Consider the following 99,745-nt stretch of genomic DNA (forward strand, 5'->3'; position numbering starts at 1 on the left):
TCGCTGGGTCGCTGACAGGGTTCAATAATATAGCTCTTACTTTAAAAATAATAATTCAAACCTAAGGTAGCTATCGGGATGTCGAAATGAATTTTTTTGAGATTGTCATCTCGACCCTCGGGAGAGATCTCAAAGGAACCTAATGTCTCAATCAATAGTGAGATTTCTCGGTCTCTCAAATGAGCTCTTTCGAAATGAATATTTTAGAAAAAGAATCGTTGACTTATTTTATTTGAAATAGCCAAGAGGTTCTTTTAATTAAGAACCTCTTTCATTATTGATCAGCTTTTCTGTTTTCGATATAATTACTTACCAATTTTTCCATGATGGCCAAAGTCAATGTGCCTTGAGAAAGAATTACCTCATGAAAATCGCGGATATCGAAATCTGCTCCTAATTCTTTTTCGGCTTTTTTGCGAAGTTCTCTAATTTTAAGCTCTCCAATTTTATAAGAAACCGCTTGTCCGGGCCATGAAATATAGCGGTCCACTTCCGTATTTATCTCGTGAAAAGAAAGCGCGGTATTCGATCTCAAAAAATTCACTGCTTCATCCTTCGTCCAGCCCAAAGCATGAATTCCGGTATCTACTACCAATCTACAGGCTCGCCATTGCTCATAGGTGAGTTTTCCAAACATTTCGTATGGCGTGGTGTAAATTCCCATCTCTTCAGCTAAAAACTCTGAATATAACCCCCAGCCTTCCCCGTAAGCCGAAAGATAAAAGCTCTTCCTAAACTTTGGAATACTATCGCCTAATTCAGAATTTAGTGAAATTTGTAAATGATGCCCAGGCACCGCCTCATGCGCGGTAAGCGACGGAAGTACATATAATGGCCTACTGGGTAGATCGTAGGTATTTACCCAATAATATCCGGGTTGAGTATCTTCTTGTGGGGAAATATACCTTCCTGTGGTGTATTTTGGTGCGATGGCATCGGGTACCGGAGTAACTCCGTAAGGTTTTCTTGGTAACTTTTTAAAAAATCTAGGCAATTGTGCATCTATCTTTTTAGAAATATTTCGGGCTTCTTTTAATAGCTCTTCGGGAGTGGTTGCATAAAATTGCTCATCGGTTCGTAGGAATAGGATGAATTCTTCGAAAGTACCTTTAAAACCCACTTTTTCGATAATTTGTTTCATTTCAGAATTAATCCGAGACACTTCATCTAAACCAATTTGATGAATTTCTTCCGCAGTTAAATCCAGAGTGGTATAATAATTCAACCTATTTTGATAAAAGGCTCGCCCGTTGGGAATTTCTGAAACTCCTAAGTTTGTTCGTGTTTTAGGTAAATATTCTTTGTCGAAGAATCTTTTGATCTTCTTAAATTCTGGTAATACAGATTTTTTAATTGCTTTTTCTGCAACATCTAGCACCGAATCTTTCTGAGCTTCAGATAAAGAATTAGGCAAATCTTTAAAAGGAGAATAATAATAACTGTCCTTGTAATTTTTCACTAATTGATCGTTATAAGTGCTTTCATAACCTTCAAAGATCACCCGAGGTTGGGTGATTCCTGATTTTAAACCTTCACGTAATAAAAGTAAATGCTGATTTACATATTCCGGGATCGCATTTAGTTTGTTTAGGTAAGTCTTTACCTGAGAATAATCTGCTAATTGTGTAACATTATAGGGCAGACTTAGGTGAAATCCGGCATCTGACAGGAGCGGATTGAGATATAATTTATATTCAAACCTATCAATTGTTTCCTGAAGCTTGTATTTTAAAAGCTCCAAAGAAATCATGTCGGTTTGAGACATTTCCGAAGCATTTAATAAATTCAACTTTTTTAACTGTTGACCGGCAAAGAGAGATTCTCTACGGTAATAATCTTCTGTATAGAGTCCTAAAGGATATTCTTTGACCTCATAACTTTTATGATCTTGAACAATTTCAATGATTTTATCAAGTTCTTCCGATCGCTGCTGAGCAAAGCTTATTTTACAGGTTGTAATAATGAGTAATAAAAGTAGAATTCGGGAGGAATACATATGGAAAATTAATTTTTTGAATCTTAAAGATAAGCTAACCAAACAAATGAAGAAAATTTGATTTTTAAAAAGGATTAAAATAAACTGGGTAACTATTTTTTGTTCCAGTGAGTAATTTTCAACTAATTAACACTAGACATTTTCCGTCATGCTGAACTTGTTTCAGCATCTCATTTATGAGAGAGACCCTGAAACAAGTTCAGGGTGACACTACCATTTTTAAGAGGATAGACTCAAAAAGATATGCAATACTAATTTCCCAGTATCCTCTTTCCTAAATTCTTTAAAAGAGCCTTCGCTTCTTCGGGGTCTCTTGGCACTTCTTCGATTGTTAAATCCCCATTTTCTTTCTTCAAAAGATAACTAAATACAAATTTTGAGTTATCCGAAGTAGGATCTAAAGAGCCAAAACGCAGGTCATTAAAATAAAGATTTTTACCTCTTTTAGAAATTGTATACCAACCTTGAGAGATTGCAACAATCCTTTTAAAATTATTTTCATTCTTTAAAGAGTCGACTAAAAAGTGATTTTTAGGAATGCTTTTAAATTTTATTGGCTTAGCATCAAAAAGGGAATAATCCCCAATTAAATAAGCATCTTCCAATTCCACATTTGCAGACCACATAATCGTATTAAAAGGGCTGGGTCTGGTTTGTAATTGTAGGTAGGAAATATTCTGTTCTTCTAAAGCATTCTTAAATTTATAATACGCGATGCCTTTTAAACCGATCGTACACACCAAATAAGCACTACTAGCAATGAGCCCCAGATTATTATACTTCTTCCTTTTTGCAGATCCTCGTTTGGATCTCATTGCCAAGATTACAAAGATGAGAAAGGGAAGCGTGTAAAGTGGATCTATTACAAAGATGTTTTTGTAAGCTAGTCGAAGATCCAGCGGCCAGAAAAGTTGAGTGCCCCAAGTAGTATGAGCGTCCAATAACGGATGAGTTAGAAATCCCCAAAACATAAGCCAAGACCAATCTTTCCAGTTAACTCTGGATTTTCTTTCAATTTTCGAGATGAGCCAGCCAAAGATGGGTGCAAATAATATTGAAAAAACGATGGAATGTGTGAATCCTCGGTGAATCTCAATGGAAGTAAGTGTGTCTGTGAATAATGGAGCAAACGAATCCAGATCTGGAATAGTACCGGCAATCGCACCATAGAGCATGGCCTTATTTCCAACTTTTCTACCTAATACAGCTTCTCCAACGGCTGCTCCTAGAACTATTTGAGTAAGAGAATCCATTTAGGAATTAAACTTTTGAGAGTAGAGATTTGAAAACAACATATCCAAACCCCGCAAAAAGCATCAGATGAAATATAATAAGTCCGAAGTCTTCCAGTACAAACGCACTATAAATGGCAAATCCAAAATACAGCCAAAGTAAGCCTTCAACCATAGTACTCAGGGACAGATTTCGGGATAAATACTTATTGCCTTTCCAGGAATCTTTAAGATTATTAATATTGAATTTTGGAGTACGAATGAAGTCGCTTTTCTTTCCGAAGTGGCCTTCCAGAACTGCAAGCGAGTTATGAACAGAAAATCCCATGGCGATCGAGAAAAAAGTTAGAAACATTCCAATAAATTTAAAAAAGCTACCGACACCTTTTCCGTGGATCTTGGAATACGTAACCCAATAACAGATAAAAAAGATAAGCGTACTAATCGCAAAAAAAAGCGATCACATTAAAATAGCTGCTGAATTCCGGATTGGTATTTTTTATATATAGCACGGGAACACTTAAAACGGCTAAAAGCAATATTAATAAGAACATACTGGAATTTAGCAAATGGAAAAATCCGTGGAATTTCGTTCCTGCGGTTAGGGTTTTATCAAAAAGCAGTTTGGAGTAGTTCTTCTGAAAATTTTCGGCCGCGCCCTTATTCCATCTAAATTGCTGAGATCTCGCAGCACTTATTACCACGGGTAATTCCGCAGGAGTTTCAACATGTTCCAAGTATTTAAATTTCCATTTCTTCATTTGCGCGCGGTAACTTAGATCGAGATCTTCCGTTAGGGTATCTCCACTCCAGTTGCCTGCATCCATAATGCACTCTTTTCGCCATACCCCTGCAGTCCCATTAAAATTGATGAAATGCTTTCCAAAATTCCGACCAACTTGTTCTAAAATGAAATGAAAATCGAGTGCGAATGCTTGAATTTTTGTGAGTAGAGAATAATTTCTGTTAATATGTCCCCATCTGGTTTGAACTACACCAATCTCAGCATCCTTAAAATAGGGCAGTGTTTGAAGAAGCCAATCCGACTTCGGCATAAAATCGGAATCAAAAATGGCTATGAATTCTCCTTTCGCAACATTTAATCCTTCCTTTAAGGCTCCTGCTTTAAAACCAGTTCTGTCTATTCTGGTAATATGTTTTATGTCTAAACCGTTTTTTTGAAGCTCAAGAATCTGTTTAGCAGTAGAGGTTACCGTTTCATCCGTAGAATCATCTAAAACCTGAATTTCCAATTTATCTTTAGGATAATCGAGCTTCGAGATATTTTCTAGCAACCTTTCTACCACATACATTTCATTATAAAGTGGTAATTGAATAGTAACTATGGGAATTTCCGAAGGATTGGAAAAGTTATATTTTACGCTGGATTCGTTCCTTTTTTTGGATCTAAGATAATTTATGAGCAAGCTTAGCTGAGAAATGCTGTATAACAAAATGAGCAAAAGTGCGAGCGTGTAAATTATTATAATCGCAAAATCCATTATTTAAAACTGTATTTAAAAATCCAAGTCAATATTTTAACGCCTGCAAAGATAGCCCCTTTAATGGTTCCTGAAACTTTTGAGACACCAATCCTATTTTTATAATGCACCGGCACTTCTATATAAGAGAAATTCTGCTTTATGGCTTTCAATTGCATTTCTACCGTCCAGCCATAGGTTTTATCCTGCATATTTAGTTGAAGTAATTTGCCGTATTTAATAGCCCTAAAAGGTCCAAGATCTGTAAAATTAGCGTTGAAGAATAATTTCATTAAGGAAGTCGCTAACCAATTTCCAAACCGCTGCGGAAAAGTCATCGAGCCTTTTTCTCGCCATTTCTTAACCCGAGCTCCAATTACCATATCCAGATCGTCTGAAAGTATCGGCTCTACAATTTGAGTGAGTTCTGCAGGATAATCGCTGTAATCTCCATCTAAAAATACAATGATGCTGGGTTTTTCCTCTTTTTCAGAAATATAATCCATGCCTTTTAAACAAGCATAACCATAACCTTTGTTTGCTTCAAACAACACAGTTGCGCCGGCATTTTTAGCAACTTTCGCAGTGTTATCCGTAGAATTATTGCTAACCACAATGATCTCTGAAACAATTTCCGGGATCTCCTGAATTACCTTGCCAATGGAAGCTTCTTCATTAAAAGCTGGGATAATAACTATAATTTTTTCAGACATTCAGTGGGATCTTCTCATGTAGCTTAGTACTAGAACAGGGATAGGTTCGATTTTAAAGGTAGTTACTTACAAAATATTATTTCTGATTCAGTAGATCTATTAAATCCACATCGTTTCCTAAAAGGATCTCATTGGCATTAATTCTCCCATTCATAGAATCGTTTTCCAATTTAAGCACTCCTCTCGGACAAACCGCAGAGCAAATTCCGCAGCCTACACAACTGGAACGCACAATATTTTCTCCTTTTTGAGCATAAGCTCTAACATCTATCCCCATCTCGCAATACGTAGAACAATTTCCGCAAGAGATGCACTGCCTCCATTGGTTGTAATTCTAAATCTTGAAAATAATCGTTGCTGAAATCCTAGTATTGCCGCCATTGGACATCCAAATCTACACCATACTCGATTTCCAAAAACCGGATAAAAGCCGGTACCAATCACCCCACTAAAAATGGCTCCAATTAAAACACCATAGGTAGATCTTAAGGCTTCGGCTTCAAACAGGAAAACTTTCCCCTCTCCACTTAAAAAATGAAAGCCAATAAGGGATAAAATAATTGCTAAATACCCAATTGCGCCAAATTTTGCATCTTTCTGAAATTCATTTCTTTTAAAGATCATTACCAATGCGAAAACACTTGTTAGCAGCACTGCAACTCCAATGAGAAAAGAAGTTCTATTCAACCAATATTTTCCATCTTCACCCAAATACGAATAGATTACTGCAGTTGTCATTAGTACCACAAAAACCACAACGCTATGTACCACCCAACGCTCGATTTTCCAGGCCGATTGGGATTTATCACTCAATTGTCTAAAAGGGTCTCCGGCAGTTTCAGCTAAGCCTCCGCAGCCACAAACCCAAGAGCAATACCAGCGTTTCCCATACTTATAGGTAAGAATTGGGGTGATTATAAATATGGAAGCAATTCCGAAGAGCAGCATGGCTATTCCAATATCTCCGGCATTAATCATAGAATCTACCCGGTATTGTTCGAAATTATAATAGTTTAAAGGCCAGATATTCTTAAGATCATAATATGGTAATGAGAAATTATCGCTATTTAAACGTTGCATAAATTCAGGAATCAAAAAAGCAAAGCTTAACTGAAAGAACATGACCGAAAAAGTTCGTAAACGCTCATATTTATTATGACGGTATTTCCAGATAAATTTTATTCCGAAGGAAAGAATCGCAATTGTATAAAGAGTTCCATATACAAACCATTGGCTAGCAGGATTGCCACTTAACAGTTTACTTAAGGGATCGAAAAATGCAATAATTCCGGTGTTCTCTCCTTCCGCATTCAAGCCAAGATATTCAGGATAGAAATAGAGCACTATATAAAATCCGGTTAAAACTAGGCCCGCTATCCAACCGAGCACTCCTCCATTCGTAATAGATTTAAACCAAATATGGTCATTTTTTATTCCTTCGGTTTTATTAGCATACGTTGCCTGAGCAAACCAAATAACCCCAATTCCAATTGCTGCAAGAGTTGTGTATAACCAGAGGGTTCTATTAGGGAAATTGATATTAAAACTAGCTAAAGTCAGAATAAATAATCCGGCCATTCCTAAGAAGACAGCCAGTTTTTGTGAGATACTTAAGGAAGTTGAAACATCACCGGTCAAGGACATATTATTTTCCATACTACGTGTAATTTTTAGGGTTTATTGAGCTACTGGTTGATGTTTATTAAAACTTTGCTGAATTTCGGCTTCGTAGGTGTCATAAAATTCGGGATCAAAATTGGCCTGTTTTAGATTCTCTATCACATAATCTACAGACCTTTCCTCAGTTAACCATGTATCGAATGTTTCATGGCGCATTCTAATTCCGAAGGTATTAATCCCTACAAATTTTCTGCTTTCTTCTTGATAATTTATGGTGATACATTTTTGGCCATCTTCATGCTGCCAGTGAAAATGTGCTTCTCCGTCTCGAGGTTCCGGAAAAACCCAGCCATAAGTTTGATATTCTATATCGAAAAATTTCGCGCTGTTAAACCAATGCCCCGGATTGTATTTCATTGGGTTTCCACAAATTGTTTGCGCCACAACTTCCCCCATCATTCTACCCGTATACCAAACCGCTTCTACAGATTTTCTATCGCCTATTCCTTCATGTTGTTCGGCACAGTCGCCAATAGCATAAATGTTCTCATAATTTGTTTGAAGCGACCTGTTAACTTTAACTCCTTTGTCTAATTCTATTCCCGAATCTTTCAGAAAACTAATATTTGGAGATACTCCGGCAGTAAGTCCTACAAGATCACAGGCTATTTCTTCCCCCGTTTCTTCTACAATCACTCCTTTAACGCGACCATTTTCATCGGAAAGAATCTCCTTAAGATTGGAACTCAATCTAAGATCTATATGATGTTCCCGAATATGATTATTAATAATTTCTGATTCCCCGGGAGGAAGCACCCCATTCCAAAAACTTGTTTCTCGAACTAAAAATGTGACAGGAATTTTTCTTGTGCTTAGCATTTCTGCAAGTTCAGAGCCTATAAGTCCTCCACCCACAATCACAGCTCTTCTGCAATTTTTGGTGTTTTCTTCTAATAACTCCAAATCTTGTTTGGTCACCATGCCTTGAACACCATCAAGATCCTGACCTTTCCAACCAAATTTATTGTAACTGGAGCCTGTAGCGATAATCAGCTTATCGTAAAGCATAATTTCTCCGGAAGAAAAGGTGAGCTGATTGATCTCTGGTTGAACTTGAGATACGTAAGCGTTTTTCAGTTGAATTCTGTTCTTCTCCCAAAACCAATCTTCGTAAGGTTTTAAATGATCCCACTTCATATGGCCCATATATACGTACATAAGAGCAGTACGAGAAAAGAAATGATCGCTTTCTGAAGAAATTACTGTGATCCTTCTGTCAGACTGTTTTCTAATGTGTCTGGCGGCTGTAATTCCAGAAATTCCATTGCCTATTATGACAATATGCTCCATATAATTCCTTATTTTTAGAGGATTGGTGACAATCGGGTTAGTAATATTTTTAAAATTCGACTTAATTCTAATATGTTTGGTCGCAGAATTGCCATAAACCTTTTTTAATTCAACTAAATGAAATATTTATTTTCTTTAATAATTTTAATTTCAAGCTTTTCTTTTGCTCAGGAACCTTCAAAATTCTTTGATGCCTCCGATGCTTTTTTAAAGCAATATGTTAGTAATGGTAGGGTAAAGTACGCAGAAATAAAGCAGAATCCCAATCATTTATATGAATTGTTAAGTCAGGCAAAACGTGTAAAAGTTTCTACGGAAGATCCGGATACCTATAAGGCATTTTGGATAAATGCTTACAATATTGCCGTGATAAATGGAATTGTGAAGCAGTTTCCTGTAAAATCTCCGATGGATATAGAAGGCTTTTTCAGTACTAAAACTCATAGTTTAGGGCAACAGTCCGTGACTCTGGACGATATCGAGAAAAAGTTATTGTTCGGGAAATATCCAGAAGAAGCCAGGTTTCATTTTGTATTGGTATGTGCCGCAAAAGGATGTCCTCCAATAATTGATGAAGCGTATAGGCCGGAAACTTTGGAAAAACAATTGCAACAACAAACTGTAAAGGCAATCAATTCTTCGGATTTTATAAAAGTTCAGAAGGATAAAGTCTTGCTTTCAGAATTGATGAAATGGTATGAGCAAGATTTTACTAAAGAGGGAGGAACTTTGATAGATTATATAAATAAATACAGGAAAGCTCCAATTCCCGTTAGCTTAAAGGTCGAATTTTATAATTATAACTGGGAATTGAATTCATTTTAAATAACTTTTTGCTCATACCTAAAGCATTATAAAAACATAAATAATTTCAATCAGTTCCGGTAGCTTTCAGAATTGTTTCAGAATCTCACAGCACTAAAAATTAATTTAGACTGAGACCCTGAAATGATCCCGAAAGCTTTCGGGACAGGGTGAAGAAATTATATAGAATAAAAATAAAAAATCAATAATTTTTCAAGATCTATGCGAATAAATTTCCTTTATTTAATTCTATTATTGTTCATTATAACTTCTTGCCAAGGGCAGAAGACCAAAGACAAATTCAACGGAATAAGTTTAGTTGCTTCTAGAGAGCCGGTTTCTGCGTCCCATATCACTCCAATTAAAGATGTGAATGCCAATGCGGTGGCGGTAATGCCATATGCTTTTATGCAAAGTATCTCAAGTCCGGATCTTAGGTTTAACGTGGAGCGCCAATGGCAAGGAGAGCGATTAGATGGAATAAGAGAAACCACAAAATTATTACATTCTCAAGGCTTAAAAGTGATGGTTAAACCACATATCTGGATCGGGAATGGAGCATTTACGGGGAATATTATGATGTATTCAGAAGAAGATTGGAAGAAGTTTGAGGCAAATTACGAGAAATATATAATGCTATACGCCCAGATGGCTGCTGATGAAAATGCGAAATTATTGTGTATAGGCACTGAGCTATATGAATTCGCAAATGAACGCACTGAATTCTGGGAACAACTAATCGTAAAAGTCAGAAAGATTTATAAAGGGAAGCTTACCTATGCTGAAAACTGGGATAAGGTTGAAAAAGTTAAGTTTTGGAGCCAATTAGATTTTATAGGAGTTGATGCTTATTTTCCTTTGAGTGAAGGAAAGTCTCCAAAGATTGAAGAGTTGAGGATTTCTTGGAAACCCCATAAAACGCAATTAAAAGAGCTTTCCAATAAATATGACAAGAAGATCTTATTTACAGAGTATGGTTACAGAAACACCGATTATGCAACCAAACAACCTTGGGATTCTTCTCGAATAGAAACCTCTTTAAATTATGATTTACAATCTGATGCTTTAATGGCGTTATATCAAGAATTCTGGAGGGAAGAGTGGTTTTCTGGCGGGTTTTTATGGAAATGGTTTCATAACCATGAGCAGGCCGGCGGAATGGAAAACAATCAATTTACCCCACAGAATAAGCCGGCTTTAAAAGTGGTTCAAGGCTTTTATGGAGAAATGCTCAGGGATTAATCCTGCGCTTGTAGTATTGATGTAATTCTTCAGGTGTTGCTCCCATCAATCTTTTCAAATAAATATTAGCAAAACAAAACTGCAATTTCCAAACACCTATTTCTTCGTATTTTCTTGCTGAGGTGGTTATAGATTCCGGGATTACTTCAAACTCCTTTTGTTTATATAATCTGCCAATAAACTCGTTGTCTTCGTAAACTACAAAGGTTTCATTATAACCATTCAGTTCCTTAAATAAACTTTTAGTGATAAATAAAGATTGGTCTCCACCTCTGCAGGCTTTATGGTTGAATTTAGTGAACCATCCCATTAAATTAAGCCACCAATGGTCCATATCGAATTTCATCTGAAAACAACCTGCGCTATTTCCTGCATTTATTTGCTTCAGAATTAATTGATCGAAATTGGGCGGTGGGAAACTATCTGCATGTAAAAAATACAGGATCTCAAATTTGGCATTTTTCGCCCCGGTATTCATTTGCTTAGCCCTTCCTTTTTCAGAAGCTAAAAAAACAACTCCGGAGTACTTTTTTACAAGCTCCGGAGTTTGATCTGTGCTTCCTCCATCTACAATTAGAATCTCATTGTTAGCGAAAGAGGAATTATTTTTAAGATGATCGAGCAGCCTTACAATTCCGGTTTCTTCATTTAAAACAGGGATAATAATGCTAATCATATTATTTTTGCTCGTTTAAGTTCCAGTCGTAATCTTTATAATTAACTGCAGTTCCGGCATCGATCTTTACATTAGAATACTTATTTACGTAGTCTAATAATGTCATACCATTTTCAGTAAAATCTTTTTTATACCAATCGAAGATCGAAGACAATTTAGCAGAATTTTTCGAAATCTCATTCTTATCTGAATTTACGAACTCCTTAGTGGCTCTATCCAATTGCTCGTTGATTTTTGCTGCGGTGTAAGCTTCATTTAATAGTTTAGGACAAGAACTAGAAGCACAGTTGATTGCAAAATGAATTCTTGGTTCATTCATTTTTCTCAAAATACTATTTTCTACACCACCTAAAGAAATATCTACATCTCCAATAGGCACAATGTCTTTGGTCCAAGGCCCATCGATGTCTTTTATACTTTTTGTAGGATAATTATTTAAAATAAGATCTACCGTATATGCATTATAAATATTGATATAATACGCCAATTGCTCTTGTACAGACCAGTCTTTGGTGGGTTTCATTTCTGAAAGTTTAGACAGGTAGGCATTTAATTGCGCTCTATCTTTCATGAAACCTTTATAATCTACCAAACCTTCGTTGGAAACGTGCTTTTTAAGCAAGGTATTCCATTCGCTATGATCTACATTAACTTCTGAATTTGCAGTGGTAGAAGGTAATTCTTCCGGAGCTTCGTTGGTAGGCAAGCCTTTGCTGGAAAGCCCTGCCGAAGAAATTAAATTACAACTGCTTAAAAAAATGGCAGCTATAAATGCTATTATTAAAGGTGATTTTTTCATAGTATGTGTTTAAATTATAATTTTATTCGTCATGCTGAACTTGTTTCAGCATTTCAGTAAATGTGCTTGAGACCCTGAAACAAGTTCAGGGTGACGTATGTTAACATCATTAAACAATGAAACCCGATGTCAAACTATCCCGATACCTATCGGGCTGTTGAAACTGCTTTTGACCATACACTTCGACAAGTTCAGTGTGACATGATTTATAAAATGTCATTCCGACAAAGGAGGAATCTCTCAACAATCTAAAGATTCTTCACTTCATTTCATTACGTTCAGAATGACAAAATATATGGCAAGCTGTCTCAACACGTATTGGGATGTCGAAGTATCTTTTAAATATACACTTCGACAAGCTCAGTGTGACGTTAGTTAGCAACAACCTCCACCATCATAGTGGAAAGTAGATTCGCTAAAATAAATATCGTCTCTACCAATTTCTTTTAGAGCAGCGGCAGTTTTATCGCAAATAGCCAATGGCTGATTTTTTAATAAAATATGCCCTTTTTTGTCATCAAAAAATGGTTCATCTCCGTAATAAATTGCAGCTTTTCCTGTAAAGATACACGGTCCATCTTCCGGCATTGGATCTTTAATAGCAGCAACTTCAATAGATTCTATATAAATCAGTTCTTCTGTTGGATAATTTTTAGGATCTAAAATACGGTATGGTTTTCTAGCTCTAATTTCTATTGTTCCAAAACCGGCATCAGTCAATGCTTTAACATATTCGGCGATTGGTAAACTTCCACTTAAACATAAAGCTCTTAATCTATCATCGTTTCTTAACTCATCATTCATTGGCTGCTCACAAGTTGGATCACTCATTACCAATTTTCCGTGCGGCTTCAACACTCGGTACATTTCTTCAATAGCTTTTTTTAAGATCTTCAGCCTTAAATATATTGAACAAACAGTTTTGAGCTGCAACATCTACCGTATTATCTTCTACAGGTAAATTAAGTGCATCTCCTTTTTTAAGCGTTACAAAATCACTTTTAAACCATGGGTTTGTAGCTTCAGCTTCTACAAAGTTCTTACGAGAAGCCTCCAACATTTCGTCTACCATGTCTATTCCAATAACACCGCCTTTTTCACGATTGAAATAGGAGAACTGAAGCAATTCCATTCCGCCACCAACACCTACATAAAGCATTTTTGGATTGTTAGAAAGATCTCTGGCGTGCACAGTACTACCACAACCATAATTCATCTCCTGCATTATTTTAGGAATCTTAAGGCCTGGTAGTTCCCAAATAGGATTGGTTGTGCAACATAGTCCAACATCCGGGGTTAAAGCTGCGTCTTTATAAACATCATACGTAGTATCTAAATAACTCATTTTCTTTTTTTTATTAGGGTGACTCTATTTGCTAAGTGGAATTAAATGTAAAATAATTACAACACTTAAAGATTTTTAATTAATTCTTTAAATAATAAGATCATTGCTGGCTCTGCTTTCTCGGCCATGGCGATGATCTCACTTATATCTACGGGTTTTAAGTCGTCTGGGTTTCCTTCATCTGTGATTACAGAAATTGCCGACACTGGAATATTTAAATGATTGGCAACAATTACTTCGGGCACTGTGCTCATTCCAACAGCATCTGCGCCTATAATTTTTAAGTAACGGTATTCTGCTCTAGTCTCTAATTGCGGCCCAAGAACCGAAGCATACACACCTTTTTGTAATTTAATGGAATGTTTTTTTGCGATCTTTTCTAAATCTGAATTCATTGTAGCATCATAAGGCGCACTCATATCTACAAAACGCTCTCCTAATTTTTCAACCCCTTTAAAAGCTAGTGGAGAGCCTCCTTGAAGATTAATATGATCATCAATCAGCATTAATTCTCCCTTCTTGAAATCTAAATTTATTGATCCCGATGCATTAGAAACCAATAATTTTTGAATGCCCAGTCTCTTCATTACTCGCACAGGGAAAGTCACATCTTCTAAAGAATAGCCTTCATATAGATGAAATCTACCTTGCATTACAACTACTTTCTTACCTTTCAAAATTCCGTAGATCAATTTTCCTTTGTGAAATTCTACGGTGGCTGTTGGGAAATAAGGAATATGATTGTAGCTGACTTCAGCTAAAATCTCTATTTCATTTGGGAGTTTTCCTAAACCGGTTCCTAAAATCACTCCTATTTCTGGAGCATCAAAACCTTTATCCTTTAAATAATCTGTAGTCTCTTGTATTTGATTTGTCATATTTCTTATCGAAAAAAATTGCTGAAAAGCCTTATGTTCCTTGATATCACTATAATAATCTACATCATTTTTTAACTCTAAAAGAGCAAAATTTTCTTGATCTAGATCTTGTAACGTGTTTTTTAATACGGTAGAGGTTCCCCACTCCTTATTTACAAATATAGTTGGTTTCAACTTACGCATTCCTAATAAATAATAGCCACCATCTTCCGCGGGACCTACTACAAAATCTTTTGTTTCTAATTCTTTAAATGCCTGAATTAACTCTTCGGAAGTGATATCGTACATATCGCTTCCAATAATTATGATATTAGAATATCCATTTTTAAAACCTTCGGCGAACGCATGCTTCATTCTGTCTCCTAGATCTTCCCCAATTTGTTGCTTTTTGTTGAATATGGAAGCATCCCAAATATCATTCTCATGAATTTTTTCTGAATAATGAACTTCCTTGGTAATTTCCAGTGGTTCGGTAATTGAAACCGTATGGTCCAATAAGAACTTATAAATATCCAATGCAGTTTGATCTCCCAGATTTTTGGCTAGCCTGGTTTTTACTTTTCCTAATTCAGGATTTCGGGTAAATATGAGAAGTAAATTTTTTGGATTCAATTTTATTGAAATTTTCGAGAGTTATAATTTATAGATCTTTTCACCTTTATGCAGATATTTAGACCAATGCTTCGAAAAGGCGTGAATTTTTTGAGTCTCTTTATTTGCGGAATCATATACACTGTAACCTTTATTCTTCCATTCAAAAATCCCTCCGTAAAGATTTTTTATATTGGTATACCCGGCATTCTTCAGTTTTTCTGAAATAGTTTCTGAACGTATTCCTAAAGAACAGTATACAACAATTGGAGCATTCTTATTCTCGATTTTGGAAGCTACGCTAGCTACTGAAAAATCATTATAACCTACAAAAGTCGAATTTTTAAGATGACTCACTTCAAATTCCTCTAGTTCTCTGGAATCTAAAATAAAGACTTTTTCATTTTCAGTTTGCATTTTTAACTCTTCAACAGAAATATAAGGAACGCTGTGAGAGTTATATTTAGATAATAATTTATCTAAAGGCTCTTGGGCTATGAGTGTTCCAAGTTGAAAAAGAAAAAGTATTAAAAAGCAGTGTTTTAAATTCATGTAAGACTAAAATTATGCTACCGTTCCTTGGCAACTACTTCCTTGTCCAGCAGTACATCCATAACAATGTTGCGAAATAATGATATTTCGGTCATTTAGAAGGTCTTCATTATAATCGCTAATATGTTGAACTTTACTTGCCACTTTTAAATCCAACATCTGGTTGAAATCGCAGTCATATAACCAGCCATCCCAACTAATAGAAATGGTATTGGTACACATTACATTTTCTACAGCAGTAGGATTATAAGCCTCTACAAGAGCATACATATAGTCTTCGTAATTTTCGGAGGCTATAAGGTATTCTAAAAACCTACTTATTGGAAGATTGGTAATTGCAAATAAGCTATTAAAATCAATATTAAAATCTTCTTTTAAGGCCACTTTAAAATCCTGCTCTAAAGCTTGCTGATTGGTAGGAAGGAAAGCACCAGATGGATTGTAAACCAAGTCCAACTTTAGGCCGGTTCCTTCTTGTGCATAACCAACAGCATTAAGCATTTGCAATGCTTTAATAGATTTATCGAAAACACCATCGCCACGTTGCTTATCTGTTTTGTCTCTTTTATAAAACGGAAGAGAAGATGCCACATGAACACGATGTTTTTTAAAAAACTCGGGGAGGTCATGATATTTCTTGTTCGCTAAAATAATTGTAAGATTAGAGCGCACAATGAAATCTTTAATCCCTGCTTTAGAAGCTTCTTCCACAAACAACGAAAGTTTGGATTCATCTCTGGTGCTCCCCCGGTTAGATCTAAAGTATGTGCCCCAGTGTTTCTAATTACCTCAAGACATTGCTCCATGGTTTCTTTGGTCATGATCTCTTTACGATCTGGCCCGGCATCTACGTGGCAGTGAGAGCACACTTGATTACACATATACCCTAAATTCAACTGGAGAATCTCCAGTTTTTTAGGTTTTAGGGGGAAGTGATTTGTTTCGGCGATTTTATCCTTAAACGTAGGTAATTCTCCTTTTTTGAAGATTCCATTGCTCAAAAATTCCAATTGATTGGCGGGACTTGAAAGGTCATCTTTTCTAGCTGCCAAAGATTTTAATAAAGCCATATTTTTTTAATTCAGTATTATAAAAAAGTAAACCGGTAGTATTAATCCCTCAATGAGGGTCTAATTTGTAATGGCTATGCTTTAATTTTTAATATTATTTTTCTACAGATAACTATCAAAATTTTTCAAAGTTTTTGATTTCTACTTTCAGCAAATTACATGCTTAGTTTATCGTATTTATTCATCATTTGGACTCCGTGAACCAATGTGGCGCCACTTTTAATAGCAGCTCCAACGTGCACAGCTTCCATCATTTCTTCTTTGTCGATTCCTTTTTGCAGTCCGTCTTTGGTATAGGCATCTATACAATAAGGACATTGTACCACATGGGAAACGGCAAGTGCAATTAAAGATTTTTCTCTGGCGGAAAGAGCTCCTTCTTCAAAAACTTTTCCATAATAATCGAAAAATTTTGAGCCTAACTCTTCATTCCATTCAGTAATATTTCCAAATTTTCTTAAATCGGCTGGATCGTAATAGGTTTTAGACATAATAATCTTTTATAACATGTTTCTTTAATCGTAAACTCTACGATATACTTACGTGTTTAAAGCAATTTAGGTTTTTTGAAAGGGAAAAGATTTTTTAAGATCGCAGTAATCTTTATAATTAATCGAGGAATTACCAAAACGGTAATTTTTAAGGAAAATTAATTGATTTAGGGTCTTTGTATATCTAATCTTTAGTTCCATGTATCGCTTTAAAACTTGTGCAACAAGGTATTTAAAAAATTAGAGTATAAAAAAATAATGAAATAAGATTGGGAAGTAATTAGGAATAATGATGTGAATTGGATAATTCTTCGAAAGATCTAATTGTTCTTTCGAATAAAAAAGATGGTCACAAATACAATAAGTAAAACCTCCAATGCTAGTAAAATAAATAATGTGACCATATTAAAATATTTAGCCAATAGGATCAAAAATTTAAAAAGACCTTTTTGGAATGGTAAAGTTGTTCATTTTTTCATTGATGAATTACCGTTTTAAAACAAATTCTTAATGGTATTAATCAAAAAAATTAACTTTTTTTTAACATTTTAAGGTTTTGCATTAATAAAGTTACGAATAACGTTATACACATTAATCTTGCTGTTATTTACTATTTACATTGTAATATCTGAAAGCTTGACTTATTTTTGATTGCCATTTAGATGAATGGGTAGTAACGAATAAAAGTTAAAATTTATGTAAAATAAAATTTTAGCTTTGTATTTAGAAAATTGTTTTTATGAAAATTGCAGTTAAGACCTTACCGGTTAATGAAATAATTCAAGACATTTCAGAGTCTTTAAATGTCCCGTTGGATAATGATGGAGCGGAACAGATTTTGACCATACCCAAAGAATTGGGAGAAGGTACTGTACATGCTTCAAGTTTCGACTCGGGAATTGGAGTGATCTCCTACAATTGCAAATTTTATGAGGATGTAGAAATTCATTTTACACTAAATAGCATACACCCATTAAAATTTATTTTTTGCTCTGAAGGTTCTGTTTCACACTCTTTTCAGGATGGTGAAAAGATGCACGAAATCGATGCATATCAGAATATTGTAGTTTCCAGCAGTGGATATAATGGACACGTCTTATATTTTAAGGCGAACGTGCAAACCCATGTTTCTAGCTTAGAAATAATACGAGCTACTTTTTCTCATCGGTCAAATTATAATTTTCAAGATTTAGATGACACTTTAAAAAAGCTGTTTAAGGATGAGGTTTCAAAACATCAATTTTTCTACCAAGGAAATTATAGTATGAAAGCAGCCGATCTCATGGAAGAAATGAATGAGAAAGAACATTCAGGCTTTTTAAGGTCTCTTTTTCTCGAAGGAAAGTCTTTCGAGATGCTAGTAGTGCAGATCGCTCAATATCAAGATGATGAAGCTGAAGATAAACTGCCTAAAATTTTAAGGAAATCAGACATTCAAAAAGTGGATTATGTTGCCAAAAGAATTGCGGGGGATTTATCTAGTAATTTAACAGTAGAGAATTTGGCAAAGGAAGCTGGTACCAATGTAAATAAGCTTCAGGAAGGTTTTAAATATGTATACGATCTAACTGTAAATAAATACATTCAGAATGTGAAGCTGGAGGCAGCGAAGGATATGCTTATGAATTCTGAAAAGAACATATCTGAGATCGTTCTTGCCATTGGATTAAATAACAGAAGTTATTTTTCTAAGATCTTCAAAGAAAAATATGGGGTGAATCCAAAATACTTTTTAAAGTCTATGAAGACCGATTCGTAACGCTTTTTATTAAAAAAGCGAGTAATTGGTATCATAATATTTAATTTCTTTATATTTAGTAAAATTTTAAGAAACTTATTTTTACACCCTATCCTACATGAGCCCGAAAGAAGGTTCTCGTTTTTTTAAAAAACAAGTATTTTCCCGCCCAATTCTAGCGGGAATTTTAGCATTCTTTTTTCTTTTATTATTAGGGTTCTATTTATTGTTTCAGCGCTATCAAATTATTCGAGAGGCTGAAGAGCGGGGAATGATTAATGTAATGGGGCTTGTGGAGCAAAACTTAAATCATTTGCTCAAAGACAGCTATTCTGTTGCGCTGAGTATGGCTCTGCTAATTAATGATGAGGGAGAGATTAAAAATTTTGAGGAGAATGCACCTTTATTATTAAAACAATTTCCAATTGTAGACGATATCCAGTTGGTGCCATGTGGGGTTATTAAAAAGGTGTATCCATACGAAAGAAATAAGGCAGTAATAGGATATGATATTCTTAATGATCCTAACACCCGAAAAGAAGCTCTTAAGGCAATAGATGCGAAGAAAATGTATTTCGCAGGACCCATAAATTTAAAACAAGGAGGAACTGCCGTTGTTGGAAGATTACCTGTTTTTAAAAATAATGAATTTTGGGGTTTTTCAGCTGTAATAATTAAGCTAGAAAATCTCCTGGAATTGGCAGGGTTGAAAAAATTAACCGGAGAAAAATATCTGTTTCAATTTTCTAAAGTAGACACTGAAACTAAAAAGGAGCAATTTTTTCTTCCGAAGAAAATAAATTCCGAATATCAGGTTTCAGAAACTATTGTTTTGCCCGATGGAGATTGGAAGTTTTATATAGCACTTAAGAATCCTAAGGAATCGTTTTATGAACTAATTCCTTTAGCTTTTTTTATGCTTCTATTCGCATGCTGGTTAAGTTGGATGGTGATTCTCTTATTTAAACAACCCGATAGGCTTCAGAAATTGGTAAATGCACAAGCAGGAGAATTAGCAAATAGCGAATTAAAATTCCGAACAATTTTTAATCAAGCAGCAGTTGGGATGGTTCGAGTAGAAACTGCTACAGGAAGGTTTTTGGAGACCAACCAGAAATTTAGGGAGCTCTCCGGATACACCGATGCCGAGTTGAGAAATATGAATTTTAAGGATATTTCACATCCTTCAGAAATCGATAAAAATGTTTCTTTAATGAATCAGTTATCAACGGGAAGTATAAGGGAATATAGTTTAGAAAAAAGATTAATTCAGAAGGGCGGAAATATAGTTTGGATCAAACTTTCGGTGACCCCACTATGGAAAAAAGGCTCATCGGGCAATACACATATCTCAATTATAGAAGACATAACCGAAAGGGTTTTTGCGCAGGAAGAACTGGCTCAAAAAGAACAAAGATATCGTGCACTTGTAGAGAATGGTGCCGAGGTGGTAACAATTTTTTCTGAAGAAGGATGGACACTGTATTCTTCTCCTTCCGGAGAAAAGCTTTCTGGATACTCTGAGGCGGAAATTAAAGCCATTAACTTAGGATCGTTAGTCCATCCGAAAGATTTTAAATCTTTTCAAAAACAAATACAAACAGCAATTCAAAATCCTAAGCAACCATTTCTTGGAGATCCAATAAGATTGCTAAATAAAGCAGGGGAATGGCGTTGGGCAGAATCTACTATAACCAGCTTATTAGATGATCCTAATATTAATGGAATTGTAGGAAATTTTAGAGATGTTAGTGAAAAAAAAGAGGCTGAGATTAATTTAAATAGAAGCTATCAAACCGTTATGGAGCAAAATAGGAGATTATTAAATTTCTCTTATATAGTTTCCCACAATTTAAGGTCTCATTCCAGTAATATTCAGGCTATCTTGAGCCTTTATAATACAACATCGTTGGAGGAAGAGAAGCTTAATTATATAGATTTACTTTCTAAAGTAGGGAGTGCTTTAAACCATACTTTAGATGACCTTAATGAGGTGGTTTCCATTAATACAAATCTAGATCTTAATGTCGAGCCATTACAAATAAACACTTTTATAGATAAGACAATAGATCTTTTGCAAATGCAAATTACTAAGAAAGGAGCTGTAATTACTAGGGATGTGCCGGATGATATGATAGTTCCTTTTAATTCTGCCTATCTGGAAAGTGTTTTATTAAACTTTCTAACAAATGCGCTAAAATACCGGGAGCCAACAAGGAAATTAGAGATTTCGATTACTGGTTATAAAGAAAATGAAATTTGGGTATTAGAGATTGCAGATAATGGAGTCGGGATAGATCTGGAGCGGCATGGGGACAAGATTTTTGGGTTATATAAGACATTTACTCAAACTGCAAATTCTCGAGGAGTGGGATTATTTATTACCCGCAACCAAATAGAAGCTATGGGTGGTAGGGTAGCTGTAGAAAGTGAGGTTGGTGTAGGAACCGTATTTAAAATACATTTTAAATGAGAGAAAGCATTTGTATTATAGACGACGATCAAATTTATCAGCTTATTGTGAAAAAGGTTGTGGAACGTACGGGTCAATTTAACTCTATCTGTTTTTATAATGATGGAATAGAAGCTTTCGAAGATTTTAAATCTCCTGAATATGATCTTCCGAAATTAATACTATTGGATATCAATATGCCTCAAATGGATGGCTGGCAATTTTTAGACAGTTTAATTGCTCATAGACCAAATTTTCATCTGGAAACCATCATATATATAGTTACTTCCTCAATTGCACATTCAGATAGGGACAAAGCAAAGTCGTATAAAGAAGTCTCAGGCTTTTTAAGTAAGCCTCTAAGCGTAGAGAAACTTAAGGAGATTGCCGTTAGGCATCGATAGGTAAAGCTATTTCTTCACCAACGCTTTGTATTTTAATTATTTTTTTGAAATCTTGGTTTTGGGCCTACAATTACATGATTTTTCTCAATTTTATGACTAAAAAACTAAAGGAGACTTTTCCTTCTAGCAAGGTTTTATAAGTCTTTACAATTAAAATAAGTTAATATTTAGGATGCTCTTGAATGGCTCCCTTAAATATTTAAAATGTTAGGGTTTCCAATCTAAAGCAGTTTTATTAGTAGAGAACCCTATAAAAATTTAATTTTACGTCTGGAGTGAAGTGTGTTGTATTAATTTGATTGTATTAAATTGGTCATGAAAAAAATATTAATAACCGGAGGAGCAGGATTTATAGGTTCTCATGTAGTTAGAAGATTTGTTAACAAATATCCAGATTATCACATCTATAATTTAGACGCCTTGACTTATGCGGGAAACCTTGAAAATTTAAAAGATATTGAAGGTAAAGAAAATTATACTTTTCTTCATGGTGATATTACAGATGAGAATTATATTACCGCCCTTTTTAACACACACCAATTTGATGATGTGATTCATCTAGCTGCCGAATCTCATGTGGACAGGTCTATCACAGGTCCATTGGTTTTTGCAAAAACAAACATATTGGGAACCATGATTCTTTTGAATGCATTTAAAGAACTGTGGGCCAATAATTGGGCAGATAGACAATTCTATCATATTAGTACAGATGAGGTTTACGGAACTCTAGGAGAGACAGGTTTGTTTAAAGAAACCACTTCCTATGACCCTAATTCTCCTTATTCAGCTTCAAAAGCCAGTTCCGATCATTTTGTGCGGGCATATGGGGAAACTTATGGGCTTCCTTATGTAATTACCAATTGTTCCAATAACTATGGGCCAAACCAATTTCCGGAGAAACTTATTCCATTATTTATAAATAATATAGTTCAAAAAAAAGTCATTGCCAGTCTATGGAGATGGGAGATATACCCGAGATTGGTTGTATGTTATGGATCATGCCGTTGCGATTGATCTGGTATTTCATAAGGGCAATAAAAAAGCAACATACAATATTGGTGGTTTTAATGAATGGCAAAATTTAGATCTTGTAAAGTTGCTTTGCAAGATCATGGATAAGAAATTAAAGCGAGCAGAAGGATCTTCTGAAGAGTTGATCACATATATCAAGAACCGTCCTGGGCACGATAAGCGCTATGCGATAGATGCATCAAAAATTAATGAAGAATTAGGCTGGAAACCATCTGTTACTTTTGAAGAAGGTTTGGAGCTAACCATCGATTGGTATCTGCAAAATGAGGATTGGTTTAATGGGGTTACTTCGGGGAAATATCAGGATTATTATAAGAATCAATACAATTAATGAGTATGAAAGGAATTATTCTAGCCGGAGGCTCTGGGACACGCTTATATCCAATTACAAAAGGGGTTTCCAAGCAGTTGCTTAGCATTTATGATAAACCTATGATTTATTACCCGCTATCTGTATTGATGTTGGCAGGAATAAAAGAAGTACTCATTATATCTACTCCAGAGGATCTCCCAAATTTTGAGAAGCTGCTCAAAGATGGCTCTGATATTGGTATGCGATTCGAATATAAAATTCAGCCCAGCCCAGATGGATTAGCCCAGGCATTTATAATTGGGGAAGAATTTATTGGGAACGATGATGTATGCCTAGTGCTTGGGGATAACCTTTTCTACGGTCATGGTTTAAGCGGAATGCTGAAGCAATCTGTAGAAAATGTGGAGCAACATGGTAAAGCTACTGTTTTTGGCTATTATGTGAATAATCCAGAGCGCTATGGTGTTGCTGAATTTGATAATGATGGAAACGTGATTAGTATTGAAGAAAAACCAAAGCACCCAAAAAGTAATTATGCGGTCATTGGTCTTTATTTCTATCCAAACAACGTAGTGCAGATAGCAAAAAATGTAAGACCAAGTAGCCGGGGAGAACTGGAAATTACCAGTGTAAATGAAGCATACCTAAAAAACGAAAAACTTAAGGTGGAATTAATGGGAAGGGGATATGCCTGGTTAGATACCGGAACACACGAATCTATGCTGGATGCTTCAAATTTTATTCATACCATAGAAAAACGCCAAGGTTTAAAAGTAGCTTGTATAGAGGAAATCGCTTATGAAAAAGGGTATATCAATAAGGGGCAATTAATAAAATTGGCCGAACCTTTAAAGAAAAATGAATACGGACAGTACTTATTAAAACGTGCAGAGAAAAGATGATTTGATGTTCGTACTAAGAGAGTAAAAAGCGGTACAGGAAAAGTGAGATTTAAAAATTGCTGTAATGACCTAAAGGAGCCTTGGGCTCCTTTTTTATGGAAAAAAACACAGTAAAAAACGCGGTGAAATAAAAAAACTTCTGAATATTACCTGTCAAAATTAATACTACTGGATATCAATATGCCTCAAATGGATGGCTGGCAATTTTTGGACAGTTTAATTTTTCATAGACCAAATTTTCATCTGGAAACCATCATTTATATAGTTACTTCCTCTATTGCACATTCAGATAGGGACAAAGCAAAGTCGTATAAAGAAGTCTCAGGTTTTTTAAGTAAGCCTCTAAGCGTAGAAAAACTTAAGCAAGTTGCCGTTAGGCATCAAGAATAGACAAATTATAATCTTCAGAATTCTATCCTAAATAGAAAATTTAAGCACTGTTTTTACTTCAAAATAAAATAACGAAAAGAGCGATGAAATTTTTCATATAAAAATTTTTTGTATTGTTTTTTGATCTACATTTAATCCGCTAAAAACGAAAGTGTTATAATTTAAAAACAATCTATTTAATGAAATGAAAAAACTATCTTTTTTATTACTTCTGTTCGTCTTGCCAAGTATGGGGCAGGATTTAAACGATGCTGATTCTAAAATGCAAAAATTACGAATCGCAACACATGCAGGTTTTGGATATAGAACCGGAAAGGTTTCTAATGAAATTCCAGCAGTTTTAAGGGACTACACCAAAAACTTAAAATCTGGCTACAGTTGGGCTTGGATGCTTCCTATTTTGTAAACTACAACTGGGCACTAGGCCTTAAGTATAGTCGCTTTGCTTCTCAGGAATCTTTAAGAAACATGCAGGTAGATTTTAACGATGGAAGTAGCGTACAGGGAACTATTTCAGATGATATCTCCATAAATTTTATAGGCCCTTCTTTTATGTCTAAATATGCATTGAATAATTCTAAACATAGTTTTATTGGCTCCTTTAGTTTTGGATATATGTCCTATTTGGACGAATCTCTTTTAGTGAATAGAAATGTGAACATAAAGGGATCAACGTTGGGAGCAGCAATAGATTTAGGGTACGATTTTGCCCTGTCTAAATATCTTTCAATTGGAGCTCAGGCTTCATTAACTGGTGGAGGCTTGTCCAAATTAAAAGTAAATGATGGTTTTACTGAAAACACTATTAATTTGGAAGATGAAAATGTTGAGAGTCTTTCAAGATTCGATTTAGGAGCAGGAATAAGGTTTAAAATTTAATTCTTCTATTATGAAAAATATACTGATTAAATACGGTTTCCTTCTATTTTGTGGGTTATCCGCATCATTTGCGCAAAATGGAAATTCTTTACAGGGAAAATATCCTGAAGGAATCTATAAAACTTTTGAGGATTTTAAAAGCACTTCCCCTTCCGGCTCTAAAGCAGATTTTACTATAAAAACAGGAAATGATACCATTTCGCATCGTTTTTTTTCTGCAACTACGGAAAAAAGGATGAAATAGGAATTTGCATTCTCTGACGGGAAAGATATTTATATAAGTGTGGCTGATATAATGAAAAATTTACCAAAAAAAGATAAAGGACAAATGGTTGATGGTGGGAATTATCATTTAAAGGCTATTAACTCGGGGTCTCAATATTTATATTTTGAGGATTATTTTTCAAGTCAGAATGCTCAGCTTTTGGGAGGTAACATTGCGGCTGTTGCCAGTAGGCGTTTAAAAGGTTTGGTTTACAACAAACATGATAATAGTTTTAACCTTTTTAGAAATGCTGAAGATTTTGAAAAGTTTATTGAAAAAAATCATCCGGAGTTCGTTGCCAGAATAAAAGAAAAAGATAACATGGAAAAAAGAAAGAAAAAAAATTGAAGATATCAATCTAATACGTGAAATTATATCTGATATAAACAGATCTTAATCTAGATACAACTTAGTTAATTTAAAAGGGAGGAGCTATTTTTAAATAGCTCCTCCCTTTTAAATTAACACGTCCCAAGCAAATCCATCTGTGATGTTTTCGAAAGTTCAGTTTATTGAATTTAGATACTTATCAACATTAACATTTTTAAGTTTTAAAGCGATAGCGGAATTTAAAAAATAATATTAATTTTGGAATAATTCCATTTTATAGGAATAATTCCAAAATCATGAAAGAGAAATCCATTATTCATCTCGATTTAGATACTTTTTTCGTGTCTGTAGAACGTCATCTCAATTCTGAATTGGAAAAAAAACCAATACTTGTAGGAGGCATTGGAGATCGCGGTGTGGTAGCCGCATGTAGTTATGAAACCCGCGCTTTTGGAGTGCGCTCTGGAATGGCTATGAAGTTTGCTCGACAACTATGTCCTGAGGCAATTATCATTAAAGGCAATGCCGGTACCTATACGCAACATTCTAAAATAGTGACGGATATTATTAAAAGTAAAGTTCCATCATTCGAAAAAGCAAGTGTAGATGAATTTTATGCCGATTTAAGTGGAATGGATAAGTTTTTTGGGATACAAAAATTTGCCCATGAACTTCGCCAAACCATTATCAAAGAGAGTGGTTTGCCTATTTCCTTTGGATTGTCTAAAAACAAAGTGGTTTCTAAAATAGCAACAGGAGTAGCTAAGCCTAATGCTGAAAAAATTATTGATTATGGAGAAGAAAAAAAATTCTTAGCACCGCTTTCGGTTAGAAGTATTCCAATGATTGGTAACAAAACTTTTCAGGTTTTAATGAATTTAGGAGTTCGTGAAATTAGAGTGATTCAAGAAATGCCGGTAGAAATGCTGGAAAGTGTGTTAGGCAAGAATGGACGAACAATTTGGAAGCGTGCACAAGGCATAGATGATTCTCCTATTATTCCTTTCCATGATCGGAAATCCATTTCCACAGAGCGTACTTTTTCTCGGGACACTATAGATGTATCAAAACTACATGCAACTCTAGTTGCGATGGCAGAGAGTTTGGCCTATCAACTGCGAAGAGGTAATAAACTTACTTCTAATGTAAGTGTTAAGATTAGATATTCAGATTTTAACACCTATACCAAACAAGCTAAGATTGCTTACACCAGTGCCGACCATATTCTTATTTCAAAAGTGGAAGAATTATTTAAACAACTTTATAATCGTCGATTATTAATAAGGTTGATAGGAGTGAAATTCAGCGGACTGGCGGGTGGGAATTATCAAATTAACCTTTTTGATGATTCCGAAGAAATGTTGAACCTATACAATTCCCTTGATAAAATAAAAAATAAATATGGGGAGCGTAGTATTATGCGTGCTATTGCTATGGATACTAAAACCATAGGTCGTATGTCGAATCCATTTAATGGTGAGCCACCAACGGTCTTGGCGCATCGAAAACAGTAAAAAACTATTTAATTCATAAACTGTTATAATGTATCTAAATGCACATACTTGGTTCTCTTTGCGCTACGGAACATTTTCTGTAGAAGCCATGTGTGAGCTTGCTCAAAAATATAAGGTTAAACATCTTACACTTACAGATATTAATAACACTTCCGGTTGTCTTAGTTTTTTGAAAATTGCTAAAAAGTATGGAATTAAGCCGTTGGTTGGAATAGATTTTAGAAATGGGGTTTCGCAGCAATATGTTGGAATAGCAAAAAACAATGATGGCTTTCGGCAACTTAATGAACATTTATCCAAACATCTTCACATCAAAAAAGAATTTGCAGCTAAAGCCCCATTATTACCAGATTGCTATGTTATTTATCCTTTCGAAAAAGTAACGGCTCTCAAAAAAACCATTTTTAGTGAGAATGAATTTATTGGTATCTCGGTTGAAAGTTTGCGGAAATTAAAGTTCTCTAATTACTTAAAATTCACTACCAAACTGGTGCTGCTACAGTCCGTTAGCTTCCGGAGTAAAAAGGATTATAATGCACACAGGCTTTTACGAGCGATAGACAACAATACCTTACTAAGTAAATTGCCAAAAAGCGAGCAAGGTTCATCTTCAGATCAAATGTTGGATATAGCAGAAATAGAGGCCTCTTTCACAGGTTTTGAGCATATTTTAGAGAATACTCGCAGATTGATGGAAAATTGTAAGGTGGATTTCAAATTTGGAACGGGGCAAAATCGAAATTTATTAGTCTACGGAAAAAATAAAGCAGAGGATATTGAAGAACTGAAGCATTTATGTGAACAAAAAATTTATACTCGTTATTCTATAGTAACTCAAAAAATTGAAGATCGAGTAACTAAAGAGTTAGACGCAATTATCAAATTGGGGTTTGTGTCTTATTTTTTGATCAATCTGGATATTGTGAATTATGCAAGATCTCAAAATTTTCAATTCGTGGGTCGGGGCAGTGGTGCAAATTCTATTGTAGCCTATATCCTTGGAATCACAAATGTAGATCCCATAGAATTGGAGTTGTATTTTGAACGCTTTATCAATGAAAATCGAAAATCTCCACCAGATTTTGATATAGATTTCTCTTGGAAAGATCGTGATAATATCACGCAGTATATTTTTAATAAATATAAGAATACTGCATTAATGGGGACTTATGTTACTTTTAAAAGAAGAGCAGTATCTAGAGAGTTGGGGAAAGTTTTTGGCTTGCCTAAAATGGATATCGATAAACTTTCAAGTGGGCTTTTTAATTATTCTGAACTGGATGAGGTCGAAAAATTGGTAATTCAGTACAGTTCTCTAATTGAAGGCTTCCCCAATTATTTGAGCGTACATTCAGGCGGGATCTGTATTTTAAATGATTGCATTTATACTTATGCCGGGACTTTCTTGCCGCCAAAAGGTTTTGAAACTATTCAAATTGATATGAATATTGCAGAAGATGTGGGCATTCATAAATTTGATATTCTTTCCCAAAGAGGCCTCTCAAAAATTACAGATGCAATTGAGATCATTAAAGAAAATCAGCCCGATGCTGAGATCTTAGATATTGATAATGTAGAAGTTTTTAAAAACGACCCAAAAATTAATAGTTTGCTTAAGGTAGGAGACTGCATGGGTGTTTTTTATGTAGAATCTCCTGCAATGCGAGGATTGCTCATTAAATTACAAACCGATAATTATTTGAATTTGGTAGCTGCCAGCTCAATTATTCGTCCCGGGATTTCTAGCGGGGGCATGAAGGAAGAATACATAAAAAGCCATCGAGATCCAGAACGCAGAAAGCAAGCACATCCCGTAATGTATGAGATTATGGAGGATACCTATGGCATCATGGTATACCAAGAAGATGTAATGAAGGTTGCGCATCAATTCGCAGGTTTAAGTTTTGATGATGCCGATGTTTTACGACGTGGGATGAGTGGTAAAAAGACCTCGAAAGGGCAAATGGAAAAAATTGAAAAAAACTTTCGGGATAACTGTAAAAAAAAAGGCTACAGTTCTACTTTAACAACTGAGGTTTGGGAGCAAATTTCATCCTTTGCCGGCTATGCTTTTCCAAAGGGGCATTCTGCTTCTTATGCAGTGGAGAGTTATCAAAGCTTGTATTTAAAATGTTATTTCCCATTGGAGTTTATGGTTGCGGTACTCAATAATGGAGGCGGATTTTATTCAAAAGAAACCTATGTGCAGGAAATTCGAAAATGTGGAGGTATTGTTCACGCTCCGTGTATCAATAAAAGTGATCACCCCAATGTTATTTTTGGTAAAGATGTTTATCTAGGCTTTGGTTATTTAAAAGAGTTAGAAGTTAAATTGATTCAACAAATTTTAGAAAATCGACAGTTCTTCGGAGCTTTTACTTCTTTCGATGATTTTGTAGATCGGATTTCTATTTCTATAGAACAACTGCGTATTTTAGTTAGGATAGATGCGTTTAGATTTACAGGAATAGATAAACATGAATTATTATGGAAAGCACATTTTAAATTAAGTAGCTCTAAGCCAAAATTTGCACAAGCACCTTTGTTTAAAATCCAACATAGGGATTTTGTGTTGCCACAGTTCTCTTATTCCAGCTTAATTAATGCATTCGATCAGATGGAATTGCTGGGATTTCCGCTATGTAGTCATTTTAAATTGTTAAAGAACAAAACTGAAGACTCTGTAAAAGCTAAAGATTTAAGGAACTATGTTGGGCAGGATGTTTTGATCTACGGGAATTTAATTACTGTAAAAAGAACAACTACGGTTAATAATAAAAATATGTATTTCGGGACTTTTTTAGATGAAAATAGTGATGTTTTTGATACTGTCCAGTTTCCAAAAGTGGCTGAAAAATATCCTTTGCGCGGTAATGGAATTTATTTGTGTTTTGGAAAAGTGGTAAATGAATTGGATTATATATCCATTAATCTAGCCTGGATGATTCGTCAAGAAACGGCTAAAGATCCAAGATTAGTTTAATTTTTATTAAAAAAACCTTTATAAATTAAAAAAACCCCAAGACTCTTATCAAGGGGTTTTTAAGGTGGTGCCTCCAGGAATCGAACCAGGGACACAAGGATTTTCAGTCCTTTGCTCTACCAACTGAGCTAAGGCACCAGTTGCTTTAAAACTTGCAGTAAGCCTTTCAAGCGGGTGCAAATATAATTTCATTTTTATTAACCCACAAAGGAAAAATTAAAAAAAATGCTTTTGTAACTTCGCTTTTTCAATTAGAATCTATGAATTTAGTGATAGATATAGGGAATACGCTGGTGAAAATGGCTGTATTTCAGGATGATGTGTTAGTCAATAAAAAAATAGCGCTCAAGCAAAATTTTTTTTAAAAATCTTGAAGAATTAGAACAAAGCTTTCCAAATATAAAGGATGTTTTAGTCTCTTCGGTATCAAAAACACCTTCCAAGTGGTTGCAAAAACTCCAGGAAGACTATAAAATGGTTGTTTTGGATCAAGAGTTACCTCAGGTATTCTCAAATTCTTATGCTACACCCAAAACTCTGGGTAATGATAGAATAGCATTGGTGTCTGCTGCAAGCAAATTATATCCTAATCAAAACGTACTCGTAATTGATGCCGGGACTTGTATTACCTTCGATATTAAAAACATCGAAAATGAATATCTAGGAGGCGCTATTTCTCCCGGTTTACAAATGCGATATCAGGCAATGAATACGTTTACGGAAAACTTGCCGTTATTAGAACCGGAGGAAGCTGTGGATCTAATTGGAAATACGACTATTAAAAGCATACAATCTGGCGTGATTTTTGGGATTACTGCGGAAATTGATGGGGTGATTTCTATGTATAACTCTCAGTTTAAAGATTTAACAATTATTTTGACAGGTGGAGACTCAGTATTTTTGTGTAAACGATTAAAAAATAGCATCTTTGCGAACTCAAATTTTCTCCTTGAAGGATTGAATTACATTTTAGAATTTAATAAATCTCAATGATTAAACGATTTATAATAATCGTGGCCTTATTAACTACGGTTGCATCGGCTGCACAAGAAGGAACATCATCCCCTTATTCATTTTACGGAATTGGCCTTACGAAGTTTAAAGGTACTGTAGAAAATCAGTCTATGGGAGGTATCCGCATGTTTTCAGATAGTATTCATTTAAACTTGCGAAACCCCGGTTCTTATGGAAGACTACGATTAACCACTTTTACGGTTGGAGGAAGTCACCAAAGTACAGCATTAAAAACAGACAACGAAAGTGAGTCTAGTAGAACAACTTCTTTAGACTATTTAGCAATAGGACTTCCTACTGGAAAACTGAATTTTGGATTGGGTTTAATTCCATATACTTCGGTAGGTTATAGAATCTTAGAAGTAGATGAAGAGACTTCCAATAGATTTACCGGTCGCGGTGGAATGAATAAAGTATTTTTAACCGCTGGTTATGCAGTTAATGATAATTTAAGTGTAGGTATGGATGTAAATTATAATTTTGGAAATATTCAGAATAACTTTACAACGCTTCAAAGTGGTGTTCAATTTGGATCTAGACAAATTAATAGAACAGACCTTCGAGGTTTTAATCTAAATTTCGGTTTGGATTACCAAAGGGATTTAAATGAGAAGTTAAAATTATATACTGTTGCTACCTACGCTCCGCAAATGGATATTACAGCAGAGAAAATGAGTAATATTGCTACAATTTCTTTTAGAGCAGATGGAAGTGAAGTTGTAGTGGAAGAATCTGAGCAAACGTTTCCGCAGGGAGATCTTTCCTTACCATCCGAATTAACACTTGGTGCCGGAATTGGTACAACGAACAAATGGTTTTTAGGAGCAGAGTATGGAAGAATTTCTGCGAGCGATTATAATTTTAATTCTGGAAACTCTTTTGCAGAGGTGCAATATGATAACGCCTCTCAATATAGAGTAGGTGGATTTTATATTCCAGAATATAATTCTTTAACGAGTTATTTTAGTAGAGTGGTTTATCGTGCAGGTTTACGTTTTGAAGAAACGGGTCTTAACCTTAGTGATGAAGGGATAAATGAGTTTGGCATATCTTTTGGAGTAGGATTACCAGCAGGACGAAACTTTACAAATGCAAACATAGGAATTGAGTATGGACAGCGCGGTACAACAAATTCCGGTTTAATTCAGGAGAACTTTTTTAAACTTTCAATAAGTTTGTCTTTAAATGATAAATGGTTCGTACAACGCAAATTTGATTAACCACTATAAAAACAAAAACATGAAAACTAAATTTATATTACTACTGTCGGGAGTGCTTTTAAGCTCTGGTCTAGTTAATGCTCAATCTAACGTAGATTGTGCAACTAAGGCGGCCTTGGCATACGATGACGCAAAAGCAAAAAGATACGATCAGGCATATGCGCCTTTAATGGAAGTAAAAGAAAAATGCCCTACCTATAGTTTGGCAACTTTCCAGTACTTAGATCGTGTTTTAAAAGATAAAATGTCTAAAGCTAATGGTGCTGATAAAACAAAATTAGTTGAAGAGACTATAGATCTTATGAACGATCGTTTGAAGTATTACCCTTCTAAAACAAGTGCTGGTGAAGTACAAGGTGATATCGCAATGCTTAAGTATGAGAATGGGATAGGAACTAAGGAAGAGCAATTTGAAGCTTTCGATGCAGCCTTTAAAGCAGATAAAGAAAGTTTTACTAGTGCGAGAGCATTATACGCTTACTTTTCTTTGTTAGTAGATCTTCAAGATGAAGGAACAAGAACATTGGAAGATGTATTTGAAAACTACGATGAGGTAATCTCTAAAGTAGAAGAAGAAGAAAATAAAATGGCAGAATTCCTTGCGCCACTTTTAGTTAAGCAAGATGCAGGTGAAGAATTATCTGCTAAGGAAAAGCAGTTAGTTGCAAATTCTGAAATTAACTTAAAAGCATATAGTACTGTTAAAAGTAGTATTAACGCTAAGTTAGGACAGAGAGCAGATTGTGATAACTTAATTCCTTTATATAACAAGGATTTTGCTGAAAGAAAAACAGATGTTGCTTGGTTAAAAATAGCTTCTGGAAGATTGTCTGCTAAAGATTGTACTGAAGATCCTATCTTTTTTAAATTATCTGAAGCTTTACATACAGCAGAGCCATCTGCAAAATCTGCCCTTTATTTAGGACAATTAGCAGATGCTAAAGGAGATGCTTCTCAAGCGATGAAGTATTATAATGAGTCTGCAGAATTGGAAACAAATCCTTCAGATAAGTCTAGAGTATATATGAAGTTAGCTGACAATTACAAGAGAAAAGGTAGTTACGGTCAAGCAAGAACTTACTATAACAAAGCACTTGCTGCTAAGCCATCTGCAGGTAGAGCATACTTACAAATTGCAGATATGATTGCAAAAAGCGCTAACAACTGTGGACAAACTACGTTCGATAAGAGAGCTGTATATTGGTTAGCTGCAGATTATGCATCTAGAGCAGGTCGTGTAGACCCTTCTTTAAGTAGTGTTGCAAACCAAACGGTTGCTGCTTATAAAGGAAGAGCACCTCAAAAATCTGATATTTTCCAAGCTGGAAAACAAGGTCAGAGTGTGAGAATTGGATGTTGGATTGGAGAAACAGTAAGAGTACCTTCATTGTAAATCAATGATAACATATCAAAAAATAATTGCAGGCATTGTCACGGCTATCACCGTGACAATGCTTTTTTCATGTGAAGGCAATCTAAACCGGGTTCGAGCTTTAGATATGCCAGATGAGAACCCACAAGCGATCGGGATGGGTCTCAATTTAAAATACACCGATTCCGGAAGAGTGGTAGCGACGCTTAAAAGCCCAAAAATGCTGGATTTTACCAATATGGAATTTCCATATAGAGAATTTCCAGAGGGAATCCAAGTGGAGTTTTTTGATGAAGATCTCAAAAAAAAGTACTGTTACAGCTAATTATGGTGTTATCTACGATGAAACCGGCTTGATAGACTTACAGGATAATGTGGTTTTGGTGACTAGTGATAGCACTAAGTTACAGGCAAATCAGCTGTTTTGGGATCAAAAAGCGGGATGGATTTTTACCGATAAACCCAATACAATTCTATTTGCAAATGGTGCTCGGAATGATGGACAAGGTTTTGATTCCGATTTAAATTTCACTAATTTTCGTTCCCGTACCAATGTGGGAATACAAATAATAGAAGAGAAAAAGAATGATGAAGTTTTTTAAATATTTTGAATATGCATATTTATTTATAGCTGCATTTTTTTCTGTTCGAAACCTTCAGGATTTGGAACGAAGAGCGTAATCGTGCATATCTTTTTATTTTCTTTGTGGTGATTGCCATCTTTATGTTCTTTTTCAAAAGACGTTTCAGGCAGAAGCTGGAAAATGACAAGCATTAATTATTATGGAAGTCCAAATTCTAATTATTGTATGTAGCCTAATTCTTTCGGCATTTTTCTCAGGAATGGAAATAGCATACATTTCTTCCAATAAAATCTTTATTGAAATAGAAAAAAGGCAGTCCGGGCTGCTTGCGAATGTTCTTAAAAAACTAACCAAAAAACCTTCAAAATTTATTGCTACCATGTTGGTAGGTAATAATATTGCACTGGTGGTTTATGGCTTTTACATGGGAGACCTAATTATGGCTGTCTTGTCTGGTCTTTTGCCTTCAGAAAGTGGATTTGTAACTGCAATGGTAACAGATTTTAGTTTGCTTACACAAACCATTATTTCTACACTAGTAATTCTTTTTACTGCAGAATTTCTTCCGAAGGTGTTTTTTCAGATCTATGCAAACTCTTTTTTGAAGATCTTCGCTATCCCGGCTTATTTATTCTATTTCTTGTTCAGTTTTGTTTCATCTTTTGTTATTTGGATCTCCGATGTTATTCTAAAACGCTTTTTTAAAACCGACGGAGATGAGGTGCAATTAGCTTTTAGCAAATTAGAATTGGGAAATTTTATAAGTGAGCAATTGGAAACAGTAGAGTCCGATGAAGAAATGGATTCGGAAATACAGATTTTTCAGAATGCTCTGGAATTTTCAGACATCAAATCTCGGGAGGTTATGGTGCCAAGAACAGAGATCGTAGCTGTAGACCAAAACGTAGAGCCTAAAGACTTGGTGAAGATTTTTACGGATACCGGCCTATCTAAAATCCTTGTTTACAATGAAACGATAGATGATATCATTGGATATATCCACTCTTTCGAACTTTTCAAAAAACCAAAAACCCTTAAATCTATTCTTCTTCCTGTGGTTTATGCTCCGGAAACTATGTGGGTGAAAGACGTGCTTAATATTCTGATTAAAAAAAGAAAGAGTATTGCGGTGGTGATAGATGAATATGGAGGAACCAGTGGAATGATCACTATTGAAGATATTGTGGAAGAATTATTTGGAGAAATAGAAGATGAGCATGATTCTGTTATGCTTATCGAAGAAAAACTTGGAGAGGAGCATTTTAAATTTTCTGCGCGATTGGAAGTGGATTATTTAAACGAGACATACAAATTAGATATTCCCGAAGGTGAAAATTATGAAACGCTGGGAGGTTTTATAACTAATCATACCGAAGAAATTCCACAAATAGATGAAGAGGTAAAGATCAATAACTACCACTTTAAGATCCTTGATGCTACCAATACCAAAATAGAATTGGTAGAGCTGGAATTAAAAGACAAAAACTAAAAAATTAATTGCGTTAATATTTTGCAAATTTTAAGTTTTATAATTAGGTTAAAAACACTATTTTCGCCCACTATATTAGATAAATAATAACTACAAATGGCAGTATTAAATAAAATTAGACAACGGTCTGTTTTCCTTATCATCATTATTGCATTGGCATTATTCTCATTCGTTCTTGCCGATGTGATTCGTAATGGAGGCTTAAGCTCACAAAAATCACAAAATGTGGTGGCAACCGTTAATGGAGAAGAGATAAGTAGAGAAGATTTTGCCAGACAGGTAGATGCTTACCAACAAAACATGGGACCTAATGCAACTACTTCTCAGGTTGTAAATCAGGTTTGGGATTTAAAACTTCGTGAAGTTGTTTTACAAGAAGAGTTTGAAAAGCTTGGAATTAATGTAGGTGAAGCTCAGGTAAGACAATTGCTTCGTCTTCAATTAGCTCAAAATCCAAATTTCGTGAACGAAGCTGGAATGTTCGATGAGAACAAACTGCAGGAATATGTAGCAAATTTAAAAGCTACTTCTCCGCAAGCATATAATCAGTGGGTTGCTTACGAGAATTCTATAGCAGAAAATGCAAAGGAAAATATCTACTATAATATGGTTAGAGCCGGAATTGGAGCTACCTTATTAGAAGGAGAGCAAGCTTATAAAATGGAGAACGATAACATCGATCTTAAATTTGTACAGTTGCCATACGCTAGTATTCCGGATTCTGAAGTAAGTGTTTCTAAAGATGAGATTAAAGATTATGTGAAGAAGCATTCAGAAAGATTTCAAGTAGAGAAAACTAGAGATATTCAATTTGTATTCTTCCCTGAAGAAGCATCTAAAGAAGACGATAGTGAAGCAAAAACAGTAGTTGCAAGTGTTCTTAACAGTAGAGTTGAATTCAATTCAGCTTCTAACAAGAACGATACATTGCCAAGCTTTAAAGAAGCAAGTGATGTAGAAGCATATGTAAATCTAAATTCAGACATTCAATATCAGGATAGAATTTTATTCAAAAGTGATTTAAAAGGATCTTTCGCCGACCAGATTTTTAATTTAAATGAAGGTGAAACTTACGGACCTTACAAAGAAGGTGGATATTGGAAAGTGACTAAAATGGTTGAAGCTGTTCAAATTGCAGATTCTGCAAAAGCAAGCCATATTATGATCTCTTGGAAAGGTTTGCCAACTGCTGCTGAAACTTTAAGAACTAAAGAAGAAGCAAAAGCACTTGCAGATAGTATTGCCGGAGTTGTAAGAAAGGACAAAGCAAGTTTTGAAGCTTTAGCGGCTCAATATTCAGGAGATATCGCTTCAAAAGATAAAGGAGGAGATCTTGGATTTTTTAGACCTGGTTCTATGATCAAGAATTTCAACGACTATGTTTTCAATAATAATAAGGGAGAAATCGGAGTTGTAGAATCTGATTTTGGATACCATGTTATTTCTATTGAAGATAAAACTGCTGAAGAGCGCGGTGTGAAACTGGCGACTATTGCTAGAGAGATCGAGCCATCAGAAAAATCTTTGAATGACCTTTACACGAAGGTTACTAAGTTTGAGATCGCTGCAAAAGATAAAGATTTTTCGGAAGTTGCTAAAACCGAGAATTATGAAGTGAAAACCGTAAAGGGAATGAAAGTTTTAGACGAGAATATTCCTGGAGTTGGAGCTCAAAGAAGAATTGTACAATGGTCTTTTGAAGATGATGTAAAAGCTGGAGATGTTAAGAGATTTGAAGTTCCCGGAGGATATGTTGTAGCGCAAGTTACGGCTGTAAAAAAGAAAGGTGTAATGTCATCTGAAGAAGCATCTGCAACGGTAACACCTATCTTATTAAAGGAGAAGAAAGCGAAACTTTTAAAAGAAAAGGCAGAAGGAGCATCTTTAGCTGAAATCGCTAAGAATAATGGTGTAAGTATTCAAACTGCAAGTGCAATCAATTTAAACAACCCTACTTTAGCGGGTGCGGGTAATGAACCGGCAGTTGTTGGAGCTGCATTTTCTTTGAAACCGGGAACGGTAAGCAAACCGATCTCTGGAGATAAAGGAGTGTATGTAGTGGAAGTGGTTGCTTTAAATGCAGCACCAAAAATGGATTCTTATAAGAGCTTTGCAATGAGAGAAGCTTCACAAAGAAGACAAGCTGTAGTTTCTAGAGTGTTTGAAGCTTTAAAAGAAAACGCAGAGATCGAGGATAACAGAGCTCGTTTCTACTAGTCTTTAAAATATTATATTTAAAAAGCTCTTGATCTTATCAAGGGCTTTTTTTGTTATACTAATAAAATTAATATATCAGGTGCACATGAGCATAGCATTTTTTAGAAGAGATCTTTCTTTTATTTCAGGCTCCCTAGCAACACGTTTTATTTTCCTGAATGGGTGGGCAAGGAAGGCTTCCATAAGTACAATATACGCAGCAATCACCTTCTTTAGGCTTTAGAATTTGCTTGCAACTTTTACATTCGTAAAAGAATTGACAAGCATTTGTTGGCATTTCCTCTTTCTTTTCAGATCCGCAGTGCGGGCAAGTGATTATTGATTCTAATATAGTTTTCATTGTAATTTTTAATTAAAGCATATGTGGGATATCAGAAGCCAATGTGGGATAGGAAAATATCATGGTCTTTAGATCGTTAATTTTCATTTTAGTTTTAATTGCCATCGCAAAAATATTAATCACTTCTTCAGAATGAGGTCCAATTAAATGAGCGCCAAATATTGTTTGCTCATCTTTATCAATAATTATTTTGAAGGCATACTCTTGAACATTTAAGCGTCTCGCATTAAACCAATCTTTAGCTTCCTCATAGTTTACCTGAACGTTGAAGCCTCTTTCTTTGGCTTTTTTTTCATTTAAACCAACAGATGCCATACTTGGCAAGGTAAAAACCACAGTTGGCATTGGGGGATAATTTACTTCCTTAGAATTCCCTTTAATAATATTTGAAGCAGCGGTATGGCCTTCTAAAACAGCTACGGGGGTTAAAGGAAGTCCTTTAGAGTCTGCTGCATCTCCCGCAGCATAGATGTTTGGATTAGAAGTGCTTTGTAAAAACTCGTTGACGTTAATTCCCTTTTTTGTGAACTGAATGTTGGCTTTTTCTAAATTTAAGTTGAATATGGCAGGAAGTCTACCCGCAGCGCTGAAAACAGCTTCTGTATCGAAATGATTAATTTTATTTAGGGATGTCCCTTCAACTCGATATTGGTTTTTATCTTTTATAATGCCGGTCACTTCTGTTTCCAATATAAGTTGAATACCTAATTGTTTGGTAGCGGCAATCAAGTGTCTTACAATATCTTGATCGAATTTTTCCAATGGTTTCTTTCCACGATGAACTATAGTTACTTTAGAGCCACAACGAGCTGCAATATGAGCAAATTCAAAAGCTATGTAACCACCACCTATAAACAATATAGATTTCGGTAATTCTTTCAGATTTAAAAAATCTGTACTTGACATTGCATATTCACCACCTTTAAAATCCAATTCTCTTGCCTTAGCACCAGAGGCAATTACGAATTTTTCAGATTTGATGGTTTCATCACCTACTTGTAAAGTATTTTTAGTTACAAACTTGGCTGAAGAATGATAGATATCAATTCCCTTATGTTTATATCCTTTTTCAATTTTTTGGGGCATCGCATTTACAAAGGATTGTTTAAAGGTCATGATGTCTTCCCAATTAATAGTGGGGATAGTATCAATTCCTTTATCTTTTAACCTTGTGGCAAAATCTCTAACCTCAGTGGCGCCTATAATTACTTTTTTAGGATCGCAACCTCTTAAAGCACAGGTGCCGCCGTATGGTAATTCATCAGTTATTCCAACGCTTAAACCCTTGGACGCACATTTATTAGCAACGGTCATACTTGCCATTCCCGAACCTATAATGAATACATCATACTTTTTCATTTCAATCTAATCTTTAGTAGTAACAACTTTGTAGCCTGTACTGTTTATAGCTTTAATAACGGCGGCTTCATTTGTTTTTGTTTTGTCATACTCAACGACTGTGTTTGAATTGTCATAACTTGCTTTGACAGAGATGATTCCCTTTAATTTATTAACTTCACTCTCCACATGTGCTTCACAACCTAGACAAGTCATCCCAAATACTTCAAAGATTTTTTTCTCGATTTTTGATTGTGATACAATTACTATTTCCTTATTAGGCTGACTATAAAATATGTTTGAATAATAGGGAAACGCTAGCATTAGGATAGCAAATAAACTTATTAAAAACAGAAAGAATTTAGACTTCCAAAATGAAGGTTGTATGTCATCATCACAAGCGCAATCTATTTCTGCCTTAGTCTTTGGTTTTAATTTTTGATACCAAGCAAATCCTAATACTAATAATGTTAGACCTATTAAATAAGGTCTAAACGGCTCCATCCAAGAGAATGTAGATGCAACGCCACTCGTTCCTGCAACAAGTGCGAGGATAGGTGTAATACAACATAAAGAAGCAGCTAGTGCTGTTAACGTGGCTGCAAAAGCTACTTTGTTAGACTTGTTTTGAGTAGACTCCATTTTAAGCAATTTTTTTAGATGATTTTATCGTTGTGAAAATGTTGTTTAATACTTCAGTTTCACTCTTAACCAAAGAATAATAAAGCGTTTGACCCTCGCGCCTTGAGATTATAAAGCCAGCATCCTTGATTTTACGAAGGTGTTGTGAAATGGCTGGAATGCTCATATCTAAAATATCTGCTATATCGCAAGGACATAATTCCTGCTCCATATTCAACAGAAAAAGAATTTTTAAGCGCACATCGTTTCCGGCAATAGACAATAATTTCGTCATATTTTTAAAACTGCTCTCCATACTGTTAAGTGTAGATTTACAATTGAGTAGTTGTTTATGATCAGCTTGAGCACGCGTACAAGTTATTTCTAGTTTCATAATAAAGAATTAAAAATCAAATGTATAATAATTCGCTTATTTAAGCAAATACTTAAATAATAACTCATTTTCTTTTTTAAATATTCTTCTGGGTTGCTTAATGTTGTCTTAGTTCCTGTTATTCATTCAGGTAAGAATCAGATATTAAATTTTTTTATTCAATCTAGCATGTAACAAAGTGTAATATTTGATTAAGAAATGCTGGCTCATTGTTTGATGATAATTGAAAGAATTAACCAAAAAACCAAATGAAACCACTTTTACTCGTATTTTTCTTATTGCTTTTTACTTCTTGTATTCCATTAAAAATTGCTCCAAAAATTGAGGAGGAAAAACTAATAGTGGCTAAAAAATTTAAAAGATCCCTACCCAAAAAGCATTCGTATGTTTTTGAGGATCCAAAAGATGCAGATGAATTCTATAATTATATAAATACTAAATATGAGTTGCATCATGAAGATGTTGAATATAATGTACCGGTATTGATTAATGAAAACGAGTATTTTCTTTCATTTCACGAGGTAGAAAGAGTAACGAAAACAATCAATTTACTTCCATTTATGATCGATGGAGGACTTGAATCTAAGGGATATTCTCCGGTATTCGAAGATGATCATTCTACACTTAAAGGATATTGGTATATCGTATTAACGGTATCAGATTCAGAAATGAATGATTGTTTGAACCCGGAATTTGCCAATAGGCAGGAGGTTTTAGCTTTTCTTAAAACTGTAAGATTGGAGTATCTTGGAACTACAAACTATATGAATGCACTTTTTAGAAAGTGATATTAACTTAAAAACAAAAGTTTGTGAGTATTACAAAATCATTTCCATGTATGGGATAATGGTATTGTAACCCTTCTCTTTAAAGTAATTCATGTCCGCTTCCTTCCCTGTTACTAAGATGAAGTCGCCACCCCAGCCCCCAAGACTTTTTATAGCTCCCGGATAATCTGGAAAAAGCTCAGATTTCACCTTTGGAGTATTTATAATTTTGGAAATAAGAGTTTCGTGGATCTCAATTAAAAGTTTAAACTCACTCAAAGACTCGCAAGTAAGAAACTGACTGGTTAAGCTCGAGATTTTGGCGATATTTTTTTGCAATTCGGCTTTAGACTGCTTTCTGTAATGTTCGATAGAATCTCTGCTGTTTTGTTTCCTGTTAAGATGTACAAAGTATAATTCATCTTTGAAAGCCGGATCAAAATCTACATTCAACACATTGCTTTTTTCTTTTGTGCGCTCGTAAGTGATCGCGTTGTGGTGTTGTGCGGCTGCAATATCATAACCGCTGCCACCAAAAGTTAGCTCTAATAATTTAAAAGCGTCAATTTTAAACCACTGTGCGATATTGTTAATTAAGGTAGAGGAAGTTCCTAGTCCCCAATTCTTGGGGAAATCAAGCTGTGTTGTTACATTGAATCCAGTAGAATTTTTAAGCAAATTAGGGTTTAATGAATTTGCTGTTCGTAAAATTTTTAAAAGATATTCTTCTTCTGATATAGATTTTGCTAATGAAGAAATATCCGGTTTTAAAAGCAACTCCTCGAGTTCGAAAAAAGCTTCAAGCCACTTTTTGTTGTCATTATTGAAAGCAATCCAGTGTATTCCTTGCTTGGATATTTCTTCTACATTTAAGCTTTGGCCATATTTTGTTGGAAGCGCAAGAGAAATTGCGCCATCTAAAACAACATATTCTCCCGTAATTAATAATTTTCCGTTACTTCGAAACTTAGTCATAAATCCAGTTTCTTAATTTCTTATTCGCTCTAACTGTTCTGCAACGCTACTGTGAGTAACTGTATGTTTTTTGAAATAATGTAAAAGCTCTTCCTTTTCTCCCGGTGTGGCATTCTGAGAATTTAAGATATTCATTAAATGCATTTTCATATGCCCTTGTTGGATCCCATTTGTCACTAAAGACTTCACAGCGGCGAAATTTTGAGCTAAACCTACAACAGCAACAATTTCCATTAACTCTCTAGCAGATGGCTTCTGAAGGATTTCTAAAGCAACCTTTACTAAAGGATGGAGATTTGTGAGTCCGCCAACGGTGCCTAATGCTAATGGGATTTCCATCCAGAATTTGAAAATGCCATTTTCTACACTAGCGTGTGTTAGGCTGGAATAAGATCCATCTTTGCAAGCATAGGCATGAATTCCCGCTTCCACTGCTCTAAAGTCGTTTCCAGTGGCTAAAACAACGGCATCTATCCCGTTCATGATTCCTTTATTGTGAGTAACGGCACGATAAGGTTCTACTTCAGCAATTTTAATAGCGGTTAAAAAGTTATCGGCAAAAGCATCATGAGAAATATGGTTGTCATCATACAACTCTGAAACCGGACAAGAAACTTCAACTTTTACTAAACATTCCGGTACAAAATTGGAAAGTATGCTCATAATCACTTCCACCTGTTTTTCTTCAACATTGAAATCTTGAAATTTAGCAGCTTCTTCTTTCAACGTATCTGCAAATTTTTCTAAACAGGAGTTTATAAAATTCGCCCCCATAGAATCCTTGGTTTCGAAAGTGCAGTGTAATTGAAAATAATCATCAACCAAATCGGTTTTGTCCAATAATTCTATTTCTAGCACACCACCTCCACGTTTTCGCATATTCTTAGTAATGCTGCTAACAGCATCGAAAAATGCACTTTTTGATGCTTTAAAAAATTGATTTAATTTCTCATGGTCCCCATTATAAATAAAATGAACCTGTCCATTTTTTATAGTGTTTTGAACCTCCACTTTAAAACCTCCTCGGGTTTGCCAGAATTTCGCAGCCTTACTTGCAGCAGCGATCACAGAACTTTCTTCGGTAGTCATGGGAATTGCCATTAGCTTCCCATTAATTAAAAAATTAGGAGCTATACCGAAGGGTAAATAAAAATTACTGAGGGTATTTTCTGTAAATTCCTCATGCAGTTGTTGCACTGCATCATTTTCATTCCAATACTGTTTTAAAACTTTTTCAGAATTTTCAGAATCTTGTAGGTATGTTTTTAGCAACCAGTCAATTTTTTCTTCCTTCTTCAATTTGGAAAAACCGGTAATGGGTGTGATCATTTGATAATAGATTTGTGCTTCAAAGATACAATTACTGCTCTTATTGAGGAAACAAGTCTTCTTGCAAAAAGTAGAAATGAATTCTGGCAAGTGTTTTGCTTTAACATACTATTAGTATTTAACACCTAAAAACGGCTTTTTTTGCTGAATTTTTAGTAAACTTGGCCTACAAAATTTATTTTAAACATTTATGAGAATACCAAAATTTGTCCTTACCCTATTTTTGGTGGGAACGTCTGCGATTTTTGCACAAGAAAAACAAGTCACTTTAGAAGATATATGGAGCGGCACCTTTAGCCAGGAACGACTTGAATCTTTGAAATCTTTAAATAACGGAACAGAATATATAGTTCTTAATCAAGACAGAAAAACAGGAACTTGTAGTATAGATATCTTCGATTACAAATCTGGAGAGAAAAAAGGAAGTCTTTTAAATAGTTCAGATTTATCAGAATTAGAGAGATTTCAATCTTACGAGCTTAGTTCAGATGAAAAGATGATTTTATTGGCTACAGAATTAGATCCAATTTATCGCCGATCTTCTCAAGGGATTTTTTACACCTACGATGTAAAATCAAAAGAGCTTAAAAAATTAAGTGATCACAAAATTCAAGAGCCAACTTTTTCTCCAGATAACTCTAAAGTTGCCTATGTTTTTGAAAACAATCTTTTTGTAAAGGATTTAACTACTCGAAAGGAAACTCAAATTACCAAGGATGGTAAAAAGAATGAGGTGATAAATGGAATTACAGACTGGGTTTATGAAGAAGAATTTTCTTTTGTGAGAGGCTTCGATTGGAATGCAGATGGAACAAAAATCGCATTTTTGAGATTCGATGAAGTTGAAGTTCCGGAATTTTCAATGGACATTGTAGGAAGCGACCTATATCCAACGGCTTCTACTTTTAAGTATCCAAAAGCAGGAGAGGCAAACGCTCTTGTTTCTTTACATATGTATGATGTAGCAACTGCAAAGACCAATGATGTGGCTTTAGGAGAATATGAAGATTTTTATATCCCACGAATTAAGTGGACAAACAATCCAAATGTATTAAGTGCTCAGGTTCTTAATCGTCATCAAAATAACCTAGATCTAATTTTCGTAAATGCTGAAAACAATGAAGCGAAAATCGTTTTAAACGAAAAGGATGCGGCATATGTTGATATCACAGATAACTTAACCTTCTTAGCTGATAACAGTTTCATCTGGACTAGTGAAAAAGATGGATACAATCATATTTATCACTACGATAAATCCGGGAAACTTTTAAATAGAATTACAAAAGGAGATTGGGAAGTGACTAATTATTATGGTTTCAATCCAAAATCGAAGAGAATCTATTTCCAGAGTACAGAAAAAGGAAGTGTAAATAGAGATGTGTATTCTATTAAAACCGATGGTTCTAAAAAAATGCGTTTAACGAATAAGACAGGAACCAACAATGCCGATTTTAGTGCAGATTTCACTTATTTCATAAATACCTTCAATAGCACTAGCACTCCAAATGAATACACGCTTCATAATGCTGAAAGTGGGAAATTAGTTAGAAAGATAAAGGATAATTCAGCCCTAAAAGAATTAGCAAACAGCTTTGGATTTTCTCCAAAAGAGTTATCTACGATAGAGATTAGTGGGAATGAATTAAATATGTGGACTATTAAGCCATTAGATTTTGATGCTACTAAGAAATATCCACTTTTGATGTATCAATATTCTGGTCCGGGATCTCAAACAGTTTCAAATTCTTATGCAGGATCAAATGACTACTGGTACCAAATGCTTGCAGACATGGGATACATTATTGTTTCTGTAGATGGACGTGGAACCGGATTTAAAGGAGCTGCATTTAAAAAAGTGACTCAAAATGAATTGGGGAAATTCGAATTAGAAGATCAAATTGCTGCTGCTAAGAAATTAGGGGAGTTGGATTATATAGATTCAGAAAGAATAGGAATTTGGGGTTGGAGTTACGGTGGATTTATGTCTACAAACGCAATTTTAAAAGGGAACGATGTGTTTTCTATGGCAATTGCCGTTGCACCGGTTTCAAGCTGGAGATTTTACGATACTATTTATACAGAGCGTTATATGACGACTCCACAGGAAAATGCAAGTGGATACGATGAGAATTCGCCAATTAATCATGTAGATAAATTAAAAGGAAAGTACCTTTTAGTTCATGGTTCTGGAGATGATAATGTGCATGTGCAAAATTCTATGAGATTAATAGAAGCTTTGGTACAAGCAAATAAAGAGTTCGACTGGGCGATTTATCCGGATAGAAATCATGGGATTTATGGCGGAAACACAAGGTTACACTTGTATACCAAAATGACAAACTTCATTAAAGAAAATTTATAATAACCTTACTAATATTAATATAATGGCAAATACAGCACCACCCGTAAATCAAAAGGAATTATTTGGGCATCCAGTAGGATTGTATGTTTTATTTTTCACAGAAATGTGGGAGCGTTTTTCTTACTATGGAATGCGCGCAATTTTAGTATTATATCTTGTAAGTGCTACAACTGAAGGGAATGCAGGTCTGGGATGGACTCAGGCAGAAGCTTTAGCGCTTTATGGATGGTACACGATGCTAGTGTATGTGGTTTCTATTCCCGGCGGGATATTAGCCGATAAAGTTTTTGGACAGAAGAAGGCTGTGCTTATAGGTGGGATCATTTTGGTGATTGGTCATGGAATTTTAGCAGTGGAAGAAATGTGGGCATTTTACTCGGGTCTTGGATTAATTATATCTGGGGTTGGTCTTTTAAAACCAAATATTTCGACCATGGTTGGTGGGCTTTATAAAGAAGGAGATATAAGAAGAGATAAAGGATTTACAATATTTTATATAGGGATTAACCTAGGAGCTTTTGTATCTAGTTTAATTGTTGGGTATGTAGGAGAAAATATCGGATGGCATTATGGTTTTGGTCTTGCAGGAATTGCAATGGCACTTGGATTGATCGTTTATTTATGGGGTCAAAAATATTTAACCAATGTAGGAAACTTACTGTCTAAAGTAGAAAGAGATGAAGGTGCTTCATTAGGAAATTTATTTAGTGATTTATTAAAATCACCGATGCAGCTAGTGGTTTCCATCATTTTATTAGGTGTTTCCATTTGGGGATGGTTAGAGCTCGGTTTCGGGTATGGATTGTTATTCTTGTTCCTGACCTTGGTTATTGCAATGATGATGATGGTATATAAGGACCTTACAAGTCAGGTGATGAAAGATAGGTATGTAGTAATGCTTCTTTCTTTTATTCTGGTAATTGTATTCTGGGGTGCTTTCGAGCAGGCTGGAGGATTAATGAATATTTATGCCTTAGATAATACGAATAGAACTTTACCATTTACACTTCCTTTAATTGGAAATGAAGTTCCGGCCTCATGGTTTCAATCTCTAAATGCGATGTTTATCATCATCTTTGGAGTGGTTATCGCTAATTTTTGGGCTAAACGTAAACTTAAGAGTAAAGAAGCATCTTCAATTTTCAAAATGGCTATTGGAGTTATAATTATGGGATTCGGATTCGTATTTATGGTATTTGCTGCACTTCAATTCGAATCTAATGGATCGTCTGCAATGTACTGGTTAGTATTGGCTTATTTGTTCCATACAATTGGAGAATTATGTTCTTCTCCAGTGGCATTATCATTCATCACAAAATTAGCACCGGTAAAATACGCTTCCTTGATGATGGGGGTTTATTTTGCTGCGACCGGATTAGGTAATAAAGTGGCAGGAGAATTAGGTGCATTCGCTTCGGAAGCGGGTGATATTGCTATTTTCTCTGGAATAACCATTTTTACTGTCACATTTGCGGCTATCGTATTATTAATGTTGAAGCCTTTAAAAAGACTTACCCATGGAGCAGAGGATAACGAAAGAGAGATGTTGGAACAGGAGAATTACGAATTAGCAGACGCAGAAGTTAACTAAAAGTTATGGCAATAGATAAGGCTTCCTCCGATGAATTCTTTAAATCGAATGTTCTAGGTCATCCATCCGGATTATTTGTTTTATTTTTTACTGAAATGTGGGAACGCTTCTCCTATTATGGGATGCGGGCCTTGTTGGTGCTTTTTTTAACATCAGCATTATTTAATGAAGGTTGGGCGTGGCCTCGAGAGCATGCACTTGCTCTTTATGGTACGTATACATCCCTAGTGTACCTAACCCCAATATTAGGTGGTTTCTTGGCCGATAAATACATGGGCTATAGAAATGCTGTGGTTGTTGGAGCCTTTTTAATGACTCTTGGCCATGCAAGTATGGCATTAGATACAGAATTTTTCCTTTATGCAGGTCTCTTTTTTCTAATATTAGGGAACGGATTTTTTAAACCTAACATGACCTCAATTATTTCTCATATGTACGAAGGCCATGAAGAGAAAAAGGATGGAGCTTTCACCATTTATTATATGGGTGTTAATGCGGGAGCCTTCTTGGGAATTTTACTTTGTGGATATGTTGGAGAACAAATTGGTTGGCATTGGGGCTTTGGTCTTGCCGGAATCTTTATGTTTTTTGGTCTTTTGCAATTCTACTTCGCTCAAAACATTTTTGGGGAGGTAGGTAAGAAGCCTGTGAAAGGAACAGAAGAGGTAACAATAGATAAAGCGGTGGACAAACTGAATCCGTTTACCTTAATCGATAAAGCCTTTATTGTAATTAGCGCGGTGATTGGTTTAGTCTGGATTATCAATGATCCTATGTCTAAAATCGGCGGCACGAATGTTTTCGACTTTAGCGTTGCGGGGATGGATGGATCTAACTTCATGATCTTATTCGCCCTTATCATTTTTATAATTTTATTGGTATCGAGAATTATTAGGTACAGTCCTATCGTTAGAGATAAAATGATCGCTGTTTCCATTTTTGCCTTCTTTACCGTATTCTTTTGGGCAGCTTTTGAACAGGCAGGTGGTTCTATGACGATTTTTGCGGGAGATTATACTGATAGAGTTTTAGACGGAAGCTCTGCAAATATCTTTAGAGTTGTAAACACCTTAATTACTATTATCCCATTAGGAATTATTACCTGGGTGCTTTTTAAACTTTTTCAGCAAACCTTTGCCAAATATGCCCTATCTAATGTGTTCTTAGGAACTAGTTTTCTAATTATATGGGTGCTTGTTGGATTTATGCTTTATAACCAATATTTTCAAGAAAACCCTGAAGTTCCGGCTTCATGGTTCAGTGTTCTTAACTCGTTGTTCATTATAATTTTTGCGCCTTTATTTTCTAAACTTTGGGAGAGTAAATACAATCCATCTGTTGCCGTAAAATATGGCGCAGGACTAATTTTATTAGGAGTGGGATTCTTATCTCTGGCTTACGGAGCACACGGAATTCCATCTGGGGCTAAAGTAGCAGCAGTAAGTATGATCTGGTTGGTATTCGCTTATTTCTTCCATACCATGGGAGAACTTTGCTTATCTCCGGTAGGTTTGTCTTATTTAAGCAAGTTAGTACCGGGGAGAATGATCGCGTTTATGTTTGGAATCTGGTATTTGGCTATTGCAATAGGTAATAAATTAGCGGGAACAACAGGAGGAATGATAGATGCCATTACTGCGGAATATTCCCTTTCCACCTTCTTTTTACTATTCTTTATAATTCCGGCTGCTGCGGGAGTACTCATCATTCTATTACATCCGTTACTTAAAAAACTGATGCACGGAATCTTATAAGCAATTTTTTATTTTCTTGGATATTTATTAAATTTAATCTCCGTAGAGGCTTTAATTCTTTTGCCCGGCTAGGCATATTCCCTGAGGTCTAGTTATAAAATTCTTGATTATTTGTTGAAGCTATAATTCGGAATGATTTTTGAAAAAGTATAAAAAATATTAAATATGAAATTTATAATTACAAGTTTACTTGTTTTATTAGCCTTTACCGGAATTCAAGCTCAAGAGATCAAATGGATGAGCATGAATGAAGCCTTAAAAGCACAAGAAAAACAGCCTAAAAAGATCCTTATGGATGCGTATACCACTTGGTGTGGGCCTTGTAAGATGATGGATAAAAACACCTTTACAAATAAAGATGTGGTTAACTATGTAAACAAGCATTTTTATCCCGTTAAGTTCGATGCTGAAGGTACAGAAGAGGTATTTTATAAAGATTTTAAGTATACCAATCCCAATTACGACCCTAAAAGAAAAGGAAGAAATAGTCAGCACTTTTTAGCGAATGCATTAAAAATAAGCGGATATCCTAGTTTGGTGTTTTTCGATGAGAAATCCAATGTTATCGCCCCAATTGTTGGATATAGAACTCCGGAACAGTTGGAGATCTTCCTTAAGATGATAGCTAATAACGATTATAAAAAACTAACCTCTGCAGATGCCTGGGGTAAATACGAAAAAGAATTCAAAGGAACTTTTAAAAATTAAGTGTTAATTAATTATAGGTATTTTTTACTGATTTTATTATAAAAGCTCCCTTTTCGCCTGTTGCGTGGAAAGGGATTTTTTCATTTTTGGCTGTTAGCTGCCACTTTCCAACAAGGTTCTTATAGTTGCTGCCATCTGCAATTACTTGTTCCGGTTGTAGCTTTAAAACAAGTCTTTCAAGATTTATTTTCGGAGAATTTATTAATATAATAAGCTTCGGATTAAAATTTGGCAACATATAGACCCCAAGACTATCTATTATTAATATATCTTTTTCAGCATAAGAATAGATGTTTTTAAGCTTTAAAGTGGTGTCCACTTTGCGGTTGTTTCCAATTTCATAATCCGTTATAAAAGATGGTTTTTGCTGAATATTAGTAGTGTAGTAGCGAAAGCTTTCTTGATTGGTTATTCCAATATCCGTGTTTCGCGCTCTATGAAAAACAACAAATTCATTCACGGGTTTTTTATATTTTTCATAAATAAAGACAAGCTGAATTGCTAGTATAGCAAATAATACAAAGTTTAGATTTCTAAAATTTGACTTCTTCAGAAGAAAAGAAACGGAAATGAGTAAAGCGAAAAATGCAAGACAAAGCATCAGGGAAAATGAAATATCTTTAATAATAAATGATTCTTTGGATGCTATAATGGCTACAAAATCATTTAAAACAGAAATCATCCAGCCATATATTTTGGATAGCAGGAATGGATGGAGTCCGATGAGGATGAGAAAAATTAAGATGATCCCTATTGCCAAAATAAGCCCCATAAATGGCAGAATGAAGATGTTGGAAACCAGAAACAACCCGGGGAACTGATGGAAATAAAACAAACTTAAAGGCAACACCCCAAATTGAGCAGCCAAGGTTACCGAGGCTATTTTCCAAACATATCTCAAGAATTTATTTTCGGTATTTATTAATCTCATTATTGCAGGTTGAAAAACCACGATTGCGAAAACAGCAGAATAACTTAGTTGGAACCCAACCTGAAAAATATAAAGCGGATTAATAAGTAGTAAAATTAATAAGGAAGCAAATAAAGTATTCAGAATACTTGTTCTTCGGTTTAGTTGCATCCCAATAGCCACAAAGGAGAACATGCTTACAGCGCGAACTACAGATGGTGACAGCCCGGCAATTAATGCAAATCCCCAAAGAGAAATTAATAATATCGCAACTTTAAGAAATTTTCCATGTTTCCAACATTCCATAAACTTCATGCCCCAGTTCAACATGAATAGAATAATCCCAACATGTAGCCCGAAACTGCCAATATATGGATCACTCCTGCTGCTGCATAATTTTGCTGAATCTCTGAAGATAACTCTTGCCTTTGGCCTAATAGCAAAGCTTGAATCACTGCAAGTTCATCTGTGCTAAAATTTTGCTTTTTAAGATTGACGATTATTTTGTCTCTAAGTTTTCCTGCATAAGCTCTTAGTGAAATTGTAGAAGCGGCAAGGGTTTCTAACTGGTCATTGGAATTATTTAGTTGTTTGTAGACTCCCAAGGTCTCCATATAACGACTGTAGTCAAATGAATAAGGATTTAAACTTCCTTTTATGTCTTCAAATTCTCTTAGAGCAGCAATGCGTTGCCCAACCTTCAGTTTAGGTGCTAGACTGTCCTTCGAAACATTCAAAAGCAATTTCCCTTCCACATAGTTTGAGTTCAACTTTATGACCTTTAAAATGTATCTGTCTTGATACATTCCTGGTTTTAACACTTCCAATACTTCAGCAATCATAATAGGAGAAGAGTCGTTTGTTTCAGTTTCAAAATGATTTATAAAGTGGTCGGGATTATTTTTCGGGAGTTGAGAATAGGAGGTGAGAAAGCCTATATAGAAAAACATGACAAATGTTGAAATTCCGAAAATAGGATTTTGAAGGAAGTTCTTCTTCGCTTGAAGAAATGAAATAATAAAAAGCAGAAAAATTAAAACTCCGCTTCCTATTAGATATTGGGGTGATATTTCAATATAAAATCCTAATAGTATCCCGACTATTAGAAAAAAAGTAAGTTTAATAAGTGTAAAATTGTACAATCCCCAAAAGTCTAAGTTACTCTTGAAGATAATAAAATAAATAAAGAATCTCGTAGAATAAACCCTCGATGAGGGATTAGATCACTCGTCTTGCCATCACGAAATGGTCGAACCAATAATCGTCTGCTAATGATGATATTATGACTCCTCTGGAAGTAGAAGAGTGAATAAATAATATATGGCCCGGTTGAATTTCCACTACCAACCCCACATGATTAATCACTTTTCTGTTCTTATTGGTTTCGAAAAACAAGAGATCTCCAATATTCACATCTACAAGAGATAATCGCTCTCCTTCTAAAGACATATCTCGCGAAGACCTTGGTAATTCTATATTCTCCTCTAAAAAGGAGGTGAAAACAAGTCCGGAGCAATCCATTCCCTTTTCTGTAGTGCCACCGTATTTATATTTAGTTCCCTTAAATTTAAGGGCGGTAGCGGTAATATTATAGACTCTTTTATCCTTTGGCAATTCGGAAGCGGAGGCGGTATTAATTTTATTTTCAGGAGCCTTATGGTAGATAATTACTTCGTTCGAATTCAAACTTTGTTGCTCAACGATCCTTTTAGATTTAGATGCTCCACAACTAGTAAGCAAAAAAAGTGAACAGGACAAAAAACACATAGTAAAAAGATCTACTCATATAGAAAATGCTATTTTTTAATACTCTTATAGATTAGTTGGGCGGTTTTTTCACTAGCTCCCGCACCGCCTAATTTTCTTTCTAACTCGAAATAAGCCTCAAATATTGTTTCCCTATTCTCAGGATCTAATATTTTGTTGAGTTCCTCTTTTAATTTTTTCGGATTAAAGTCATTCTGAATTAATTCTGTAACCACTTCTTTATCCATGATTAGATTAACCAGCGAAATATAGTCTAAATCCACTACCCTTTTTGCAATCTGATAAGAAATTGTGCTCCCTTTATAGCAAACAACTTCCGGCACCTTGAAAAGTGCTGTTTCTAAAGTTGCTGTCCCGGATGTTACTAACGCGGCCGTGGAAAGGCTTAACACATCGTAGGTGTTATTCATCACCAAATGAACATTTTTACTCTTGATAAAGGGCTTATAAAACTCCGGATCCTGACTTGGAGCACCGGCAATTACAAACTGATATTCTTTAAAATCATCGGTAACACTTAACATAGTTTCCAACATCTTGGATATTTCCTGTTTTCGACTTCCCGGAAGCAAAGCGATAATTGGCCTTTCGTCTAAATGATGTTTTTTTCTGAAATCCTCTTGTGCAACCAATTCTTTTTTTGCTATTGCATCTAAGAGCGGGTGCCCTACAAAATGTACCGGAAACTGATGCTTCTCTTCATAAAATTCCTTTTCGAAAGGTAGAATAACATACATTTCATCTACATCCCGTTTTATTGCAGAAATTCTATTCTCTTTCCAAGCCCAGATCTGCGGAGAAATATAATATTGTGTAGAGATATTCAATTGCTTTGCCCATTTAGCAATTCGCATATTAAAGCCCGGATAATCAATAAAAATAATAGTGTCCGGCTTGTATTCCAGAATATCATTTTTGCAAAATTTAATGTTCTTTAAAATGGTTCTTAGATTAGCGATCACTTCTAAAAAGCCCATAAAAGCTAGTTCTCTGTAATGTTTTACCAGAGTACCACCAGCTTCTTGCATAAGATCTCCTCCCCAGAATCTGAACTCGGCTTTCGGGTCTACCTTTTTTAAAGCCAACATCAAATTGGAAGCATGTAGATCTCCGGAAGCTTCACCTGCAATAAGGTAATATTTCATTCTAAGGGATTTTAAGTATGGAAAGTTATCAAATAAATTTGGTAACTGCTATAACCACTGCCATAAGTACGGTAGCTAAAAGCACACCTCTAGCTTTATAGATCTGGTTCTTTTTTATAAAAATAAAAAATGGTAGAAAATTCAGGATGGCTCCAAGTGAAATAATTTTCCCTAAATAATCATTTTGATGGGCATGCTGAAGGGTTGCTTCCAGTTCCATTTTTGAAAAAAGAAGAATATAGAAGAAGATTCCCGCTGCATTAGCCAACAAACCTATTAGAAAACCAATAAAAACATGTTTTTTAATCATTTAATCCCCAGTCATTAAGATCTTTAATATAATGATGTGCGGTAAGGTCAAATTGGACAGGAACTACAGAAACATATCCATTTTCCAAAGCCCATTCGTCCGTGTCTTGTCCGCTATCTTCATTTACAAACTTGCCGGTTAACCAGTAATAATCCCTTCCTTGCGGACTAGTTCTTTTATCGAATTCCTCTACCCAATAGGCTTTGGCTTGCCTACATATTTTAATTCCTTTAATTTCTTTCTCTGGTAATTTCGGTAAGTTTACATTAAGAACAACTCCTTTTGGAAGTCCATTTTTTAGCACCTTTTTTGTAATTGCTTTTACAAATTTCTTAATTGGTTCGAAATCGGCATTTAAGGAATAATCCAATAAGGAAAATCCAATTGCAGGAATTCCCTCAATTCCGGCCTCTACAGCTGCGCTCATTGTTCCCGAGTAAATCACATTGATAGAAGAGTTGGAACCATGATTTATTCCGCTCACACATAAATCTGGCTTGCGATGTAAAATTTCCTGAGTGGCAATCTTCACACAATCGGCCGGAGTTCCGGAGCAGCTATATTCTTTGTGAGTATATTTTTTATTGATTTTTATCTCGTCACAGTAAAGAGTATCGGTAATGGTGATGGCATGTCCCATCGCACTTTGTGGACTATCTGGTGCAACAACAATAACATCGCCAAGCTCTTTCATGACTTCAATTAATGTGCGTATTCCCGGAGCGGTGATTCCATCGTCATTTGTTACTAAAATAAGCGGTTTTTCTTGGGACATATCTAAATATTTTAAGAGTGCTAAAATAATAATTCCCAAAGGAAAGCTTATCTTAGTGGTCTAACAAATTATTTGTGCAAATGGTGAGTGTTGGCACAATTTTTACTACATATAGATTGATATTAAATGATGAAATATATTCGCTTTATGAAAAGGAACTATAAATTCTTGGTGTTGGTGTTGCTTATGGCAGCCGCATCATGCAGCTTTACTACAAAAACTTTCAACGACCCTAATAAAGATAAATTATTAATAGATCTTATTACTTACGTCTTAGAGAGAGGACATTACGACGCTAAATCTATAGACGATGGTTTTTCCAAAGAAGTTTATAAAGATTATTTGGATGCAGTAGATCCTTTAAAACGTTTTTTCTACGAGAAAGACGTAAAGGAGTTTGTTGTGTATCAAGATAAGATAGACGACCAAATAAGAGGAAAAGATCTTACTTTTTTCAATTTAACTCATGATAGGTTATTGGAGAGAATGAAAGAGGTGCGAGGAATTTATAAAGAAATCTTGGCGCAACCATTTGATTTTTCAGAAGAAGAAGATATTAATACCAATTACGAGGAAATAGAATATGTTTCTTCTAGAGTTGAATTAAAAGAGCGTTGGAGAAAGCAATTAAAGTTTAGTACGCTTGGTAATTACTATGATAAAAAAGAAGAGGAAGCAAAAAAGCTAGAGAAAGACCCTTCATATAAAATGAAGAGTGATTCTGAATTGGAGAAAGAAGCAAGGGAATCTGTACTTACTTCTATGGACGAGTATTTCGATTTTAGTGAAGAACTAGAGCGTAAAGATTATTTCGCAGTGTATATCAATGCAATAGTAGAAGAGTTCGATCCGCATACATTTTATTTTGCACCACAAGACAAGGATAGATTCGACATTGCAATGTCCGGGAAACTGGAAGGGATTGGCGCGAGACTGCAAAAGAAAAGCGATAATATCACCATTATGGAAGTGATTTCCGGAGGTCCTGCTTGGTTAAGCGACAAGTTAAGTGAAGGAGATATCATTTTGAAGGTGAGACAAGAAAATGAAGAAAACCCGGTGAGTATTGTGGGAATGCGTTTAGATGATGCTGTAAATCTTATAAAAGGGCCTAAAGATTCTAAAGTTACTTTAACTGTGAAGAAAAAAATGATGGGTAATATAGAAGATATTACCATCATAAGAGATGTGGTAGAGTTAGATGAAACATATGCAAAATCTGCTTTGGTGAATAAGAACGGAAGGGAATTCGGACTTATAAACTTGCCTAAATTCTATTTTGACATGGAAAACTATGCTGACAGAAATGCTGCTTCAGATGTTCAAAAAGAAATTATACGTTTGAAAAAGGCCGGAATGGAAGGCTAGTATTAGATCTTAGAAACAATGGTGGTGGTTCTCTTAAAACAGTTGTAGATATTGCAGGATTATTTATAGAAAAAGGCCCTGTAGTTCAGGTGAAAAGTAAAGGAGCCGGGCAGGAGATTTTAGAAGATAAGGATCCAAGTATTCTTTGGGATGGTCCATTGGTAATATTGGTGAATGAATTATCTGCATCAGCTTCAGAAATTCTTGCTGCTGCAATGCAAGATTATAAAAGAGCAATTATTATAGGAAGCAAGCAAACTTACGGTAAAGGAACTGTTCAAAATGTTATAGACCTTAATCAAACTGTAAGAAGCAACGAGTATGGAGACCTTGGAGCCTTAAAATTAACCACTCAGAAGTTCTATAGAGTAAATGGAGGTTCTACACAGTTGGAAGGTGTTAAAAGTGATGTGGTTGTTCCAGATAGATATAGTTATATAGACATAGGGGAGAAAGATTACGAAAATCCATTGCCTTGGGATCAAATAAAAGCTGCCAAGTATAAAATTTGGGATGGATATATAGATTTTGAAGATGCTATTAAAAATAGTAATGAGAGAATGTCTAATAATGCTCAGTTAAACCTTATTGCTGAAAATGCTAAATGGGTAAAAGATCAAAGAGATGAAGAAAAGTATTCCTTGAACTATACTGCTTATCAAAATCAAAGATTGCTTACAGAAAAAGATGCTAAGAGATTCGATGCAATTTCAAGCTATACTTCTAATTTAACATATGAATCGTTGCCTTACGAAGTGGATTTATATGCGTCTGATACTATCTTGAAAGAAAAGAGAGATAGATGGCACACAAGTTTAACTGGAGATGTTTATATAGAAGAAGCTATTAATGTTTTAGAAGATATTAAGGTGAATAATATTAAAAGGTCTAAAGTAGCTACAATTAAGAATTAAAATATTTTTTAGGGATGTCAAGTTGAGCGGAGTCGAAACCTCCTATTAAGGTTAAAAGTTCTCGACTGCGCTCGGACAGACAAAACAAGATATTTAAACTGTTTTATTTTTTTAGGAGTCTGTTTAAAGAGTTGAATACATCAAAAAGTAAGAGTATTTATCTGAATTATTTCAATATCTAAATTTAATTAGTTGAGTTTTTTGAAATAATTTCTAATAATACTAAATGCATTGATGCATAACTAAATCTTTTAAACAGGCTCTTTTTCATTTCTACAACTTTCCTATGAAGAGAAAATATATTTATCCGGTTATAATATTGATTGTTGCCTTAGCGCTTGTTTTAGTGGAGCGATGTGGCTAAAAGGTTGCTAGGTTAGGAGATTTATTTTGATGAATGTATTAAGTTAAAACAGCCAAGGAAATTAAAGTTTTACTCACTAATTCTCGAGAGAGGGAAGTTAAAAGGCCATTCTTTCAGAATCCAGCTTTATAAAGATAAATAGTAAGATTGTAAAGCCCCATAAGCCGGAACCTCCATAACTAAAGAAAGGAAGCGGTATTCCAACCGTTGGAAAAATTCCCGTTACCATTCCTATATTTACCAGAAAGTGAACAAACATAATTCCCACTACGCTGTACCCGTAAACTCTATTAAATGTAGATTTTTGTCGCTCGGCGAGAAACAATAACCTAAGTAGTAAAAACACAAACAAAAGCACCACAAGCGAAGTGCCTAAAAATCCCCATTCTTCACCAACGGTACTAAAAATATAATCTGTGTCTTGCTCTGGTACAAATTTACCTTTGGTTTGTGTTCCTTCTGTCCAGCCTTTTCCTAGCCAGCCACCACTACCAATTGCTATTTCACTCTGATTGGTATTATACCCAATTCCTCTTGCGTCTACTTCTTTACCGAGAACGATATTAAAACGATCTCTATGCCGTTGTTCGAAAACATTCTCAAAAATATAATCTACTGAATATGACAATGCAACCGCACCTATAATAATCCCAAATAACATAAGCAACTTGGGACGTTTATTCTTTTTCTGAAGCAAACTAATCAAACTAATTATACCAACCGCAATGGCTACATACAGGGGGCCAATCACTAAGGTTAAAATAAAAACAGCTATTCCACCAACGCCCAAGAACAAATAAACCCCGGAGAGCCCTTCTCTATATAACGGGAAGAGAAACGCTGCATATACCATGGCGCTTCCAGCATCGGGTTGTGGTAAAATAATAAGAGCAGGTAGTGCAATAATAAAAAATGCCTTTAACTGATGAGAGAATAATTTAATATTTGTTTGAATATCCCCAAGGTAGTTTGCTAGCGCCAGTGTTGTTGCAACTTTAGCAAATTCTGCAGGTTGAATGCTTACTCCGCCAAATCCATACCACGAGGTGGCGCCATTAATAGTTTTTCCAAAAACAAAAAGGCCTAATATGGAAAGCAGTGATATTATATAAAACACACTTGAAAATTTCATATAAAATTTTGCCTCAATAGATAATATGATGATGATCATAAATAAACCGAGGAGAATCCAAAGAGCTTGTTTTACATAGATCTCACTGAAATCAAATATTCCGGAAGGGACATCTCCCAGAGATGCGGAATAAATATTCATCCACCCAAAACTGATGAGCAAAAGGTAAATTAGGATGGTAATCCAATCAAAACTAATAGTGCCTTTCGCCATTATTTATTAATTGTGAAAGGTTGTCCACTAAGTGGTTTAAGGTATTCGTCTTCCAAACTATGAGTGAGTATCCAAGTTTCCATATCTTTTCTAGAGATACTATTTCTAAGATATTTTTCTATCATTAAACTAGCAATCCTACCGGCATAACGACCTCCCCAATATCCATTTTCAACAAATACTGCAATGGCTATTTTTGGGTTGTCTACGGGCGCAAAAGCTATAAATATTGAATGATCTGTGAGCTGTGTTCTTTTGCCGTTTATTTTAGTGTAATTCTCTGCTGTCCCGGTTTTTCCCGCTATTTCAATTCCGGGAATTTGTAGTGCCGATGCCGTACCAGCTTTGTATACCTGGCGCATTCCCTCTATAACAGGGATAAAATGCTCACTATCAATAGTCGTATATTTTTTCTCGGTATAATCTGGATCTTCTATTGGTTCTCCTTCGATACTTTTTAAAATATGAGGAGTGTAAAACCAACCTTTATTGGCAATAGCAGCGGTCATATTAGCCAGCTGTATAGGTGTCATTAATACTTCCCCTTGGCCAATAGCATTAGAAATTGTTGCGGTGGAATACCACTTGTAGGTAGGGTAGTCGTATATCTTATTATAATAATTTGAATTTGGAATTTTCCCAGATCTTCCTGCGGGTAAATCGTAACCTAAGAACTGACCAAGTCCAAAACTATTTAAATGTTGGGACCATCTATCTACTCCTTCTTGAGGAGTTGGGTATTTTTCTATGATTCTTCTATAAGCATTAGCGAAATATGCGTTACAAGACTGCGCAATTCCAGGAATCATATCTAAAGGACTTGCATGTGCATGACACCCCAATTTCCTACCTCTTCCATAGATATATCCTCTATTGCAAGAAAACTTGTCGTGAATATCTACCACATCTTCCTGTAATGCAATAAGTGCATTGATGGTCTTAAATGGAGATCCTGGAGGATATTCGGCTAATAGACCTCTATCATATAAAGGTCTTGCAATAGTGTCGTAATAAAGTTTTGTGAAATTTGCAGATCGTTGTCTTCCCATTAGTAGCGCAGGATCGTAACTTGGAGCTGTAATAAGGGAAAGGATTTCTCCGGTTGCAGGTTCTATAGCTACAATTCCTCCGCGTTTATTTTCCATTAGTTTTTCGCCATACGCCTGTAACACGGCATCTATGGAAATAGTTACATCTTTTCCTTTTTTAGGAAGGGTGTCATATATTCCTTCTTTAAAGGGACCAATATCTCTATTAAATCTGTCTTTTTGAATATATTTTACCCCTTTTATACCGCGTAGTAGTTCTTCATATTGGCCTTCTACTCCTTGTTTTCCAATTAAATCTCCGGAAATATAATACGGATTGTCTTCGATTATTTTATTGTTCACCTCAGCGATATAACCTAATACATTCGAGCCATTTTGGGTTTGATAGTCTCTTAAAGATCGCTTTTGAATATAAAAACCGGGATATTTTCGCAGTTTCTCCTGAAGATATGCATACTCAGATTTTGTGAGCTGAGGCACTATAATAGAAGGAAGTCTGGGAGAATATATTTTTGCTTTATCTAATTTTTTTGAAAGTTCTTCCGGGGTGAGTTTTAAGATGCTGCAAAATTCTGCAGTGTCAAATGCCTTTACGTTTCTAGGAATCGCCATCACATCATACGAAGGCTGATTAGAAACTAATAGCTCCCCATTCCTATCAAAAATATAACCTCGCTGCGGATAGTTATATACCACTTTTATCGCATTGTCTTCGCTTAATCGAGCGAAAGATTCATCTACAACCTGCAAATAGAACAAGCGGCCTATAAAAATAAAGCCGGTGGTAATAATTATAATGTAAAGCAGCAGCCTTCTCATCGTCTTTTCGGTTTAAAGAGTGTTAAACTAATTAAGACTAAAAGTATTGTGAAAATACTCGTGAAAAATGTCTTTTTCAGAATTAAATATACATGAGAAAAACTAAACATTTCCATGATGAAAAGCAATAAATTATGAAGAATTACTACAAGAAAAATATAGCTTAATCTTGCTCCATATGGAGTGTTCGATAATTTTACTGTTTGATAATCATAACTTATTCCAAAGGAAAATCGAAGTATTATTGGGCGAATGTATGCTATAAATACACAGGCTGCGGCATGTATTCCTCCGCTATCTTCAAAAGTGTCTACGCTTAAGCCCAATAAAAATGCAACCAGCATAAATAAACCTTGCGGTGTATTAAAAGGATATAGAATTAAAAACAGGATGTATAAGTACGGATTTATAAAACCTAAAAAATTGATATTGTTTAGGAGTAGAACTTGTAATAAGACCAAAACCACAAATCGGATGCTATTTGAAATAATTGTATTAGTCATCTAATTCCTCCAGTTCTTTAACTTCTTCTCTATCCTTATTCACAATTACATACACATGACCGATGTTGGTCATATCATTAAATAATTCGATATCAATTGTGAAATAACTTCCATTTTCATCTAGCTTAAAACCTACGATAGAACCAATTGGAATACCGCGTGGAAAAATTAAAGATTTCCCACCTGTAATTATCGTATCACCTTTTTTAACAGGAGCCAATCTAGGTACATCTGTTAGCTGAACGATATTAGGATCTTTACCATCCCAAACTAAAGAACCAAAGTGGTTGGTTTTTTTAAGTTGTGCGTTTATTTTAGAATCACTATTTAAAATAGAGATCACCCTAGCGTAATTTGTAGATGCATTATCTATTATTCCAACAATTCCTTGGCTGGTAACGACACCGGATTCCGGCAAAATATTGTCTTTTCTACCCTTATCCAAAGTGATATAATTATCTACTTTCGCGTAATTATTGTTAATAACTCTGGCGGTTCTAAATTCATAAATTCCTTCGTAGACAGAAGAATCTATAAAAATATCATTGAATAATGTGTCCGGAATATTAGAAAGTTGATTTCGTAATAAATTGTTCTCTTCTAAAAGGCGTTCGTTATATTCTTCAAGATAAAAGTAAGATTGGATACTATTCGCCTTTTTATAAATCCCACCGGTTATAAAATTAGCGGAGCTTATAAATTTACTTTTATGAAATGAATGCGACTGGATTGTTAAAAATATAGATAGGCCAAACAGCAACAGGAATAAGATGTTATTCTTATTGCGGATAAGAAAATTGAATATCTGCTGCATGGGTTAGGTCCTACTTTATCAATATTCCTTTGTAACGGCTTAAGTTTTTAAGGCATATTCCAGTTCCACGAACAACGGCTCTTAAAGGATCTTCGGCAATATATACTGGAAGATCTGTTTTTAAAGATAAACGTTTGTCTAAACCTCTTAACATGGATCCTCCACCCGCAAGATAGATCCCGGTATTATATATATCGGCAGCTAATTCTGGTGGGGTTTGAGATAAGGTTTCCATCACTGCATCTTCTATTCTTAAAATAGATTTATCTAATGCCTTTGCGATTTCTCTATAAGATATTTGAACCTGCTTTGGTTTTCCGGTAAGTAAATCTCTACCCTGAACACTCATTTCCTCTGGTGGAACTTCAAGATCTTCAGTAGCAGCACCTATTTGAATTTTTATTTTTTCAGCAGTACGCTCTCCAACATATAAGTTATGTTGTGTACGCATGTAATAAACGATGTCATTAGTAAATACATCTCCTGCAATTTTCACAGATTTATCACAAACGATTCCGCCAAGAGCGATCACTGCAATTTCTGTAGTACCACCTCCTATATCCACGATCATGTTCCCTTTTGGTTGCATGATGTCTATTCCAATACCAATTGCTGCGGCCATTGGCTCATGAATTAAATACACTTCTTTCCCGTTAACACGCTCTGCACTTTCCTTTACAGCTCTCATTTCCACTTCTGTAATTCCGGAAGGAATACAAATAACCATTCTAAGGGCGGGAGTGAACATTTTTTTCTTTAATGCCGGAATTTCTTTGATAAACATGCTTATCATTTTCTCACTGGCATCGAAATCTGCAATTACCCCATCCTTTAAAGGTCGTATGGTCTTAATGTTCTCATGAGTTTTCCCTTGCATCATCGCCGCTTCTTTTCCCACGGCAATAATTTTACCGGTGGTTCTGTCTCTGGCTACAATAGATGGACTATCTACTACTACTTTATCGTTGTGGATCACCAAAGTATTGGCCGTTCCTAAATCTATTGCTATTTCTTCAATGAGAAAATCAAAAAATCCCATAATTCTTTTGTTGAGGTTAGGTAAATGTAATAAAATTAATGTTTAAAATGGCGAGTCCCAGTCATTACCATTGCCATATTATGTTGGTTACAATAATCTATGCTTAATTGATCTTTTATAGAGCCTCCAGGCTGAATTACAGCTGTAATTCCTGCATTATCTGCAATCTCTACACAATCTGGAAATGGGAAAAAAGCATCACTTGCCATTACCGATCCTTTAAGGTCGAAATTAAACGACTTTGCTTTTGCGATACTATGCGTTAATGCATCTACTCTGGAAGTTTGTCCGGTTCCGCTGGCTAGTAATTGTTTGTTCTTTGCTAAAACGATGGTATTGGATTTTGTATGCTTGCAAATTTTAGATGCAAAAATCAAATCCTTTAACTCGTTAGAAGTGGGTTTATTGTTTGTAGCTTCGGTTAAATCGGCTACAGCATCTGTTTTGAAATCTTTATCTTGAACCAACACTCCGTTTAAACAGGTTCTCACCAATTTTTGAGGTAATTCCTGTTCTTTTTGAACAAGAATGATTCTGTTTTTCTTTCCTTTTAAAACTTCTATAGCTTCTGAAGAAAATGAAGGAGCGATCACAACTTCGCAAAATAACTGATGGATTTCTTCAGCAGTCGCTTTATCAATTTCAGTATTGCTAATTAAAACTCCACCGAAAGCCGAAACAGGATCTCCTGCCAAGGCATCCTTATATGCTTGTAAAATGCTATCTCTTTGTGCTAATCCGCAGGCATTATTGTGCTTTAAGATAGCGAAGGTTGGATCGTCATTCTTAAATTCGTTCATCAAATTCACAGCAGCATCTACATCGAGCAAATTATTATACGAAAGTTCTTTTCCGTGTAACTGATCAAAAATGGCTTCAAAATCCCCGAAAAATGTCCCTTTCTGATGCGGGTTCTCCCCATATCTCAGTTCCTTTCCTTTGCTGAAACTTTGCTTGAAAGTGTTGTCTTCAGAATTAAAAAAGTTGAAAATAGCAGTATCATAATGAGAAGAAACTTGGAAAGATTTACCTGCAAATTTCTTTCTGTCTTCCAGAGAGGTAGTTCCGTTATTTTCCGATAATAGCTCTAAGAATTCTGAATAGTCGTCTACGGAAGAAACACAAAGCACATCTTTAAAATTCTTAGCTGCAGCTCTAATAAGAGAAATTCCTCCAATATCAATCTTTTCAATGATATCTGCTTCAGAAGCTCCGGAAGCTACAGTTTTTTCAAAAGGATAAAGATCTACAACTACAATGTCAATTTGAGGGATTTCGTACTCCTTCATTTCGGCAACATCACTTTCATTATCCTGCCTATTAAGAATTCCGCCAAACACTTTTGGGTGCAAGGTTTTTACTCGACCGCCTAAAATAGATGGGTACGAAGTTAAATCCTCTACAGGTATCACAGCGATTCCCAAGTCTTTAATGAATTTTTCTGTCCCACCGGTTGAATAAATAGTGATTCCCAATTCATCCATTTTCTTAACTATGGGTGCTAATCCATCTTTGCTAAATACCGAAATTAAAGCTGATTTCGCTGTTTTTAAGTTGCTCATTGTGATGTGTTTGTTAGGCTTGCAAAAGTAATTAAATCGCTATGATTTCTAAAGTTCTTCGCTTTTATTTCTTAAAAAAAATGTAACGAAAATATACACTGGACGTCTTATCTTTATTCTATGTAAAAACACCTGTTTTTCCTATGCTAATATATTTAAGGCTATTAAAAGAAAGTTTCAGTTTTGCGGTAAGCGCATTAACTAACAATAAGTTACGAACCTTTCTTTCTTTATTAGGAGTTACTATTGGGATATTTTCAATAATTGCAGTACTCGCTGCGGTAGATTCCCTTCAACGAGAAATAAAAGGAAGTTTAAGTTCTTTAGATAATAGTACCATAATTGTAATGCGTTTTAATTTTGGACCATCAGATATTCCAAGATGGAAAAGAGAACAATTTCCGGATGTATCTTATGATGAATACCAATATTTGGAAAGAAACCTTCCAGATGTAGAAGCTATAGATTACGCCTTGAATGTTGGTAGAGAAACTATTAAATATGAGGAAAGAACTGTTTCTCAAGTAGAAATTGGTGCGGTAACACATAATTATTATCAAATTGAAGCGCTTCAACTTGCCGAAGGAAGGTTCTTTAATGAGTCAGAATCTGTGAGTGGAACACATGTAATAATTCTAGGTCATGAGATTGCACAGAATCTTTTTGGAGAAAGCGACCCTTTACAGAAGCAAATTAGAATGTATGGGAAAAGATTTACAGTAATTGGTGTACTCAAGAAAGAAGGAGCAGGATTGTTTGGAGGTTCTAAGGATACTGCAGTTTTCTTACCTGTAAATGTGATTAGAAGAATTTTTGGTGATAATAACAAGAGTGCTTTTCCGCAAATAATTATAAAACCAGAAGAAGGAGTAGATAATGCTGAATTTATCGCGGTATTAACTCAGCAATTGCGATACTACAGGGCCTTAAAGCCGGATGAGGTAAGCAACTTCTTCGTGAACCAGCTGCAAGGTTTCGCAGATCTTGTAGATAATATTACCGGACAGCTTAATTTTATGGGACTTATTATCAGCGGATTCTCGCTCTTGGTGGGAGGTTTTGGGATTGCGAACATTATGTTTGTGAGCGTAAAAGAACGAACCAATTTAATAGGAATTCAAAAATCGCTGGGAGCTAAAAATAGGTTTATTTTGTTTCAATTCTTATTTGAAGCGGTGATCCTTGCGATAATCGGAGGGCTAATAGGTTTATTTTTAGTCTGGATAGTTTCACTTCTTGCCTCTCAATTCACGGGAGATTTTGAATTTGTGTTATCTCCATGGAATATGTTTATTGGGACGATGGTTTCCGCAATTATCGGATTGATCTCAGGAATAATCCCGGCAATTTCGGCATCTAAATTGGATCCAGTAGAGGCAATTAGAACGGGAATGTAGATTTTAATTCAAGATTCAAAATTTCGAATTCAATATTCAAAATGCATATTTCTTAAACCTTAAACCTTAAACCTTAAACCTTAAACCTTGAATTCTGAATTGTTTACTCAAGGATCTTTGCGATCTCTTCGTTTACGAATTCTAAGAATAATTCATCTTCCCTAGAAAATGGATCTGCGGTATGAGAATCTATATCTATTTGTCCAATATTTTCTCCATTTACAAATAATGGCACTACGATTTCAGCTTTCACATAAATACTGCAAGCGATATAATTGTCTTGTGCTTTAACATCCGGCACGACAAAGTTCTTGTTGGTAACTGCTACTTGTCCACAAATTCCTTTCCCAAAAGGAATTATTTCGTGGTCTGTTGGTTCTCCGGCAAAGGCTCTTAATTTAAGCTCGTTTTTATCACCATTTTTAAAATAGAACCCAACCCAATCGTAATAAGGAATGTTCTTTTCTAATAATTCGCAGACCGCTGTAAGTCTGTGATCTACAGAAAGATTTTTGGATTCTATAATATTAAGTACCTGAGGTTTTAATTTTTGAAATGGCATGCTAGTAATTTTTGTTCAAAAGTATTAAAAAGTATTAGTACAGTCACCTATGTATTTTCTATAAATTTGTTAAAATCAAGTTTTTAATTGCTCAAACTATTTCAAAAATATAGATCGGTATTACAATTCATTCTCATTTTTATGGGAAGTTATTTTCTTTTCTCTGTTTTTTATAACATCTACCTTTCATTTTTTGAAACAAGTAAGTATTATCCAGACTTTTTTACCCATTTAGTCGCCTTACAAAGTGAGGCAGTTATAGAATCTTTTGGGTATACTTCAAAAATTAGAATTCACCCTACCGAGCCTTCCCTGCAGCTATATGTTAACGATGTATTTCTCGCCAGGATTATAGAAGGATGTAACTCTATAAGTATCATTATTTTATTCACTTCTTTTATCCTTTCGTTTTTTGCTAAGTTTAAAGTGACATTTCTTTATATTTTTACTGGAGCTGTACTTATTTATATCGCAAATATTTTAAGAATTGTTATCTTGGCAATTGGTATTTATGAGTATCCACAATACACATCATTCTTGCACACTATTGTTTTTCCGCTTATAATTTACGGCACCGTATTTATTTTGTGGGTTTTTTGGGTTCGATTATTTTCTAAAATTACAGCAGATGAAAAAGCGGTATAAAATTATTATGATCTCTTTTTTAGTCATCCTACTAGCCTTGGTGCGTTTTTTTTGAAAATCAATTATTTTACGACCCGTTAATAAAATTCTACGAGGCGGACTATCTACATCATGCGATTCCATATTTTGAAACCGGGAAATTGTTTTTTAATGTCCTTTTAAGATATGGGCTTAATTCAATTATATCTTTAGGAATCTTATATGTTACTTTCTTCGATAAAAACATATTAGAATTTTCGGTCTACCTATATTCTATATTCTTCGTGATACTTTTTACAGTATTTGTTTTTTTGATTTTTGAAATTGAAAGTGAGAATTTCTTAACGCTCTTTTATGTACGCAGATTTTTAATCCATCCAATAATAGTGCTCATTCTAATGCCCGCATTCTATTATTACAGGCGTAAAAATGCCCATAAATTTAAAAGTTAATCCGAAGAAACTGAAATTGAAGCAGTTTCCTTTTTAATATATTTGCTGAACTTATAAATGATAAATCCTGATGTAGAGGCTACTATATCACTTTTAACAATTATTGTTTATATTTGCTTGTAATGAAAAACGGAATTCAAAAATTTTCTTCTTTGATTCTAGCACTTTTGGTGCTGGTATCCACGTTTTCATTTACTATAGAAAAGCATTTCTGCGGAGACTTTTTGGTAGACCAAGCCGTTTTCTCCAAAGTTAAAGATTGCGGGATGTCTGCTCATAACATGGATGCTATGATGGGTTCAGAAATGAGCTCGGACTCTTGCTGTACTAATACTCATCTGGCAATAGAAGGACAAGATGAACTAAAAATATCTTTCGATACTCTAAATTTAGATCAACAGGTTTTTGTTGCAGCTTTCACGATTTCATTTATTGAACTTTTTGAAGGAACTCCGGAACTTGTAATTCCTTTTAAAGACTATTCTCCACCCATACTGGTCACAGATATTCATTTGATGGACCAGGTTTTCCTTATCTGATTTAAATAATTTTCTCGAACAAGCTGTAATAGCTTTGTTTGAGCATTGTTTTGTTGTAGCTAAATTCAATTTATTCTGAATTTTTAAGCTCTCAGCCACAATCCGAAAATTTAGTTTTTCTGAAAATTATTTAAATAGAATTCATGTTTAGTAAACTCATAAAATATTTTCTCTATAATCGCTTGGTAACACTATTGTTGTTGGTGTTTTTCATCGGTTGGGGACTGGTAACCGCTCCCTTCGATTGGGATTTTGGCTTTTTACCTAAAGACGCTGTTCCTGTAGATGCTATTCCGGATATAGGTGAAAATCAGCAAATTGTTTTTACCAATTGGCCCGGTCGTTCCCCACAGGATATAGAAGACCAGATTACCTATCCTATGACTACCACTTTACTCGGGATTTCCGGGGTAAAGTCTATTAGAAGTACCTCGATGTTCGGGTTTTCTATAGTGTATGTCATATTTGAAGAGGATGTAGAATTTTACTGGTCTAGAACCAGAGTGCTCGAAAAATTAAATTCTTTACCGGCAGAGCTTTTACCGGAAGGAGTTCAACCCGCTCTTGGTCCGGACGCCACAGGTTTAGGACAGGTATATTGGTACACTCTAGAAGGTCGTGATCCGGAAGGAAATGTAACCGGAGGTTGGGATCTAAACGAATTAAGATCTATTCAGGATTATTATGTAAAGTTGGGATTAAGCGGAACTTCTGGGGTTTCTGAAGTGGCTTCAGTAGGTGGATTTATACAAGAGTATCAAATAGATGTAAACCCGGATGCCTTAAAGGCTTATAACATCGGAATTGATCAGGTGATGATGGCTGTCAAAAATTCCAACAGGGATATTGGAGCCAAAACTTTAGAGATCAATAAGGTGGAATATCTAGTTCGCGGACTCGGATATATTAAATCTGTGGAAGACATTGAGAATTCCGTAGTAACAGCAGTAGAAAACAAGCCTGTATTAATCAAAGATCTTGGCGTAGTGCATTTAGGTCCGGCAGAACGTCGTGGCATCCTAGATAAAGGAGGCGCAGAGGTTGTTGGAGGTGTTGTAGTTGCGAGATATGGATCTAATCCGCTTCAGGTTATTAAAAATACTAAGGAAAAGATCAAAGAGATTTCCGCGGGATTACCTCAAAAAACGCTTGCAGATGGTACTATAAGCAAACTTACCATTGTTCCTTTCTACGATAGAACCCAACTAATTGGTGAAACTATTGGAACCTTAGAGAGTGCGCTTTCTCATGAAATTTTAATAAGCATTATAGTAATAATAGTGCTGGTGCTCAATTTAAGAGCCTCCATACTTATTTCTAGCTTATTACCAGTGGCAGTGTTGGTTACTTTTATCGCAATGCGATATTTTGGAGTGGACGCTAACGTAGTGGCCTTGTCTGGAATTGCAATCGCTATTGGGGTCATGGTAGATGTCGGGATCGTATTTGTAGAAAATATTATCAGGCATCTGGAAATGAAGAAAAATACCGGAGCTAAAGATGAAAAATTACTAGGGATTATCTATAATGCTACGATAGAAGTTGCTCCTGCGGTTACAACTGCCTTAGCTACTACCATTGTGAGTTTTCTTCCTGTATTCTTTATGGAAAATGCCGAAGGGAAATTATTTAGACCCTTAGCTTTTACCAAAACTTTTGCTTTAGGTGCTGCCTTTTTTATTGGAATAATGATTCTACCGATGCTATCTTATTTCGCTTTTAATATGCGAATTCAAAAAGAGCGAGCAGCCAGGTTGTGGAATATTGCACTAATTGTAATTGGGTTATTCTTGGCTATTTATTTTAGTTTTTGGTTGCCATTAGCTTTGGTTGTTATTGGCGTATTAAAACTTGTGGAGCATAAGAATCCGGAATTCTTAGGGAAGCATTCCAACCTTATCACTATCATCGTTATTTTAGGAGTTACTTTATTTTTTCTTACTGAAGAATGGATCCCGCTAGGGCATCAAAGTTCCTTATTCTCTAATTATATTTTTGTAATTGTTCTCTTAGCGTTCACATTAGTGATCCTTATGGGAATCGTGAAATTTTACAAACCGATTTTAAGTTGGTGTTTAGTGAATAAAGGAAAATTCCTATTACTTCCATTAATAACCATATTTTTTGGAGTATTAATCTGGTTAGGTTTTCCCAAAATCTTTGCTCCAGTAGCCGACGGCTTTAATAAAATAGGATGGAATATTCGATCGACTTCTGGTTGGAGCGGAATGGCACATACGTTTCCGGGGGTTGGGAAAGAATTTATGCCTTCTTTAAATGAAGGTAGTTTCTTGCTGATGCCTACTTCTATGCCGCATGCTGGGATAGAAGCATCAAAAAGAACTTTGCAGCAACTAGATATCGCTATTACAGATATCCCTGAAGTAGAGGTAGTAGTTGGGAAATTGGGTAGGATAGAAAGTGCTTTAGATCCGGCACCAATTTCTATGTATGAGAACATCATCAATTATAAATCTGAATATATTTTGGATAAAGAAGGAAGTCCTTTAGCTTTCAAAGTAGATGATGATAGAAGATATATTCTTAGATCTGGAGATTCGTTGACTAATGAACAAGCGCTGGAGCGAAGGGTAACTAAAGATCAATTAATTGAAGATGAAGATGGAGATTATTTTAGAAACTGGAGATCTCATGTTAATAGTCCAGATGATATTTGGGATGAGATCGTAAACCGAACCAATATTCCGGGAGTTACCTCGGCACCAAAATTACAACCCATCGAAACCCGTTTGGTAATGTTGCAAACAGGGATGCGTGCACCAATGGGAATTAAAGTGTATGGGCCCGATCTTCAAACCATTCAGGAATTCGGATTAGAGTTAGAAGACTTGTTACAGCAAGTGCCCTCTGTTAAAGCCGAGGCTGTTTTTGCAGATAGAACCGTTGGAAAACCATATTTGGAAATAGATATAGACAGAAATGCTATTGCGAGATATGGGTTGAGTATCGAGGATGTGCAGCAAACATTGGAAACCGCGATTGGGGGAATGGCGATAACAACTACGGTAGAAGGTAGAGAGCGCTATCCTGTTCGAGTGCGATATCCTAGAGAATTAAGAGACGATCCGGAAAGCATAAAAAAGATCTTAGTGCCTACAAAAACTGGTGCTCAAATTCCATTAGGAGAATTGGCAGAGTTAAAATATACAAGAGGCCCGCAAATGATAAAAAGTGAGGACACTTTCCTGGTTGGATATGTGCTTTTCGATAAACGCGATGGATATGCGGAAGTAAATGTGGTAGATGATGCACAGAAATTCATTCAGCAAAAAATTGATTCCGGAGAATTGATAGTGCCATCAGGAATTAGTTATAAGTTTTCCGGGAATTACGAAAATCAGGTACGTGCGGTGAAACGTTTAGCAATTGTGATTCCTATAAGTTTAATTATAATCTTCTTGCTGTTGTATTTCCAATTCAAGACAATTATAGCATCTACAATTCACTTTTCTGGAGTATTTGTGGCTTTCGCAGGTGGATTTATCATGATCTGGTTATACGGTCAAGGTTGGTTTATGGACTTCTCGGTTTCAGGAATGAATATGAGAGATCTTTTTCAAATGCACGATATCAATTTAAGTGTTGCCGTATGGGTTGGGTTTATAGCTCTCTTTGGTATTGCCACAGATGATGGAGTTCTTATGGGAACTTACATCCACCAGGTTTTTGAGAGAAGAAACCCTCAAACGGTTTCAGAAGTAAGAGATGCAGTAATGGAAGCCGGACTTAAAAGAGTTCGTCCGGCCATGATGACTACCGCAGTAACCATAATCGCACTATTTCCGGTACTTACCTCGCGAGGAAAAGGAGCCGATATTATGGTGCCAATGGCAATTCCAATTGTTGGAGGAATGATTATACAAATCATGACCATTTTTGTGGTGCCGGTATTACAAGCATATTGGAGAGAAACGGTGGTAAAATCTCTAACTCCCCCGAAGGTGGAGAATCGACTTCTCTTAATCTCAAATCATAAAACAAAATATATAATGAAAAAATTATTAAAATATTTTCAAAAGCGATTGTCAGGGATGAAATTTCTCCTGCTTTTGCTTCCCCTTTGGGGGATCGGGGGATACTCGCAAACCCTTGATGATTATTTAGTGATCGCGGTTGAGAACAATCCGAAATTGAAATCGGAATATGCACAATTTGAAGCAGCGATGAGAAAATCTCCACAGGTTTCCAGTTTGCCGGATCCTACCTTAGCAATGAGCGGACTCGGAAGAATGATAGAAACCAGAGCCGGGACCCAAGAAGCGCGATTCAATCTGATGCAAATGTTCCCATGGTTTGGAACTTTAGAGGCTCGTGAAAATGCAGCTAATCTAATGGCTGAAGCGAAATTTCAATCTTATTTAAATTCTCAGAATCAACTGTTGTTCGAGGTGAAATCTTTATATGCTGAAATTTATGCGCTTTCTGAAGTGATCGAGATCAAAGAGAAAAATTTGATCATTCTTGAATCTTATAGAGAATTGGCTTTAAGTAGATTTAAAAGTGGAGGTGGAGCCATGGTAAATGTGGTGAAAGTAGATATAGATAAAGATGGCGCTTTTACCGAGATAGAATTGTTAAAAGATCAGCTTAAACCCTTGCAAGTGAAGTTCAATCTAATGCTGAATAGGAAAGTTGCTTCAGCAGTAGTTATCAATGATACTTTGACGCTTCCGAGTAGTCCTGAATTAACTAACTATGAAGAATTACTCCAAAAACATCCTATGCTAATCGGTTTAGAGAAGCAGAAAGAATCTTATTTGGCTCAAGAGATCGTGGCAGAAAAGGAAGGTTTACCTAACATAGGGCTTGGAGTAGATTATTCCATTATTTCCAGAAGAACCGATGCAAACCCTGAAGGAAATGGGCGAGATGCAATTATGCCGATGGTTTCGGTGAGCTTGCCAATATTCAGAAAGAAATATAAAGCAGCCAGAGAAGAAGCAAAATTCATGTATATAAGTGTAGAAAACGAAATGCAGGATGTTAAAAATGAGCTGCAATCTACCTTAGAAATGACTTTATATGAATTAAGAAAGTCTAGTAGGCTTATAGAATTATATAATAAACAGCTCAAAAGTTCTGAACAGGCCAACAAACTTTATATCTCCTCCTTTAGTAACGCCACAGGAGATTTTGAAGAAGTGTTGAGAATGAATCAGGATATTTTGTTGTTGCAAACTCAGAAAATTGAAGCTTTAAAAGAGGCATTTATCGCAAAAGCAAAGCTAGATTATTTAATTAATGAAAATTATAAATAAAAATACTGTTTGTCCGTAAAGTATTATAAACTGCATAGTGACGTCATTCTGAACTTGTTTCAGAATCTCTTAAAATGTAAATCAATACAGAATTGAGACCCTGAAAGAAATTCAGGGTGACGAAAGTATTACAAACGGATACTTATAAAAAACATCATGTATAAATATTAAAATCATGGAAAATAAAAAGATAATAATAATTGTATTAGCTACGCTAGTAATTGGTGCAGGCTTGGGTTGGTTAATAAAACCTTCCGCGACTTCATCAGAAAATGTAGCCATGGAATCTGACGAACACGATCACGAAGGTGATTCTGTGGCAGAGATTTGGACGTGTTCTATGCATCCGCAAATTAGACAATCTGAGCCCGGAGATTGTCCTATCTGTGGAATGGATCTAATTCCGCTAAAAAAGGAAGATTTGGGAGCCGATCCAGATAGCTATCAAATGAGTGAAAATGCCATAAAGTTGGCAAATATCACTTCAGAAATAGTTGGAATGGGAAGTGCTTCCAAGGAATTAAGGTTAAATGGAAAAGTGCAGGTAGATGAGCGTAATGCATATTCTCAATCTACCCATATTCCTGGAAGAATTGAATCTTTGAGTATCAACTTTACCGGAGAAAAAGTTAGCCGTGGTCAAACCTTGGCCATGGTGTATTCCCCTGAATTGGTTACTGCTCAAGAGGAATTGTTGCAAGCAGCGAGTATAAAGGAAAGCCAGCCGGAACTTTTTGAAGCCGCAAAAGAGAAATTAAGAAATTGGAAAATCGGGAATAACCAGATAGATCGAATTTTGGCAAATGGAAAAACAATCCAACGTTTTCCAATTGGAGCAGATGTAAATGGAATTGTAACCGAGAAAATGGTGGAGTTAGGTGATTATGTAGAGCGAGGAATGCCAATTTATGAGATCTCCGATCTTTCTAAGGTTTGGGTGCTTTTTGATCTTTATGAAAGTGAATTGGCATGGGTAAAAGAAGGAAGCAAAATTAAATACACTGTAAATTCTTTACCGGGAGAAACTTTTGAGGGTACTATTAGTTTTATAGACCCTATTATTAATTCTCAAACCAGAGTAGCTTCTGCAAGAGTTGAGGTGAGTAATAAAGATGGCAGATTAAAACCGGAGATGTTTGTGTCTGGAGTTATTAAAAATGAAACTTCAATAAATGACACTCAGGAATTGGTTATCCCTAAATCTGCGGTGTTGTGGACGGGTAAACGCTCTGTGGTGTATATTAAAGAGACTGTAGACGGAAGATCCAGTTTTAAATTACGAGAGATCGTTTTGGGGCCTGGGTTAGGAGATTCTTATGTGGTTAAGGAGGGCTTGAGTGCTGGCGAAGAAATTGTTACCAATGGAACCTTTACCGTGGACGCTGCAGTTCAGCTTTCTGGCAGAACCAGTATGATGAGCCCTAGAGAGGAAGAAACCAAAAAAACTGACTCGTTTATTGCTATTACTATTTCAGAAAAAGAGAAAAAACAATTTGAAGCTGTGCTATCCAACTACTTAAAATTTAAGGATGCCCTGGTGGCTGACGATTTTTCTTCAGCTAAAAAAATGGTAAACGAATTAGATAAGCAGATTAAGGAGATAGAAAAATCTCAGTTTAAAGAAGAAGCTGCAAAGATCTGGGAAAGTTTTCAGAAGGAATTGCTGAAATCTACAAAAGTGATGTCTTCTGCTAAAGATATCCAGGAAATGAGAAATAATTTTGATGAACTCTCAGAAACCACAATTGGATGGTAAATACTTTTCAACTAGTAAATAAAGAGCTTTATGTACTGCATTGCCCAATGGCAAATAGCAATAAAGGGGCTTTTTGGCTAAGTGCATCTTCCGAAGTTAAAAATCCATACTATGGAAGCGCTATGTTGACCTGCGGAGAAGTAAAGGACACTATAAAATAATTGTATAAAAACAAGAAATTCTTAATCATCTAGTATAAATAAAAACCATTAATTAAAGATTTAGATATGAAAAAGACAATTATAACAGGGTGCATCGCATTATTAAGTTTAAATGCTTTTGCACAAAATGAACATTCTAATCATGAGATGCATAGTGAATCAAAGAAGGAAGCTACCACTCCTAAAAAAGTATTGAGTCCGCATACCAGTGCAATGGCAATGGTTGGAGATGCACATGTGCATATAGATTATTCTTCGCCAAGTGTGAGAAACAGAATGGTTTTTGGCGGATTGGTTGGTTATAATTCTGTTTGGCAAGCGGGTGCTCACAAAGCAACCTGGATAGAGACAAACAAAGCTTTGAAGATTGATGGGGAAATTTTACCTGCCGGGAAATATGGCTTTTTTGTAGTGCCCGGTAAAGAAACCTGGAAAGTGATGTTCAACACTCATTGGGACCAACATGGGAAGGATGAATATAATGCTAAGCAAGATGTGTTGGCATTAAATGTAAAACCTATTACGTTGGAAGAAATACAAGAATCATTAAAATATACAGTAGAAGATAAAAGGAATAAAAAAGGTTTGATCTCCTTAGTATGGGAAAAATCTAAAATTGAGATTCCGTTCGAGGTTGTTTCAGAAAAATAAGTTTTCATTTTTAAGTAATAGCCGAATGATCAAGGAGTATTATATAAAGAACATGGTTTGCAACCGATGCATCAAGGTGGTACGGAATGAGCTACTTGCTCAAGAGGTAGATGTTCTGGAGGTTATTTTGGGTAAAGTGACTATTGATACCTATGATGAGGAGTTAACATTGCTAAAATTAAATAAGGTTTTGGCTGAAAATGGTTTCTTACTCATCAGCAGCCCGGAGAATATAATCACCGAGGAGGTTAAAATTGAATTGATCAAACTCTTAGATAAGCTGCCACTAAATGTTCAAGGAAATCTGTCCGATTTACTTTCTTCAAAATTAAATTCTGACTATTCTAAGATAAGTAAGATTTTTTCCACAACAGAAAAAATTACAATCGAGAAATATTTTATAAAACTGAAGATCGAAAAGATCAAGGAATTAATTCAGTCTAAAGAATTTAATTTCACAGAGATAAGTCAGTTGTTGGATTATAATAACATGAATTATTTATCCCGTCAGTTTAAAAATGAAACAGGGATGAGCTTAACTGAGTATAAAAGTTTAAATGGGAAAGTGCGAAATTCCTTAGACCAAATAATATAAATAGTATCCAAAATTTTAACAACCTAAGCTTCAGTTATACAATACTTTAGTTAGATAACCAAAAACTAATCGGAAATGAATTCAAAAGAAAAGAGTCAACACGAAATGAGTGGTAACAACTATCCTAAGTTCTACTTAATGCTTGGTTTATCCTTTGTTGCTATGTACATCACGATGTACTTAAATACCTATCAAATAGATCATGTGTATTTTAGTTTAACTCGTTTTTATATGAGTTGTTTAGGCATTTCTGCAATGGCTATAATTATGTTGTCTCTCATGCTAAACATGTATAAAAACAGAAAGAAAAATATTGCCATCTATGTAGGAAGTTTAGTGTTGTTTTTAGGAGCATTAGGATTGGTAAGAGCCCAAAGCCCAATAATTGGAGACGTATTATGGATGAAAGCAATGATTCCACACCACTCAATAGCAATTTTAACAAGCGAGCGTGCGGATATTGAAGATCCAGAGGTGAAGAAATTGGCTGAAGACATTATAAAGGCTCAAAAAAAGGAAATATTAGAGATGAAAAGAATGATTGAAAGATTGGAGAATTCAAGTAAAAATTAAAACATGTTTAAAAACCTCTGAAATTGCTTGCAAACTGAATCTTTTGAAAAAAATCTCATCAAAATAGTTGTTAGAAAGGATTAACTGAATAACCCCAAATAAATTATTTAAAATAACTAAGCCAAATGGTAAAAAGACAAACAGCACTAAAAATTAGAAAAACCCATAGATACTTAGGTTTGTTTATAGGAGTTCAGTTTTTAATGTGGACCATAAGTGGTCTCTATTTTAGTTGGACAGATATAGATGAAATTCATGGAGATCATTTTCTAAAATCTTCAACCGAAGAAAACTCCTTTACAGATTTAGTGAGCCCATCAAAATTGAAATTTAATTCTGCTATAAATTCTCTTGAGCTTAAGGAGATCGCAGGTGATCCTTATTACTGGGTAAATAACACCCTTCTTTTTAATGCCCGAACCGGAGTTAAAAAAGATGAAGTTTCTAAAGAGGATGCGATTGCAATTTCTAATAAACATGTATTGGAGGAGTTGGAAATTATAGATATTAAAAGGATTACCGATACAGATTCTCATCATGAATACAGAGGAAAACCGCTTCCTGCTTATGTAATTTCCTACGATTCGTTTGAAAACATTAAAGCTTATGTTGCCGTAGAAAATGGTAAATTTGAAAGTATTCGGCATAGAGATTGGAGATGGTTCGACTTTCTGTGGATGACGCATACTATGGATTATGAAGGTAGAGATGATTTTAATAACTTACTTTTGCGTGCATTTTCTTTACTTGGATTATTAACGGTATTAAGTGGTTTTACACTTTGGTATACCTCTTCCCCGAGTATTAGAAAAATTTTTAATAAGAATAAAAAGAAGAATAAAAATGAGAAAACAAGTTAGAAACGGATTAATGGTTGCTGCATTAGTAGCTAGTTTTGGGTTTTATTCCTGTGGAGAGAACAAGGATAAAAATGAAGAGAACACAACTGTAATGGATGAAAAAATGAATTCTGAAGACCATTCAGATTCTTCTGAAATTATGAATGTGGAGGATGTGATAAATGTTCAGTTCAAGGAAACTACCACTCAAGCTGCTTTCGAGCATTACATCGGAATTAAATCGGCTTTAGTGGCTTCAGATAATACGGAAGCTCAGAAACATGCTGGTATGTTGTTGGAAAGTTTAACCGAGGCTAAAGCAGAGCAAACATTATTGGATGCTACAAAACAATTAGTGGAAGCAACAGATATTGACAAACAAAGACAAGCTTTTTCTAAGATCACACAAGGAATGGAAACAGTTTTAGCAGGAGCCTTGTCCTCTGGTGAGATTTACAAGCAATTTTGCCCTATGGCTTTTGAAGGAAAAGGTGATTACTGGTATTCTACCTCATCAGAAATAAGAAACCCATATTTTGGCGATAAAATGTTGAAATGTGGAAGAGTAGAGGAAGTGCTTAATTAAACCTCATTGAGGGTTTAATATTAATAATTCCCGACAGCTCTGCACAAATTATTCAGGAAGATTTGTCCTGAAGTTCTTGATTGAGCAGTTTGTAAAAATTTAGGCCTATCTCTTCATCTTGTTCTAATTTTTGGATTGCAATAGATAGGCTTAAATATTTTAATAAATTCAATTTTAAAATAACTTGGATAGTAAGAAGCTACATATTAAAAACATGGTTTGCGATCGTTGTATTCTTTCTGTGCGAGAGATATTACAGCGCAATGATGTTTCGTTTCATACCATTACCTTAGGGACCATCGAGCTTCAAGACTCTTTAGATTCTTCAAAAATAATGGAGCTTCAAAAGGAATTTAAAAAAGTGGGTTTCGAAATACTTTCAGAAAAAAATGAGCGTATTGTCAAGCAAATAAAAGCGATTATTTTAAAAGAAATTTTTGAGTCCGACTCTAATAGAAATCAGAACCTTTCTGTGATATTAACCGAAAAGCTTCATTTTGATTATAGTCATTTGAGTGCTATTTTCTCTAAAACTGAAGGTAAAAGCATTCAAAAATATCAAAACGAATTAAAAGTAGAACGCATCAAAGAATTGTTGGAATACGATGAACTCAGTATTTCCGAAATAGCAGCAGATCTAGCTTTGGAAGTGCTGCCTACCTTTCTACACAATTTAAAAACAGCACCGGGATTACTCCTTCTCAATATAAAAAATCCCAGAAAGGCCGTAACACGCTGGATACCTTTTAAACTTTCAATATTTTCATAATTTTTTGCCATAATTTTAAAAGTCTTTGATGGTCGCATTAAGTAACTTTAGTTTTTATTAACCATTAAACTGAAATTATGAGAAATGAGAAATTAATCCAAGCATTAGGTAATTGTATTAACCATTGCAATTATTGTGCTGATGCCTGTTTAGATGAAGAAAATGTTAAAATGATGGTAGATTGCATTCGGTTAGATCGCGTTTGTGCCGAAGCCTGTGCAGCTTTAAATCAGATTTTAGCGACTAACTTTAAAGACGTTCAGGGTTTAGTTGATTACTGTAAAAGAGTGTGTATTGCCTGTGCTGAGGAGTGCGGAAAACATGATCATCAGCATTGTAAAGATTGTGCGAAGGCATGCAGAGAATGTGTAGAAGCGTGCGATGCGTATGCTGCATAATTAAAATTTTGCAGTTTTAATAATCTCAAAACCTGGATTCGTCTAGGTTTTTTTGAATCAAGGAAAATGAAACATACATATACAATTACCGGGATGACCTGCAATGGTTGTAGAACCCACGTGGAAAAAACTTTAAAAGAAGTAGAAGGGGTTTCTAATGCACATGTAGATCTTAATAAAGCAGCAGCCGAAATTGAAATGGATTCTCATATAGAATTGAAGCAGTTTCAAAAGGCCTTAAAGGAGGATGGAGGAAGTTATCAAATCCATAATCTTAGGGAAGCACCTGCTGAGAATAATGGAGAGTCGGTAACAAAAATCGAAACCGGAAAAGAAGGAACAGGTACTTTTTATTGCCCTATGCATTGCGAAGGAGATAAAACCTATAAACAGCCGGGTGATTGTCCCGTGTGCGGAATGGATCTAGTGGAAGAAATGAGCTTGAAAGCTTCCTCGACTAAATATACATGCCCTATGCATCCTGAAATAATTAAGGATGAACCCGGAAATTGTCCTATCTGTGGGATGGATTTAGTGCCTATGGAAGCAGATGTTACTGCTGAAGCAAAAACATACCGGAAACTCCTCAAAAAATTCTGGGTTGCGGTAATCTTTACCCTCCCAATATTTCTTATTGCGATGTCTGAGATGATTCCAGGCAACCCAATGCATGATTGGTTGGATATGAAAGCTTGGAACTGGATCCAGTTCGGACTTTCTATTCCGGTTGTGTTTTATGCTACTTGGATGTTCTTTGAACGTGCTTATAGATCTATTATAACCTGGAATCTCAATATGTTCACTTTGATTGGGATTGGTGCTGGGGTCGCTTGGATTTTTAGTATAGTGGGATTGTTGTTGCCAGATCTTTTTCCAGATCAGTTTAAGACTGAAATGGGGACGGTTCATATGTATTTTGAAGCAGCAACTGTAATTCTTACGTTAGTGCTTTTAGGACAGTTGTTGGAAGCCAGAGCACATAGCCGGACCAATAGTGCTATCAAGGAACTGTTAAAATTGGCTCCAAATAAGGCATATAGAATAGTGGATGGGGTGGAAGAAGAAGTTCCAACCGATAAGATTGTAGTAGGAGACTTACTTAGAGTAAAACCGGGAGATAAGATACCTGTAGATGGAATTATTGAAAAAGGAAATAGCAGTCTGGATGAATCCATGATTACGGGAGAGCCTATTCCAGTAGATAAAGCTGAAGGAGATAAAGTGAGTTCCGGTACCATTAATGGGAATCAGAGTTTTACAATGATTGCTGAAAAAGTTGGAAATGAGACTTTATTGGCACAAATTATAAAAATGGTAAATGATGCCAGTCGATCCCAAGCTCCTATTCAAAAGTTGGCAGATAGAATTTCCGGATATTTTGTGCCTATTGTTGTAATAATCTCAGCAATCACCTTTGCTGTTTGGGCGATTTATGGTCCCGAGCCTGCATATGCTTATGCGATGATAAATGCCATTGCTGTCTTGATAATTGCCTGTCCTTGTGCCTTAGGTTTGGCTACACCAATGTCGGTTATGGTTGGAGTTGGGAAAGGAGCTCAAAATGGAGTGCTAATTAAAAATGCACAAGCCTTGGAGCAAATGGATAAGGTAGATGTGCTTATTATTGATAAAACAGGAACCATCACAGAAGGGAAACCCTCTGTTGAAAAAGTAGTTTCCTTGAGTTCTTCTTATTCTAAAGATGAGGTTTTAGAATATATAGCTTCTGTAAATGCAATGAGTGAGCATCCTTTGGCGGAAGCTACTGTGAAGTATGCCAAAGCGAAAGATGTGATTTTAAAGGAAGCCTCTAGTTTTAATTCGGTTACAGGAAAAGGAGTGACAGGAGTAGTAGAGGGAAAAACTGTAGCTATTGGGAATGATAAATTGATGAAAGTTGCTGAAGCTAATATCACTTCAGAATTCAAAAGTCAAGTTGAAACAGAGCAAGAGCAGGGTAAAACGGTTTCTTATATTTCAGTAGATAAAGAGATTGTCGGCTATATCACGATCACAGATCCTATTAAGAAAACCAGTGCCAATGCAATTAAAGAATTAATGGAGGATGGGATTGAGGTGATAATGCTTACCGGAGATAATGAAAAAACAGCTAAAGCCGTGGCAGATCAACTTCACTTATCTGGTTTTAAAGCGGGAATGTTGCCGGAAGATAAACTGAACGAAGTAAAGCGACTACAAGCTGAAGGTAAATTAGTAGCGATGGCGGGAGATGGAATTAACGATGCTCCGGCTTTGGCTCAATCGAATGTTGGGATTGCGATGGGGACCGGGACAGACGTTGCTATAGAAAGTGCAAAGATCACTTTGGTGAAAGGTGACTTACAAGGAGTTGTAAAAGCTAAGCGCCTAAGTGAGAAAGTAATGCGAAATATTAAGCAGAACCTATTTTTCGCTTTAATATATAATACATTGGGAGTGCCTATTGCAGCCGGAGTTTTATATCCTTTTTTCGGCTTGTTGCTTTCCCCAATGATCGCAGCTTTAGCAATGAGTTTTAGTTCGGTTTCTGTTATTGCAAATGCTTTAAGATTAAGAACAGCAAGGGTTAATTAAGAATATCAAATTAAAAAAAAGCCACCTTAAGGGTGGCTTTTGGGCTATAATAAACTAGAATATGAAATCAATTTTATATTCTATAGTTCTTAGACTCCCGGATTTTAAAAAGGTTTAATGAAAATATCCCATTTTTGTCCAAATACTACTTTCGTCAACCTAAATTTATTTCAGGGTCTTCATAATCTATTGATTTTTATTGTAAGGAGATTCTGAAACTCCCAGAGCACCGGGACATAATGAGCTCCTTTTTCAGTTTAGGATACTTTATGGACAAATAAAAACCGGCAATTTGCCGGTTTTTATTTTTAAAGAATGAAAGTTAAAAATTACATTTTTGGGTTATCATCATCATGATCTTCCTTTTCTTTCATTTTATTTTTCATCTTCATTCCTTTTTCCTTCATTTTTCCCTTGTCATGGCCCATCATTTTTTCATTATGCATATCCATTTCTTCGGTATGCATGGCCTCCCATTTTGCATATTGATTATCATCCAAAATTTCTCTAACATCTTCTTTAAAATCATCCTGAATTTTCATCATTTGCTTATGCATTTCAGCCTTTTCTTTAGGACGGTCTTCCATATCTTCGCTTGCCATCTCAGCTTTAAGTTCTTTCATGCTTTCCCACCTCTTTTGCTGAGCTTTTTTTAGATCAGCTTTTTGTTCAGCATTTAAACTCAGTTTTGTAGCCATCTTATCTGAATACATAGTAACATCTTCATCATGAGACATCATTTTCATATGTTTCATTTCTTTATGCTCCATATGATCTTTGTCCTTATGCTTCTTTTCTACTTGTGCGAAAGTTGTAAAAGAGAACATAATCATAATTAAAACTAAACTTATCTTTTTCATAATTTATTTTTTTAATTGATTTGTAAGTGATTAAAAATAAGAAAATTAGCTGTTTTTAAAATTTCATTTAACAAAAAAAAGCTATCGCTGTTAAAACGATAGCTTTAATTCTTAAAGTTTGAAGTATGTTAACCTTTAGCGATAGGATTTAAAATAAGATCGATCCTTTTTAAAGCATCTTGTAAATGATATCTGGTTAATTTATCATTAGATCTATTCATTGCATTTCTAATATTACCTTGAAGAGTAACTAATTCCCCTCTTACAATAGGTCTAATATCACTGTTAGCAACATCTATATTACTTCGCTTAACCCAACTTCTAAAACGAGCAGGAATCGCACTTTGCTTCTCTGTCATTAAATATTCCATGCGTTCTAAGTAAGCTCTTTGAAGGTTTCTCCTATAAAGATCTATAGATCTACCTCTGTTCAATTCGCTCCAAACACCTGTTCTTAGGTCGGTCATCATATTCAATAAAGAATAGGCTTCATTTCCGTTTATTTCAGAATTTTCCATTAGCCTCGCCATTCTTCCGAAGTCTAAAAGATTATTCATGGTTCTTTCCTGAAAATTTCTAACCCGCTCCAAATTCCCGTCAAATTCAATTTTATTGAAGATGTTTTGGTCTATCAACCATTCCGGAGTTGTAAATAATTCTTTCTGAAGAAAGCTCATAGCTTCTTTCTGACGATCGGTATCAACATGTGTGTAAACCGGTCCTTCTTGATCGTAAGTTTTGTAGTACTGATACACTCCACCAATATTAGCCGTTACGTGTCCCATATAACGATTGTACTGGCTAAGCACTTGCCCATAAAGATCGTCAAGATCCTCATAATCTTTTCCGTCTTCTGCAGTCCATTCTATAAGGTTTGGAACAATGCGTTTAAGATTTGCAATTCCGTACTGGCTAGCAAGTACTGCATCGTCTCCAAGGTCTTCGGTTTGAGAACTAGGATCTATTACACCGCTTTGTTGACTTCCGAAGCGATACATTGGATCATTTTGATGTTTTAAAATCCAAGAATCCAAAGTTTGCTTTTCTTCCACTGCCGATTTATCTAAAATAGGTTTGTAACCCCATGCAATTGCATATTTATCGTAGGTACCAATTTCCGGCATTAAAGCAACATCTCCATCTCCCGGTTGTGCTATATAATTAAAACGCGCATAATCCATAATGGATGGCGCCGTCCCATACTTTTTAGTGAATTCCGGATCTCTTAGATCTTCTACAGAATAAGCTACGCTACTTCCCATATTATGAGGCAAGCCTAAAGTATGTCCAACCTCGTGAGAAGATACAAAACGAATCAATCTTCCCATTACTTCATCTTTAAACTGAACTCCACGAGCATCCTCATTGATCGCCGCAGTTTGTACAAAGAACCAGTTTCTTAATAAAGTCATTACATTGTGATACCAGTTGATATCAGATTCTAAAATCTCTCCGGAACGAGGATCACTAACATGTGGTCCATTTGCATTTGGAATTGGAGAAGCTAAATATCGTACCACAGAATATCTAACATCTTCCGGACTCCAATCTGGATCTTCTTCTTTGGTTGGTGCATCTTTAGCTATAATGCATTTTTAAAACCTGCAGCTTCAAAGGCCACTTGCCAATCATTAATTCCTTGCTTAATATAAGGCACCCATTGCTTTGGAGTTGCTCTATCTATATAGTAAACAATTTGTTTTTTAGGCTCTACAAGTTCTCCATTTTTGAATTTCTCAAGATCTTCATCTTTTACTTCCAACCTCCATCTGTCTAGATATCTAATGGTTTTACTCTTTTGAACATCCAAACCATAATCAACCTGACCTCTTGCAAACCATCCAACTCTTTGGTCGAAATAACGACGCTTCATTGGTTCTTTTGGAAGTAAGATCATAGAATTACTGAATTCTAAAGAAATAGAACCAGCACTTTCATTTGAAGGAGCATTAGAAGCGTTATACGTTTTTACGTGTCTCACTTCAATATTTTCAGGAAAACTTTTAATGGTATCTATATAAGATCTTGCATCATCTAACCTGGAAACTTTATATTCTTTTCTATCTCTATCCGGTAAACCTAATGCCATTACATCTTTAGTATAAAGATCTGTCACGTCTATCACATAATTTCTGCTTAGAGAATCCTTATTGAAAGCTTTTATTGGGAAAGCCTGTAAAATAGGCTCAAAGTTTGAATTTTCTACCGCCTCATGAACTGGAAGAGAATCTGCAGCAAAAACCTCATGAGAAACAACTCTTAATAATAGCTGATTGTTTTTACGTTCCCATTTATGAACTTGGGTATCTTGTTTTCCACCACCAAAACCAATTCCGTTGGCGGTTTTGGCAATCCTTGTAACCGTAAGCATTTCACGATTTAAAAGACTGTCAGGAATTTCGTAGAAATAATTTTCATCCACTTTATGAACGGTGAATAATCCTTTGTCAGATTTTGCGTCTTTTGTAATTACCTTGTTGTAAGGTTTAATTCCGTTTTTGTCTTTAGATTCTGGTTTCTCTGAAGCTTGAGCCGTTGCCTTTTTATCTTTAGGCTGAAAAACGGCACAACTGGAAACAGAAAATGACAAGGCTATTATTAATAGCTTGTAGGATAACTGTTTGGTCATGTAAAAAGTTTTTGTTGAATAATTTTTTGAATATAAGAAGCAACATCCATTTGCCGAAATATAAAACGAAAAAAGACTACCTCTTGGTAGCCTTTAGACTGAAATAATTTGAAAAGGTTTAATTTTTTCTCAAAAAATCTTTATAACTAAGAAATTGTGGTCCTCGTGTATACCTAAATGTAATGGTCGGATAATTATCAGAAAGGAACCACTTTTAAATATTAGAGACAAGCCCGCACGAAATTTTCGGAAAGGCCTCGGGAAATAAATCCTCCAATGAGGGCTACAACCACTTTTCTACTTCTTCTAACTGAAGGGCAGGAATTGTTAGTTTATTCTTTTTTCGTAAACCATTTAATTTTTGATGTACTTGGGTTGCCTTGTTTTCTTTAAGTTTTGAAACACTTAAAAATTCATTCATTACCACATCTACCCATTCTTGTGGCACCCCTATTTTAATAAAATCTTCAGGTTTTGGAACTGCAGCTTTCTTTTCCGGTTTCATCTGTGGGAAGAAGAGCACTTCCTGAATAGATTGATTGTTGGTGAGGTACATAATTAATCTGTCCATTCCAATTCCCATTCCGGATGTTGGAGGCATTCCATACTCTAGAGCACGTAAAAAGTCGTGATCTATAATTCCGGTAGCTTCATCATCTCCTTTTTTAGCCAATTCCATTTGATGCTCAAAGCGTTCACGTTGATCTATTGGATCGTTTAATTCTGAATATGCATTTGCGATTTCTTTTCCGCAAACCATCAATTCAAAACGCTCCGTTAATTCAGGATTATCTCTATGCTCTTTACAGAGAGGGCTCATTTCTTTTGGATAATCGGTGATGTAAGTTGGCTGAATATAATTCCCCTCACATTTTTCTCCAAAGATCTCATCTATAAGCTTTCCTTTCCCCATGGTGTCATCAACTTCAACTCCCATATCTTTGGCAGCTTGACGTATTTCGGCTTCGCTCTTACCGGTAATATTAAAACCGGTAAAATGCTCGATGGAATCTGCCATTGTCACTCGTGCATATGGTGCTTTGAAATCTATTTCATGTTTCCCAAAAGTTGCTTTTGTAGTACCATTTACAGCTATTGCACAGTGCTCTAAAAGTCGCTCACAGAATTCCATCATCCAATTGTAATCCTTGTAGGCCACGTAGATTTCCATGGCAGTAAATTCAGGATTATGCGTTCTGTCCATCCCTTCATTTCTGAAATTTTTGGAAAACTCATACACGCCATCAAAGCCACCCACGATCAATCTTTTAAGGTATAATTCGTTTGCAATTCGCATGTAAAGTGGCATATCCAATGCATTATGATGCGTTTTAAATGGTCTAGCCGCAGCTCCTCCGGGAATCGGCTGAAGAATTGGAGTTTCAACTTCAAAATAACCTGCGTCATTAAAGAAATTACGCATGGCATTAAAAAGTTTGGTTCTCTTCACGAAAACCTCTTTCACTTTAGGGTTTACAACAAGATCTGCATAACGTTGCCTGTAGCGTTGCTCCGGATCGTTAAATTGATCGAAAACATGCCCCTCTTTATCTGTTTTAGGAAGAGGCAACGGGCGTAAAGCTTTGCTAAGCAAAGAGAATTGTTTCACCATGATGGTTTTTTCTCCTACCTGCGTAGTAAAAAGTTCTCCTTCAATCCCTATAAAATCACCTATATCAAGTAATTTTTTATATACGTCGTTGTATTTGCTTTTATCTTCATCCGGGCAAATTTCATCTCTGTTGAAATATACCTGGATCTTTCCTTCAGAATCCTGGATCTCGGCAAAAGATGCTTTCCCTTGAATTCTTCGAGACATTAGTCGTCCTGCAACCACCACCTTCTTGCCTTCTTCAAACTTAGATTTGATCTTCGCAGTAGTATGATCTACCGGAAACAAATCTGCCGGATAAGGGTTGATGCCTAATTTTCTAAGAGAAGCTAATTTTTCCCTTCTTACAATTTCTTGTTCAGATAGCTGCATGATGTCTTTTAATTTGTGTCTTATCTTCAGGGATAAGAAGTTGCAAATATAATGACATTCACTTAACTAGTCAATTTCAAATTCATAGGATTTAGAAAGAATAATGGGGATCATTTTTCAGCCATTATTAATTGGTATCTTTGCGCTTTAAGGTTTAAAAATAGATTTTTAATGAGTGTTTGGAGAGTTATTTTATCGGTCTTATTTCCACCATTGGCAGTATACGACAAAGGTTGTGGGTCAATTTTAATTGTGTTAATTCTAACCTTGCTGGGTTGGATCCCGGGAGTGATTGCAGCTCTAATTATTTTAAATAGAGGGAAATAATGAACAAAGCGGTAGAAGTTCAGGATCTTGGTTTAAAGGATTATAAGGAAACCTGGGAATATCAGGAGCAATTATTTAAGGCTATTGTAGATCTAAAAATCCGGAATAGAAGAGAATCTCTAAATCTTAAAACCCCTAATTACCTTCTGCTTGTGGAACACCCTCATGTGTATACCATGGGGAAAAGTGGCGATTTAGAACACTTACTACTTTCTGCAGCGCAACTCGAAGAAAAGAATGCCAAATATTATAAGATAAATCGTGGTGGAGATATTACCTATCACGGACCGGGACAATTGGTTGGCTACCCTATTTTAGATCTAGATAATTTCTTTACCGATATTCATAAATACCTGCGCTTTTTGGAAGAAGTAATTATACTTACGCTAAAAGAGTACGGACTTAAGGCTGAAAGAAGTCCTGGGGAAACTGGAGTGTGGTTAGATGTTGAAACTCCATTTGCTAGAAAAATTTGTGCGATGGGAGTTCGCGCCAGCCGTTGGGTGACTATGCATGGCTTTGCATTAAATATTAATGCAGATTTAGGGTATTTCGACAATATAATCCCTTGCGGAATTCGGGGAAAAGCAGTGACATCTCTTAATGTAGAGCTTGGAGTACGAGAGGTGAATCTAGCAGAAGTGGAACAAAAACTTCTAAAGCACTTTTCGAATATTTTTGAAGCAGAGCTAACTGCTAAAAATTAAAACTCATAACTAATAACTTCATCGCTTTCTCCTAAGACAAGCATGATAGTTTTATTCCTTGTTTTAGAATTTGTGATTTTCAGCAATGATACTCCGTATACAGGAAAATTAGGAACCAGTTGTCCTCTTTCGTTAAAGAGATACACTTTTTTAGCTTGCGTGTCTGTAATAGAAATGTACTTCTTTCCGGTAACAGAGAATATTTGTGGTTTTGAATACAATCCAAAATCTAAGGTAAGTTCCTTATCGTTTATTGTCAGAATATTTTCTGAAAGTAGAACCATTGTACTTTCATTCGCTACGATTTGAACATTGCCTTCAGATGTCAATTGGTCTTTAGATATTTTTCCATTTTGATTTATCCGCACTAATTCGCCATCTTCTGAAACAGATATAAACTCATTTTTATTTTCATACCATTCGTTTTCTGAAAATTGAAATTTCTCTTTTACTGAAACCCTTTCTTTTCCTTGTCTGCTCAAAATGTTCAGTTTTCTGCTCTTTTCAGGAAACACGATATAATCTTTATTTTTCAACCGAATATGTTTCGGGGATTGAGTGATTTCAGAAGAAGCTTTTTTAAAATCGAATCCTTTTACATTTTTCCCTTTAGAATCGTACATCAAAAGTTCTCTGTTTTGTACGATTACAAACCGATAATTTTTAGTGTTATCGTAATCAAATACTGCCAAGGGCTGCGTGATATCATCTTTAAATTCTATTGGGAATGGCTTTACCTCTTTTCCGTTTCTATCTAGAACATGAAACCTATTTAAAGTAGTAAATGCCATCTGGAGATTCCCATTCTTGAATAAATCTACTTGATTGATATCGCCTATAATTTTAGTTTGAAGTTTCTTCTTCCACAGCACCTTTCCATTTAGATCTAGAAGCGAAAGCACATTGCTCTCATCTTGGACTGCAATTTCTATCTCTTTTGTACTATGGTTTTTTAGAACATAAGAGTTGCCGGTAATATTTATAGGAAGTGTAGTTGTTACTAATTCCTCTAATTCTTCAGATTTAATATCGCTTTGGTCCAAAATAACTCCATGAATATGTGTAAACCCATCGTTGCTCACAAATTGAGTGGCGGCAAGTGAATAATTCGCCCCTAGGTTGCTTAGTGGACTATATTTATTAATGAATATTGAATTCTTATTTTTTGCTTTTGTAAGTTGAGGTCTTGTTACTTTTAATAAGGAGGAGGCATCTGCCAGATCTTCCTGATTTTTTTCAAAAGAAGCATTTTTATTTAAGGTGGAGCTATTTTGAAAGTTACTTATAATACGTTTCAAGGTTTCTTCACTTTCAGAATAAATTAAAAAGTTTTCTAAAAGCATGTAAAATTTAGGAGAATCTAACTTGATAATCGGCTCGAAGGATTTTAAAAAATTAATTTCTGAAGCGGAGTAAATCGGAATTCCACGAAACTCTGCTTTCAGTTCATCTTTTATGGGGAAAGTATCCATCGCCAACTCAGGATCTACAAGTGTTAGAGCAATTGCTTGCTCTTCTTCTAAAAATATAACACCGGCTTCTTTAGTGTAACTTAAAATAGTGCTTTTTGATATCGCTAAACTATCGCCTCTGTATTTTTGTAAATTTTTTGAAATAGTGTTGAAGTCATTATATGTGAAGGAATAAAAGCCGATTGCTGAAGCGGGAGTGACTTTAGCTATTTCATTCTTTTGATGTTGAACCCCTTGAAAAATATTTAGTATTTGATTTGCTTGCTTATTGGTAAGAGCGATCCCATTAAATTTTAATTGATTGCTTCTTAAATCGAGGTCTACCATACTCCAATCTGCTATGGAGTTTTTTGAAGCCTTATGATTTACAAAAAGGGAAGTTTTGTCTTTCGATCTAGCTGCAACCGCTTTTTTTGAAATTTTCTGAACTTATGTTTTTTGAATTATCATTATTGATAGATTCCTTTAAAACTTTCAACGAATTACTGGCAATTAAAACTCCATTGCTAAATGTGCTGTAAAATGTAGACTTGTCAATAGTTGTTTTCTTGTAGCTAAAATCTTTAGTTGTAATGGCTTCAATAGAGAAATCATTCGAAGGTTTATTTACTAGACTATCATTGTCTTGCTTGCTCAAATATAGATAGTCGTAGGTTAAACTATCTTTTTTAATAAATGATAATAAGGAATTCGTAGCAGGAAAAAGTGATGTGTAATTCTTGATTTCCTGTGAATTAACATTTTTAAAAATGTTAGTCTCGCTAAAAATGTCATTTCCCTCAGCTTCGTTTAAAAAACTCGTGATATTTTCAGATTCTAGAATATAAGAGCTTTTTTCAGGGATAAGATCATATAGATTGGTAGTTTTATTTGTGGGAGCATCACAAGAAAACAGGCAGAAGCCTAAAAGAAGAGCCATTAAAAATTTAGTCATTCAAAATCAATTTTCACAAAAGTACTAAGTTATAGGTCCAATTTTAACTGATCTGGCAGTAATTTAAAACTTAAGCGGTGGTATTTTGAAACTCCATATTTCTTGATTGCTGCTCGATGTTCCTTGGTTGGGTATCCTTTATTCTGTTTCCAGTTATACATTGGAAACTCTTCATGAATTAAATCCATAAATTCATCTCGATAAGTTTTGGCTAGAATTGAAGCCGCTGCAATGTTTAAATATTTTCCATCACCTTTAATTACACAAAGATGTGGTATATCTAAATAAGGCTTAAACCGATTGCCATCTACTAAAATATGTTCGGGAGTAACTTTCAACTGTGTTATTGCTTTATGCATTCCTAAAATAGAGGCATTTAATATATTGATTTTATCGACCTCTTCATTAAAGATATGTGCAACTCCAAAAGAAATTGCCTCCTCTTCAATAATTTTTTTTAAAATTTTTCTATTGCCCGATTTTACAATTTTGGAATCATTTAAAAGCTCACTTTGGAACTTGGGGGAAAGTATAACACTTGCAGCAGTTACTGGTCCCGCAAGACATCCTCTTCCGGCTTCATCGGTTCCACATTCTATTACATTTTTCTTATAAGAATTCAATAACATTTTACAAATCTTGCATTTTTTTTTAGTACTACACGCAACCTTATGGGAATTTCTGCATCTATGAGATAGCGTAGTGTTAAGATTTTAACACATCAAACGTTTTAATAATGTTGTTTTATTCAGTATTTATTAGGATTTTTGGCGCAGGCTAATTCAAATTAACAAAAATAATGGAAAAAAGATTAAATGGAATTCTTACGCTTTTGTTAGCGTTCGTGGTGCAATTTACTTTTGCACAAGACAAAACCGTTACTGGAACGGTAACCGATGATGCAGGTTTGCCTTTACCAGGGGTTAACATTGTAGTGAAGGGCACCAATTCTGGAACCCAAACCGATTTCGATGGAAACTACAGTATTTCAGCTCAGGCTCAAAATACATTGGTATTCAGTTTTATTGGTTTTGCAAAACAAGAAATTGTGGTAGGTACGCAATCTTTAATTAACGTAAGTTTAGGAGCAGATGCAGCAGCCTTAGATGAAGTTATTGTGGTAGGATATGGTTCTACAAGAAGAGAGCTTTCAACATCGGCAATATCAACAGTAACAGCTGAGGATATTGAGGATTTTGTTCCTTCTACCAGTGTAGATAACATTCTTCAAGGTCAGGCTGCTGGGGTGCAAGTTACTGCTGCCAATGGTAGACCAGGTAATACTGCATTTGTACAAATTAGAGGGGTTGGTTCTATTAATGCCAGCACTACTCCTTTGTATATTGTAGATGGTACTCCAATTGATGCTTCAGATGTTGCCAATATTAATCCGGGAGATATTGCTTCTTTTTCTATTCTAAAAGATGCTGCTACTGTTTCTAAATACGGTTCTCGTGGAGCTAATGGTGTTGTTTTAATTACTACCAAACAAGGTAAGCCTGGAGACGCTAAGATTACATTTAGATCTTCACTTGGATATGGAGAAAAAATTGATGACCCATTCGATTTAATGAATGCCGAACAAAAACTGGAATTAGAAAGACAATATGCTGCACTAGGAGTAAATGCTGCGCAAAGTTTGCCAGGAGCGACAGCTAGCCCGGAGGAATTACAACGTTTAATTGCTTTAGATACTAACTGGGAAGAAGAGCTTTTAAGAAAATCCTATATTCAATCTAATGCACTATCTATTTCAGGAGCAGAGGATAAGCTTAGTTATTTCCTTTCTTTAGGATATGATAAGAACGATGGGATTATTGATAGAATTGATGGATTTGAGAGAATTTCAGGTAGATTAAATACTACTTACCAAGCTAAGGACTGGTTAACTGTAGGTATGAATGTGTCTATGGCTAGAAGTACAACAGATTTACCTAGAGATAGAAACAATGTACAAAACCCGTTTAGAGGGGTGTATGATTATAATCCTTACGAGCCTTTATTTCTAAGAGATGCTGATAACAATATTGTTGTAGATGCAGAAGGAAATAACGTATTTAATCCTACTTCTACTGGTTTTCCTATAGCAAGAGCCTTAACTACAGAGCCAGAAAATAATAGAAATTTTTTGATTATTGGAAGTGGGTTTGCAGACATTAAATTAACAGATAAGTTCTCTAACAGATTTAGTGTAGGAGCAACTAGTAATAGGTTCAACCGAACTAATCGTTCTGTTGCTGGTGGTTTACTTCAAAGTTTCGTTGGTGATGCAAATTTCCCAGGAACTCAAACTGATACATTTAGTCTTGATTTCGAATATAATGTGAATAACATTTTTTCTTACTCAGATACTTTTAATGAATTACATAATTTTAGGGCAGATTTCCTTTTAGAATATAACGAGAATATTTTTACAAATCTTACTTCAACTAGTAGAGGTTTTCCATCACCGGACATTCCTTACCAGGCCGTAGCAGCAGAAGCTACAGCAGCTTCTTCAACTGAGGCCAGAAGAATTTTATTTTCTCAAGGATTGTTCTTAGATTATAACTATGATGAGAAGTATATCTTATCTGGATCTATAAGACGAGATGGGTCTTCACGATTTGGTCCAAATAATAAATATGGTTATTTTTATAGTGGAAGTGCAGCATGGAACATTGCAAGAGAAAACTTCTTAGAAGATTCTTTTGTTAATGATCTTAAATTAAGAGCTTCTTATGGTACTTCAGGAAACCAGAACATAGGTAACTTTGAGTTTTTAAATCTTTTAGGTTTTGGGACTTACAATGGATTTACAACTGCAATTCCTTTAGGAGTAGGAAATCCTGATATTAAATGGGAAGCACAAGCTATATTGGATGTTGGTGTTGAATTTGCGCTTTTTAATAATAGAGTTAGTGGGGTAGTAGATTATTTCAAGAAAACTTCGGACGATTTGTTGTTAGATAGACCTATTTCACAAACTGTGGGAGATGAAAACAATGCAATAACCGCAAACATTGGAAAAATTGAAAATACCGGTGTTGAAGTTTCTTTAAAAGGAGATGTTGTAAGAAATTCAAACTTTATTTGGACTATTGGAGGTAATGCTTCTTTCCTTGATAATGAAGTTCTAGAATTAGTAGATGGTGCAGATATTCCTAATGGAACAACCAGATTAGTAGAAGGTCAAGATGTTTATTCATATTATTTAGTTAGATATGCTGGGGTAAATCCTGCAAATGGAGAACCTCTTTATTTAGATGTAGATGGTAATGTAACTAATGAATATAGCACAGCTGATGCAGTGTTAATTGAAGGGAAGTCTCCTTTTGCTGATGTTGAAGGTGGTTTTTATACTTCTTTTAGGTATAAAGGTTTCGGTTTGCGAAGTGATTTTATATTCAAGAGCGGAAATTATATCTTAAACTTTCAACGATCTTCCGGTATCTCTGCTTTAAATATTGACTCTAATCAAAGAGTTGAGGCATTTGATTACTGGATGCAACCAGGAGATACAGATGTTTTACCAAGTCCTTTATTTGGTGATACTGCAGATCAAACTTCTACAAGATTCTTGGAAAAAGGTGATTATATTAGATTAAGAACTTTAACTTTAGATTATAGAGTTCCTAGTGAGATGATTAACTCGTTTGGAATTAATAGTTTAAGAATATTTGCTACAGGTCAAAACTTGTTAACTTTCACAGATTATGAGGGTGATCCTGAAATTGGTATAGGATCTGCTGAGAATGCACAACCTGGAGATCAAGGTTTTGTTCCTGGAGAATTCTCTCTTTTTAGCTATCCACAAACTAAATCTTACACCGTTGGTGTAGAATTAAGCTTCTAATAAAAAAAAATAATAGACAATGAAAAATAATTTTAAATATGTAATAATTTTGTTTCTGTCGCTCTCTTTATTTAGTTGCGACGATGAAATAAACGATCTTCAGCCTTTTGTGAATGGAAATCCAGATACTTTTTTTTAATAGTATTGCTACTTTTCAAAACGGTGTAGATGGAATTTATTCTCAATTCCAAAATTACTATGCGAGTACTGGTTCCGGTTTACAAGGTGTTCCTGATATTTTGTCAGACAACGTAGTTCTTGTATCTACAGGACGACGTTCTAATGAGGTATTGTATGATTATAGATACAACCCAAATTCAGGAGGAGCCATTACACTATACTTTAGTGAGGCATACGAGGCAATAAATGCAGCAAACTTAGTAATTGGTCAAATAGATAACTTAGCTGATAGTCCTGAAAAGGATAATATTTTGGGTCAAGCTTTAATGGGACGTGCTTTTGCTCATTTTGATTTAGTACGCGTATATGGTAAGATTCCAACTCAAAGTGGAGATGCTAATTCTTCTTTAGGAGTACCTTATATTAAGGTTGAAGATGGCGATACTGGAGACCCTTTAGCTCAACCAGCTAGAGAAACGGTTGCAAGTAACTATATGGAAATTATAGGAGATTTAGAAAGAGCTACAGGATTGCTTGCTACCAATAATGGAGAAGGTAGATTTGATAGAGATGCTGCTTTTGCACTTCTTTCTAGAGTTTACTTATATAATGGAGAATACCAAAAAGTAATAGATGCTGCAAATCAAGTTTCTGAACCGATTGCTACGCCAGCACAACTTCCAGGTGTATATACAGATTCTAATAATGCAGGTGTAATTATAGAGTTTTCTGTAAATACATCTTCAGAAAGTAATGAGTCGAACGTAGGTGTGTTATATAGTCAGTCTAATAGTAGTTCTACTATTTCTGAGTATGCAATTGAATTTGATTTCTTTAACAGTATAGATACTACTGATGTAAGGAGAAATGTTATCCAATTTGTAGGGACTAATCAAGGAAATCAATACAATGCAGTTAAGAAATTCTTAGGTGAAGAAGGGCAAGTAAATGGTTTGCTAGATATAAAAGTTTTGAGAGCTGCAGAGGTAACTCTTAATAAGGCAGAAGCTCAATACAGATTAGGAATGGATGAAGCCGCACTTACAACCTTAAATATGTTGAGAGATTTACGTTTTTCATCTTATGATGGTGATGAATCTGGTACAGCACTTTTGGATGCTATTTTGTTCAATAGAAGAGTTGAGCTTTCATTTGAAGGACACAGATTTTTTGATCTTAAGAGACTTGGAATGCCAGTGGTAAGATCTAACAATGGTGATATCATTGACGGATCTGGAACGCCTCCAGAAGTATTAACTTTGCCGGCAAGTGATTTTAGATTCCAATTCCCAATTCCAACTGCGGAAACACAGGCTAACCCGAATTTTGAGCAGAACCCTGGTTACTAATAATTTAATTAATTATAAAAATGAAAAATATACTATATAAATTATCAATTTTTGTCTTTGCAATGGGGATGTTTACCTCATGTGACCAAGGCGACGATATAGGTGATATCAATAATTATGACGGTGAAGGACAAGTTGCAATTGCTGGGTTTAATGGAGTTGCAAGCCAGAATGTGGTTTTTGATCCTTCTGCCGATACAGAATCTACCTTTAGTGTTGGAGTCTCATCAATTTCAGATATGGATAGGAGAGTTCAAATAAGAGTTTCTGATGAATCTACTCTTGACCCTTCTTTTTATACAATAAGCACTCTAACGCCAGTCATTGCTGCGGGTGATTTCACTACAGATATTACTATTACCACTGTCGGTAGTGCTGGAATTCCTCCTGGAGGGGCGGTGCTTGTTTTAGAATTAGTTTCTGTAGAAGGTTCTGAAATTTTAAGTGGAAGCGTTAAAACTCTATCTGTTGGATTGGATGTTAAATGTCCTTCTGTAGATCCTTCTTTAATAGCGGGTACGTATGAAGTGACGGCTTCTACTTTCTTCGGGTTCTTCGAAGAAACAGTAACTGCTCGAGAAGTTGTCGCTGGTCCCGGTGCTAATCAATTCACAGTTGTGGATGGAGCTTATTTAAACGAGGCTTCTGAAGATTTAATTTTTACTATAAATCCAGAAACTGGGGATATAATAGCTTTAGATGAAACTAAAATTGCTTCAACTACTAGTTTTGGTCCTAATACTTATAAATTCCTTCCTGGTGGTCGAGTTTTAACTTGTGCTGGAATTATAGAATTGAATTTTGATTTTGGTGGAAATATTGCTGGAAACCCAAATTCTTTTAAATTGCTGAAGCAGTAAATTTTTATTATAATTTTTTTAAACCGCCCAATTGGGCGGTTTTTTCTTTTTGTATCATTTTCTACTTCTAACTTTATTATTTTACATTTGTAGCAGTCTATAAAGTCTATGAAGCACCTGTCTTTTTCCCTAATTTTAATCTTCACTCCATTGCTACTTTTTGCACAGGAGCCCGTAAGAAATCCGTCAGAGATTAATCCTGAATTTCAAAAAGATACTTTAAAAAATATCTCAAAGGACAAACCCCTTCAAAAGAAGTTGGAACAAAAAGACAGCCTTCAAAAGCCGCCTATTTCAGCTTACAAAATATTCTCCATTTCCGGGGACTCCACATTTGTAGACACGACCTTGACTATTCAAAAGGATTATAAATTCAATTACCTTAGAAAGGACAATTTTGAATTAATCCCTTTCGCAAATGTTGGGCAAACCTATAATAAGCTCGCCTATAATTTTAATGAGAGAGGTCTAATCCCCAAGTTGGGTGCTAGAGCGAGACATTATAATTTTATGGAAGTAGAGGATATTTACTATTATGAAGTTCCAACACCGCTTACAGAACTATACTTTAAAACCGTTCCCGAACAAGGACAAACCTTAGATGCCTTTTTCACTATAAATACTTCAGAGAGACTAAATTTTTCAATAGCATATAAGGGACTTAGGTCTTTAGGGAAATATCAGAATGTACTAACAAGCACCGGAAATTTCAGAGCCACACTTAATTATTCAACCTTAAATAATAGATATAGACATAAATCTCATTTTGTCTCTCAAGATCTGTTGAATCAGGAAAATGGTGGACTTACAGAGCAGTCACTCGTCCAATACATCAATAAAGAAGAAGAATTCGACGATAGATCCATATTAGAAGTTAAATTCGAGAATGCCGAAAACATATTATTTGGTAAGAGATTCTTTTTAGCACACGAATTCGATCTTGTTAATGGAAAAAATAATAGGATCACTATAGATCACGAGCTGGATTTTAATGATAAAAAATATCTTTTCAGGCAAGATGCTCCGGTGGCATTTTTCGGAGAATCATTTAAAACAGGAAATCTTAATGATAGAGTAAAACTTAGAAACATTAATAATATTGCCGGTATTACGTATGCCAATACTACGTTGGGACAATTAAAAGTAAAAGCGGGAGTCACATACTTTAATTATGGCTACAATTCAGTTTTTGTTCTGGAAGATCAAATTATAACTAATAGACTTAAAGGAGAGAATTACGCGGCCGGAGCCGAGTATTTTAAAAGTTTTGGTCCCTTAAGAATGTATGGAGATTTTATGGTGAATGTAGCAGGCGACTTTACTGGACATAATTTCTTGGCGGGAGCAGATTATTTTATCAATAAGAATAATCAAGTAAAAGCCGAGCTTAGGAGTAACGAAAGTGCTCCTAATTTCAATTTCCTGCTGTATCAGAGTGATTACATTAATTATAATTGGCAAAACAATTTCGAAAACACCAATACTCAAAGTTTATCTGTACATCTGGAATCAAAAAACTTGGCCAATGTAGAAGCAAGTTTTACCCGGATCGCCAACTATGCTTATTTTTCAAAAGCTGATACCATTTTTGTAAAGCCATTTCAAGAGCCTGGGGAAGTGAATTATCTTAAGCTGAAAGTAAGTAAGGAGCTTACTTATGGGAAATTTGCTTTGGATAATACCGTAATGTACCAAAAAGTTCTTAATGGAGAAGGGGTGTTAAATATCCCGGATTTCACCACTCGCAACACACTATATTATAAAGATCATTGGTTCAAGCGAGCCCTTTATTTGCAAACAGGATTAACTTTCAAATATTTTACCAGCTACCAAATGGATGCTTACGATCCTGTTCTAGCCGAATTCTATGTGCAGAACGAACAAGAATTTGGAGCTTTTCCGGTAGTAGATTTCTTTTTTAATGCAAAAGTGAAGCAAACTAGAATCTTTTTTAAACTGGAACATCTAAATTCTTTAATTACCGGAAACAACAATTTTGCCGCCCCAGAGCATCCATACCGGGATTTCCTGGTAAGATTCGGCCTTGTTTGGGATTTCTTCCTTTAATATTTTGGGCATTTCCCCTCGCGATGCTCGGGGTCGGGCTTTCCG

The 99,745-nt window shown here is 35.3% G+C and carries 76 protein-coding genes, 1 tRNA gene and 11 pseudogenes; 49 read left to right on the plus strand and 39 right to left on the minus strand.

Annotation, left to right across the window (positions count from 1 at the left end; translation table 11 throughout):
* Positions 1–274: 274 nt before the first annotated feature.
* The 6 genes and pseudogenes from ON07_RS08045 to ON07_RS08070 all read right to left on the minus strand — a co-directional run bounded on the left by ON07_RS08045 (position 275) and on the right by ON07_RS08070 (position 8,392).
* Positions 275–1,996, minus strand: coding sequence for a DUF885 domain-containing protein (locus tag ON07_RS08045; protein ID WP_010229872.1), 1,722 nt, complete (start codon positions 1,994–1,996; stop codon positions 275–277).
* Between the two features lie 251 nt (positions 1,997–2,247).
* Positions 2,248–3,249 carry a metal-dependent hydrolase gene (locus ON07_RS08050; protein ID WP_010229873.1) on the minus strand — a complete coding sequence of 334 codons (1,002 nt, stop codon included), beginning with the start codon at positions 3,247–3,249 and terminating at the stop codon, positions 2,248–2,250.
* A gap of 7 nt (positions 3,250–3,256) precedes the next feature.
* A pseudogene (locus ON07_RS14920) lies at positions 3,257–4,730 on the minus strand (cellulose synthase family protein).
* Positions 4,730–5,422 carry a glycosyltransferase family 2 protein gene (locus tag ON07_RS08060; RefSeq protein WP_010229874.1) on the minus strand — a complete coding sequence of 231 codons (693 nt, stop codon included), beginning with the start codon at positions 5,420–5,422 and terminating at the stop codon, positions 4,730–4,732. The pseudogene ON07_RS14920 and the gene ON07_RS08060 overlap by 1 nt, the downstream one beginning before the upstream one ends.
* A 76-nt stretch (positions 5,423–5,498) precedes the next feature.
* Positions 5,499–7,066 (minus strand): annotated as a pseudogene (locus tag ON07_RS14925) (4Fe-4S binding protein).
* A gap of 33 nt (positions 7,067–7,099) precedes the next feature.
* Complete coding sequence (locus ON07_RS08070; protein WP_010229875.1) at positions 7,100–8,392, minus strand: NAD(P)/FAD-dependent oxidoreductase; 1,293 nt, start codon at positions 8,390–8,392, stop codon at positions 7,100–7,102.
* A gap of 117 nt (positions 8,393–8,509) precedes the next feature.
* Here ON07_RS08070 and ON07_RS08075 point away from each other — a divergent pair, with 117 nt between their 5' ends.
* Positions 8,510–9,217 (plus strand): DUF547 domain-containing protein, encoded by a 708-nt coding sequence (locus ON07_RS08075; protein ID WP_010229876.1) that lies wholly within the window; start codon positions 8,510–8,512, stop codon positions 9,215–9,217.
* A 201-nt stretch (positions 9,218–9,418) separates the two neighbouring features.
* Positions 9,419–10,438 carry a glycoside hydrolase family 113 gene (locus ON07_RS08080; protein ID WP_010229877.1) on the plus strand — a complete coding sequence of 340 codons (1,020 nt, stop codon included), beginning with the start codon at positions 9,419–9,421 and terminating at the stop codon, positions 10,436–10,438.
* On the opposite strand, the gene ON07_RS08085 is transcribed toward ON07_RS08080, so the two are convergent.
* The 8 genes and pseudogenes from ON07_RS08085 to ON07_RS08115 all read right to left on the minus strand — a co-directional run bounded on the left by ON07_RS08085 (position 10,428) and on the right by ON07_RS08115 (position 16,840).
* Positions 10,428–11,114, minus strand: coding sequence for a TIGR04283 family arsenosugar biosynthesis glycosyltransferase (locus tag ON07_RS08085; protein ID WP_010229878.1), 687 nt, complete (start codon positions 11,112–11,114; stop codon positions 10,428–10,430). The genes ON07_RS08080 and ON07_RS08085 overlap by 11 nt on opposite strands.
* A gap of 1 nt (position 11,115) precedes the next feature.
* Complete coding sequence (locus tag ON07_RS08090; RefSeq protein WP_010229880.1) at positions 11,116–11,913, minus strand: DUF547 domain-containing protein; 798 nt, start codon at positions 11,911–11,913, stop codon at positions 11,116–11,118.
* A gap of 375 nt (positions 11,914–12,288) precedes the next feature.
* Positions 12,289–13,258, minus strand: a pseudogene (gene arsM / locus ON07_RS14930) (arsenosugar biosynthesis arsenite methyltransferase ArsM).
* A 65-nt stretch (positions 13,259–13,323) separates the two neighbouring features.
* Complete coding sequence (locus tag ON07_RS16755) at positions 13,324–14,136, minus strand: purine-nucleoside phosphorylase (protein WP_010229882.1); 813 nt, start codon at positions 14,134–14,136, stop codon at positions 13,324–13,326.
* Positions 14,137–14,190: 54 nt separating this feature from the next.
* Positions 14,191–14,748: pseudogene (locus tag ON07_RS16760) on the minus strand (TIGR04282 family arsenosugar biosynthesis glycosyltransferase); the annotation flags it as partial.
* 21 nt (positions 14,749–14,769) lie between these two features.
* A complete protein-coding gene (locus ON07_RS08105; protein WP_010229884.1) occupies positions 14,770–15,279 on the minus strand; it encodes a rhodanese-like domain-containing protein in 510 nt (169 codons plus the stop codon).
* A gap of 12 nt (positions 15,280–15,291) precedes the next feature.
* Positions 15,292–16,349: pseudogene (gene arsS, locus ON07_RS14935) on the minus strand (arsenosugar biosynthesis radical SAM (seleno)protein ArsS).
* Positions 16,350–16,504: 155 nt separating this feature from the next.
* Entirely contained in the window at positions 16,505–16,840 is a 336-nt protein-coding gene (locus ON07_RS08115) for an arsenosugar biosynthesis-associated peroxidase-like protein (protein WP_010229886.1), read from the minus strand.
* Between the two features lie 739 nt (positions 16,841–17,579).
* Here ON07_RS08115 and ON07_RS08120 point away from each other — a divergent pair.
* The 12 genes and pseudogenes from ON07_RS08120 (at position 17,580) to ON07_RS08170 (ending at position 30,042) form a co-directional block, all read left to right on the plus strand.
* Positions 17,580–18,599 carry a helix-turn-helix domain-containing protein gene (locus tag ON07_RS08120; RefSeq protein WP_010229888.1) on the plus strand — a complete coding sequence of 340 codons (1,020 nt, stop codon included), beginning with the start codon at positions 17,580–17,582 and terminating at the stop codon, positions 18,597–18,599.
* 97 nt (positions 18,600–18,696) lie between these two features.
* Positions 18,697–21,051 (plus strand): PAS domain S-box protein, encoded by a 2,355-nt coding sequence (locus tag ON07_RS08125; RefSeq protein ID WP_010229889.1) that lies wholly within the window; start codon positions 18,697–18,699, stop codon positions 21,049–21,051.
* On the plus strand, positions 21,048–21,434 hold the full coding sequence (locus ON07_RS08130; RefSeq protein WP_010229890.1) for a response regulator: 387 nt from the start codon (positions 21,048–21,050) through the stop codon (positions 21,432–21,434). The genes ON07_RS08125 and ON07_RS08130 overlap by 4 nt, the downstream gene beginning before the upstream one ends.
* 315 nt (positions 21,435–21,749) lie before the next feature.
* Positions 21,750–22,797: pseudogene (gene rfbB, locus ON07_RS14940) on the plus strand (dTDP-glucose 4,6-dehydratase).
* A gap of 5 nt (positions 22,798–22,802) precedes the next feature.
* Positions 22,803–23,681, plus strand: a complete 879-nt coding sequence (gene rfbA / locus ON07_RS08140; RefSeq protein WP_010229895.1) for a glucose-1-phosphate thymidylyltransferase RfbA — start codon at positions 22,803–22,805, stop codon at positions 23,679–23,681.
* A gap of 168 nt (positions 23,682–23,849) precedes the next feature.
* Positions 23,850–24,071 carry a response regulator gene (locus ON07_RS08145; protein WP_262486218.1) on the plus strand — a complete coding sequence of 74 codons (222 nt, stop codon included), beginning with the start codon at positions 23,850–23,852 and terminating at the stop codon, positions 24,069–24,071.
* A gap of 184 nt (positions 24,072–24,255) precedes the next feature.
* Positions 24,256–24,477, plus strand: coding sequence for a hypothetical protein (locus tag ON07_RS16475; RefSeq protein WP_010229898.1), 222 nt, complete (start codon positions 24,256–24,258; stop codon positions 24,475–24,477).
* Positions 24,450–24,950, plus strand: a complete 501-nt coding sequence (locus ON07_RS08150) for an autotransporter domain-containing protein (protein ID WP_155807189.1) — start codon at positions 24,450–24,452, stop codon at positions 24,948–24,950. Before ON07_RS16475 ends, ON07_RS08150 begins: the two co-directional genes overlap by 28 nt.
* 10 nt (positions 24,951–24,960) lie before the next feature.
* The gene (locus tag ON07_RS08155; protein ID WP_010229903.1) at positions 24,961–25,194 is read left to right on the plus strand and encodes a hypothetical protein; all 234 of its coding nucleotides are present in this window, start codon (positions 24,961–24,963) and stop codon (positions 25,192–25,194) included.
* Between the two features lie 51 nt (positions 25,195–25,245).
* Positions 25,246–25,563, plus strand: a complete 318-nt coding sequence (locus tag ON07_RS08160) for a hypothetical protein (RefSeq protein ID WP_155807191.1) — start codon at positions 25,246–25,248, stop codon at positions 25,561–25,563.
* 278 nt (positions 25,564–25,841) lie between these two features.
* Complete coding sequence (gene dinB, locus ON07_RS08165) at positions 25,842–27,059, plus strand: DNA polymerase IV (RefSeq protein ID WP_010229910.1); 1,218 nt, start codon at positions 25,842–25,844, stop codon at positions 27,057–27,059.
* Positions 27,060–27,087: 28 nt separating this feature from the next.
* On the plus strand, positions 27,088–30,042 hold the full coding sequence (locus ON07_RS08170; protein ID WP_010229913.1) for a DNA polymerase III subunit alpha: 2,955 nt from the start codon (positions 27,088–27,090) through the stop codon (positions 30,040–30,042).
* 65 nt (positions 30,043–30,107) lie between these two features.
* On the opposite strand, the gene ON07_RS08175 is transcribed toward ON07_RS08170, so the two are convergent.
* Positions 30,108–30,180, minus strand: a tRNA-Phe gene (locus ON07_RS08175).
* Positions 30,181–30,441: 261 nt separating this feature from the next.
* Between ON07_RS08175 and ON07_RS14945 the strand changes: the two genes are divergently transcribed.
* The 7 genes from ON07_RS14945 to ON07_RS08205 all read left to right on the plus strand — a co-directional run bounded on the left by ON07_RS14945 (position 30,442) and on the right by ON07_RS08205 (position 37,938).
* Positions 30,442–31,035 carry a type III pantothenate kinase gene (locus ON07_RS14945; protein WP_316928119.1) on the plus strand — a complete coding sequence of 198 codons (594 nt, stop codon included), beginning with the start codon at positions 30,442–30,444 and terminating at the stop codon, positions 31,033–31,035.
* Entirely contained in the window at positions 31,032–32,276 is a 1,245-nt protein-coding gene (locus ON07_RS08185; RefSeq protein WP_010229919.1) for a membrane protein, read from the plus strand. The genes ON07_RS14945 and ON07_RS08185 overlap by 4 nt, the downstream gene beginning before the upstream one ends.
* A 19-nt stretch (positions 32,277–32,295) precedes the next feature.
* Positions 32,296–33,669, plus strand: a complete 1,374-nt coding sequence (locus tag ON07_RS08190; RefSeq protein WP_029331700.1) for a tetratricopeptide repeat protein — start codon at positions 32,296–32,298, stop codon at positions 33,667–33,669.
* A gap of 4 nt (positions 33,670–33,673) precedes the next feature.
* Positions 33,674–33,973 (plus strand): hypothetical protein, encoded by a 300-nt coding sequence (locus tag ON07_RS17760; RefSeq protein ID WP_316928117.1) that lies wholly within the window; start codon positions 33,674–33,676, stop codon positions 33,971–33,973.
* Positions 33,939–34,250, plus strand: a complete 312-nt coding sequence (gene lptC / locus ON07_RS17765; protein ID WP_316928118.1) for an LPS export ABC transporter periplasmic protein LptC — start codon at positions 33,939–33,941, stop codon at positions 34,248–34,250. Before ON07_RS17760 ends, lptC begins: the two co-directional genes overlap by 35 nt.
* A gap of 181 nt (positions 34,251–34,431) precedes the next feature.
* Positions 34,432–35,721, plus strand: coding sequence for a hemolysin family protein (locus ON07_RS08200; protein ID WP_010229924.1), 1,290 nt, complete (start codon positions 34,432–34,434; stop codon positions 35,719–35,721).
* A 96-nt stretch (positions 35,722–35,817) separates the two neighbouring features.
* Positions 35,818–37,938 (plus strand): peptidylprolyl isomerase, encoded by a 2,121-nt coding sequence (locus tag ON07_RS08205; RefSeq protein ID WP_010229925.1) that lies wholly within the window; start codon positions 35,818–35,820, stop codon positions 37,936–37,938.
* A gap of 133 nt (positions 37,939–38,071) precedes the next feature.
* On the opposite strand, the gene ON07_RS17100 is transcribed toward ON07_RS08205, so the two are convergent.
* Genes ON07_RS17100 through ON07_RS08220 form a run of 4 tightly spaced genes read right to left on the minus strand, consistent with a single transcriptional unit; the run spans position 38,072 to position 40,631 of the window.
* Positions 38,072–38,278 (minus strand): GDCCVxC domain-containing (seleno)protein, encoded by a 207-nt coding sequence (locus ON07_RS17100; protein WP_081483384.1) that lies wholly within the window; start codon positions 38,276–38,278, stop codon positions 38,072–38,074.
* Between the two features lie 12 nt (positions 38,279–38,290).
* On the minus strand, positions 38,291–39,637 hold the full coding sequence (locus tag ON07_RS08210; RefSeq protein WP_010229927.1) for a dihydrolipoyl dehydrogenase family protein: 1,347 nt from the start codon (positions 39,635–39,637) through the stop codon (positions 38,291–38,293).
* A gap of 6 nt (positions 39,638–39,643) precedes the next feature.
* Positions 39,644–40,258 (minus strand): mercuric transport protein MerTP, encoded by a 615-nt coding sequence (gene merTP / locus ON07_RS08215; protein ID WP_010229929.1) that lies wholly within the window; start codon positions 40,256–40,258, stop codon positions 39,644–39,646.
* A 1-nt stretch (position 40,259) separates the two neighbouring features.
* Positions 40,260–40,631 carry an ArsR/SmtB family transcription factor gene (locus tag ON07_RS08220; RefSeq protein WP_029331703.1) on the minus strand — a complete coding sequence of 124 codons (372 nt, stop codon included), beginning with the start codon at positions 40,629–40,631 and terminating at the stop codon, positions 40,260–40,262.
* A 248-nt stretch (positions 40,632–40,879) separates the two neighbouring features.
* Between ON07_RS08220 and ON07_RS08225 the strand changes: the two genes are divergently transcribed.
* Positions 40,880–41,419 (plus strand): hypothetical protein, encoded by a 540-nt coding sequence (locus ON07_RS08225; RefSeq protein ID WP_010229932.1) that lies wholly within the window; start codon positions 40,880–40,882, stop codon positions 41,417–41,419.
* A 30-nt stretch (positions 41,420–41,449) separates the two neighbouring features.
* Here ON07_RS08225 and ON07_RS08230 read toward each other — a convergent pair whose 3' ends face one another.
* Together ON07_RS08230 and ON07_RS08235 are read right to left on the minus strand one after the other, a co-directional pair.
* Entirely contained in the window at positions 41,450–42,373 is a 924-nt protein-coding gene (locus ON07_RS08230; RefSeq protein WP_010229934.1) for a GYDIA family GHMP kinase, read from the minus strand.
* A gap of 12 nt (positions 42,374–42,385) precedes the next feature.
* The gene (locus ON07_RS08235) at positions 42,386–43,714 is read right to left on the minus strand and encodes a hydroxymethylglutaryl-CoA reductase, degradative (RefSeq protein WP_262486219.1); all 1,329 of its coding nucleotides are present in this window, start codon (positions 43,712–43,714) and stop codon (positions 42,386–42,388) included.
* 178 nt (positions 43,715–43,892) lie between these two features.
* Between ON07_RS08235 and ON07_RS08240 the strand changes: the two genes are divergently transcribed.
* From ON07_RS08240 to ON07_RS08255, 4 genes are all read left to right on the plus strand, one after another.
* On the plus strand, positions 43,893–46,064 hold the full coding sequence (locus tag ON07_RS08240; RefSeq protein WP_010229937.1) for a S9 family peptidase: 2,172 nt from the start codon (positions 43,893–43,895) through the stop codon (positions 46,062–46,064).
* A 22-nt stretch (positions 46,065–46,086) separates the two neighbouring features.
* Positions 46,087–47,655 (plus strand): peptide MFS transporter, encoded by a 1,569-nt coding sequence (locus ON07_RS08245; protein WP_010229940.1) that lies wholly within the window; start codon positions 46,087–46,089, stop codon positions 47,653–47,655.
* A 5-nt stretch (positions 47,656–47,660) separates the two neighbouring features.
* Entirely contained in the window at positions 47,661–49,409 is a 1,749-nt protein-coding gene (locus ON07_RS08250) for a peptide MFS transporter (RefSeq protein ID WP_010229943.1), read from the plus strand.
* Positions 49,410–49,574: 165 nt separating this feature from the next.
* Positions 49,575–50,117, plus strand: a complete 543-nt coding sequence (locus tag ON07_RS08255) for a thioredoxin family protein (protein WP_010229945.1) — start codon at positions 49,575–49,577, stop codon at positions 50,115–50,117.
* A 7-nt stretch (positions 50,118–50,124) separates the two neighbouring features.
* Here the strand turns inward: ON07_RS08255 and ON07_RS17930 are convergent.
* The 5 genes and pseudogenes from ON07_RS17930 to surE form a co-directional block, all read right to left on the minus strand.
* A pseudogene (locus tag ON07_RS17930) lies at positions 50,125–52,169 on the minus strand (ComEC/Rec2 family competence protein).
* A gap of 76 nt (positions 52,170–52,245) precedes the next feature.
* Positions 52,246–52,794, minus strand: a complete 549-nt coding sequence (locus ON07_RS08265; protein ID WP_010229947.1) for a C40 family peptidase — start codon at positions 52,792–52,794, stop codon at positions 52,246–52,248.
* A gap of 29 nt (positions 52,795–52,823) precedes the next feature.
* Positions 52,824–53,939 carry a lipid-A-disaccharide synthase gene (lpxB, locus tag ON07_RS08270; protein ID WP_010229949.1) on the minus strand — a complete coding sequence of 372 codons (1,116 nt, stop codon included), beginning with the start codon at positions 53,937–53,939 and terminating at the stop codon, positions 52,824–52,826.
* A gap of 28 nt (positions 53,940–53,967) precedes the next feature.
* Complete coding sequence (locus ON07_RS08275; protein ID WP_010229952.1) at positions 53,968–54,249, minus strand: hypothetical protein; 282 nt, start codon at positions 54,247–54,249, stop codon at positions 53,968–53,970.
* The gene (surE, locus tag ON07_RS08280; protein WP_029331706.1) at positions 54,242–55,024 is read right to left on the minus strand and encodes a 5'/3'-nucleotidase SurE; all 783 of its coding nucleotides are present in this window, start codon (positions 55,022–55,024) and stop codon (positions 54,242–54,244) included. The genes ON07_RS08275 and surE overlap by 8 nt, the downstream gene beginning before the upstream one ends.
* A 147-nt stretch (positions 55,025–55,171) precedes the next feature.
* On the opposite strand from surE, the pseudogene ON07_RS14960 reads away from it, so the two are divergent.
* Positions 55,172–57,306 (plus strand): annotated as a pseudogene (locus ON07_RS14960) (carboxy terminal-processing peptidase).
* Between the two features lie 461 nt (positions 57,307–57,767).
* Here ON07_RS14960 and rodA read toward each other — a convergent pair.
* The 6 genes from rodA to purH are packed head-to-tail and all read right to left on the minus strand — an operon-like array spanning position 57,768 to position 64,801.
* Positions 57,768–59,015 carry a rod shape-determining protein RodA gene (gene rodA, locus ON07_RS08290; RefSeq protein WP_010229957.1) on the minus strand — a complete coding sequence of 416 codons (1,248 nt, stop codon included), beginning with the start codon at positions 59,013–59,015 and terminating at the stop codon, positions 57,768–57,770.
* A complete protein-coding gene (mrdA, locus tag ON07_RS08295) occupies positions 59,015–60,883 on the minus strand; it encodes a penicillin-binding protein 2 (protein ID WP_010229959.1) in 1,869 nt (622 codons plus the stop codon). The genes rodA and mrdA overlap by 1 nt, the downstream gene beginning before the upstream one ends.
* Positions 60,880–61,386, minus strand: coding sequence for a hypothetical protein (locus ON07_RS08300; RefSeq protein ID WP_010229961.1), 507 nt, complete (start codon positions 61,384–61,386; stop codon positions 60,880–60,882). The genes mrdA and ON07_RS08300 overlap by 4 nt, the downstream gene beginning before the upstream one ends.
* Positions 61,379–62,200, minus strand: a complete 822-nt coding sequence (mreC, locus tag ON07_RS08305) for a rod shape-determining protein MreC (protein ID WP_010229963.1) — start codon at positions 62,198–62,200, stop codon at positions 61,379–61,381. Before mreC ends, ON07_RS08300 begins: the two co-directional genes overlap by 8 nt.
* A 10-nt stretch (positions 62,201–62,210) precedes the next feature.
* Positions 62,211–63,239, minus strand: coding sequence for a rod shape-determining protein (locus tag ON07_RS08310; RefSeq protein WP_010229965.1), 1,029 nt, complete (start codon positions 63,237–63,239; stop codon positions 62,211–62,213).
* A 35-nt stretch (positions 63,240–63,274) separates the two neighbouring features.
* Positions 63,275–64,801 (minus strand): bifunctional phosphoribosylaminoimidazolecarboxamide formyltransferase/IMP cyclohydrolase, encoded by a 1,527-nt coding sequence (purH, locus tag ON07_RS08315; RefSeq protein ID WP_010229967.1) that lies wholly within the window; start codon positions 64,799–64,801, stop codon positions 63,275–63,277.
* 143 nt (positions 64,802–64,944) lie between these two features.
* On the opposite strand from purH, the gene ON07_RS08320 reads away from it, so the two are divergent.
* Positions 64,945–66,198 (plus strand): ABC transporter permease, encoded by a 1,254-nt coding sequence (locus tag ON07_RS08320; protein WP_010229968.1) that lies wholly within the window; start codon positions 64,945–64,947, stop codon positions 66,196–66,198.
* A gap of 103 nt (positions 66,199–66,301) precedes the next feature.
* Here the strand turns inward: ON07_RS08320 and ON07_RS08325 are convergent, their stop codons facing one another.
* Entirely contained in the window at positions 66,302–66,760 is a 459-nt protein-coding gene (locus ON07_RS08325; protein ID WP_010229970.1) for a GAF domain-containing protein, read from the minus strand.
* A gap of 87 nt (positions 66,761–66,847) precedes the next feature.
* Between ON07_RS08325 and xrtF the strand changes: the two genes are divergently transcribed.
* From xrtF to ON07_RS08390, 15 genes and pseudogenes are all read left to right on the plus strand, one after another.
* Positions 66,848–67,405: an exosortase family protein XrtF gene (gene xrtF, locus ON07_RS08330; protein WP_029331710.1), complete on the plus strand. Its 558-nt coding sequence runs from the start codon at positions 66,848–66,850 to the stop codon at positions 67,403–67,405.
* Positions 67,389–67,836, plus strand: a pseudogene (locus ON07_RS16245) (exosortase F system-associated membrane protein). Before xrtF ends, ON07_RS16245 begins: the two are co-directional and overlap by 17 nt.
* Positions 67,837–67,958: 122 nt before the next feature.
* Positions 67,959–68,375 (plus strand): HYC_CC_PP family protein, encoded by a 417-nt coding sequence (locus ON07_RS08335; RefSeq protein WP_010229976.1) that lies wholly within the window; start codon positions 67,959–67,961, stop codon positions 68,373–68,375.
* A gap of 143 nt (positions 68,376–68,518) precedes the next feature.
* Positions 68,519–72,319 (plus strand): annotated as a pseudogene (locus ON07_RS08340) (efflux RND transporter permease subunit); the annotation flags it as partial.
* A gap of 108 nt (positions 72,320–72,427) precedes the next feature.
* Positions 72,428–73,654 carry a TolC family protein gene (locus ON07_RS17105; protein ID WP_237708887.1) on the plus strand — a complete coding sequence of 409 codons (1,227 nt, stop codon included), beginning with the start codon at positions 72,428–72,430 and terminating at the stop codon, positions 73,652–73,654.
* Positions 73,655–73,829: 175 nt separating this feature from the next.
* On the plus strand, positions 73,830–75,410 hold the full coding sequence (locus tag ON07_RS08345) for an efflux RND transporter periplasmic adaptor subunit (protein WP_010229980.1): 1,581 nt from the start codon (positions 73,830–73,832) through the stop codon (positions 75,408–75,410).
* The gene (locus ON07_RS17110; RefSeq protein WP_010229981.1) at positions 75,404–75,571 is read left to right on the plus strand and encodes a DUF3347 domain-containing protein; all 168 of its coding nucleotides are present in this window, start codon (positions 75,404–75,406) and stop codon (positions 75,569–75,571) included. The genes ON07_RS08345 and ON07_RS17110 overlap by 7 nt, the downstream gene beginning before the upstream one ends.
* Positions 75,572–75,637: 66 nt before the next feature.
* On the plus strand, positions 75,638–76,222 hold the full coding sequence (locus ON07_RS08355; protein WP_010229983.1) for a DUF2911 domain-containing protein: 585 nt from the start codon (positions 75,638–75,640) through the stop codon (positions 76,220–76,222).
* Between the two features lie 25 nt (positions 76,223–76,247).
* Positions 76,248–76,817, plus strand: a complete 570-nt coding sequence (locus ON07_RS08360; protein WP_029331712.1) for a helix-turn-helix domain-containing protein — start codon at positions 76,248–76,250, stop codon at positions 76,815–76,817.
* A 75-nt stretch (positions 76,818–76,892) separates the two neighbouring features.
* Entirely contained in the window at positions 76,893–77,390 is a 498-nt protein-coding gene (locus tag ON07_RS08365; protein WP_010229987.1) for a DUF305 domain-containing protein, read from the plus strand.
* A gap of 125 nt (positions 77,391–77,515) precedes the next feature.
* Positions 77,516–78,250 (plus strand): PepSY domain-containing protein, encoded by a 735-nt coding sequence (locus tag ON07_RS08370; RefSeq protein WP_010229990.1) that lies wholly within the window; start codon positions 77,516–77,518, stop codon positions 78,248–78,250.
* Complete coding sequence (locus ON07_RS15970) at positions 78,234–78,815, plus strand: DUF3347 domain-containing protein (RefSeq protein WP_010229991.1); 582 nt, start codon at positions 78,234–78,236, stop codon at positions 78,813–78,815. Before ON07_RS08370 ends, ON07_RS15970 begins: the two co-directional genes overlap by 17 nt.
* Positions 78,816–78,999: 184 nt before the next feature.
* A complete protein-coding gene (locus tag ON07_RS14965) occupies positions 79,000–79,584 on the plus strand; it encodes a helix-turn-helix domain-containing protein (protein WP_050915874.1) in 585 nt (194 codons plus the stop codon).
* 77 nt (positions 79,585–79,661) lie between these two features.
* On the plus strand, positions 79,662–79,982 hold the full coding sequence (locus ON07_RS08385; RefSeq protein ID WP_010229995.1) for a four-helix bundle copper-binding protein: 321 nt from the start codon (positions 79,662–79,664) through the stop codon (positions 79,980–79,982).
* A 66-nt stretch (positions 79,983–80,048) separates the two neighbouring features.
* Complete coding sequence (locus tag ON07_RS08390; protein WP_010229996.1) at positions 80,049–82,556, plus strand: heavy metal translocating P-type ATPase; 2,508 nt, start codon at positions 80,049–80,051, stop codon at positions 82,554–82,556.
* Positions 82,557–82,885: 329 nt separating this feature from the next.
* On the opposite strand, the gene ON07_RS16480 is transcribed toward ON07_RS08390, so the two are convergent.
* The 3 genes and pseudogenes from ON07_RS16480 to lysS all read right to left on the minus strand — a co-directional run bounded on the left by ON07_RS16480 (position 82,886) and on the right by lysS (position 88,029).
* Positions 82,886–83,416: a hypothetical protein gene (locus tag ON07_RS16480; RefSeq protein WP_010229998.1), complete on the minus strand. Its 531-nt coding sequence runs from the start codon at positions 83,414–83,416 to the stop codon at positions 82,886–82,888.
* 128 nt (positions 83,417–83,544) lie between these two features.
* Positions 83,545–86,045 (minus strand): annotated as a pseudogene (locus ON07_RS14970) (zinc-dependent metalloprotease).
* A 283-nt stretch (positions 86,046–86,328) separates the two neighbouring features.
* Complete coding sequence (lysS, locus tag ON07_RS08405) at positions 86,329–88,029, minus strand: lysine--tRNA ligase (protein ID WP_010230001.1); 1,701 nt, start codon at positions 88,027–88,029, stop codon at positions 86,329–86,331.
* Between the two features lie 171 nt (positions 88,030–88,200).
* On the opposite strand from lysS, the gene ON07_RS16260 reads away from it, so the two are divergent.
* Positions 88,201–88,356, plus strand: coding sequence for a YqaE/Pmp3 family membrane protein (locus tag ON07_RS16260; RefSeq protein ID WP_010230003.1), 156 nt, complete (start codon positions 88,201–88,203; stop codon positions 88,354–88,356).
* Positions 88,356–89,063, plus strand: coding sequence for a lipoyl(octanoyl) transferase LipB (gene lipB, locus ON07_RS08410; RefSeq protein WP_010230006.1), 708 nt, complete (start codon positions 88,356–88,358; stop codon positions 89,061–89,063). The genes ON07_RS16260 and lipB overlap by 1 nt, the downstream gene beginning before the upstream one ends.
* Here the strand turns inward: lipB and ON07_RS08415 are convergent.
* The 3 genes from ON07_RS08415 to ON07_RS08425 all read right to left on the minus strand — a co-directional run bounded on the left by ON07_RS08415 (position 89,060) and on the right by ON07_RS08425 (position 92,098).
* Positions 89,060–90,862, minus strand: a complete 1,803-nt coding sequence (locus ON07_RS08415; protein WP_010230009.1) for a hypothetical protein — start codon at positions 90,860–90,862, stop codon at positions 89,060–89,062. The two genes, lipB and ON07_RS08415, sit on opposite strands and share 4 nt — an antisense overlap.
* A gap of 67 nt (positions 90,863–90,929) precedes the next feature.
* Positions 90,930–91,469 carry a hypothetical protein gene (locus ON07_RS08420; RefSeq protein WP_010230013.1) on the minus strand — a complete coding sequence of 180 codons (540 nt, stop codon included), beginning with the start codon at positions 91,467–91,469 and terminating at the stop codon, positions 90,930–90,932.
* A gap of 29 nt (positions 91,470–91,498) precedes the next feature.
* Positions 91,499–92,098, minus strand: a complete 600-nt coding sequence (locus ON07_RS08425) for a ribonuclease HII (protein ID WP_010230016.1) — start codon at positions 92,096–92,098, stop codon at positions 91,499–91,501.
* A 170-nt stretch (positions 92,099–92,268) separates the two neighbouring features.
* Between ON07_RS08425 and ON07_RS08430 the strand changes: the two genes are divergently transcribed.
* From ON07_RS08430 to ON07_RS08445, 4 genes are all read left to right on the plus strand, one after another.
* Entirely contained in the window at positions 92,269–95,304 is a 3,036-nt protein-coding gene (locus ON07_RS08430) for a SusC/RagA family TonB-linked outer membrane protein (RefSeq protein ID WP_010230019.1), read from the plus strand.
* 113 nt (positions 95,305–95,417) lie between these two features.
* Positions 95,418–96,773, plus strand: a complete 1,356-nt coding sequence (locus ON07_RS08435) for a RagB/SusD family nutrient uptake outer membrane protein (protein ID WP_010230021.1) — start codon at positions 95,418–95,420, stop codon at positions 96,771–96,773.
* Between the two features lie 20 nt (positions 96,774–96,793).
* Entirely contained in the window at positions 96,794–97,633 is an 840-nt protein-coding gene (locus ON07_RS08440; protein WP_155807198.1) for a hypothetical protein, read from the plus strand.
* A 108-nt stretch (positions 97,634–97,741) separates the two neighbouring features.
* Positions 97,742–99,700 (plus strand): putative porin, encoded by a 1,959-nt coding sequence (locus ON07_RS08445; protein ID WP_010230027.1) that lies wholly within the window; start codon positions 97,742–97,744, stop codon positions 99,698–99,700.
* Positions 99,701–99,745: the final 45 nt, after the last annotated feature.

Source organism: Gillisia marina (assembly GCF_000258765.1).
Lineage (GTDB): Bacteria > Bacteroidota > Bacteroidia > Flavobacteriales > Flavobacteriaceae > Gillisia > Gillisia marina.

Bases quoted from the DNA above. Each gene is read 5' to 3' on its own strand.
- ON07_RS08160 (WP_155807191.1), top strand. From the start codon at position 25,246: ATGAAAAATTTACCAAAAAAAGATAAAGGACAAATGGTTGATGGTGGG.
- ON07_RS08220 (WP_029331703.1), bottom strand. From the start codon at position 40,631: ATGAAACTAGAAATAACTTGTACGCGTGCTCAAGCTGATCATAAACAA.
- lipB (WP_010230006.1), top strand. From the start codon at position 88,356: ATGAACAAAGCGGTAGAAGTTCAGGATCTTGGTTTAAAGGATTATAAG.
- ON07_RS08250 (WP_010229943.1), top strand. From the start codon at position 47,661: ATGGCAATAGATAAGGCTTCCTCCGATGAATTCTTTAAATCGAATGTT.
- ON07_RS08355 (WP_010229983.1), top strand. From the start codon at position 75,638: ATGAAAAAGACAATTATAACAGGGTGCATCGCATTATTAAGTTTAAAT.
- ON07_RS16260 (WP_010230003.1), top strand. From the start codon at position 88,201: ATGAGTGTTTGGAGAGTTATTTTATCGGTCTTATTTCCACCATTGGCA.
- surE (WP_029331706.1), bottom strand. From the start codon at position 55,024: ATGTCCCAAGAAAAACCGCTTATTTTAGTAACAAATGACGATGGAATC.
- ON07_RS08390 (WP_010229996.1), top strand. From the start codon at position 80,049: ATGAAACATACATATACAATTACCGGGATGACCTGCAATGGTTGTAGA.
- ON07_RS08075 (WP_010229876.1), top strand. From the start codon at position 8,510: ATGAAATATTTATTTTCTTTAATAATTTTAATTTCAAGCTTTTCTTTT.
- ON07_RS08050 (WP_010229873.1), bottom strand. From the start codon at position 3,249: ATGGATTCTCTTACTCAAATAGTTCTAGGAGCAGCCGTTGGAGAAGCT.
- ON07_RS08265 (WP_010229947.1), bottom strand. From the start codon at position 52,794: ATGTGTTTTTTGTCCTGTTCACTTTTTTTGCTTACTAGTTGTGGAGCA.
- ON07_RS08225 (WP_010229932.1), top strand. From the start codon at position 40,880: ATGAAACCACTTTTACTCGTATTTTTCTTATTGCTTTTTACTTCTTGT.
- ON07_RS17100 (WP_081483384.1), bottom strand. From the start codon at position 38,278: ATGAAAACTATATTAGAATCAATAATCACTTGCCCGCACTGCGGATCT.
- ON07_RS08070 (WP_010229875.1), bottom strand. From the start codon at position 8,392: ATGGAGCATATTGTCATAATAGGCAATGGAATTTCTGGAATTACAGCC.
- ON07_RS16755 (WP_010229882.1), bottom strand. From the start codon at position 14,136: ATGACAAATCAAATACAAGAGACTACAGATTATTTAAAGGATAAAGGT.
- ON07_RS08245 (WP_010229940.1), top strand. From the start codon at position 46,087: ATGGCAAATACAGCACCACCCGTAAATCAAAAGGAATTATTTGGGCAT.
- dinB (WP_010229910.1), top strand. From the start codon at position 25,842: ATGAAAGAGAAATCCATTATTCATCTCGATTTAGATACTTTTTTCGTG.
- lysS (WP_010230001.1), bottom strand. From the start codon at position 88,029: ATGCAGCTATCTGAACAAGAAATTGTAAGAAGGGAAAAATTAGCTTCT.
- ON07_RS08230 (WP_010229934.1), bottom strand. From the start codon at position 42,373: ATGACTAAGTTTCGAAGTAACGGAAAATTATTAATTACGGGAGAATAT.
- ON07_RS08045 (WP_010229872.1), bottom strand. From the start codon at position 1,996: ATGTATTCCTCCCGAATTCTACTTTTATTACTCATTATTACAACCTGT.
- ON07_RS08365 (WP_010229987.1), top strand. From the start codon at position 76,893: ATGAATTCAAAAGAAAAGAGTCAACACGAAATGAGTGGTAACAACTAT.
- ON07_RS08105 (WP_010229884.1), bottom strand. From the start codon at position 15,279: ATGAATTTAAAACACTGCTTTTTAATACTTTTTCTTTTTCAACTTGGA.
- ON07_RS08385 (WP_010229995.1), top strand. From the start codon at position 79,662: ATGAGAAATGAGAAATTAATCCAAGCATTAGGTAATTGTATTAACCAT.
- ON07_RS08130 (WP_010229890.1), top strand. From the start codon at position 21,048: ATGAGAGAAAGCATTTGTATTATAGACGACGATCAAATTTATCAGCTT.
- mreC (WP_010229963.1), bottom strand. From the start codon at position 62,200: ATGCAGCAGATATTCAATTTTCTTATCCGCAATAAGAATAACATCTTA.
- ON07_RS08415 (WP_010230009.1), bottom strand. From the start codon at position 90,862: ATGGTAGACCTCGATTTAAGAAGCAATCAATTAAAATTTAATGGGATC.
- ON07_RS08125 (WP_010229889.1), top strand. From the start codon at position 18,697: ATGAGCCCGAAAGAAGGTTCTCGTTTTTTTAAAAAACAAGTATTTTCC.
- ON07_RS08310 (WP_010229965.1), bottom strand. From the start codon at position 63,239: ATGGGATTTTTTGATTTTCTCATTGAAGAAATAGCAATAGATTTAGGA.
- purH (WP_010229967.1), bottom strand. From the start codon at position 64,801: ATGAGCAACTTAAAAACAGCGAAATCAGCTTTAATTTCGGTATTTAGC.
- ON07_RS08370 (WP_010229990.1), top strand. From the start codon at position 77,516: ATGGTAAAAAGACAAACAGCACTAAAAATTAGAAAAACCCATAGATAC.
- ON07_RS08255 (WP_010229945.1), top strand. From the start codon at position 49,575: ATGAAATTTATAATTACAAGTTTACTTGTTTTATTAGCCTTTACCGGA.
- merTP (WP_010229929.1), bottom strand. From the start codon at position 40,258: ATGGAGTCTACTCAAAACAAGTCTAACAAAGTAGCTTTTGCAGCCACG.
- ON07_RS08190 (WP_029331700.1), top strand. From the start codon at position 32,296: ATGAAAACTAAATTTATATTACTACTGTCGGGAGTGCTTTTAAGCTCT.
- lptC (WP_316928118.1), top strand. From the start codon at position 33,939: ATGAAGATCTCAAAAAAAAGTACTGTTACAGCTAATTATGGTGTTATC.
- ON07_RS16475 (WP_010229898.1), top strand. From the start codon at position 24,256: ATGAAAAAACTATCTTTTTTATTACTTCTGTTCGTCTTGCCAAGTATG.
- ON07_RS08360 (WP_029331712.1), top strand. From the start codon at position 76,248: ATGATCAAGGAGTATTATATAAAGAACATGGTTTGCAACCGATGCATC.
- ON07_RS08275 (WP_010229952.1), bottom strand. From the start codon at position 54,249: ATGATTAAAAAACATGTTTTTATTGGTTTTCTAATAGGTTTGTTGGCT.
- ON07_RS17105 (WP_237708887.1), top strand. From the start codon at position 72,428: ATGAAATTTCTCCTGCTTTTGCTTCCCCTTTGGGGGATCGGGGGATAC.
- ON07_RS08420 (WP_010230013.1), bottom strand. From the start codon at position 91,469: ATGACTAAATTTTTAATGGCTCTTCTTTTAGGCTTCTGCCTGTTTTCT.
- ON07_RS08090 (WP_010229880.1), bottom strand. From the start codon at position 11,913: ATGAAAAAATCACCTTTAATAATAGCATTTATAGCTGCCATTTTTTTA.
- ON07_RS08435 (WP_010230021.1), top strand. From the start codon at position 95,418: ATGGAAATCCAGATACTTTTTTTTAATAGTATTGCTACTTTTCAAAAC.
- rodA (WP_010229957.1), bottom strand. From the start codon at position 59,015: ATGGCGAAAGGCACTATTAGTTTTGATTGGATTACCATCCTAATTTAC.
- ON07_RS08300 (WP_010229961.1), bottom strand. From the start codon at position 61,386: ATGACTAATACAATTATTTCAAATAGCATCCGATTTGTGGTTTTGGTC.
- ON07_RS08320 (WP_010229968.1), top strand. From the start codon at position 64,945: ATGCTAATATATTTAAGGCTATTAAAAGAAAGTTTCAGTTTTGCGGTA.
- ON07_RS08205 (WP_010229925.1), top strand. From the start codon at position 35,818: ATGGCAGTATTAAATAAAATTAGACAACGGTCTGTTTTCCTTATCATC.
- ON07_RS08440 (WP_155807198.1), top strand. From the start codon at position 96,794: ATGAAAAATATACTATATAAATTATCAATTTTTGTCTTTGCAATGGGG.
- ON07_RS08200 (WP_010229924.1), top strand. From the start codon at position 34,432: ATGGAAGTCCAAATTCTAATTATTGTATGTAGCCTAATTCTTTCGGCA.
- ON07_RS08425 (WP_010230016.1), bottom strand. From the start codon at position 92,098: ATGTTATTGAATTCTTATAAGAAAAATGTAATAGAATGTGGAACCGAT.
- ON07_RS08430 (WP_010230019.1), top strand. From the start codon at position 92,269: ATGGAAAAAAGATTAAATGGAATTCTTACGCTTTTGTTAGCGTTCGTG.
- ON07_RS17760 (WP_316928117.1), top strand. From the start codon at position 33,674: ATGATAACATATCAAAAAATAATTGCAGGCATTGTCACGGCTATCACC.
- ON07_RS08155 (WP_010229903.1), top strand. From the start codon at position 24,961: ATGAAAAATATACTGATTAAATACGGTTTCCTTCTATTTTGTGGGTTA.
- ON07_RS08120 (WP_010229888.1), top strand. From the start codon at position 17,580: ATGAAAATTGCAGTTAAGACCTTACCGGTTAATGAAATAATTCAAGAC.
- mrdA (WP_010229959.1), bottom strand. From the start codon at position 60,883: ATGAGAAGGCTGCTGCTTTACATTATAATTATTACCACCGGCTTTATT.
- ON07_RS08170 (WP_010229913.1), top strand. From the start codon at position 27,088: ATGTATCTAAATGCACATACTTGGTTCTCTTTGCGCTACGGAACATTT.
- ON07_RS17110 (WP_010229981.1), top strand. From the start codon at position 75,404: ATGGTAAATACTTTTCAACTAGTAAATAAAGAGCTTTATGTACTGCAT.
- ON07_RS16480 (WP_010229998.1), bottom strand. From the start codon at position 83,416: ATGAAAAAGATAAGTTTAGTTTTAATTATGATTATGTTCTCTTTTACA.
- ON07_RS08335 (WP_010229976.1), top strand. From the start codon at position 67,959: ATGAAAAACGGAATTCAAAAATTTTCTTCTTTGATTCTAGCACTTTTG.
- ON07_RS08445 (WP_010230027.1), top strand. From the start codon at position 97,742: ATGAAGCACCTGTCTTTTTCCCTAATTTTAATCTTCACTCCATTGCTA.
- ON07_RS15970 (WP_010229991.1), top strand. From the start codon at position 78,234: ATGAGAAAACAAGTTAGAAACGGATTAATGGTTGCTGCATTAGTAGCT.
- ON07_RS08115 (WP_010229886.1), bottom strand. From the start codon at position 16,840: ATGTCTAAAACCTATTACGATCCAGCCGATTTAAGAAAATTTGGAAAT.
- ON07_RS08185 (WP_010229919.1), top strand. From the start codon at position 31,032: ATGATTAAACGATTTATAATAATCGTGGCCTTATTAACTACGGTTGCA.
- ON07_RS08085 (WP_010229878.1), bottom strand. From the start codon at position 11,114: ATGATTAGCATTATTATCCCTGTTTTAAATGAAGAAACCGGAATTGTA.
- lpxB (WP_010229949.1), bottom strand. From the start codon at position 53,939: ATGAAATATTACCTTATTGCAGGTGAAGCTTCCGGAGATCTACATGCT.
- ON07_RS08240 (WP_010229937.1), top strand. From the start codon at position 43,893: ATGAGAATACCAAAATTTGTCCTTACCCTATTTTTGGTGGGAACGTCT.
- ON07_RS08060 (WP_010229874.1), bottom strand. From the start codon at position 5,422: ATGTCTGAAAAAATTATAGTTATTATCCCAGCTTTTAATGAAGAAGCT.
- ON07_RS08210 (WP_010229927.1), bottom strand. From the start codon at position 39,637: ATGAAAAAGTATGATGTATTCATTATAGGTTCGGGAATGGCAAGTATG.
- rfbA (WP_010229895.1), top strand. From the start codon at position 22,803: ATGAAAGGAATTATTCTAGCCGGAGGCTCTGGGACACGCTTATATCCA.
- ON07_RS08345 (WP_010229980.1), top strand. From the start codon at position 73,830: ATGGAAAATAAAAAGATAATAATAATTGTATTAGCTACGCTAGTAATT.
- ON07_RS08325 (WP_010229970.1), bottom strand. From the start codon at position 66,760: ATGCCATTTCAAAAATTAAAACCTCAGGTACTTAATATTATAGAATCC.
- ON07_RS08080 (WP_010229877.1), top strand. From the start codon at position 9,419: ATGCGAATAAATTTCCTTTATTTAATTCTATTATTGTTCATTATAACT.